The organism is Flavobacterium silvaticum (assembly GCF_012911565.1).
In the GTDB taxonomy this organism is placed as follows: Bacteria; Bacteroidota; Bacteroidia; order Flavobacteriales; family Flavobacteriaceae; genus Flavobacterium; species Flavobacterium silvaticum.
This window is the reverse complement of sequence record NZ_JAAMPU010000108.1, coordinates 1-115343: the sequence shown is the minus strand read 5'-3', so window position 1 is coordinate 115343 and position 115343 is coordinate 1. Positions and strand designations below refer to the sequence as shown.

General features: G+C 44.3%; 97 protein-coding genes and 2 tRNA genes (1 of these 99 running past the window's edge). 43 read left to right on the top strand and 56 right to left on the bottom strand.

Annotated elements, in window-relative coordinates:
- The 6 genes from G6047_RS14660 to ftsY all read left to right on the top strand — a co-directional run.
- Positions 1-616 carry the 3' portion of a hypothetical protein gene (locus G6047_RS14660; protein ID WP_169528380.1) on the top strand. The gene continues 53 nt to the left of window position 1, outside the view, so only the last 616 of its 669 coding nucleotides appear in the window; its start codon lies beyond the left edge, outside the window; its stop codon occupies positions 614-616.
- 38 nt (positions 617-654) lie between these two features.
- A complete protein-coding gene (locus G6047_RS14655) occupies positions 655-1914 on the top strand; it encodes a CinA family nicotinamide mononucleotide deamidase-related protein (protein WP_169528379.1) in 1260 nt (419 codons plus the stop codon).
- Between the two features lie 71 nt (positions 1915-1985).
- On the top strand, positions 1986-2222 hold the full coding sequence (rpmB, locus tag G6047_RS14650) for a 50S ribosomal protein L28 (protein WP_169528378.1): 237 nt from the start codon (positions 1986-1988) through the stop codon (positions 2220-2222).
- A gap of 26 nt (positions 2223-2248) precedes the next feature.
- Positions 2249-2431, top strand: coding sequence for a 50S ribosomal protein L33 (gene rpmG / locus G6047_RS14645; protein WP_125019556.1), 183 nt, complete (start codon positions 2249-2251; stop codon positions 2429-2431).
- A 7-nt stretch (positions 2432-2438) separates the two neighbouring features.
- On the top strand, positions 2439-2591 hold the full coding sequence (locus G6047_RS14640; RefSeq protein WP_169528377.1) for a DUF4295 domain-containing protein: 153 nt from the start codon (positions 2439-2441) through the stop codon (positions 2589-2591).
- Positions 2592-3306: 715 nt separating this feature from the next.
- Positions 3307-4260, top strand: a complete 954-nt coding sequence (gene ftsY, locus G6047_RS14635; protein ID WP_169528376.1) for a signal recognition particle-docking protein FtsY — start codon at positions 3307-3309, stop codon at positions 4258-4260.
- Between the two features lie 227 nt (positions 4261-4487).
- Here the strand turns inward: ftsY and G6047_RS14630 are convergent, their stop codons facing one another.
- Positions 4488-5126: a hypothetical protein gene (locus tag G6047_RS14630; protein ID WP_169528375.1), complete on the bottom strand. Its 639-nt coding sequence runs from the start codon at positions 5124-5126 to the stop codon at positions 4488-4490.
- A 26-nt stretch (positions 5127-5152) separates the two neighbouring features.
- Positions 5153-6229: a serine hydrolase domain-containing protein gene (locus G6047_RS14625; protein ID WP_169528374.1), complete on the bottom strand. Its 1077-nt coding sequence runs from the start codon at positions 6227-6229 to the stop codon at positions 5153-5155.
- Between the two features lie 125 nt (positions 6230-6354).
- Between G6047_RS14625 and G6047_RS14620 the strand changes: the two genes are divergently transcribed.
- A complete protein-coding gene (locus G6047_RS14620; RefSeq protein ID WP_169528373.1) occupies positions 6355-6792 on the top strand; it encodes a lipocalin family protein in 438 nt (145 codons plus the stop codon).
- Positions 6773-7069, top strand: a complete 297-nt coding sequence (locus G6047_RS14615) for a DUF721 domain-containing protein (protein ID WP_169528372.1) — start codon at positions 6773-6775, stop codon at positions 7067-7069. Before G6047_RS14620 ends, G6047_RS14615 begins: the two co-directional genes overlap by 20 nt.
- Positions 7070-7175: 106 nt before the next feature.
- On the opposite strand, the gene G6047_RS14610 is transcribed toward G6047_RS14615, so the two are convergent.
- The 4 genes from G6047_RS14610 to G6047_RS14595 form a co-directional block, all read right to left on the bottom strand.
- Positions 7176-7583 carry a hypothetical protein gene (locus G6047_RS14610; RefSeq protein WP_169528371.1) on the bottom strand — a complete coding sequence of 136 codons (408 nt, stop codon included), beginning with the start codon at positions 7581-7583 and terminating at the stop codon, positions 7176-7178.
- 306 nt (positions 7584-7889) lie between these two features.
- On the bottom strand, positions 7890-8309 hold the full coding sequence (locus G6047_RS14605) for a nucleoside-diphosphate kinase (protein ID WP_169528370.1): 420 nt from the start codon (positions 8307-8309) through the stop codon (positions 7890-7892).
- Between the two features lie 322 nt (positions 8310-8631).
- Positions 8632-10221 carry a bacillithiol biosynthesis cysteine-adding enzyme BshC gene (gene bshC / locus G6047_RS14600; RefSeq protein ID WP_169528369.1) on the bottom strand — a complete coding sequence of 530 codons (1590 nt, stop codon included), beginning with the start codon at positions 10219-10221 and terminating at the stop codon, positions 8632-8634.
- A gap of 48 nt (positions 10222-10269) precedes the next feature.
- Positions 10270-13833 (bottom strand): DUF7948 domain-containing protein, encoded by a 3564-nt coding sequence (locus tag G6047_RS14595; RefSeq protein WP_169528368.1) that lies wholly within the window; start codon positions 13831-13833, stop codon positions 10270-10272.
- A 64-nt stretch (positions 13834-13897) separates the two neighbouring features.
- On the opposite strand from G6047_RS14595, the gene G6047_RS14590 reads away from it, so the two are divergent.
- Positions 13898-16084, top strand: a complete 2187-nt coding sequence (locus tag G6047_RS14590) for a B12-binding domain-containing radical SAM protein (protein ID WP_169528367.1) — start codon at positions 13898-13900, stop codon at positions 16082-16084.
- A 700-nt stretch (positions 16085-16784) separates the two neighbouring features.
- Here G6047_RS14590 and G6047_RS14585 read toward each other — a convergent pair.
- Together G6047_RS14585 and G6047_RS14580 are read right to left on the bottom strand one after the other, a co-directional pair.
- Complete coding sequence (locus tag G6047_RS14585) at positions 16785-17468, bottom strand: response regulator transcription factor (protein WP_169528366.1); 684 nt, start codon at positions 17466-17468, stop codon at positions 16785-16787.
- A gap of 10 nt (positions 17469-17478) precedes the next feature.
- Positions 17479-18732, bottom strand: coding sequence for a sensor histidine kinase (locus tag G6047_RS14580; protein WP_169528365.1), 1254 nt, complete (start codon positions 18730-18732; stop codon positions 17479-17481).
- Positions 18733-18879: 147 nt separating this feature from the next.
- On the opposite strand from G6047_RS14580, the gene G6047_RS14575 reads away from it, so the two are divergent.
- On the top strand, positions 18880-19281 hold the full coding sequence (locus tag G6047_RS14575) for a DUF1573 domain-containing protein (protein WP_169528364.1): 402 nt from the start codon (positions 18880-18882) through the stop codon (positions 19279-19281).
- 63 nt (positions 19282-19344) lie between these two features.
- Here G6047_RS14575 and rimO read toward each other — a convergent pair whose 3' ends face one another.
- The 4 genes from rimO to G6047_RS14555 form a co-directional block, all read right to left on the bottom strand.
- On the bottom strand, positions 19345-20649 hold the full coding sequence (gene rimO, locus G6047_RS14570; RefSeq protein WP_169528363.1) for a 30S ribosomal protein S12 methylthiotransferase RimO: 1305 nt from the start codon (positions 20647-20649) through the stop codon (positions 19345-19347).
- Positions 20650-20964: 315 nt separating this feature from the next.
- Positions 20965-21273, bottom strand: coding sequence for a hypothetical protein (locus G6047_RS14565; protein WP_169528362.1), 309 nt, complete (start codon positions 21271-21273; stop codon positions 20965-20967).
- Between the two features lie 119 nt (positions 21274-21392).
- Complete coding sequence (locus G6047_RS14560; RefSeq protein WP_169528361.1) at positions 21393-22940, bottom strand: transporter; 1548 nt, start codon at positions 22938-22940, stop codon at positions 21393-21395.
- 88 nt (positions 22941-23028) lie between these two features.
- The gene (locus G6047_RS14555; protein WP_169528360.1) at positions 23029-23988 is read right to left on the bottom strand and encodes a hypothetical protein; all 960 of its coding nucleotides are present in this window, start codon (positions 23986-23988) and stop codon (positions 23029-23031) included.
- Between the two features lie 107 nt (positions 23989-24095).
- Between G6047_RS14555 and proS the strand changes: the two genes are divergently transcribed.
- From proS to rpsT, 4 genes are all read left to right on the top strand, one after another.
- A complete protein-coding gene (gene proS / locus G6047_RS14550; RefSeq protein WP_169528359.1) occupies positions 24096-25574 on the top strand; it encodes a proline--tRNA ligase in 1479 nt (492 codons plus the stop codon).
- Between the two features lie 72 nt (positions 25575-25646).
- Positions 25647-25718, top strand: a tRNA-Glu gene (locus G6047_RS14545).
- Positions 25719-25752: 34 nt separating this feature from the next.
- Positions 25753-25824: transfer RNA gene (locus tag G6047_RS14540), tRNA-Glu, on the top strand.
- A gap of 30 nt (positions 25825-25854) precedes the next feature.
- Positions 25855-26109, top strand: coding sequence for a 30S ribosomal protein S20 (rpsT, locus tag G6047_RS14535; protein ID WP_169528358.1), 255 nt, complete (start codon positions 25855-25857; stop codon positions 26107-26109).
- 70 nt (positions 26110-26179) lie between these two features.
- Here the strand turns inward: rpsT and G6047_RS14530 are convergent, their stop codons facing one another.
- Both G6047_RS14530 and G6047_RS14525 read right to left on the bottom strand, forming a co-directional pair.
- The gene (locus tag G6047_RS14530) at positions 26180-26572 is read right to left on the bottom strand and encodes a response regulator (protein ID WP_169528357.1); all 393 of its coding nucleotides are present in this window, start codon (positions 26570-26572) and stop codon (positions 26180-26182) included.
- Positions 26573-26599: 27 nt separating this feature from the next.
- Positions 26600-30103, bottom strand: coding sequence for a PAS domain S-box protein (locus tag G6047_RS14525; RefSeq protein ID WP_169528356.1), 3504 nt, complete (start codon positions 30101-30103; stop codon positions 26600-26602).
- Between the two features lie 382 nt (positions 30104-30485).
- Here G6047_RS14525 and typA point away from each other — a divergent pair, with 382 nt between their 5' ends.
- Entirely contained in the window at positions 30486-32285 is a 1800-nt protein-coding gene (typA, locus tag G6047_RS14520; protein ID WP_169528355.1) for a translational GTPase TypA, read from the top strand.
- Positions 32286-32357: 72 nt separating this feature from the next.
- On the opposite strand, the gene G6047_RS14515 is transcribed toward typA, so the two are convergent.
- The 11 genes from G6047_RS14515 to G6047_RS14465 all read right to left on the bottom strand — a co-directional run bounded on the left by G6047_RS14515 (position 32358) and on the right by G6047_RS14465 (position 46704).
- Positions 32358-32885, bottom strand: coding sequence for a VOC family protein (locus G6047_RS14515; protein ID WP_317168291.1), 528 nt, complete (start codon positions 32883-32885; stop codon positions 32358-32360).
- Between the two features lie 127 nt (positions 32886-33012).
- Positions 33013-33768: a hypothetical protein gene (locus G6047_RS14510; protein WP_169528354.1), complete on the bottom strand. Its 756-nt coding sequence runs from the start codon at positions 33766-33768 to the stop codon at positions 33013-33015.
- 29 nt (positions 33769-33797) lie between these two features.
- Positions 33798-38249, bottom strand: a complete 4452-nt coding sequence (locus G6047_RS14505; protein ID WP_169528353.1) for a T9SS type B sorting domain-containing protein — start codon at positions 38247-38249, stop codon at positions 33798-33800.
- 23 nt (positions 38250-38272) lie between these two features.
- Positions 38273-40546: a T9SS type B sorting domain-containing protein gene (locus tag G6047_RS14500; RefSeq protein ID WP_169528352.1), complete on the bottom strand. Its 2274-nt coding sequence runs from the start codon at positions 40544-40546 to the stop codon at positions 38273-38275.
- Between the two features lie 15 nt (positions 40547-40561).
- The gene (locus tag G6047_RS14495) at positions 40562-41395 is read right to left on the bottom strand and encodes an ABC transporter permease (protein ID WP_169528351.1); all 834 of its coding nucleotides are present in this window, start codon (positions 41393-41395) and stop codon (positions 40562-40564) included.
- Positions 41392-42294: an ABC transporter ATP-binding protein gene (locus tag G6047_RS14490; RefSeq protein ID WP_169528350.1), complete on the bottom strand. Its 903-nt coding sequence runs from the start codon at positions 42292-42294 to the stop codon at positions 41392-41394. The genes G6047_RS14495 and G6047_RS14490 overlap by 4 nt, the downstream gene beginning before the upstream one ends.
- Before the next feature lie 130 nt (positions 42295-42424).
- Positions 42425-42997, bottom strand: a complete 573-nt coding sequence (locus tag G6047_RS14485; protein WP_169528349.1) for a hypothetical protein — start codon at positions 42995-42997, stop codon at positions 42425-42427.
- A gap of 177 nt (positions 42998-43174) precedes the next feature.
- The gene (locus G6047_RS14480; RefSeq protein WP_169528348.1) at positions 43175-44233 is read right to left on the bottom strand and encodes a nucleoid-associated protein; all 1059 of its coding nucleotides are present in this window, start codon (positions 44231-44233) and stop codon (positions 43175-43177) included.
- A 142-nt stretch (positions 44234-44375) separates the two neighbouring features.
- Entirely contained in the window at positions 44376-44906 is a 531-nt protein-coding gene (locus tag G6047_RS14475) for an IS1096 element passenger TnpR family protein (RefSeq protein ID WP_169528347.1), read from the bottom strand.
- A gap of 120 nt (positions 44907-45026) precedes the next feature.
- Entirely contained in the window at positions 45027-45410 is a 384-nt protein-coding gene (locus tag G6047_RS14470) for a hypothetical protein (RefSeq protein ID WP_169528346.1), read from the bottom strand.
- A 127-nt stretch (positions 45411-45537) separates the two neighbouring features.
- Entirely contained in the window at positions 45538-46704 is a 1167-nt protein-coding gene (locus tag G6047_RS14465; RefSeq protein WP_169528345.1) for a hypothetical protein, read from the bottom strand.
- A gap of 134 nt (positions 46705-46838) precedes the next feature.
- On the opposite strand from G6047_RS14465, the gene G6047_RS14460 reads away from it, so the two are divergent.
- From G6047_RS14460 to G6047_RS14440, 5 genes are all read left to right on the top strand, one after another.
- Positions 46839-48995 (top strand): TonB-dependent receptor, encoded by a 2157-nt coding sequence (locus G6047_RS14460; RefSeq protein WP_169528344.1) that lies wholly within the window; start codon positions 46839-46841, stop codon positions 48993-48995.
- Positions 48996-49150: 155 nt separating this feature from the next.
- Complete coding sequence (locus G6047_RS14455) at positions 49151-49774, top strand: hypothetical protein (RefSeq protein ID WP_169528343.1); 624 nt, start codon at positions 49151-49153, stop codon at positions 49772-49774.
- Positions 49775-49789: 15 nt separating this feature from the next.
- The gene (locus G6047_RS14450; RefSeq protein WP_235946567.1) at positions 49790-51154 is read left to right on the top strand and encodes a 2TM domain-containing protein; all 1365 of its coding nucleotides are present in this window, start codon (positions 49790-49792) and stop codon (positions 51152-51154) included.
- 1 nt (position 51155) lies between these two features.
- Positions 51156-51773, top strand: coding sequence for a 2TM domain-containing protein (locus tag G6047_RS14445; RefSeq protein WP_169528342.1), 618 nt, complete (start codon positions 51156-51158; stop codon positions 51771-51773).
- Between the two features lie 20 nt (positions 51774-51793).
- Entirely contained in the window at positions 51794-52552 is a 759-nt protein-coding gene (locus G6047_RS14440; RefSeq protein WP_169528341.1) for a LytR/AlgR family response regulator transcription factor, read from the top strand.
- Here the strand turns inward: G6047_RS14440 and G6047_RS14435 are convergent.
- From G6047_RS14435 to G6047_RS14405, 7 genes are all read right to left on the bottom strand, one after another.
- Entirely contained in the window at positions 52506-53213 is a 708-nt protein-coding gene (locus G6047_RS14435; RefSeq protein WP_169528340.1) for a DUF2490 domain-containing protein, read from the bottom strand. The genes G6047_RS14440 and G6047_RS14435 overlap by 47 nt on opposite strands.
- Before the next feature lie 68 nt (positions 53214-53281).
- Entirely contained in the window at positions 53282-53464 is a 183-nt protein-coding gene (locus G6047_RS14430) for a CsbD family protein (RefSeq protein ID WP_169528339.1), read from the bottom strand.
- A 168-nt stretch (positions 53465-53632) separates the two neighbouring features.
- The gene (locus G6047_RS14425) at positions 53633-54625 is read right to left on the bottom strand and encodes a COX15/CtaA family protein (RefSeq protein ID WP_235946566.1); all 993 of its coding nucleotides are present in this window, start codon (positions 54623-54625) and stop codon (positions 53633-53635) included.
- Between the two features lie 73 nt (positions 54626-54698).
- The gene (locus tag G6047_RS14420; protein WP_169528337.1) at positions 54699-56120 is read right to left on the bottom strand and encodes a CCA tRNA nucleotidyltransferase; all 1422 of its coding nucleotides are present in this window, start codon (positions 56118-56120) and stop codon (positions 54699-54701) included.
- A 27-nt stretch (positions 56121-56147) separates the two neighbouring features.
- Positions 56148-56714 carry an L-threonylcarbamoyladenylate synthase gene (locus G6047_RS14415; protein WP_169528336.1) on the bottom strand — a complete coding sequence of 189 codons (567 nt, stop codon included), beginning with the start codon at positions 56712-56714 and terminating at the stop codon, positions 56148-56150.
- Positions 56715-57641, bottom strand: coding sequence for a glycosyltransferase family 2 protein (locus G6047_RS14410; RefSeq protein ID WP_235946565.1), 927 nt, complete (start codon positions 57639-57641; stop codon positions 56715-56717).
- Complete coding sequence (locus G6047_RS14405; RefSeq protein ID WP_169528335.1) at positions 57638-58435, bottom strand: glycosyltransferase family 2 protein; 798 nt, start codon at positions 58433-58435, stop codon at positions 57638-57640. Before G6047_RS14405 ends, G6047_RS14410 begins: the two co-directional genes overlap by 4 nt.
- 73 nt (positions 58436-58508) lie before the next feature.
- Between G6047_RS14405 and G6047_RS14400 the strand changes: the two genes are divergently transcribed.
- From G6047_RS14400 to G6047_RS14390, 3 genes are read left to right on the top strand one after another with little or no spacing between them, the layout of a single operon-like run.
- Positions 58509-59375 carry a glycosyltransferase family 17 protein gene (locus G6047_RS14400; RefSeq protein ID WP_169528334.1) on the top strand — a complete coding sequence of 289 codons (867 nt, stop codon included), beginning with the start codon at positions 58509-58511 and terminating at the stop codon, positions 59373-59375.
- Positions 59372-60136 (top strand): lipopolysaccharide kinase InaA family protein, encoded by a 765-nt coding sequence (locus G6047_RS14395; protein ID WP_169528333.1) that lies wholly within the window; start codon positions 59372-59374, stop codon positions 60134-60136. The genes G6047_RS14400 and G6047_RS14395 overlap by 4 nt, the downstream gene beginning before the upstream one ends.
- Before the next feature lie 41 nt (positions 60137-60177).
- Positions 60178-60990 (top strand): glycosyltransferase family 2 protein, encoded by an 813-nt coding sequence (locus G6047_RS14390; protein WP_169528332.1) that lies wholly within the window; start codon positions 60178-60180, stop codon positions 60988-60990.
- Here G6047_RS14390 and G6047_RS14385 read toward each other — a convergent pair.
- The gene (locus G6047_RS14385; protein ID WP_169528331.1) at positions 60987-62048 is read right to left on the bottom strand and encodes a glycosyltransferase family 9 protein; all 1062 of its coding nucleotides are present in this window, start codon (positions 62046-62048) and stop codon (positions 60987-60989) included. The two genes, G6047_RS14390 and G6047_RS14385, sit on opposite strands and share 4 nt — an antisense overlap.
- An 84-nt stretch (positions 62049-62132) precedes the next feature.
- Between G6047_RS14385 and G6047_RS14380 the strand changes: the two genes are divergently transcribed.
- Together G6047_RS14380 and G6047_RS14375 are read left to right on the top strand one after the other, a co-directional pair.
- Positions 62133-62888, top strand: a complete 756-nt coding sequence (locus G6047_RS14380) for a glycosyltransferase family 2 protein (RefSeq protein WP_169528330.1) — start codon at positions 62133-62135, stop codon at positions 62886-62888.
- Complete coding sequence (locus G6047_RS14375) at positions 62885-63289, top strand: lipocalin family protein (RefSeq protein ID WP_169528329.1); 405 nt, start codon at positions 62885-62887, stop codon at positions 63287-63289. Before G6047_RS14380 ends, G6047_RS14375 begins: the two co-directional genes overlap by 4 nt.
- Before the next feature lie 67 nt (positions 63290-63356).
- On the opposite strand, the gene G6047_RS14370 is transcribed toward G6047_RS14375, so the two are convergent.
- Positions 63357-64172: a 2,3,4,5-tetrahydropyridine-2,6-dicarboxylate N-succinyltransferase gene (locus tag G6047_RS14370; RefSeq protein ID WP_169528328.1), complete on the bottom strand. Its 816-nt coding sequence runs from the start codon at positions 64170-64172 to the stop codon at positions 63357-63359.
- A 214-nt stretch (positions 64173-64386) separates the two neighbouring features.
- Here G6047_RS14370 and G6047_RS14365 point away from each other — a divergent pair, with 214 nt between their 5' ends.
- The 4 genes from G6047_RS14365 to ruvX are packed head-to-tail and all read left to right on the top strand — an operon-like array spanning position 64387 to position 67456.
- On the top strand, positions 64387-65130 hold the full coding sequence (locus G6047_RS14365) for a class I SAM-dependent methyltransferase (RefSeq protein ID WP_169528327.1): 744 nt from the start codon (positions 64387-64389) through the stop codon (positions 65128-65130).
- A gap of 1 nt (position 65131) precedes the next feature.
- Positions 65132-65947: an META domain-containing protein gene (locus G6047_RS14360; RefSeq protein WP_169528326.1), complete on the top strand. Its 816-nt coding sequence runs from the start codon at positions 65132-65134 to the stop codon at positions 65945-65947.
- Positions 65944-67020, top strand: a complete 1077-nt coding sequence (locus G6047_RS14355; protein ID WP_169528325.1) for a winged helix DNA-binding domain-containing protein — start codon at positions 65944-65946, stop codon at positions 67018-67020. Before G6047_RS14360 ends, G6047_RS14355 begins: the two co-directional genes overlap by 4 nt.
- A 22-nt stretch (positions 67021-67042) precedes the next feature.
- Positions 67043-67456 carry a Holliday junction resolvase RuvX gene (ruvX, locus tag G6047_RS14350; RefSeq protein WP_169528324.1) on the top strand — a complete coding sequence of 138 codons (414 nt, stop codon included), beginning with the start codon at positions 67043-67045 and terminating at the stop codon, positions 67454-67456.
- Here the strand turns inward: ruvX and G6047_RS14345 are convergent.
- A complete protein-coding gene (locus G6047_RS14345) occupies positions 67453-69225 on the bottom strand; it encodes a DUF4153 domain-containing protein (protein ID WP_169528323.1) in 1773 nt (590 codons plus the stop codon). The genes ruvX and G6047_RS14345 overlap by 4 nt on opposite strands.
- 187 nt (positions 69226-69412) lie before the next feature.
- Between G6047_RS14345 and G6047_RS14340 the strand changes: the two genes are divergently transcribed.
- Together G6047_RS14340 and G6047_RS14335 are read left to right on the top strand one after the other, a co-directional pair.
- Positions 69413-70909: a malate:quinone oxidoreductase gene (locus G6047_RS14340; RefSeq protein WP_169528322.1), complete on the top strand. Its 1497-nt coding sequence runs from the start codon at positions 69413-69415 to the stop codon at positions 70907-70909.
- On the top strand, positions 70909-71703 hold the full coding sequence (locus G6047_RS14335) for an HAD family hydrolase (RefSeq protein WP_169528321.1): 795 nt from the start codon (positions 70909-70911) through the stop codon (positions 71701-71703). The genes G6047_RS14340 and G6047_RS14335 overlap by 1 nt, the downstream gene beginning before the upstream one ends.
- A 197-nt stretch (positions 71704-71900) precedes the next feature.
- Here the strand turns inward: G6047_RS14335 and G6047_RS14330 are convergent, their stop codons facing one another.
- A complete protein-coding gene (locus G6047_RS14330) occupies positions 71901-74120 on the bottom strand; it encodes an FUSC family protein (protein ID WP_169528320.1) in 2220 nt (739 codons plus the stop codon).
- Positions 74121-74396: 276 nt separating this feature from the next.
- Between G6047_RS14330 and G6047_RS14325 the strand changes: the two genes are divergently transcribed.
- From G6047_RS14325 to G6047_RS14300, 6 genes are all read left to right on the top strand, one after another.
- Entirely contained in the window at positions 74397-74939 is a 543-nt protein-coding gene (locus G6047_RS14325; RefSeq protein ID WP_235946564.1) for a DUF2975 domain-containing protein, read from the top strand.
- Positions 74940-74942: 3 nt separating this feature from the next.
- Complete coding sequence (locus G6047_RS14320; protein ID WP_169528319.1) at positions 74943-75146, top strand: helix-turn-helix domain-containing protein; 204 nt, start codon at positions 74943-74945, stop codon at positions 75144-75146.
- A gap of 345 nt (positions 75147-75491) precedes the next feature.
- Positions 75492-76079: a peptide deformylase gene (def, locus tag G6047_RS14315; RefSeq protein WP_169528318.1), complete on the top strand. Its 588-nt coding sequence runs from the start codon at positions 75492-75494 to the stop codon at positions 76077-76079.
- An 84-nt stretch (positions 76080-76163) separates the two neighbouring features.
- Positions 76164-76685 carry a DUF5606 family protein gene (locus tag G6047_RS14310; RefSeq protein ID WP_169528317.1) on the top strand — a complete coding sequence of 174 codons (522 nt, stop codon included), beginning with the start codon at positions 76164-76166 and terminating at the stop codon, positions 76683-76685.
- Between the two features lie 232 nt (positions 76686-76917).
- On the top strand, positions 76918-77691 hold the full coding sequence (gene mazG, locus G6047_RS14305) for a nucleoside triphosphate pyrophosphohydrolase (RefSeq protein ID WP_169528316.1): 774 nt from the start codon (positions 76918-76920) through the stop codon (positions 77689-77691).
- A gap of 211 nt (positions 77692-77902) precedes the next feature.
- On the top strand, positions 77903-78238 hold the full coding sequence (locus G6047_RS14300) for an antibiotic biosynthesis monooxygenase family protein (RefSeq protein WP_235946563.1): 336 nt from the start codon (positions 77903-77905) through the stop codon (positions 78236-78238).
- A 48-nt stretch (positions 78239-78286) separates the two neighbouring features.
- On the opposite strand, the gene G6047_RS14295 is transcribed toward G6047_RS14300, so the two are convergent.
- The 6 genes from G6047_RS14295 to G6047_RS14270 all read right to left on the bottom strand — a co-directional run bounded on the left by G6047_RS14295 (position 78287) and on the right by G6047_RS14270 (position 85813).
- Complete coding sequence (locus tag G6047_RS14295; RefSeq protein WP_169528315.1) at positions 78287-79459, bottom strand: porin; 1173 nt, start codon at positions 79457-79459, stop codon at positions 78287-78289.
- A gap of 2 nt (positions 79460-79461) precedes the next feature.
- Positions 79462-80190 carry an SdiA-regulated domain-containing protein gene (locus G6047_RS14290; RefSeq protein ID WP_169528314.1) on the bottom strand — a complete coding sequence of 243 codons (729 nt, stop codon included), beginning with the start codon at positions 80188-80190 and terminating at the stop codon, positions 79462-79464.
- Positions 80187-81413: a hypothetical protein gene (locus G6047_RS14285; RefSeq protein ID WP_169528313.1), complete on the bottom strand. Its 1227-nt coding sequence runs from the start codon at positions 81411-81413 to the stop codon at positions 80187-80189. Before G6047_RS14285 ends, G6047_RS14290 begins: the two co-directional genes overlap by 4 nt.
- A gap of 564 nt (positions 81414-81977) precedes the next feature.
- Entirely contained in the window at positions 81978-82712 is a 735-nt protein-coding gene (locus tag G6047_RS14280) for a heavy-metal-associated domain-containing protein (RefSeq protein ID WP_169528312.1), read from the bottom strand.
- 178 nt (positions 82713-82890) lie between these two features.
- Positions 82891-83451 (bottom strand): AraC family transcriptional regulator, encoded by a 561-nt coding sequence (locus G6047_RS14275; RefSeq protein ID WP_169528311.1) that lies wholly within the window; start codon positions 83449-83451, stop codon positions 82891-82893.
- Positions 83452-83545: 94 nt separating this feature from the next.
- Positions 83546-85813: a DUF349 domain-containing protein gene (locus G6047_RS14270; protein WP_235946562.1), complete on the bottom strand. Its 2268-nt coding sequence runs from the start codon at positions 85811-85813 to the stop codon at positions 83546-83548.
- 209 nt (positions 85814-86022) lie between these two features.
- Here G6047_RS14270 and G6047_RS14265 point away from each other — a divergent pair, with 209 nt between their 5' ends.
- On the top strand, positions 86023-86421 hold the full coding sequence (locus G6047_RS14265) for a hypothetical protein (RefSeq protein ID WP_169528310.1): 399 nt from the start codon (positions 86023-86025) through the stop codon (positions 86419-86421).
- Here the strand turns inward: G6047_RS14265 and G6047_RS14260 are convergent, their stop codons facing one another.
- The 5 genes from G6047_RS14260 to G6047_RS14240 form a co-directional block, all read right to left on the bottom strand.
- Positions 86422-87171, bottom strand: coding sequence for a shikimate dehydrogenase family protein (locus G6047_RS14260; protein ID WP_169528309.1), 750 nt, complete (start codon positions 87169-87171; stop codon positions 86422-86424).
- Between the two features lie 117 nt (positions 87172-87288).
- Positions 87289-88686 carry a tetratricopeptide repeat protein gene (locus G6047_RS14255; RefSeq protein ID WP_169528308.1) on the bottom strand — a complete coding sequence of 466 codons (1398 nt, stop codon included), beginning with the start codon at positions 88684-88686 and terminating at the stop codon, positions 87289-87291.
- Between the two features lie 122 nt (positions 88687-88808).
- Positions 88809-90002, bottom strand: a complete 1194-nt coding sequence (locus tag G6047_RS14250) for an aspartate aminotransferase family protein (RefSeq protein WP_169528307.1) — start codon at positions 90000-90002, stop codon at positions 88809-88811.
- 284 nt (positions 90003-90286) lie between these two features.
- A complete protein-coding gene (locus tag G6047_RS14245; RefSeq protein WP_169528306.1) occupies positions 90287-91981 on the bottom strand; it encodes an OstA-like protein in 1695 nt (564 codons plus the stop codon).
- A gap of 147 nt (positions 91982-92128) precedes the next feature.
- Positions 92129-93718 (bottom strand): tail fiber domain-containing protein, encoded by a 1590-nt coding sequence (locus tag G6047_RS14240; RefSeq protein ID WP_169528305.1) that lies wholly within the window; start codon positions 93716-93718, stop codon positions 92129-92131.
- A 135-nt stretch (positions 93719-93853) separates the two neighbouring features.
- Between G6047_RS14240 and G6047_RS14235 the strand changes: the two genes are divergently transcribed.
- From G6047_RS14235 to G6047_RS14220, 4 genes are all read left to right on the top strand, one after another.
- Complete coding sequence (locus tag G6047_RS14235) at positions 93854-94555, top strand: LytR/AlgR family response regulator transcription factor (protein ID WP_169528304.1); 702 nt, start codon at positions 93854-93856, stop codon at positions 94553-94555.
- Positions 94552-96495, top strand: coding sequence for a tetratricopeptide repeat-containing sensor histidine kinase (locus G6047_RS14230; protein WP_169528303.1), 1944 nt, complete (start codon positions 94552-94554; stop codon positions 96493-96495). Before G6047_RS14235 ends, G6047_RS14230 begins: the two co-directional genes overlap by 4 nt.
- Before the next feature lie 262 nt (positions 96496-96757).
- Positions 96758-98626, top strand: coding sequence for an alpha-amylase family protein (locus G6047_RS14225; RefSeq protein WP_211165460.1), 1869 nt, complete (start codon positions 96758-96760; stop codon positions 98624-98626).
- A 1-nt stretch (position 98627) separates the two neighbouring features.
- Positions 98628-99296, top strand: a complete 669-nt coding sequence (locus G6047_RS14220; RefSeq protein ID WP_169528302.1) for a hypothetical protein — start codon at positions 98628-98630, stop codon at positions 99294-99296.
- On the opposite strand, the gene nhaA is transcribed toward G6047_RS14220, so the two are convergent.
- The 9 genes from nhaA to G6047_RS14175 all read right to left on the bottom strand — a co-directional run bounded on the left by nhaA (position 99286) and on the right by G6047_RS14175 (position 112312).
- Complete coding sequence (nhaA, locus tag G6047_RS14215) at positions 99286-100449, bottom strand: Na+/H+ antiporter NhaA (RefSeq protein WP_169528301.1); 1164 nt, start codon at positions 100447-100449, stop codon at positions 99286-99288. The two genes, G6047_RS14220 and nhaA, sit on opposite strands and share 11 nt — an antisense overlap.
- Before the next feature lie 18 nt (positions 100450-100467).
- A complete protein-coding gene (locus G6047_RS14210) occupies positions 100468-101988 on the bottom strand; it encodes an FAD-dependent monooxygenase (protein WP_169528300.1) in 1521 nt (506 codons plus the stop codon).
- A 25-nt stretch (positions 101989-102013) separates the two neighbouring features.
- Positions 102014-102664 (bottom strand): hypothetical protein, encoded by a 651-nt coding sequence (locus G6047_RS14205; RefSeq protein ID WP_169528299.1) that lies wholly within the window; start codon positions 102662-102664, stop codon positions 102014-102016.
- A 78-nt stretch (positions 102665-102742) separates the two neighbouring features.
- Positions 102743-103318, bottom strand: a complete 576-nt coding sequence (locus tag G6047_RS14200) for a Crp/Fnr family transcriptional regulator (RefSeq protein ID WP_169528298.1) — start codon at positions 103316-103318, stop codon at positions 102743-102745.
- Between the two features lie 62 nt (positions 103319-103380).
- Positions 103381-104652: an adenylosuccinate synthase gene (locus tag G6047_RS14195; protein WP_169528297.1), complete on the bottom strand. Its 1272-nt coding sequence runs from the start codon at positions 104650-104652 to the stop codon at positions 103381-103383.
- A 368-nt stretch (positions 104653-105020) separates the two neighbouring features.
- Positions 105021-105485: a Fur family transcriptional regulator gene (locus tag G6047_RS14190; RefSeq protein WP_169528296.1), complete on the bottom strand. Its 465-nt coding sequence runs from the start codon at positions 105483-105485 to the stop codon at positions 105021-105023.
- Positions 105486-106140: 655 nt separating this feature from the next.
- A complete protein-coding gene (locus G6047_RS14185) occupies positions 106141-109683 on the bottom strand; it encodes a tail fiber domain-containing protein (RefSeq protein WP_169528295.1) in 3543 nt (1180 codons plus the stop codon).
- A 263-nt stretch (positions 109684-109946) separates the two neighbouring features.
- Entirely contained in the window at positions 109947-111686 is a 1740-nt protein-coding gene (locus G6047_RS14180; protein WP_169528294.1) for a sensor histidine kinase, read from the bottom strand.
- On the bottom strand, positions 111686-112312 hold the full coding sequence (locus G6047_RS14175) for a response regulator transcription factor (RefSeq protein WP_169528293.1): 627 nt from the start codon (positions 112310-112312) through the stop codon (positions 111686-111688). Before G6047_RS14175 ends, G6047_RS14180 begins: the two co-directional genes overlap by 1 nt.
- Before the next feature lie 347 nt (positions 112313-112659).
- Between G6047_RS14175 and G6047_RS14170 the strand changes: the two genes are divergently transcribed.
- The coding region (locus G6047_RS14170) for a MopE-related protein (RefSeq protein ID WP_262887857.1) at positions 112660-115343 on the top strand (2684 nt) is incomplete at its 3' end.

Genomic DNA, 115343 nt, shown 5'->3' with positions numbered 1-115343 from the left:
ATTTACGACATTCGGTCAACATTCATATACTTTCAATAAGATGATGGAATTCGAATACCAGGATTCCCCGGGTTCAAAGGTCACGGCCGATTTCTTTTTGATGGATACATTGAAAGGCGGTTATAAAATGCAATTGTTCGAATCGTCTGAGCCCGATAAATGGCTGATCATCTTTAAGGATTTCAAGGGATCGGCCTTCCGGACAAAATTATCCAAAGCTACTTTTTCAAAAGTGGAAAAAGTCAACGCCGATTGTGAAGGTGTGGTCAAAACCCAGCGACTTGAGAAAATCAAAGATCAAAAAAGGATCAAGGATTCCATTATAGACGGAGTCGTTTGTTCCCAATTCGATTATACGTTAAAGGTCAGGCGCAATGGCTCAAAGGTAAAAGCACATTATTCCGTTTGGGTCGAAACGAAACGAAAGACAGGTGACAATCCGTTGTTTGTGAATTTCGGCGAAAATAAGGACCGCGATATTCCGGCGGGTCTGGTGAGATATACGTATTGCCGTTACAATGACGATCCTCATAAGTATCGCATAGTGCGTTACAAGGGAAGCTCGATTGTTAATAAGACAGTCGTTATTCCTGCCGATTGCGATTACGCCAAATAAGCATTCTATCAAAGTCAATAGATGCGTAACTTTGCCCTATGACAGCAACGATAGTTACCATAGGCGATGAAATTCTCATAGGCCAGATCACCGACACCAATTCCGGATACATTGCCAAAGCGTTCGATCATATTGGTATAGAAGTGCATGAAATGTTATCGATTTCAGATGACGGGAAGCACATCCTCGAAACATTCTCAAGGCTTCAGGATAATACCGATTTCGTAATCATCACCGGTGGCCTCGGCCCGACAAAGGACGATATCACCAAAAAGACATTGGCCGAATATTTTGAAGACGAACTGGTTTCAGATCCCAAAGTCCTGGCCCATGTGGAAAACTTGTTTGAGCAATTCACCGGAAAACGCCAGCCGCTGCTCCAGACGAATATCGATCAGGCGCTCGTTCCGTCAAAGGCTGAGGTTTTGTTTAACCAATTCGGCACCGCTCCGGCCATGTGGCTTCAAAAGGGCAAAACCGTTTTTGTTTCCATGCCCGGCGTTCCGTTCGAGATGAAAGGCATTGTCGATAATGTATTGATTCCGAAAATCGTCCGTGAGTTCAAGCGTCCGTACATCATCCATAAAACCATCATGACCTACGGAATGGGCGAGAGCATGCTGGCTGATAAGATTTCAGATTGGGAAGACAACTTACCAGATTCCATAAAGTTAGCATATCTGCCATCGCCCGGACGTGTGCGTTTGAGGCTGTCGGCGCGCGGGACTGATAAAAATATACTGGAAGCTGACATCGCTTCTCAGGTCGAAACCCTTCAGCAACTACTCGGAAGTACCATTGTAGGTTTTGAAGAATCCGAAAGCCTGGAGGTGGTTCTTGGGAAACAAATGACGCAACGCAGACTCACGTTGGCTGTGGCAGAAAGTTGCACCGGTGGGAAAATAGCCCAGACGTTGACGTCGGTTCCGGGTTCGTCAAAGTACTTTAAAGGCGGAATCGTGTGCTATTCCAAGGAAGTCAAAACGCAAATCCTAAGCGTATCGGAACTGACAATCGCTGAATATTCCGTCGTAAGTGAACAAGTCGCGATCGAACTCGCCCAAAATGTTCGTAAGCTGTTAAAAACCGATTATGGAATCGGCGTCACCGGAAATGCAGGCCCGACGACTGACGATACGGATAAGTCCGTGGGCATTGTCTACATTGCCATTGCATCGGCACAAAACACTATTGCCATGGAGTTTAACTTTGGCCAACCACGTGAAAAAGTCATCGACAGGGCCGTCGTTAAATCACTTGAAATGCTCCAGAAAGAAATTTTAAAAAATGTGGAATAAATGTTTTGTGCGAAGGCTTTTTTTTCTTTTCTTTGCACCCTGATTTTGAATAACGATAAACGAGAAGTATAATGTCTAGAGTTTGTGACCTTACCGGTAAAAGAGCGATGGTTGGAAATAACGTTTCCCACGCGATGAACAAAACCAAGAGGAAGTTTTCGGTAAACCTGATGAAAAAACGTTTCTATCTTGCTGAAGAAGACAGATGGATAACTCTACGGGTTGCTGCCTCTACAATCAAAACGATTAACAAAAACGGGATTGCCGCTGTTTTGAAAAAAGCAAAGGCTGACGGATTCATTAAGTAATTCGCAACCCCAAACAATAAAGCACGATGGCAAAGAAAGGCAACAGAATCCAGGTGATTTTAGAATGTACCGAGCATAAAGGGACTGGTCTTCCAGGAACTTCACGTTACATCACTACTAAAAACAAAAAAAATACTCCAGACCGTTTGGAGATTAAAAAATTCAACCCGATCTTGAAAAGGGTAACCGTTCACAAAGAGATCAAATAAGTAAGTCATGGCAAAGAAGACCGTAGCAACACTACAAACTCAGTCAAAGAGATTGTCAAAAGCCATCAAAATGGTGAAATCTCCAAAAACAGGCGCTTACACGTTCGTTGAGTCTATCATGGCTCCTGAACTTGTTGATGAGTTCCTGAAGAAAAAATAAATTGGCATTTTGTGTCGATAACGAAGCTGCTTCTTTACGGAGCGGCTTTTTTTGTTTTAAGGAAGTTCAAAAAGTTCGGGAGTTCGGGAGATCGGAAGATGGTAAGATACGTAGTTTCCCTAACTTCCAATCCAAGAACTTCCAATTTTAAAAATTAACTTTTTTTACATTTTTTCTGTATCTGACGGATTTTGGAAAACGTTACCTTTCATCTGGAGAGGGGCCAGTTGTGTCCCTACAAAACCCGAATTACAAACGGATACATTTTTTATGTACATTTTGTTAAAGTTTTAAGGCTTTTCTTCAAGATAAACAACATCTTAAAAGTTTTTGACAATGTGAAATAGGAAGTAGGTTTGAGATATATTCTTGTCAAGTCCCGAACCAATTACTTCCAATCTTAAGGAACTTCCAACCCCATGAGGCGTAATCTTCCGAACTTCCGAACTTCCGAACTTCAAACTTTTCTATATTTGCAGCGATTCCGGCTGTACGCTATTAGCTTTTTAGAAAATACTGGGTTTTGTAACGCCTTCCATAAGCTTCAATTGGTAGCTCTGGCAAACGAACAAAATAACGTTGTTTTCATCAAAAGGCTAGCCGCTTACATCCAGGCTAATAATTTGAAAATTTGAAAATGAGATAATTTGAAAATGCATGGCGTTTTCTTGGAACTCATTTCCAAACTTTCAAATTTTCAAATTTCAAATTAACTATGTCATTTTTCAAAAGAATATTTTCATCCGAAAAAAAAGAGACCTTAGACAAAGGCCTCGAGCAAACCAAAACCTCTTTTTTTTCCAAACTCACCAAAGCCGTTGCCGGTAAATCCAAAGTAGACGAAGAAGTTCTCGACAACCTCGAAGAAGTTCTTGTTTCCAGTGATGTTGGCGTTGAAACGACTCTGAAAATCATCACCCGAATCGAAAAGCGCGTCGCCGAAGACAAATACCTCGGAACTGATGAACTCAATAAAATCCTTCGCGAAGAAATTGCAGGATTGCTGTCTGAAACAAACCATGGAGACGAGAGTGAATTTTCTGTTCCAGCCAATAAAAAGCCGTACGTCATTATGGTGGTCGGTGTCAACGGAGTCGGGAAAACAACAACCATCGGAAAACTCGCAAACCAATTCAAGCAAGCCGGACACAGCGTCGTTCTTGGTGCGGCAGATACGTTTCGTGCAGCAGCAATCGATCAGCTACAAATTTGGGCAGATCGCGTTGGTGTCCCAATCGTCAAGCAACAAATGGGGTCAGATCCGGCATCGGTCGCGTTCGATACGCTTCAATCTGCGGTTTCGCAAAATGCCGATGTCGTCATCATCGACACTGCAGGCCGTCTGCACAACAAAGTCAATCTCATGAACGAATTGACTAAAGTGAAGCGTGTGATGCAAAAGGTCATCCCCGATGCTCCTCACGACGTACTTTTAGTGCTTGATGGTTCGACGGGACAAAATGCTTTCGAGCAGGCCAAACAATTCACTGCTGCGACAGAAGTATCTGCATTGGCTGTAACCAAACTCGATGGAACGGCAAAAGGCGGCGTGGTTATCGGTATTTCAGATCAATTCCAGATTCCGGTAAAATATATTGGGGTAGGCGAAGGCATCAACGACCTTCAGGTGTTCAATAAATTCGAATTCGTCGATTCTTTCTTTAAATAATGGCGGCCACACGAACCAGGAAACCGGCATCGTCCGCTAAAGGAAATCTGTCTGCTGGCAAATTATATATATTATGTGTGCTTGCGTTTCTGGCTTCTTCTATTTTCCAGAAAATGGGGATTGATATAGCCAATTATATCTGTGCGCTTACCGGGCTTGTACTTTTTGTACTGGCTGTGAGGAAATATTTCAGGAAATAAAATTTCCCTGTTTTTACATGTGATATGTCAACCCTGATTGGCATCCAATCGTTTTTCTAATTCCCGGATTATAAACGCTATTTGAGAATCATCCAACTGATTGAATAATCTCACTTTTTGATTTTTATAAGTGAATCCGATTTGACCAATGGTCATTAGCCACATGATGGCGCGGATAATTCTCTGTTTTTGTAATCCTTGTAAAACGTATTTGTTCAGTTCATCTGTCGCATAACCCAAATAGTGCGTTGGATTTTTGATGTCGCGTACATTTCTGATCTGTGATAAATCGTATACCTTTTTCTTTGTCAAAAAAGTCCCGGATTTTTGATGTGTCAGTTGCTTTCCATCAATGATGATTTGTTCCTTTCCCCTAATTAGCCACAAAAATTTCCGTAATCCGATTATTCCAAAAATTGGTACTACCAGCCCGAAGTATATCAGAAACTCAAGATTGACTATTGGCTTATCTGCAAAGGCCTGAATGATATTCAGTGGCATAACGGCCATGACAAAAAAGAATAGGATTGAAAAGTAACTGTTCCGTGAATTATTTTTGGCGATGAAAACACCATCACGAATTTCAAAATGGAAATATTTTCGGTTTATTCCACTTAACATTAAGTCGGCGATTGCCATTTGAAGCTTTCCAAAAATCTGGAACATGTAAGCTGTTTTAGGATTGATGCGAATCAGTCAATCACCGCATTTATTTTCTGCCACAACTGATCGTCGAAATCTGAAAGCGCAAAATTAGTCCCGTCCGCAGAATCTCCCATCCGAACGATTACCAGTTTTTTAGATGGAACAATGTAGATTTTCTGGTCGTTTTTGCCCAAAGCCATGAACAGATCGGCAGGCGCATCCGGTATCAGGCTTCCCGGTATTTCGAGTTGGGATTGCGGCAAATGATAACTTTCTTCTCCGTTGATCCACCATAAATAGCCGTATGATTTATTGATTTGCTGGGACGTATGTGTCGCCTCGTCGATATAATCGGATGGGACAACTTGTTCGTTTTGCCATTTTCCATTGTTCGAAATCAACAGGCCGAAACGTGCCATACTCCTCGTCGTGCTCCAATATACACTCAAATCGCCGGTCTGTATCCAGCTTCCGCTCATGCCTATTTTGTCCCGGAGTTGTGTGTTGAAGTAATTGGTCCAGCTTTGTCCAGAAGCGGCAGCCACAACATCCTGTAATTTCACATAGACATTGTCATAGGCCCAACGAGTTCCGGCGTCGGCAGCATATTCAAGGCAATCGGGCGATACACAATCATCGTTACCTTCGTCCATGATTCCGGAAGACATGGTCAGCAAATGCCGCAAAGAGATTTGGTTTTCCTGTGCCATCGTTTCGCTTGTCCAGCCTTGCCCCAGATAATCGGAAACCGGATCTGATATTGAAAGAAATCCTTGCTGCTGCGCGATTCCTGTCATCGTAGAAGTCAGCGTCTTTCCGGCGCTTGCCCAATACCACGGTGTTACTGCCGAATGATCGTTGAAATATTCTTCTAAAACAATTCTTCCATTGTATAAGACTATAAAACTTTTGCTGTGTTTTAGTTCAAGAAAATCGAGTAGTGGCTGTACTTCTGCCTCGTTCCAGCCTAAGGTGTCCAATGATTTTGTCTGCCAGGTATCAGATCCAATTGGTGGGAAATAGATGGCTTCTTGAGGAGTTTCCGATGTTGTGGTTGTATCGTCGGATGAACTGCAGGACAAAAGGGAAAGCAACATCGCGGGCACTAAGATCAGTCGTTTCATAACAAAATTTAAAGGCAGACAGGTAAAGATAACAAAAGGTTTAAGTTGGCGGTATTTTTTGCCGATGTTCATAAATCGGTTCCCCATATTCCGAATCTGCCAAAGTAACAACGTACTTTTGCGACATGAGAAAATGCATTGCAATACTGGTCGTTTCCCTGATGTTGTCGTCTTGCGCAAAAGTCAGCAAGGAAGATTTGTCGCTGCTCAACGGCTACTGGCAGATTGAAAAGGTGGTACTGGCAGACGGAACCGACAAAGACTACTCGGCCAATACGAGTTATGATTATTTTGAGATCAAAGGAACGTCGGGTTTCCGACAGAAAGTAATGCCTCAGTATGACGGCTCTTTCCTGACCAATACGGTCAAAGAATCATTTACTGTTGTGTTTTCAGATGAAGTGCCGCGCATGGATTACAAGACAGATTTCGCCAAATGGAGCGAGCAACTCGAAACGTTAGATAAAAATCATCTTGTTGTGAAGAATTCGGCAAACATCGAATACCACTACAAAAAAGCGGCACCGATAAATTTACTTGGAGATGGCAAAGCGACTAAGTAACGACAGCCCGATAGGCGACGTGCTCAAACAAATCATCGACCAGAACAAGCTGCAACCCGGAATGGACCAGATTGCCGTGGAGCAGGCGTGGCTGACGCTTTTGGGTAACGGCGTCAAAAGTTATACGCGCAAAGTCACTTTCAGGAACGGAACTATTTATGCCGAACTGACTTCGGCCGTGCTTCGGGAGGAATTGTCTTACGGCAAATCAAAAATCATCGCGATGATCAATGAGGAACTGAAGCGGGAAGTAGTGAAGGAAGTTGTGCTGAGATAGAAGTAGTTGCTTTTAAACGATAAATAAAAAACCTGCTTGAATAAAAGCAGGTTTTTTTGTGTCTTTCGTCTTTCGTCTTTCGTCTTTCGTCATTCATCATTCATCATTAAAGGCTTTCATACGTACTCGAAAACCCGTCGGCAAATTCATCATTGAGGTGAAGGATGTCATTTGAGATTTCAAACGATTGTTTCATGTCTTCGGGGAAAATCAACATCGTCGCTTCTCCTCCAAAAATAGAAGGCTGGATGTCGATGGTGTAAGCAGATTCAGAGGCAAGTGTGCCGTTTACATAACGCTTGACGCTTGTATCTGAAATAGTCAGGGTGATTGTATTCCCGGTAGATTCAGGCGATTCAGTCACACCTGCCAAACCTCCCGTCGATTGTATCCAGTTCCATTGTCCGATGATTTGGGTGTTTGCTGCAACCGGATTTGAATTGTCATCGCTGCTGCAACCCAATATGGTCATCAGCAAAGTGAGTAAAATGAGTGCGCATAGGTTCTTTTTCATGATTCGATTATGTATTGGTTTGAAATACAGATTGTGGAATCTGCAATCCGTTGCGTGACAAAAATTAAATTGATCCGCGGCAAAAGTGTGAAAAAGTGTTTTAGAAATTCTATTTCACAACCCTTTTCGTGTTAAACGTAATTTCAATCCTGAATTAACACAGATTCCGTGTTAAATGGTTCCTAAACTTAAGTTTAACACGAATCCGGTGTTAATTTGCTTTTCCAATACAATTTAACACAAAAAATCCCGCTTGAAAAAGCAGGATTTTTATATTGTTTGCCCATAAGAGCGAGGCAAATCGAATTAGAACTGCTCGCGGCCCGCAAAATGAAATGCGCCTTCAATAGCTGCATTTTCATCGCTGTCAGAACCGTGAACCGCATTCTCACCAATTGATTTGGCGTATTTTTTACGGATAGTACCTTCGGCTGCATCGGCAGGATTTGTCGCGCCGATCAAAGTACGGAAAGCTTCAACTGCATTGTCTTTTTCAAGAATCGCCGCCACGATTGGGCCACGTGTCATGAATTCGACCAGTTCTCCAAAAAAGGGACGAGCATTGTGTACGGCGTAAAAAGCCTGCGCGTCAGCAGTAGTAAGTTGGGTCAGTTTCAACGAAACGATTTTAAAACCAGCTTCGGTAATCATATTCAGGATTCCGCCAATGTTTCCCGCTTCAACGGCATCCGGCTTAATCATGGTAAATGTTCTGTTAGTAGCCATAAGAGTGTTTAGATTTAACTTGTTTTTGTCGGCCTTGGTTTAAAGCGCGTGCAAAAGTAAGGTTCTTTGGGCAGAATCTAAAATGTATTTATGGCAGAATATTTCCCTTAGATATACGTTGCAAAATATCTTTCTAACATTTAACATTAGATACATAAAAAATGTATCACGCAATATTCGGGATTTCGTAGGGATGGCATTGGCCCCTCCCCGGTTTCAAGGTATGCCTTTCCAAAATTCCACCATTACACAAAAAATGTATAAAATGTTAAACTTTCACAAATGGCCATATCGCTATTAAGACAGACAGAATCTGACTGAATCAAATAACTAAAACAGCGAACGATTGCGAAAATGGATCGAGTTCTTCTATTAATTTCGGAATCAGCCCGCTACCGGTTTCAATGAAGATTTGGGAGAAATTCGCCTGCCGCTCCTGAAGGCCGCGGTTCGGGAAAAGCTCATCCTGCAAAGTCGATACCCGTTCCAGATGGTCTTCGAATTTGCGTCTCTGTGCCTTGAGAAGCCGTTTTTCAAGATTGTCCAATCCGTGAAGCTGTTTCTTTTCCTGGGCTTTCACGGCACCTGAAAAGGAAGGGTCGGTCTGGTCTGCCAATTTGAAGAGATAGGCGAATTGGTCTTCGAGTATTTTTTTCTGAGGACTCAAATCGACTGGAAATTCACTCAGGTTCTTGGTGATTTTGTTTTCGAGGTCGATGCGTTTGAGGAATAAATCAGGCCAGTTTAAATGCAGTGCCTTTAATTTTGTATGTTGTTTTTCAGATGCGACCAACACGGAATTCCGAACCATCACTATAGGAAAAGGAACTTCCTGGCTTTCAAAAAAAGCTTTGAGTTCTAGCCAATAGGCAATTTCTCCGCCGCCGCCAATATAGGCCAGATTCGGCAAAATCACTTCCTGATACAGCGGGCGCATGATAACGTTAGGGCTGAATTTTTCCGGATAAGCCATCAGTTCATCCCGAAGCTCCGTTTTTGAAAACCATTTATTGGTCCCAAAAATCCGATAGCCGTCGTTTTCTTCCACAATCCGTTCGCGAAGACCGTCATCGAGATAGAACAGGTTGATTTCACGCGGATTCACCTGAACCGTATAACCTTTCATGGTCCGGATCGATTCGTTCACCACGCCGTAAGCCGTTTGGTTCTCCAGATCGTTTTGCATGTATGGGATGAATTCACGCTTTAAATCGGTATCATCTCCATCGATGATCACGAGTCCGTATTCGCCAAAAAGCTCGTTTGCCAACCATCGCGTAGCCCTGGCCAAATCTGGATTTTCGAGATACGCTTTGGTAAATAATTTCCGCAAGGCATCGGCGTTTTTGGAAATTCCCAATTCCAGCGAAAACAATTCGAAGACACTTTCGAGGTCTTTTGTCGTCAATCGTCCAACGGCACCAGAACTTTCACGGTTCCAACGGAATTTTTTTCCTTTAAAATTGAAGTAATTGATTTCCTCGAAATCGTGGTCTTCGGTCGCCATCCAATACACCGGGACAAATTCGTTTTCAGGATATTCCGCTTTTAATTTTTTCGACAGATTGATTACCGTCACAATTTTGTACAAAAAGTACAATGGGCCGGTGAATAAATTCAGCTGATGCCCCGTGGTTACGGTAAATGTGTTGTGATTGATAAGGCTTTCAAGGTTCTGCCGTGTCTGGAGTGTTGCATCTGTTTTTTCGTATTGACGTCTTAAAGAAGCCACAAGAACCGACCTTTTTTCAGCCGTAAACCATTCCTTTTTTTCCTCGACCTGATACCGGAACGATTCCACTTCCGGAAACCGTCCGGATAAATGTGAAACCGATGGCTTGCGGTCCAGATAATCTGTGATAAGTTGGGTGAAGTATCCGGAATCTTGGTAGGAAATACAGTCCGAGGGCATAATGCAGGCGTTTGGCCCCAAAGGTACGAAATGACGTGCGTAATTGAATTACCGTTTCAATGCAAAGTGCCCGCGGAATTCATGTCCGTTTCTGTTTACGAGAAACCAATAATCTTCAGACGGAAGCGGCTGGCCGTTGAACGTGCCGTCCCATCCAGGACTAGTTGGACTGAGTTCGCGTAATAATTTTCCGAAACGGTCGAAAATGCGTATTTCCATTTCAGGTTCGGTATCGGACAATTTTATTTTCCAGAAGTCATTGTAACCGTCTCCGTTCGGCGTGAAAAAATACGGATACATCAGGAGATTGACGGTTTGGGTGACAAATCCGCAATGGTATTTATCATTGACATACACTGTATACTGTCCGCTCAAGAGATTGGTAAACAGGTTGGAATCCTGATAATTCAGGCCATCAAGCGAATATTCATAATTACCCGGGAATTGTGTTTCAATAGCTACAGTATTTTGGTTTGCGGTCCAATCGGAAATAATGACTTGTGAAATTACAGGCGCTTGCGAGGCTATTACGGTGAAGTTTGAACTATCCGAACAGATTGTTCCGCCTCTAAAATCTTTGGTTACAGTGAGTGAGTATTCTCCCGGATTTGAAATCACTAAGGTAGGTGAAGTATCTCCGGTAGACCATTGATACGAATCATAATCAAAATTTGGGACGATTGTCACCGATTGTGACTGACAAACCGGAATGATATCCGGGATCAGTATTGGTGCGAGCGTGTGTAAGGTCAGGGTTATTTGAGCAATGCCATAACAATTCACGTTTGGTGGCATGACGCGGACATAAATGATGTTTGGCCCGGTTTGCAATTGAAAATGGGAGAAATCTGTTATTTCATCAGCAATAATTTGATTTTCTGCCGATTCATGGCTTGTGTAATAGGCAAACTGATAACTGCTGTCAGGATTAATTTGGGAATTATAGTCAGATAGATCTGTTTCCTCTGTTCCGTCACTTCCTGAATCGCACAAAGCAGCATTAACGTCAAGTGCCGGAATAGATGCCAGGAAAGAAACTGTGACGGCAAGCCTTTGGAAACTTTCGCAAGTATTGACGGTCTGTGAGGCAAAATAACTATTTCCATCAATCAATGGTGTGGATGAGGCAAGAACATTCCCTCCGTTACTCGCATCATGCCAAATGACATTGGTGCCGGTGGCTTCAAGATCTGCAACTGTCGGATTCTGGTTCGGGCAAAAAATCTGGATATTATCACCGGTCGGGGCTTCATCTGAAATTATGACTGTCACACTCACGGTGGTATCACATCCCGGATTTCCGGAAATAGTACATCGATAAACACCACTGTTTATGCTTTGTGCGTTGCCGATAACAGGATTCGGGCTTGTCGAACTGAAATTGTCAGGCCCCGTCCACGAATAACTGACTCCGCCCGACGCCTGTAATTCGATTGGGTCGCCTGCACATACCGGTGAATTACTGGACGAAGAAACATGGAATATACATTCCTGGAATTTGACTAAAAAAGAATCCGGAGCACCCGAAAGTTGTTCCTGATGTACCCCAGGCGTCGCGATCTGTAAGGTACTTGTGGTCATTCCGCCAATATAAAAGGTATCGCTGGCACGGTCAAAAGCAATCCTGCTCCCGGTATCGTCTTCTTCCCCTCCGTAATACGTTCCCCAAATGTGTTGTCCGTCGGAATTGAATTTCTGTATAAAATGATCTTTCATTCCCCCGGAAACTTCCTGATAAGTATCCGGCGTTGAAATCCCGTTTGTCAGTTCTGTTTGGCCTACAAAGAAAATATCGCCCGAGCCATTATGTTCCAATTCGGTTATGCGCTCCGGAAAATACGTGGACCAGAACCTGTTTCCGTTTGCGTCAAACCGGGCTACGAAGCCATCATATCCCTGTGTATTCAGTTGGGGGAGAGTTTGAATGAATGCCCCGGGACTGGAAATTCCGGATAGGCTGGAGGTGATGCCTCCTATAACAATGCTGTCAGCCGAATCCAGAGTTACTGCATTGGCATAATCGTAACCTTCGCCTCCAAAATAACTTCCCCAAAGCCTGGAGCCGGATGGAGAAAATGCGGCAAGAAATCCGTCTGGGAATAAGTTGCCCACTTCCTGAAAAGTTCCGGGCGTGGAAATACCATCGGGACTGTTTGTTTGCCCTACACAATAGATGTTTCCGGCAGCATCGGTTTTGCAATCAAGTATGCCATCTTCATTTTGCCCTCCGTAATACGTTCCCCAAAGACGCACGCCTGCACTGGTGAATTTTGCAATGAATGCGTCGCTTTTGCCAAAAGTGGAGAGCTGGTCCTGGTAACTTCCCGGAGTAGAAATATTGGTTCCGCTTTCTGTATTGCCGCATAAGATGATGTTATTGGCACTATCCGTCGTCACCGCTCCGGCAGATTCGTTTCTGACGCCTCCATAAAAGGTGCCCCATAGGCGTTGACCGTCAGGATTGAATTTTATTAAAAAGCCCTCGTAAGCTTCTGATCCATTCTCGAAAGTAAAATGCGTTTCGGGTTGATGGCTGCCGGGAGTGGATATATTGGCATTCTCACTAAAGCTTTCGCCGGCAATAATAGGGTTTCCTAATCCATCGACCGTTACGTCTTCCATTAGGACGTTGCCGTTGCCGCCAACATAAGTTCCCCATAATTGGTTTCCATCCGGCCCGAACTTTGACAAGAATCCATTGAAATAGTCCGGGGAGAAACTTATTTCAAAAGCGCCAGACGTAGCTATGTTATTGCTGCTGGTGGTATTTCCGGAGATAAAGGAATTGCCTGACTGGTCGCAGGCAACGGAGACATTATTTTCTCCCTGGTATCCTCCAAAGTAAGTAGCCCATAGTCGTATCGGAACAGGGTCGACCACTACTGTCTGATCGGTATTTTCATTTGATTTGAATCCGTATACATTTTTCGAGATCTTACGGTATTCCACGCGGATCTGTCTTTCATTTTCTCCTGCGATCCAACTCGAAGGCAATGTTTCATGCATACTGCCAAAGCGCGTGAATATCTCGATGTTTCCATTGGTTATTTTTGTCTTTGCACCTTTGAATCTCATCCGGACATCACTCAGCTTGCCACCTTTGCGTACTATGAGGTTATACTCGACAGGTTTGGACGGATCATCGGGGATAACGAATTCAACATCTATATAAGGATACAAATCCACGTAGGTTATTTTTTTGAATGACCTTACGTTTTCAATCCCGGATTTTCTTTGGGGCAAATAGTAATTTTGGTGTGTCGGCAACTCTTGTCCGGCTACCAATCGGGCTTTTGGATCTGAATCGATAAATTCGACATCGATCCGGTGATATAGTCGGGAAACAAGGGTCGTAGAAGATTTTATAAAATCCGGTGCCTGTCCTTTCTCAGGTTGCATTTTATTTTCATAAATGTCATATGAGAATCCGTTTTGCTTTAATTGCACATTCAGGCCGGGCATGTTCAGCAAAAACAGTACGTCGGGATTTTCCCTGTTATTCTGGTCGACGATCTGTCCCTTGTTTTGCGTAAAACCAAATCGGCATACAGCCTTTTGCCCCCAAATCAATATGGGCAGCAGTAAACAGGCAATGAATGCTACTTTTTTCATTTTCAACAGATGAAGGCTTCACGTTCTGTAAACGGCCATAATAACCTAAATTAGCAGAAAAAAATTGAATCCCGGAATTTTTCTCCTTACGCCACCATTTACCCAGCTCAATACACCGTATCCGGCCACGGCGTACCTTAAAGGTTTCCTGAATACCAAAGAAATCAATTCGGTTCAGGCAGATTTGGGTATCGATGTAATTCTCGGACTGTTTTCAAAACCGGGGCTTCAGCGGGTTTTTGATACGGCTGATTTGACTGATAGTTCCGATAATTCCAAACGAATTTTTGCACTTAAGCAAGAATATCTCAAGACAATAGATTCCGTAATTCTTTTTCTGCAGGGCCAAAACCCGACACTCGCGCTTCAGATATGCCAGGAAGATTACCTGCCCGAAGCCTCGCGGTTTTCACAGCTCGAAGAACTCGATTGGGCGTTCGGTGCCATGGGATTGCAGGACAAAGCCAAGCATCTGGCGACATTGTATCTCGAAGATTTGTCTGATTTTATCGTGGAATGTGTCGATGAAAATTTCGGGTTCAGCAGATACGCTGAACGTTTGGGCAGGAGCGCGAATTCGTTCGATGAGATTTATAACGAGCTCGATAGCCCGCTGTCATACATCGATACTTTAACCATCGAAATACTTGAGGCAAAACTTCAAACGGTAAATCCAGATTTGGTGCTGATGTCGGTTCCATTTCCCGGCAATCTTTTTTCGGCTTTCCGATGTGCCCAATATATCAGGGAGAACTATCCGACGGTGAAAATTGCCATGGGCGGCGGTTTCCCGAATACGGAACTGCGATCACTTTCCGATTCCCGTGTTTTCGAATTCTTCGATTTCATAACGTTGGACGATGGTGAACTGCCTGTCGAGCTGTTGATAGATTATGTCCAAAACGGCTCGGGTCAATTGAAGCGGACTTTTTTGCTGGAAGATGCGAAAGTGGTTTTCAGGAACGATTCAGCTAAATCAGATTACAAACAAAGCCAGGTAGGAACGCCGGATTATTCCAATCTGCCAATGGACAAATACATTTCCGTCATCGAAATCGTCAATCCAATGCACAGAATGTGGAGCGACGGCCGATGGAACAAACTCACCATGGCCCACGGATGTTATTGGGGAAAATGTACGTTCTGCGATATTTCGCTCGATTATATCAAAATCTATGAGCCCGTTGCCGCTAACCTGCTTTGCGACCGAATGGAAGAACTGATAGTCCAAACCGGCCAGAACGGATTCCATTTTGTCGATGAAGCTGCGCCACCGGCTTTGATGCGGGCTTTGGCTTTGGAAATCCTACGGCGTAAATTGTCGGTTACCTGGTGGACGAACATCCGGTTTGAGAAAAGCTTCACGAGAGATTTGTGCGTGTTGCTCAAAGCATCGGGCTGCATTGCGGTTTCGGGCGGACTTGAAGTCGCTTCGGACAGATTGCTTCAGTTGATAGATAAAGGAGTTACAGTCGCCCAGGTTGCCAACGTCACGCGTCATTTCACCGAAAACGGAATCATGGTGCATGCGTACTTAATGTATGGCTATCCGACTCAAACCGTTCAGGAAACGGTCGATAGCCTTGAAATGGTGCGTCAGTTGTTTGAAGCGGGCGTGCTGCAGTCGGGGTTTTGGCATCAGTTCGCGATGACGGCACATAGTCCGGTGGGTTTGTATCCGGAACAATTCGGTGTCAAAAAGAAAACAGAAAAAACAGGTGCTTTCGCCAATAACGACATTGATTTTAGCGATGCTACCGGAATCGACCATAATCAGTTTAGCTTCGGACTCAAAAAATCCCTGTATAATTTTATGTACGGAATCGGTTTGGATTTTCCTTTGAACGAATGGTTCGATTTTAAGATTCCGAGGACGACGATCCGACCAGATTTCATCGAAAGTAGTTTTATGGATGAAGATGAGCTGAATATGAAACCTACGGCAAAAATTGTCTGGATAGGAGGAAAGCCACAGGTTTCATCGGAGATCAAGACTAAAAAAGGCAGGACTTTTACCAATGCCGTATATTCGTTCCATACGAAAAAAGATTTTTTTACAATCCGGGTTTCCAGTGAGGAAGGCGAGTGGCTTGAAAAGATACTTGATGTCATTTCAGTTTCAGAAGCAAAGACACTGACGTTAGGTCAGTTTAAAAACGATTATGAAAATTCGGGATTGGAAGATTTTGAATTATTCTGGTTTTCCAAATCGATACGGGCGATGAGAGCTAACGGACTTTTGATCTTATGATTTTACGGTTAATCGTAATAAGAAAATATCCCAGACGGCCAGCGTCTTTGGGAATTTGAGATTGTTTTGGCACCTACCTTTCAAGGTTCTGTATTCTCGTGCGTTCTTTTGAATTTGCTTTCTTCTGGATTTGTTTAAAGAAACTGTGTGAATTTTTCTGTGTGAATAATTTCGCGCACAGAAAAGTTCACACAGATGCAAAAAACGGAAGATTTTCGGGATGCCTTTTATTTCGCCCGGTGGAACTTCGGGTTGCATTTTATAATGATTCATTCAGGGAAATTATTACGCACGGCAAAGTTTATTCGGTGCTTCCGAAAAAAAATCCAAGGAAATTTAAGCGAATCCCTTAACCACGGTTTCTATTCCTGAAAAATGTTTTCAGCTGAACTTTTTTGGTTTTGGAGTGAGAGAAATTTAACAACTGATACATAAAAAATGTATCAAAGTTATTTCAGGATTTTGTAGGGAACACCACCGGCCCCTCCCCGTAGCAATATAAGCTTTCCCAGAATCAGGAGGATACATTTTTTCTGCATCAATTAGCTTCGCTCAATTCGGCCAAAGCCTCGGGTGTTAAAAATGAAACCATATATCACTCTTTCCGCTTGTCATGAAGTATGTATAATCCTCCCTGATTATTTTACAACAGCTTTCAGAATGTTGGAAATTTTAAGTTTCCCTTCATTTCAACAATCCACTACTTTTTCTCGCTGAACCGAAATCCAATCCCGTGTAAATTCTCAATCGAAATATTTTCTTCCGATGCCAATATCTTCCGTAAACGCGAAATAAATACGTCAAGGCTTCGTCCCATAAAATAATCATCGTCGCCCCAAAGTGCTTTGAGGATTTCTTCGCGTTTTAAAACAACATTGCGGTTATCGAGAAACAGATGTAGTAATCCGGCTTCGCGTTGGGTTAAAACGATACGCCCTGAATTTGATTTGAGTTCAAAATTGGCGCTGTCAAAAACAAATTGCCCAACGTTATAGGTTGTTTTTCCTGTGGTGGTAAATCGTTGCGACCGTTTGAGGAAGACTTCGATTTTCAAAACCAGCTCCTCAATGCTGAACGGTTTGGTCAGATAATCGTCGGCACCCAGTTTTAATCCGCGGATGCGATCTTCCTTCAGCGATTTAGCCGAAAGGAAAATGATCGGGATATCAGGATTTACTTTCCGGATTGCCGTCGCGAGGTCAAAACCATCCATTTTTGGCATCATGATATCCAGAACGCAGACATCGAAATCCTGATGAGCCAATGTTTGAAGACATGAACTCCCATCAGGACAATGAATCACTTCATACCCTTGTTGTTCAAGATTGTCTTGTGTTAGGAAGGCAAGTGTCTGGTCGTCTTCGGCGTAAAGTATTCTTGGCATTGGCGGCATTTTAATTCGGTATTGAAAGGATTACTGTAATTCCTTTTGATGGATTGTTGCGGACGGAAATCTTCCATCCGTGAAGCAGGCAAATTTTTTTGACATAGTATAATCCAAGGCCAAATCCGTTTACTTCATTGCTTCTTGAATTTGGGATACGATAGAATCTGTCAAAAATATTCGGGATTTTTTCTGTTGGAATCCCGATTCCGTTATCTGAAAATTCGAGCTTTGTCAATTGTTTTTCGGATAAAATCCTAATTGAAATTTCAGGTTTTCCGTCGCAATATTTTATCGAATTGTCAATCAGGTTGTAGACGATATTGGTGAAATGGAATGGATCTGCCTGGATTGAAATGTCATCTTTCGCATCGATTGAAATGTCGGCGAGAGTGTGTTTGAGTCGCATTGTTTCCGCGGCTTCATTCAAAACCGATGCTAATTTGACGGGTTTCTTATCCAACTCCATCGGTACCGAATCGCTTTTTGCAATAGTCAGGATTTCGCCTATGTGGCTGTTTAGTTTATTGCTTTGCCCGATGATGATGTTGGTGTATTTGCTCAGTTTTTCATCGCCGGAAATTTGCGGTTGCCGGCTCAGGTAATTCGATGCGAGCAATATGGACGAAAGTGGCGTCTTGAACTCATGCGTCATGTTGTCGATGAAGTCGCGTTGCAGTTCCGAATATCTTTTCTGTTGCAGGATGATGACGATTGAGTAGACATAAATCAATAAGATGATTACGAGAGCCACGGAAAGACCAATCCAGAAAAGCAGCGATTTGAGCAGATATGGGCGTTCGTTCGGGAACCGTATCGCAAAATAATAGACGAGGTTTTTGTGCTTGGGGAAATAAACGGATTTTTTTCCTTCGGCTTTGTTCGATGCCGATATATAGTTGCCGTACACCATTTCATCACTTTGGCAATTGTACATGGCATATTCAAAGTCGGTGCGGATGTCGCTTTTCTCGAATTCGCTTTTGAGATAGAATTCAAGGATATCGGGTTCAAAATCGTTGTTGATATTTACGATGTAATAGTCGTTCGAAACTTTTACAACGGGGTTTTCACCAGGCAATTCAATCTTTGTCCCTTCATATAATTTACGCGCGACTTCGAGTAATGCAATGTGTACCTTTTGTGAAAACTTCTTTTCCTCAAGCGAGTATGCCTGGCGCGTCCAAAGCAATTGGGCTATGAGAATGCCAACGATAGCGACAAGCCCGATAACCATGATGAGATTGAATTTCCGCAGTTTCATGTTGCAATAGTAGGCAAAATCCTGAGCCGATTTTTCGCTTAACAAGTCGTTAACAAACGTTTGAATCTGATTAACAAGGACCAATAACAAGGCCGGATACTTTTGGCATATAAATCATCCAGGAATTATAAACTTAAAAGTATCCTTATGAAAAAACTTTGCGTTACCCTGTTTTCAGCTTTCGCGCTGATGTCATTTACAGTGAAACCTATGGCCGGAAATCCAATCGTCAAAACTTCTACTGCGTCTGCAGTTGCTTGGAAATCAGAAGCTATCAGTTTGGGAGACATTCCCCAAGGCAAACCCAAAGAGGTTGAATTCTCGTTCACAAATACCGGAAAGTCAGATGTCATCATCACCAATGTCAAGGCTTCGTGCGGGTGTACGACTACAGATTACACCAAAACACCGGTCAAACCAGGCGAAACGGCATTTGTAAAAGCTACTTTCAATGCTGCGAATAAAGGAGCCTTCTCTAAAACACTTACCGTAACCACCAATGCAGATGCCGAACCGAAAATCCTGAATTTCAAAGGCACGGTTATCTGAAATTACTTCTGGAAATAAAAAAGGCGCTCCGTAATGGGCGCCTTTTTTTGTATTATCTACTGATTAGACAACTTCTCCGTACAAGTCGAATTCCGTTGCATCACTAATTTTAATCATCGCGAATTCTCCGGTTTTCAAATAAGCAGATGACGCATCTATCAAAACCTCATTATCTACATCCGGACTGTCGAATTCAGTTCGTCCCACAAAATATTGTCCTTCTTTGCGGTCAATGATACAACGAAATGTCTGCCCGATTTTTTCCTGGTTCAAATCCCACGAAATCTGTGATTGCAACTCCATGATTTCATTGGCGCGCTGTTGTTTTACATCTGCCGGAACATCATCTTCAAGCAAATACGCATGTGTGTTTTCTTCATGTGAATACGCAAAACAACCTAGACGTTCAAAACGCATTTCCTGTACCCAATCCTTTAGAATCTGGAAATCTTCTTCGGTTTCACCTGGGTAGCCTACAATTAAAGTGGTGCGTATCGTCATACCGGGAACAGCTTCGCGAAATTCCTTGAGCAATTTTGTCGTCTTTTCCTGAGTCGTTCCGCGACGCATTGATTTCAGGATTTTGTCAGAAATATGCTGCAATGGAATGTCAAGATAATTACAGATTTTTGGTTCGCGTTTCATCAGTTCGAGAACATCCATTGGGAAACCTGTCGGAAAAGCATAATGCAAACGAATCCATTCAATGCCTTCGATAGCCGCAAGCGCTTCAAGAAGTTCAGAAAGATTACGTTTCTTATATAAATCCAAACCGTAATAGGTCAAATCCTGTGCAATCAATATCAATTCCTTAACTCCGTCTTTTGCCAGATTCTGGGCTTCTTTGACCAGTTTTTCAATCGGTTGTGAAACGTGTTTTCCACGCATGATCGGAATGGCGCAAAAGGAGCAAGGCCGGTCGCAACCTTCGGCAATTTTAAGATAAGCGTAGTTTTTTGGTGTCGTCGTCAATCTTTCGCCCAATAACTCGTGACGATAATCGGCGCCTAAAGCTTTGAGCAATAATGGCAATTCCGTCGTTCCGAAATATTGGTCAATGTTCGGGATTTCCTTTTCAAGATCAGGGCGATATCTTTCTGACAGACATCCGGTAACGAATACCTTATCTACAATGCCGCGTTCTTTTTTGTCGGCATATTCCAGAATGGTATTTACTGATTCCGCTTTTGCATTGTCAATAAATCCGCAGGTATTGATTACAATGATGTTGCCTTCATTGGCTTCATGGGAAACATCTTTGCCGCTTGCTTTGAGCTGGCCCATAAGCACTTCACTGTCATACACATTCTTGGAACAGCCAAGTGTGATGACGTTTATTTTATTCTTTTTCAGCGATTTGGTCCTCATGATACAAGCCTTTTTGGGAGCGCAAAAGTACGGATTTATGTTTAATGGGGAAATTAGTTAACAGAATGAACAATTAATGATTAACAATTAATAATTAATCGTGTTCGGGAATTTTTAATTGTTCATTATTAATTATTAATTGATTTGGAGCTTTTTCCTGCTGCCCGCTCTTAATCTTTCTTCAAAGACCGTCTATTTGCAGAACTGCCGCACGAGCTTCCGTTGGTCGCTGTGCGGCAGTTGCAAATCGTACGCTTTTTGTGCAAAAGGATAACCGCTTGCATCAGGGCTAATCACGTATCAAATAATCCGGTTTTAGTGCAATGATACTGGGGTCATATAATGATTCAACGTCATAAAGAAACCAATGAAAAGGCCGATTCCGCCTATAAAGAAGACACTTTCGGCAATGCGGAATTTTCTGGGTTTCAGATTGAAAAACAAATTGACGGCTATTCCAAGATAAATGATAAACAAAAAGGCAGTCAGGTCTGTCATCAGGATTTTGTGGGCTCCAAGTATTTTGGGGTTCATTTCAAGCATTTCGGTAATGGTGATTCCGAAGAACACAAAGGTCCAAATCCAGAAAAAAGCTATTCCGGCATTCTTTTGATTACGTTTCATAATTGAGTGGTATATACTCAAATTTACGACTAAATCGATTTAGATATACTGAAAATTCTCATAAAAAAACCCGCCCCTGAACCGGAAAGCGGACTTTTTCTCAGAATTGATGTAAATTTTTACAAATCGAACATCAAGGACATGGTTATATTGTTGTTTTTGATAGTTCCTGACGCGCTATCGGTCAAACCTGTCTGGTAAAATTGCTGCTCGAAATCACGTTGCCAATAGGAATAGGCAAAATCAAGTTTGGTCCGTCCGAAGGTAAATCCCAACCCACCGGAAAATCCGTTTAAATCGCCAATTGTCCTTCCGTTTTCATAAGGACTGGATTCATTTCTATAACCGCCACGGATGCTGACAAGTCCAATCCTGTATTCGGCACCGACACGAAATTCGCCAGCAATTCCCAGTTGATTGGAAATAGATGAATTGATCGGGCTGAATTCACTATCTCCACTGAATCTTGAATTCCCGTAATCTTTAAGTGAGTAATCGGCACTTATCAAACCGCTCTTTCCAAAAATGTAGGCAAGGCTTCCGGTCCATTTTCCAGGATTGCGTAATCGGTATGTTTTGTAAATATTAATTACATCGGGCGCTACAAGGACACCTTGTACCTGATCTGAGCCTTGGGTGTAATCGGTCTGGAGGGTTTGGACAAGTTTATCATTGAGCCACATCCATGTTGGTGACTGATAGGAAACTCCGGCGCGGAATGCATCGGTGATTTTATAAATGGTCCCAACCTGAAGCGAAACCCCGCTGCCGGTAGTAGTATATTCGTTGGTGAATCGCAAAGCCTGGACTCCATTTTGAGGATTGTTGCCGTTATCCTCGTAAAAATCCGTCCATTGGTAGTAATCGGTGAAATGGGCATTTATGTTAGCCCCGAAAGACCATTTGCTACCATATTGCATCGCTAGGTTTGCAGAAAATTTTCCGTTATAACCTCGGGTTTGCTTTGTATATTCCTGATAATAATTTCCCCCAGAAGGAATATTGCTGAAATAGGTGTTATTCTCTGGATTGGTATCATCCATAGGATTTATCACATAGGCCTGATACCCCAAAAAGGCTTGTTGTGCCGGAAATCCTAAACCGCGTGTCTCACCAAGATAAGCGTAAAGATCATCGATGGATTCTCCTTGCATCGTTTGGAGATTCGACAGCGCGACACCTCCATTTGAGTTTGCATAATTGGTGAAGTAGGAGGCAATTGAATTGGTTGGGTTTGTGCCATACGCGAAAAAGTCGTCATCGAAATTATTTGTATTTTCGTAGTTGAAAGAGATGGCGAGCTTTTTCCATTTGCTCGACTCATCCTGATTCTTTAAAACCCATGACCCGCCAAGTTGGTTCAGGTCGAAAGAACTGTGGCTGTCTTTTGACGAAGTGCCAAAATAGGTACTTGTATTTTTCGAATTGTAATTGGTTAAAGAGCCGCCCACAACACTATTGGCAAATACGACAGACCCTGCCGGATTTATCATTATGGCAGACAAATCGCCGCCAAGTGCCCCAAACGCACCGCTCATTGCCCGGAATCTGGCAGTTCCCGTAAGTTGTTCCGATGAATAATTCAAGGCATCATCAACCCCGATTTCCTGTGCTTGAACGCCAGTCATCCCAAAGGCGGCCAAAGCTATATATAGTATTCTTTTCATTATCAATTTTTTATTTCTGTCCAAAAAAATACCTATGCCATTCTGGTTTAGATCAGACAGTCATAGGTAATTTCATAATGTAATTCGATTATCGGCGACCTCCGCCACCGCCACCAGAGCGACCTCCGCCGCCACCTCCGCCACCGGAACGACCACCGCCGTAACCACCACCACCATAACTACCTCCACTAGAGCGGCTTGGTGTATAGCTAGAGTTTGATGAGCCTCGGCCGGAATTTGAAGGAGTGTAAGAGCTGTTGTTCCGTCCTGAATTTGAATAAACAGGACTAAATCCTCTTGATGAAGATGAATTATTACGCCCAGGAGTGTATTGTCTTGTAGAAGTCGTTGTGTAGGTGCGTCCGGTTCGTCCGGCAGTGTTGCTGTATATGCTGTTACGGCCACCGGTATTGACATATGCAGCAGATTGTCTTCCGCGGCTCGGGGTGCTGTATCGGCTTAAACTATTGCGTCCTCCGGCATTATAGCTGTCGCCGCGTCCGCCACGGATTCCTTGATTGTATGAAGGTTGATAATAATTTCCATATCCGTAACCATATCCGTAATAAGGATATCCGTAACCCCAGCCGCCATACCAGCCGCCGCCCCAGTAAGGACCGTAAAAGCCGCCCCAGCCCCAATTCCAGCCCCAGCTATATCCCCAATAAGGACTATACCAGTAGTTGTTCCAGTAATTATATCCCCAATTATTGCCGTAAACATTCACGACAACCTGATCTGTTTCGCTTCCCCAGCTCGCATTTCCAGTTGAATAGCTTTGATTTTGGTTTTGTGCGATTGTATCCTGGACTGATGAATATTCATTTACATCTGTAAATACTTCGTCTTCTCTGAGGGATTGGAAATATTGCTTATAGCCGTTGCCAGATGAAGTAGTGGCTGTAGCAGTATTTTTTTGCTGGTCGCCGTAAATGCCGTCGTTGGAAGCAGTTTGTTTGGAGGCTCCGCAGGAAACCAGTAAAAGACCTAGAAGACCAAGGCCGGCACTGGTATATTTTTTTTTGAGTAATGGGAAAAGGGTTTTCATGGTAGCATTTTTTATAGGTCGAGAACATTGCTGTCCTAACAAATTTACTTAGTTTTGCCGGACTTTTTAGTTAAAAAAATCGAAACAATTTTTGTGCCAATTAAGTTATGAGCAAGCAGTTGACAACGCGTCAGGAAGACTATTCCAAATGGTATAACGAGTTAGTCGTAAAAGCCGATCTGGCCGAAAATTCCGGAGTTCGCGGTTGTATGGTCATAAAGCCCTATGGATATGCCATTTGGGAGAAAATGCAGGCCGAATTGGACCGCATGTTCAAAGAGACCGGACATTCTAACGCATATTTCCCGCTTTTCGTACCTAAGAGTATGTTTGAAGCAGAAGAAAAGAACGCCGAAGGATTTGCGAAAGAATGCGCCGTCGTTACACACTATCGCCTCAAAAATGATCCGGATCGTCCGGGGAAACTTATGGTTGATCCGAATGCGAAGCTGGAAGAAGAGCTTATAGTTCGTCCAACATCTGAAGCGATAATCTGGTCAACCTACAAAAACTGGGTACAATCATATCGTGATTTGCCATTGCTGATAAACCAATGGGCTAATGTAGTTCGTTGGGAAATGCGGACGCGTCTGTTTCTTCGTACTGCCGAATTTTTGTGGCAGGAAGGACATACGGCTCATGCGACAAGATCTGAAGCAATCGCCGAAAGCGAAAAAATGATGGAAGTTTACGCCGAATTCGCCGAAAATTTCATGGCAATGCCGGTCATCAAAGGAGTAAAGACAGAAAGCGAGCGTTTTGCCGGAGCTGTCGAAACCTATTGTATCGAAGCATTGATGCAGGACGGAAAAGCGTTGCAGGCTGGAACATCGCATTTTCTCGGGCAGAATTTCGCCGAGGCTTTCGATGTGAAATTTACATCTGCCGAAGGAAAGCAGGATTATGTCTGGGGAACGTCATGGGGCGTTTCGACACGTTTGATGGGAGCTTTAGTCATGACGCATTCCGATGACAAAGGATTGGTGCTTCCGCCGAATCTTGCGCCAATACAGGTTGTCATCGTCCCTATTCACAGAACCGAGGAGCAATTGGAGCAGATTGGGTCCGAAGTAAAAAACCTGATGGCTGAATTACGTAAACTAGGCGTATCTGTCAAATATGACGATCGGACTACACAATCGCCGGGTTTCAAATTCAACGAATATGAGCTTAAAGGTGTGCCATTACGTGTCGCTATCGGTCCGAAAGATTTAGAAAACGGAACCTTTGAAGTTGCAAGACGAGATACATTTACAAAAGAGTCTGTTTCTAAAGAAGGAATTGCCGCTTATTTGAAAGGATTGCTTGACGAAATTCAGAAAAATCTGTTTACCAAAGCATTTGATTATCGCGAATCTCACATCACCGAAGTAAATAACTTTGATGAATTTAAAGATTTGCTTGAAACCAAAGGTGGATTTATATCTGCTCATTGGGATGGAACTCCGGAAACAGAAGAAGTCATTAAAGAATTGACTAAAGCCACGATACGCTGCATTCCGCTTGATGCGAAGGAGGAATCCGGCGCTTGTGTGTACTCTGGAAAACCGTCAAATAAGCGTGTGCTTTTCGCAAAGGCCTATTAAATTTTTAAAAAAGTTTGACTGACTATTGCGCGAATAAAAAATAGTTGTATTTTTGCATCCGCAATAGAGTAAGGCCCGTTCGTCTATCGGTTAGGACGCCAGGTTTTCATCCTGGTAAGGGGGGTTCGATTCCCCCACGGGCTACAAAGTTCTTAGATGGACACAAGGAAAGGATGAAGGTCCGTTCGTCTAGGGGTTAGGACGCCAGGTTTTCATCCTGGTAACAGGGGTTCGATTCCCCTACGGACTACAAAATAATAACACTAGTTAAGAAAAGAAAATGGCAAATCATAAGTCAGCTTTAAAGAGAATCAGAAGCAACGAAAAGAAAAGGGTGTTGAACCGTTACCAGCATAAGACTACCCGTAACGCGATCAAGGCACTTCGTTTGGCTACAGAAAAAAACGATGCGGCTGGTAAACTGTCTGCTGTAATTTCAATGATCGATAAATTGGCTAAGAAAAATATCATCCACGATAATAAAGCAGCCAACCTGAAATCAAAACTAACGCGTCACGTTGCTAAACTGGCTTAATTAGTTTTACATACTGAATAAAAAAGCTCCGTCACTAACGGAGCTTTTTTTATTTATGATTTCCGGCAAATCAACTCAAATGAGCGAGTTCAGACAGCATCTCCTTAGAAATAGGTTTTGACCTGAAGCCAATGACCATCGGGTAAGATTTAGACTTCTCTATATCAGCTGGGTCAATAGTGGACGATAAAACAATCACCTTGCATTCCGGAAAGTGTACATATTTTTCACGGGTAAACAAATCGAGGAATTCCCATCCGCTCATAACCGGCATATTCAGGTCTAGAAAAATCAGGTGTGGGTAATCTTCGTTCTGTTCAAGGAGTTTATCTAAATAATGTAAAGCTTCTTCTCCGTTGTGAGCCGTATCTACATGGCTTGAAAAACCAGATTTTGAAACGACCATTTTGTATAGCATCAACGTGATGGGATCGTCATCGACGCAAAGTATTTTATTCAGCATAAGCGCGCATTAGTTGGCACCACTAAGTTACGTTTGTTTTTTAAATGTAATAGTAAATGTGGTTCCTTTATCAACAGCACTTTCAACAGCAATTTGTCCGCCCATACTTTCAACCTGGGATTTTACCAGATATAGTCCCAATCCTTTGCTGTCAGGATAATTGTGAAAACGCTGATACAGCCCGAAAATCTTGTCGCGGTTGCGTTCCAAATCGATACCTATTCCATTGTCCCTAAATACCAGTTGAATGGAGTCGTTGACAATTTTGGACGATATGAAGATGCGTAATTTACGGTCAGATGATCTGTATTTTATGGCATTCGTGAGCAAATTCAATAATATGCTTTCCAAATATGCCTTATTGATGTTGAGGATCGAAACACGTTCGAGTTGCAATTTGATGACCGGCTTATACATGCTGATCATGAAATTAAGCTGACTGAATACATTTTCAAAAACATCTTTGATAAGTACTTCTTCTTTATGAATCGACGGATTGTCTTTGATGATCACGACTTTTACTAAATCGTTGATCGTCTCATTGAGCAAATGTGTCGACTTATGGAAGCCGTTCAGGATATCGCGGAGTTCAGGGTTATCAACGGGAATGTCTTCTATGAGATTAATCAATCCCGTCAGATTCGATAATGGTGCCCGGAGGTTGTGCGAAGTGATGTAGGAAAACTGCTTTAAATCTTTATTGTTTTGTGTAAGTTCCCGAATCAGTTGTTCCTTCTCACGTTCCTGGCGCTTTTCGTCTGTAATGTCTCTTAAAATTGAAATCCAATGCGAATGATGGCCTTCTTTATTTGTAATGGGAACCATTGAAATATTCATCCAGTAATCTTCCCCATTCTTTTTCAGGTTCAGCGTTTCAAACCGGAATTCCTGACGGTTCTTGAGCATCTGCATCAATTTCCGGAAATGGCTGTGAATGGATTTCCTATTGAGGAAGACCGTTGGTGATTTTCCCATGACTTCCTGGGCGGAATAGCCCGTCATTGCCGTGAAAGCAGGGTTAACAAATAATATTTTTGGAATGGAATCACTATTTCTGCCGGCTTCTGTAATGATAACCGCATCCTTCATTTGCGTGATTACGGTCTCAAGGAGTTTCAAGCGTTGTTCTTCGGCCTTTTGGCGTGTAATGTCCTGCATGGCACCAATCATCCGTATCGCTTTTCCATTGGCATCTTTTACCAAAAAGGCCCTGTCGTATACGTATTTATAACTTCCGTCAGCAGTTGCAAATCGGTATTCATCCTGCCATTTTTCGGTTTTTTGTTCGAGGAACGAATATAATTTGACCGACATCCGGATACTGTCTTCCGGGTGAATCCGGTCAAACCACCATGATGATGTGTCGCCAACCTCATTTCGCTTGTAACCAAAAACGCCGCGTATTCCTTTATTCCACTCGAATTTATCATCCTTGATATTCCAGTCCCAAATAGTGTCGCTTGTTGCTTTTGCTACAATATCGTATCGTTCTTTGGCGCGATCTGTTTCAATATGGGCAAGCCTGCTGTCGAACAAAACGCCTAAAAGGTTGGCCGCTCGTTCAATAAGCGTTATTTCCTGGCTTTGCGGAATCCTGGTATTTTTAAACAGGGCATTTATGCTTCCGATTATTTTACCGGAAGATTTGCGTACAGGGAATGACCAGAGTGACTGTGTATTGTTTTTGCGGGCGAATTCCGAGAAATCTTTCCATCGCGCATCTGATTCAAAATCCTGTATGATGACTTTTTTGCCGCTTGATAATACGTTGCTCAACGGATGGGGATTTTCCGATGCTTTTTTCCCGAGGATGCTTTTGCTGAATTGTTCAACATGGTCATTGCCGGACATAAAACCAACCGTTCCGTTTTCTTCCAATGTCAGGATTCCACAGTAGGCATGCGTAATTAATTTACAAAGCGAGCGGATCATTTTTTCTATGGCTCCCTCAAAACCAATTTTCGGGTTGGCATTCGCCTGATAGATGTCCTTCTCAAAATTAAGGATGGTTTCCTGGAACTTGCGGGCACTGATATCCTGCATGGCACCCACTTTCCGAACGGCACGTGTGTTATTGCGTAAGATTTCGAACCTATCGAGAATATTGGCGTAGGTACCGTCTTTTTTGAGGAAACGGTATTCGAGTTCGTAATGATTCTTTTTTTGGCTATGGGTGGCCTTGTCCATAAATCGGATTACGCGTTCCTGGTCGTCAGGATGCAGACCCGATTCAAAAAAGCTGTAATCGGCTGAGTTATTCCGCAGCTTATGGCCAATCAACGAATGATAGCCGGAACCTGCAAAACTGATACGGTTCGAGGCATAATCGTAATCATAGATAGCATCGCTTGTCGCATTGGATAAAGCGGTAAAGCGTTCGCTCATTTGGGCTATGTGTTCTTCGTTTTGGACACGAGCCGTGATATCGCGTGAATTTAAAACAAAACCATTGACGGAACTGTCATCGAGAGCATTTGTGGCAATGGTTTCGATCCAGATATAATTGCCATCTGCACGTTTAATACGATATGGTTTTGAATACAAACTGGATTGTTGCGGTAACAATTTGAAAAAAGTTGCCACTTCTTCCTGATCGTCAGGGTGAATGAGTGTTTCGAGTGAATGTCGTTTCAAATCTTCATCAGTCCAGCCCATGATAGCAAGATGATTCGGGCTGGTGTAAGATAGTTTGCCATCCGGATTCAACACGCCAATGAGGTCGCCACCTGCATGTACCAATGTCTTGAAGCGGCCTTCGCTGGCAAGTATAGCTTTTTCAATGCGCCGCTTTTCAGTTATGTCTATGACAATTACAGCGCGTGCATTCTTTCCGTTGAATTCAACCGGATTTCCCTGGACTTCAACATCTATGATTTTTCCGCTTTTGGTTTTATGGCGGACGTTGGCAATCCCGACAGGTTTTTCGATATTATCCTTGAGTGCCTGCATGAAATGTGGTATTTCATCGGGAGTCCTGATATCGAGCAGCGTCAGTTCCATAAATTCTTCCCTGCTGTATCCATAGGTTTCTATGGCGGCATTGTTTACTTCAAGGAAGCTAAGGGTTTCTACTTCATAAATGAATTTCGGCATCGGGCTTGTCTGGAACAGGTTCCGGAAATCCTCAGCCTCATTTGGCCTGTGCAGTTTGTATTTTTCAATACTGAAGGCAATGCTTTTTTGCAATAAACCCGGAGTCAGGTCTTCAATAAAAATATAATCGGAAAAACCACGTTCGACAGCTAGTGCCGCCAGCTTTTTATCTTCAAAACTTAAAATTGCGATTAGTGGTGCGACGGACGAAAGATTAGTCATTTCTTCAATGATACCACTGTCCTTACCGTCAAGATTTACCAGAATTACGTGTGCCGGGTTCCCTGAGTCGACAAAATCTTTTGCCTGGGAAACCGAAGTGGCCCGATGATAACCGGATTCGTCAAAATAATCGGACATATTTTGTCCTTTGAGTGCATCGCTTGCCGGATTTCCCTCTATAATCAACACATGTAATCCGGTAGTTGTATACTCCATTTATATTTGGTTAAGCATTGGAGTTATGAATTTGGATAGCCGAATTAGGGATTTCGGGATTGGTCCTATATAAAAATGAATTTTTCCGAAGGAGTCCATACCAGTAATGGCACAGGCTTTCGCAACTATCAGTTCCCGATTGCCTTCGGTTGGCAACGCAGCAATAGTCATCATTTGTTTGGCTTAGGATTAACACAAATATATAAGAAAGTATTAGAAAAAGAGTGCTCAATCCAATGTTCTTTATAAAACAGCGCGTAACTTGTTAATTCTTAAGAATTCGCCTCATTGTTAAGCCAATATTATTTGAAAGTTGCAATAGCCAAATTCCATCGAGAATTTCAAAAAATAAAACGTACCTTTGCCGCTTCAAAAATTGAACATGGAAGCTATACGCAATATTGCCATCATTGCCCACGTTGACCACGGAAAAACCACCCTTGTCGACAAAATCATGTACCACTGCCAGTTATTCCGCGATAACGAGAATACTGGAGATTTGATCCTGGACAACAACGATTTGGAACGCGAACGCGGAATTACCATTACCTCCAAAAACGTTTCGGTTACTTACAAAGGAACAAAAATCAACATTATCGACACTCCTGGCCACGCCGACTTTGGTGGGGAAGTAGAGCGTGTATTGAACATGGCCGACGGTGTTTGCCTTTTGGTCGATGCGTTCGAAGGCCCAATGCCACAGACACGTTTCGTGCTGCAAAAAGCCCTTGACCTCGGATTGAAGCCTTGCGTCGTAATCAATAAGGTAGACAAGGAAAACTGTACACCGGAAGAAGTACATGAAAAAGTGTTCGACCTCATGTTTGAATTGGGCGCGACAGAAGAACAGTTGGATTTTCCTACCGTTTACGGTTCAGCCAAAAATAACTGGATGAGCGAAGATTGGAAAAACCAGACTACCAATATCGAACCTTTGTTGGATATGGTAATCAATAACGTTCCTGCGCCAAAAGTTTCAGAAGGAACGCCACAAATGCTCATCACGTCCCTTGACTTTTCATCTTTTACAGGTCGTATCGCAATCGGTCGTCTGGAAAGAGGTGTGCTGAAAGAGAATATGCCTATTTCTTTGGTAAAAAGAGACGGAAAAATAATCAAGACCCGAATCAAGGAACTTCACACGTTTGAAGGTCTCGGCCGTAAAAAAGTAACTGAAGTAATTGCCGGTGACATTTGTGCCATTGTCGGTATCGAAGGTTTTGAGATTGGCGATACCGTTGCTGATTTCGAAAATCCGGAAGCATTGCAGACTATCGCAATCGACGAACCTACCATGAGTATGTTGTTCACTATCAACGATTCACCTTTCTTTGGTAAAGAAGGGAAATTCGTTACATCGCGCCATATTCGTGACCGTTTGACCAAAGAGCTTGAGAAAAACCTGGCCATGAAGGTTGGCGAAACGGATTCAGCCGATAAATTCATGGTTTTCGGACGCGGTGTATTGCACTTGTCGGTCCTTATCGAGACCATGCGTCGCGAAGGATACGAATTGCAGATTGGCCAGCCACAGGTCATCATCAAGGAAATCGATGGCGTTAAATGTGAGCCAATCGAAGAGCTTACCATCGACTTACCTGAAAATCTTTCTGGCCGTGCCGTTGAATTCGTAACGATCCGTAAAGGAGAAATGCTTTCCATGGAAGGTAAAGGCGACCGTATGATCGTGAAATTCAACATTCCGTCACGCGGAATCATCGGACTCAGGAACCAATTGCTTACGGCTACGGCAGGTGAAGCAATCATGGCTCACCGCTTCATTGGTTACGAACCGTACAAAGGAGAAATTCCGGGACGTAACAACGGCTCATTGATATCCATGGAAAACGGAAAAGCGATTCCATATTCCATCGATAAGCTTCAGGATCGCGGTAAATTCTTTGTCGATCCAAACGAAGATATCTACGAAGGCCAGGTTATTGGTGAAAATACGCGTAGCGACGATATGACTGTGAACGTGACCAAAACCAAAAAGTTGTCAAACGTACGTTCTTCCGGAGCAGATGATAAAGCCAGGATCATTCCGGCCATCAAATTCTCCCTCGAAGAAGCATTGGAATATATCCAGAAAGACGAATATGTAGAAGTTACGCCAAAGTCGCTTCGTCTGCGTAAGATCTATCTGAGTGAAACCGACAGGAAGCGTTTCAAAATCGCTTAATCGCTTACAATCAATTAAATGAACCATCGCCCCAAAAGCGGTGGTTTTTTTTTATGGATTTTTTTTCAGAAGTTATTTCGTCGTCGCACTTCCCATTTCTTTCCCGAGTTTTTCATAAGCCACGTCATTCGGTTCCCAAAGCTCGATTTTGTTTCCTTCGATATCCATGATATGGACGAACTTTCCGTAATCGGCGACTTCGATTTTGTCGGTGATCGTCACACCTTCTTTTTTAAGTTCATCAACAAGGGCTTCCAGATCCGCCACCCGGTAATTGACCATGAAATCTTTTGTCGACGGTTCGAAATACTTGGTCTTTTCACCAAACGGGCTCCATTGGGTAAATCCTTTTTTGAGTGAATCGGCACCTTGTCTCCATTCGAATACGGCTCCATAATCATTGGTTTTCAAACCTAAGTGTGTCTGATACCATTCACGCATTTTCTTCGGGTCTTTACATTTAAAGAAGATGCCGCCAATTCCGGTCGCTCTTTTTAATGCCGTCTCGTTTTCGGATTTTTCGGTCAGTACAGATTTGACGGCAAAGCCAAAACAGAATGATGTTGCTACAGCTAAAATTGAGAGTGTCGTTTTTTTCATTTGTTGTTTTGCTAATTGTATTAGGATGACTGCACTGTTTTTTGAGCAGTTTGTGATCATGATATATTAAGGAAGTATTGTTGCCTTCGCAGTTTGTTTAATCGACAGAAACATGATTTCTTATAAATCAGTTTATAAATACCGATAGTAAAGCCACAAGTACAATCAGCATTATCATTTCTTTTAAACGTATGAAAAATATTTCCCGGATTCCTTTTGTACATATGGCCACAAGGTTTCCTGTAAAAAATAATAAAACGAGTAAATAAGATACTGGTGAAGCTTGGGGGAATATAGAATTACCTGAAAACCCTGTTTGTTGCATATTCCAAACAAGAAGAAATATCCTGGCCGTAGTAAAAACAGAATAGGTTAAAAAGCCAGCCAGTAGCACCCAACCCATCTTTTTTCGTCTGAAAAATAATATCGTAGCCAATGGAACGACCAGCAGCGGCATGAAAAAAAGAATCATTTCCATGTCTAACTTGGTTTGATCCTCACTGATTACGAAACGCAACATTCCAAATTTTTTGAAGACTTCAATCAGGAACAGGACACCAAAAACAACGCTTATGAAATTGATGATTTTCTGCAATCCTAAATTTTCGGTTGGATTCATAGTAATCGGAGAAAAAACAGTATCGGCAATATGTTCCATTTTATTGCCGATATCCTTTCTCTTTTGAATTTGCTTTTCTTTTTCTTGTTTCAGATTAGCTAATTCTTCTTGGGCAATCTGAATATCAACTTCACTGAGTTGACGTGATTCCCAGATGGTTTTGGCCGTTTCGACAGCCAAGGGTTGGTATCGATCCGGACTATCTATTATTTGCAGTAATTCCAGATTACTGTATGTGGTGAATAATTCTGTGAAATTCGTCATATTGGTTGATGTAGACCCACAATATACGACTATCTCACCAACGAAAAATGTCCGGTCGCCGTCCGACCATTCTCAAGCACAATACGATACCAGTAATCATCTGCCGGAAGCGGATGCCCGTTGAGGCTGCCGTCCCAACCTGCACTAAAGCCGGCCAATTGCTTTATCAGTTTTCCGAATCTGTCGAAAATATAAATATCCGCGTTGGCATTATACAAATTACTGGTTCCTTTGAGCATCCACGTATCGTTATATCCGTCGGAGTTAGGACTGAAAAAAGGCGACACGCCAAGCACATTGATCTGTTGTGTCGCAAGGGCACATCCGTTCAGATCTTTTACATAAACCGTATGGATTCCGGGAATCACATGAGAAAACTGGTTGCTGGCCTGAAAGAAATTCGGTTCGTCGATGCTGTATTCATAATCACCGAGGCTTGCCGGATCTAGTACGATCGCAACCGTATTGTTCTGGGATAAATCTGTAATCGCAACATCCTGTATTAGGGCCTGGCTTGAAGCCGTTACGGTAAATTCACGGGTCTTGGTACATCCATTATTTCCGGTCACGGCGACCTGATACAGACCGGCTTCTGAAACGGTTATCTGTGGGCCATTCAGTCCCGGTAAGACTTGTCCGTCAAGTGTCCATTGATACGTATAGGACAAAGGTGAAGACCCGTCGAGAATAGTGGCTTCAAGAGTTACGGTCACGTCAGGTTCATTTCTACAGACGATGTGCGGCCCCAGATCTGGCGTTCCATCTATTGGTGGTAGTTGCAAAACCTGTATCGGGAAAGAGTAGAAATCGCTACAGATATTGGTGTTTTCGCGTCGCACATAAATGGTTTGCAGCACATACGGATTCGTATTCGTAAAGGTAGCAGGTGAAGCAATCGGGTTCAGTTCAAGAAGCGCATCGGAAAGACTCGTGAAATAGGTGAGTTCCGATAAATCCCCGCCAAAACCTGCCGAAGTCAGGTCGAAGGTTTCAAAACCATCCTCCTCAAGCTGATTCTCACAAACCGGGGCAAAAGTCAACGGTTGTACCGGCGTGCTGATTACAGTTAATTGTAAATTGCTGAAACTGCGGCATCCGGAATTGGTATAAGTGACTTCTGCAATGAGTTGCTGCGGATTCAGAGTATTATTGAAGATGTTGTTCAGCGGAGAAGTTCCGGCCATAGCTTGTGGCAAATCAAGAAAATAACGAACGGAATACGGTTCGGATGGCGACCCAAAGTATGCATCGGCTTGTTGCAGATTGAATGTCGTCAACCCGTTGGGAACCAAATCAGGTTCGCACTGTATAAGTTCTGCCGAGATTATTGAAGGAGGCGTTTGTACCTGAAGCGTAACGGCTGATGAAATTTTCCCACACGCATTTCCGGATCTTGACAAATTAGCACGAAATTGGTCGCCGTTCATGGAAAATACAGGCCATAGCACTGTAAATTGGGAAGAATCGGAACCCGAATAAAGCACCGGATCTGTTGCAGCCGTAAAGTTAATCCCGTCATGACTGACTTCCCATTGTATGGTGACCCCAGCATTCACCGTAATCCCGAATTGGGCCGCCTCGCCTTCACAAACAGGATTTACGGGTTGAGGCTGCTGTGAAATGTCAATTGGGGAAATAATGTTAATATCGGGATTTGGGGTGGTGTATCCTGTTGCAGCTGTTACGACACCTTTGGGGTTGACCGTTACAGGGGAAACATCTTCGAGGAAACCATCGGCATTGGCATCTGAAAAACCGGCTTCTATCACATCGTTGCAACCATCTCCGTCGTTGTCACTTGAAATAAAATCAGGAATCCCATCAGAATCTGTATCTGTTATCGACTGAACCGGAGTTCCGCTGTCCGCAAATGTTTCTATTGAATCAAGCAATCCGTTTGTCCCAAAGTTACTTCCGTCGGCAATGCCATCTGCATTCGCATCAGGTATTGGCAATCCGGATTCGGTCAAATCATAGACGCCGTTGTTATCGCTGTCAAGATCGAGATAATCGGGAATGCCATCGGTATCCGTATCTACAGCCGATGTAATGGAATTGAAGGCATCATCGTGTCCGTCGGCATTCGAATCTGTCCCGGAAACAGACAGGGCATTCCCGCCCTGAATTTCATACAGGTCCATGATTCCGTCGTTATCGCTGTCGAGGTCTTCGGCATCAGGAATTCCGTCTGCGTCCGAATCTTTGGGAAGACACGTGGCTACCAATTTCAATGTGCTCGAATTCGCAGCTGTTCCGGACAAATTGATATGCGTCACTTTAAGCTGCGAAGCCGAATGCGACCGGATCTTAAACGTACCTGCACCCGCTGCTATCGGGACGCCGGAATTCAATCGGAACCGGATTTCAAAAGACGAATGACGCAACACACCGTTTTCAAAAACGCCATCGCAATTAGTGTCTATTAATAACTGATGATCTGGGTCGTCGATAGAAATAGTTTGTCCGGCGGGAACGGAAATCCGGTATTCGGTTGCATCATTAAAACTTTCTGCAGCCATATCTTCCATTGGATATTGTAGCATAATTGGCATTGGCGAAGCAAAATTGAATTGGATTATCGAAGAATTTCCTTCGCCGGCCGTTGTACGGGTCGTGAAATTTCCGTTTGCATACCCGCTGTATGGATTTGTAGCTGCAGTTCCGGTTCCTGAGGGAAATGAAAGTGTAAATGTATTTAAATAGTTTCCGGCTGCGATGGTTCCGCCAGAAGCTGTAGCCAAATTTACATTGGCATCGCCAAATGATTCCGTACAATTCAAAAGCCCGTCGTTATCCAGATCCAGATCGAGGTTGTCGTTGACGCCATCGGCATCTGAATCAGGCGCACAGGTACTCACGGGCAGTTTTTCAGATTCGAGTTCCGTATTACAAGCGCTGATTGCCGCACGCACATAATAATATCCGGGGCTGGTAGGAACATAAGTAGATTGAGTGGCGCCGGTTATAGCAAGCTCGTTGAAGAACCATTGATAGGTGTCAAATCCGGTGACTTCGTTTACGCCAAGTTGTAGATTAGGGAGGCAATTTTCGGAACTTGTATCGAGTGATTCCTGTGAAATTTCAGGCCGGAACGTAAAGCCTGAATAATAGCCTCCGAATGTTGCCGCGTCGCTCGAACCATAACTTGCCAAATATAGTTGCGTGGTTGATGTTACCGCTACATTCCCGCTTAAGCCGCTGATGACGTAGGTTTCGAATCCTGCATTTCCTTCCACACTCAATGGTCCGGAAACGGTTGCGCCAATTCCTATCAATCCTCCGAGCGTGTAGTCGGTGCCATCGTTGTTGAAAGTAAGTGTCGAGCCGGCTTCGGTCACCAAAGTGATGCGTCCGGTGAATTGTCTGTTGCCTACAAGGTCGATCAGTGGGATATTGTCGATAATCCTTGGCGTTTCACAACTTAAAGGCGGGACAAAGAAAAGTTCCTGGTTTGCCTGATCCGGCCTGCCATCGTCACCTATGCTTTGATAGGCAAAAACGTTTTTTGAGGAATGGACAAACAGGTTTCCATTCGGGCCGAACTGAAGTCCGTCGATAGTGATATAATCGCCTGCATTCATCGTGTAAGATGGAGTCGCGTTTCCGGAAAGGAAAATTTCGGTGTTGTTTTCGTTGGCGACGAGCAGGATTTTCTCTACGGGGTCGCTCCCGGTACTTTTGATAAAGATGTAATCCTTACCGGTCCTTTCACTTGAAACAATCTGGTCGAACCCTAAATCCAGGTTGAACAGTTCGCCGTTGGTTCCGCCAAAAGAACCACAGTTTACCGCTATCGGTTTGTCAGATTGGATGTGCATGCCAATCAGGGCATCACGATTTACATTCAAAGGTCCTTCACAAGCGGCAACATAACTTTCTCCACTGTTGAGAGTTATCGAAAAAGTGTTTGAGCCAGTACTACTGTTTACCAAACTTGCACCGGGCTTAATATCTGAAAAAGTGACAACTGTATTGTTCTCGGTAGCCAGTACAGAAGCGAATGTATAATGAACATCGGAATAGTCATCCATAAGTGTATTGACCATTGCACCTACGCGAAAATCGGTTCCGAGTGCGGCCAATCCTTTTGATACGAGTTCACCGGCCTGGTTTCCGTTTCCAGCTATCAGGCGGATGGATGCATACACCAAATCGTCCGCCTCAATGATAATTCCTTTATTGGATAATATCTGATCTGCGCCAAATGAAGGCACAAGTATCTGGGAATTGTTTTCTATCACAAAACCCATCGAAAGGACATAAGGCGTATCGCGTGAAACCGTTCCTTCTATGATTTCACCGCCCAGATAAATGACGCGGAAATTTACGGTAGCTACACTTGGAGTCGAAACATATAGAAACTGTTCTTCAGAAAGCACATTATCTGACCCCGACAAAGGCGGAATGTAATGCGTCTTGCTAAATTGGGCCTGGCCTGAAAGCCAGAGACACAGGCATATGAACAGTAAAATTCGTTTCATGATTTAAAAGTAGGAAATCAACGCTATCGTTTTAGTGAAAAGTGCGCTTTTAACGCAGGTTTCCCAATCCGGTCAAGTACAAACCAGTAATCTGTGGAAGGTAAAGGCTTGCCAAGATAGGTTCCGTCCCAGTATGATGTGCCTGAAATTTGCTTCACCATTTTACCATAACGGTCAAAAATAGTTACGGTGCTTCCGGCTTCAAGGTTTTTGATTTTCCACACATCGTTGTATCCGTCAGCATTCGGGGTAAAAAAACGAGGATAATCCAGAATGGTTACGGCATACGGTCCAAAAAGATTTCCGCATTCATTTTCCCTGATGTAAACGGTATATTCTCCGGCAGCCAAACCTGTAAATGTTGGATTTTGCTGGAAAGTCGTTCCGTCGATAGAAAACGAATAATCGCCTGTCCCATCAAAAATAATTGTCAGTTGATTGTCAAAGCCAGAAAATTCGACGACATCAGAAGTCACGTAAACCGGATTTTGAGGTTGGTTCACCACAAAATTTTTGGTGTAAGTACAACCGAGAGTCGTAACCTGAACATTGTAATTTCCAGATGTCGAAACCACGAGTTGATTGCCTGTGGAAGTATCAGGCCACAAATAAGAGTCAAAAGTCCCGTCAACGGAAAGTGTCGCAGGTTGATTGTTGCAGATGGATAAGGTATCTGTTTCCAGAATATCCGGGTCGATGGAACGGACTTCCAGTTCAATCGGGATGATTCCGCCACAATCCACGCCATTGGTGATTTTAGCAAAAATCTGCTGCTGATCCGGGACTGAATTGGTAAAAGAATCGGCAAGTGGGTTTAGGTTCGAATCGGCATCAGCAACTGAAGAATAATAGGTGACTGTCGCCGAAGAGGGAAACGTCAGCAAAGGCGTAATTTCTGAAGAAAGGATGAAATTTGAAATCCCGTCCTGGAAATCAGTGTCACATTTGGAATAAGAAACCGGCGTTGTTGGAACAGAGGCGAGAGATAATGCCAATTCGGAAACACCTACGCAGCCGTTATCGTCGGTAGCTCGCACATAAACCGTGGTTGGAGCGCTGCTAAAGGCCGTAGGATTCTGGATTTCTTCATTGACACCGCTTACCGCATCGGCATAAGTGGTAAAGAATACCATATTTACGACATTTGTCGGGACGGAAAGAATTTGCCCTGCAGCCGATGTCAGGTCAAAAACTCCGATTCCGTCAAAATCTGCATCACATTGCACCAGCGAAGCATTGTTGATCGCAGGCCCGGAACCATATTCGACTTCAATTTCACCCGTTTCATTACAACTTGTATTGAGCCCGATTTCAACAGAATAATTTCCGGCGGATGTTACGGTATAAGTAGCCGATGTCTCAAACGGAAGCGCTACGTCATTTTTAAACCATTGATAGGAAGTAGCTCCTGTTTCAGTCGCGTCGAGCAAAAGTGTGGCGTTCGGACACAATGGATTTCCGGTTGCGATTAACCGGTCGGGGCCAAGGTCTTTGGTCACTTTGAAGCTTCCGCCGCCTAGGAACAAAGCGGAATCATACAGGTTATTTCCCTGATCGGCAATCACGATTTTGATATGATAGAGCTCATTTGGGACGACGGATGCGCCAGCCGTCATGATTTTCGTTTGTCCGTTATAATTGGTCTGATGGTTTGAACCATTGAAGGCATCGAACCATTGCGGATTTGCCTCAGGACAAATTGTTCCCGGCCCACGAACCGTATTTACAAGTACCGGAGTCGTTGTATTTGGGACAAGTGCGAGGTTTTGATACGGGTCGGACGTGTTCGCTTTTTTGAGCAGGAAGGCAAATCCATCTGTATAATTACATTGATTTGGAGATGGGTTCGTCAGGTATTGTTCCGATGAAAAGATATAATCAAAACTGAACTTATTCGCCAGCGGCAAAAAGTCGAATTCAAGAACCGTGGCATTTATGGTATTGCTGACACCAAGCGCATTTTCCAGATCGTTATCTCCGATCCAGTTGGTCGGGCCGTCACTCAAAAGGCTGTCATTCGGGCCTGGAGCTGCGGCCGCACGTCCGGTAGTAAGGACAACGCCGTTGGCAAAAGGAAATCCGCTGCCGTTATCCTGGAAAGCGCCAAAGCTGCTTCCGGAGGTAAATGTCCAGCCGCCTCCAACCACGTTAGAGGCAGATGCACATGGATTGTCAATGAGAATGTCGTTTACAAGTTCCGGAACCGTATAGTTCTCCTGGACGGAAATGTATTGGGCACTGAGGCTGATTGAGCTCAGTATCAGTATGAAAACAATGGAAATTCTCTGCAGGCGCATGGCCGGCAAAGATACTTACAAATCACGTTTCTGAAGTAGTCGGTATGAACTTAACACAAAAATAACTATCCAGCATAAAACAATGAACATGCTAAGGAAACTGACACCCGGATCTGCAAATTTCGGAACTCCCATAGCCTGACCTGCAGAGCGAACGATACCTATTTTAGTGAAGGGTTCATCTATGAGATTAGACATGGATTCCAACGGAAAGAATCGGGAAAATGCGTCTATCTTATCGCCGCTGTGGAAAATGAACCATAGGGCCAGGGTCATCAGCTTTTCGATTATCCACCAAACGAAAATGGCACCCAAAGCAAAAGCCGATCTTTTGACAAGGATTCCGGCGAATAGGCATATCGAATAGAATCCGGCGAGTTTTAGAAAATAAGCGGGAAGATATTCCATTCGCGAAAAGACAATCGAGGTTTCGGTAAATGAAGAAAACGAATATCCCAAAACAAGGGTTATCACAAAAACGAAAAGTGTAGAAGTACCTGAAAGCAATAATACCGTAAAGCCTTTTGAAGCGATGAATTCTTTTTTGGTCAGGCCGTCAATAAGGTTTTGTTTTAAAGTTCCATAAGAATATTCGTTTGCAATCATGGATATTATGACAATGGCCAGGAAAAGCTTGAACCACGAGGCGAGATAGGCAGTAATATGCCAGATTATCGGGAAATTGAGAATCCCCAGGTCTTTTACACCGAGTTTGATGTTCCCAAAGTCAATATTGATGGCACCAAGCAATGCCATAAAGAAGAGCAGGGAAAAATAAATGATGATGAGTACACGACTGGCGCGACTTTGCCACAATTTTTGGAGTTCTATAGATATCAGTCGTTTCATTTCTTTGATTTTTCGGTAAGGTTCAGGAATTGTTCTTCAAGGCTGGTTTTGCGTTTTACCAGATGGCTCACGGTGATGCCTTTTTCAAAAAGATAGCGGTTGATGTCAGATGCTCCGACAGCTTGGGTAAGAACTGCCGTAATCTTTCCGTCTTCTTCTGTGATATTCCCAATTCCGGGATGATCAGAAAGCGCACTTTTGAGTGCTTTGCGATCGGCTGAATCTATTTCCAGAAACCCTTCTCCAGATGACATGGCGTCGACCCTGCCCGAATACAGTATAATTCCCTTTTGCAAAACAACCACGTGTGAACAGACTTTTTCTACTTCATCGAGTAAATGCGAAGCGAGTAAAATTGTAGTTCCTTTTGCGGCTATAACTTTTATGATATCGCGAATCTGGTGAATTCCCTGGGGATCGAGACCGTTGGTAGGTTCGTCAAGAATCAGTATTTCAGGATCGTTAAGAAGGGCAGAGGCAATCGCCAGACGCTGTTTCATTCCAAGGGAAAATGTCCGGAAGTGGCTGTCTTTTCTTTCAAGCAACCCAACAAGAGCGAGTTTTTCATCGACCTTTTCAAACCCTATTCCCTTGATCTTGCATACCAGTTGCAGATTCTGGACGGCGGTCATGTACGGATAGAAATTTGGCCTTTCAATGATGGCGCCTACTTTTTTGAGCGCTTCGGAAGTAGTGAGTTTTCCCGAAAACCATTCAAAATCGCCCGATGTTTTATTGACTACATTGAGCACAATGCCAAGAGTTGTTGATTTTCCAGAGCCATTTGGCCCCAGGATTCCGTAAACATTTCCTTTTTGTATGTCGAAAGACACGTTGTTCACGGCATGCACATATTTGTATTTTTTGTGCAGGTTTTTAATGGAGAGTATTGTTTCCAAAGAATGTCTGGTTTTGGTTCCGGCTGTGTGACGAAGCCCATGGTTTTTTGTTACTCGATGAAGGTACTAAAAAAAAGCGCCTCACATTCAGCAAGGCGCTTCCCCGAATTAATAACCAAAAATCAATAACCTAGTTTTTAAGGATAAAATACCAATCCCAATCGGCCGGGTTACCGAAACCGACACTTGGTGTGTACAGAAAGAATTTTACGGTTGCCGTTGGATTGGCGTTGAGATAATCCCGAACGATTCGCAATCCCTGTACATGACTCCAGATAGCGTCGGAGTTGAAAGGTTCGTTGTTTGAATTGAATACGTTTTCAAACCCGGAAGCCGGAGTAATATAATCTTCGGTCAGTACATATTCGAATTCACTTGCATCTGTGAAATTTTGAGGGAATATCAATGAACCGGTTCCGTTCCAGATAATTTCACCATGGAATAATAAAGCTTCTTTTTCGTCATAAGACAATTTGAGATACCCGAAATCCCCCGGTGATACATATTCATTTGAAACGGTAAAAGTGGTTTGTGGCCCTTCAAAACTGAGTTCCTCGCCAGCTTCGAAGTTGTTTGTAAGATAATCGACACGGAGTAAAAGAACTTTGTCGGTTGTGTCGGTAAGGGGTTGGTTGTCGTCGTTGTCAGTGCAGGCTGATAAGAACACGACTGGAAATAAAAGGAATAGCAATCTCATTTTCATAACGGGAAATTTATTGGTTCTGGTAACGAGATAAGATTTGTTGGAAATGGTTGCGCGAAGAGGCGAGAGGCGAGAAGCAAGACCGCTGCGCTGCAAGAAGCAAGAGGCAAGACACCAAGAGTTTTTTTTGCTCCGGTTTCTTGCCTCTTGCTTCTTGCTTCTTGCTTCTCGCCTCTGTTACGACTTCTGCTCCTTGTTAAAATACACCAAATAATAATACATCTGCTTTTCCTCGTCCCAGCCTTTTTCGACGAATTTCTCGGCGCTTTCCGGATTAATGAAATCGAGTTTTATCTGGATGTTTGTGTCGAGGTTGATGACGTTCTTGATTCCTTTTCTGGCATCTGTTACGGCTGCGTTTGCGATTGGAAAGTTCGTGACGTCTTCTATAGAATATTTGGCGCCTTTGTCAACCTTGTAATTCTTGAATTCAGGTATAAGTTCCGGATTGTCGAGGACTTCATTGAGGAAATTGGTCTCTTCGAATTCATCGTTCTTTGCGAAATAGTTGACCGAACGGTTCATGAACATAACTTCCTCTTTCTTGTCTTCGGCTGGAAAAACCACATCTTTGGCAAAGCCCTGGCAGAATTTGAGATATTTTTTGGTCATGAAGTTTTCGTCTTCAAAAGCATCGACAGACAGGAAATGTTCGAGCCAGTAACGCGCATCGTATCGATTACTGTCGACAGATAAAATCTTATAACCTTCTTCTTTTTTATAATTGAAGATAAGACAGCCTTTGTCGAGACGGTTCAGGCTGATGCCGTGCTGCAATAACATTTCGAGCGTCGTGCCTTTTTCCTCGAACTGCAAAAAGTCGCTCTGGACTTCGCTTTTGAAGATTCCGATGGCATCGACCGGATTATTGTCAATGGTCAGGTGTGTGAGATAAGTCACATAAACTTCCCCGTTTTTGATGTGCGGATGGTTCGATTGGTCGTACAGCAACTGGGTGATTTTCTTTGATACTTCGGGAGCTGAATCCGGATTCGTGAAAATCTCGGTCGCGAGCTTGTACATATCGTTGTATTCCAAATCGACTTCGTGGGCGAACCGATAATAGTTCTCTTCTTTCTCACGGAACGGCTTAAAGAAAAATTCCTTGATAAGCGGCATGAGTTCGTCGCTTACAGTTGTTGGTTTTTCAGAAAGGAATACACCTTCGTTACGGCTTTTGTTGCCCACGCGGTGAAGGGAAAGGGATTCGATTTGGGTGTTGTAGAGGTTGATCATGTTGAATTAACAATGAATAATTAACAATGAATAATTTGTAGGACAGGTAAAAACGTCGAAACTTATTGAGGCAAAAGGCTATCTGAGGAAGAATTAATTAATGTCAAATCATTAATAATTACTTGTTTAGCTGTTAATTGAATCAGTTCCAATTCTCCTCAAACCCATAGTCCTCAAAATTCCCGTGGTCGCCGAATTCATCCAGGTCGTCTTCATCAAGTTCGTCTTCATCAAAATCCATATCGTTATCGGCTTCGAATTCTTTATCTGGTGCCGATGCAGGCATTTCCCCATGAGAAAAAAGCAGTTCCGGATAGGTGGCTCCGGGTTGTTCTTCTTCTATCGAAGCAAGCTCGACAAGGAACGTCCACATATTGAGGAAATCATAAACGTAAATGATTTTGGTAGATGCTTCGTCCAGGGTTGCGACAAGTTGATAATCTGCCATAACCATTTGCTCGCCGGCAACGTCGCCTGTATCGAACAACGGAATTTCATCTTCCTGGTTCCAGTTCTCGTCACAGGTGTAAAAGGAAGCCATTTCTGATCCGTCAAAACCAAAGGCATTGACCAATACGTTATGAAGGTCTTCAAGTGTGTCTTCGTCTCTTATGGCGATATCGCGGAAAATGTCTTCTTCTGCATCCAATATCGCCCTGAATTTGTAAACCATTTGCTGATAAATTAGGAAGGCAAAGGTAAAGTTATTTCATAAAGCCGCACTAAAAAGTAATCAACAAAAAATAAAGAAGCCCGCTATTAACGGGCTTTTGTTTACAGACTGAATCAGCTGTTATTTTTTGGCTGGAGTCGCTATTTTGGCAATGAGGGTTTTGATTTCCTCAAACTGGGCTTTTAGTTGTTCCAACGAAGTTTTGCCTTTGGAATCGGCGCTTAACTTTTCAGTTTTTGTTACCAGATCAGCAACATTTTTCTTGATATCGTTTGATGCATACTCTTTCGGGATGTTACTTTGGGAAAGCTTTGCCGAGCTGTTGGCAAGTGTTTCTGCAAAGTAGAAAGGAGTCTTGTTGTTGGTCTCAATATTCATATTGATTCGGGCAGCAACATCCTGTACCGATTTCAATTGCGGCCAATTCGTAGTTTTTTGCTGTGCATTAACTGCAGTAACCGCCAGAAAGAATGTCAAAGCGGCTATGAATTTTAGGTGTTTCATAGTTTGTGAATAGTTTTAGTTTCAAATATAGTAAGAAGTGGGTTAATGTTTTTAATTGGAATGAAAAAACGTTTCAACAGTAATCCACTATATAAAAAGGCAATCGTTCAAAACCCTAAGCTGATGGCTAAAATAGCCGGTATTTAAAAAAAACATCGGTGGCAGAGAACTTTGACGATTGAGAATTGTAATTAAGGATGTCGCGTTTCAGGTTGTATCTGACACCAAGCGAAAAGCTTTTCCATGTAAAACCACCTCCTATGAAAACACCGGTTGAGTTAGAAATATCGAATTGAGGCGACGAATACTGAGAGTATACATAACTCAGCTTCGAGTCCAATGCAATATTCAGGCTGAAACCAGCTTCAATCGTAATTTTGGATTCTTTGCCCACGAACATGCTGTGGCGGACGCCGACCGGTATAGGAACAAAAGAATATTCAAATAGATTTCCATTATCCTGAACTTTGGCATCCTGATATCCGGCACCGACAAACATGCTCCACTTATGACGGTTGAAATTGAATACATATTCCATTTCGAGCTGAGGCAAAAAGGAAGTGCCTGAGGCCGAAACATTGCGTTCTCTTGAGCCATCGTGAAAATCGTTACCAAAAAACGAGGCTCCTACTGAAACATTGAGGTGTAACGGATTGCCAGATTTGCCTGCTTCTTTCTTCTCTTTTAATTCTACCGCACCGTAACGGACGAAGAGCGCGATAAGTTGATTGTCCTGATAATCGACAGCGTTAATTTCAGGAACTGTAAGCCCATCGGCCAGGAACAACTGCAGCAATTGTTGCTTATAGGCATTGTTCTGGAATACCTGCTGTCCGTTGCCTTTATATTCCTTGTACACGAGTTGTTCTGCGTGGTCGTGTGGTTCTTTGCTAAAAAAATATCGTGTAAGTCCGTGGTCACGATAGTAATAAAGCGCTGACTTACCTGTCGCTAGTGCCTTAAGCAATGCACTTTCTTCACGCCATTCCGGCGCGGGGCTAACGGTTAGGTCGTTGCTGTTCGTAGCGGACGTGTCTACCTTGACGTAGAATCTTTTGTAGCGATGAACTTCGCCTACAGAAAATTCCTGGATCTCGCTTTTGTCTATAGTTGTTGATTGGGCTGTTTCTGATGATTTGAATTCGATTGATTCCGGATTGTTGAGCCAATCTGAATTCTTTATCCAACCCTCAACTTTCTGATTTTGATTATTGATGTAATAACCAGGTTCAAAAGCTATCTGTCCATAGCAAGAAAAGCCTATGAGCACTGTAAGCAATAAAAAATGTTTCATTTTGTATTAGTTAGGTCGCCAAATATAAAGATTTATTCGGCTATGCGATTGGTCTTCATATTTCGACAATTCAGCCAGTTTTAATTGTCCGACTTACCAGATATTTTGCAAATTCGCATCAAAATAAACCAACCATGAAAATTTTTACGCTGCTGTTTCTTATTCTCTCAGCGAGCCTTGTGGCACAGGTCAACGTCGGCGGAACCATTACAGACGCAAAAGGAAATCCAATTCCCGGGGCCAATATTTTCATTGAAGGAAGTTACGATGGCGCGACTTCTGCCGAAGACGGAACTTTCAATTTTACAACGTCTGAAACAGGCGTAAAGACACTGACTGTCAGTTTTCTCAGTTATGAAACCCAGCAAATCAGTATCGACTTGGGCAATGTTCAGCCCATAACGGTAAAACTGCGCGAAAGTGTCAATACGCTCGATGCGGTCGTAATCAATGCCGGAAGCCTTGAAGCAGGTGACAAAGCGAGGAATTCGGTGTTGAAACCTTTGGATATCGTCACCACGGCAGGTTCCGCTGGAAATATCATTGCCGCATTACAAACGTTACCCGGAACGCAGAATGTAGGCGAGGACGGACGTTTGTTCGTCAGAGGGGGCGAAGCAGATGAAACCCAGACTTTCGTCGATGGATTGCGTGTCGCACAGCCTTATAATGCCACCACGAATAATTTGCCAACGCGTGGCCGTTTTTCTCCTTTTCTTTTTAGTGGAATCGCTTTTTCTACCGGAGGATATTCGGCGGAATACAGTGAAGCCTTGTCAAGTGTTTTGTTGCTCAATACACAGGACGAACCGGATCAGGACAAGACCGATCTTTCCTTTATGACCGTCGGGTTGGGTGTGGGGCATACCAAAAAGTGGGAGAAAAGTTCCGTGAGTGCCAACGTGGCTTATATCGATCTGGCGCCATATCAGGCATTGATCCCACAAAACGTAGATTGGAACCGTCCGTATCAGTCAGGTTCGGGAGAAGTGGTGTATCGGCGTAAATTTGAAAATGGCCTGTTGAAACTCTATGCGGCTTTTGATGCTTCTCACTTCGATATTAATCAGGACAGTATCGGCGCCGTCCGTCCGACACGTATCAATCTTAAAAACAACAACCTGTACGTTAATACTTCTTACAGGGCAAATCTGGGAAGTAACTGGGATTTTTTCACGGGCTTTGGTTACGGATTGGCTAAGAATGACATCAGAATTGAGTCGGACAGAGTCGAAAACGAGGAAAATGCCGCTCACTTCAAAGCCCGTGTCCAAAAGAAATTCAGCGACAGGTTCAAACTTTCCATGGGAGGTGATTATTTCCTGACCCATTTCAACGAAACCTATCAATTCGAACGCGGCCTTGTTTTGGGAACCGATTATAAATCCGGAATCGCAGCAGGTTATGCCGAAGCCGATATTTTCTTTTCAAAGAACCTCGCCCTTAAAGCTGGTGTCAGGGCATCGCAAAATGATTTGCTCGATGAAGGCAGTATTTCTCCCCGCATCGCACTCGCGTATAAAATTCCAAAACGCGGACAGTTTTCATTCGCATATGGGGAATTTTCCCAGTCGCCGAATCAGGGTTATCTCAAGTTTTCAAAATTCCATCAGTTTGATAACGAACACGCCACGCATTATATCTTAAACTATCAGTATACACGTGACAAGCAAACATTACGAGCCGAATTCTATTACAAAAAATACCGCGACCTGGTTCGTTACGATTCCCAGACCGCCAGTTACGATTCGTTCTATTCAAACGATGGATTCGGATATGCCAAAGGAATCGATTTGTTCTGGAGAGACGGCAGAAGCATCCGCAACCTCGAATACTGGGTTTCGTATTCGTATATCGATACCAAAAGGTTATATCGCAATTTTCCCGTAGAAGCCACGCCGTCATTTGTTTCAGACCATACGCTATCTGTCGTCACGAAATACTGGGTCGAGAAATGGCGTTCACAAATCAGCCTTACGAATTCGACAAGCAGCGGGCGTCCGTATGAAAATCCGAATCTTCCGGGTTATCTTGAAAGCAAGACCAAAATGTACAATAGTCTTAGCCTGAGCTGGGCGTATCTGTTGAGTCAGCAGAAGATTTTGTATTTTTCAATGTCGAATGTCCTCGGAACGCAGAATGTCTTTGGATATGAATATTCCCGACGTCCGGATGCCAACGGAATCTATCAGGGGCGTGAGATTACACCGACGGCCGACCGGTTTTTCTTCATTGGCTTTTTCTGGACTATCAGCAGCGATAAGAAGAGCAATCAGTTGAATAATTTGTAGGAAGACGAATGACGAATGATGAATGATGAAAGATGAATGATTGCTTATTAATATCCCGATTCGTCACCAAAATCCGGCAACTCATCCTCATTTACTTTCCAATCTCCAATAACACCAATACTTTTGAATCAATAATCAGCATAAAAATCAATCTCATGAAATCAGTACTTTACATTTTTACGTTTTTTATCGCCTTTTCTATGCAGGCTCAAAGCAAATATGAAGAAGGCATGAAAAAAGCCTTTGAGCTTTGGGGGCAGGGAAAAGATTCCGAAGCATCGGCCATGTTCGAACGCATCGCAGCCGCCGAAAAGAACAACTGGCTCCCGAATTACTACGTGGCATTGGTCAACACGACAGCTTCATTCAAGACAAAAGACCGCGCCCAGGTTTCCGCCTTGCTCGATAAAGCCCAGAAAGCACTCGACATCGAATTCGACAAACAACCTTTGAATTCGGAACTTTTGGTGCTGCAGGCACTTATCTACACCGGCTGGGTTGCCTTCGACCCGATGACATACGCCATGAAATATTCGGCCCAGGTTACGGATTTATATGATAAAGCCCAAAAAGCCGATCCGACAAACCCGCGTGCCGTTTTCGGAAAAGCCGAATATGAAATGGGGGGCGCCAAATATTTCGGGTCAGATACGGCTCCCATGTGTGCCGAAGTCAAGCGTTCGATAGATTTGTTCGGCAAGTTCAAGCCGGAAACGCCATTCCATCCAAAATGGGGCTTGGATCGAGCCATTGAAACATTGAAGGACTGTAAGCAATAAAAAAAACAAGGAGTCATGCAGGATAATTTAAGTGCAATGAAGCTGAGTTTCCGGGTCGTTCCCAGGTTGCTGCTGTTGAGTGTCGGGATATTCTGCATTTTGCTGACTTACAATTATGTGTTCGGTTATCGCGACTATACCGCGGCAAGGCTGGGGGCAATTTTTCTCTACACCACACTGTATACGTTCGCGCTCTATTTTGCCAATGCCTGGTACTTTTGTCTGCTCGATAAGAAATTTGAAGGCAACAGGTTTTCGGTCAAAAGAGTAGGGTTGGGTTTTGCCGGTTCGTTCCTTATTTCGCTTACGGTGATTTTCGGGTTGCGGTTTTTTGAAGATGTTGTCCTCAAAGGAATCGATGTGAATCAGTTCATCACAGAAGAATCGGCAGGCAACTACATGTTCGCTACCGTGATGACGTTCATAATCACGCTGTCGCTGTATTCGGTCGGATTCTATCGCGCTTATCAGGAGAACCGCGTCAATGAGCAGAAGATAATCGCGGGCACGGCATCGGCTCGTTTTGAAAGCCTCAAGAATCAGATCGATCCGCATTTCTTGTTCAACAGCTTGAATGTACTTACCTCTTTAATTGAAGAAAATCCGGAACAAGCCAGAAAGTTTACCATTTCTCTTTCAAAAGTTTATAGATATGTACTTGAACAAAAAGATAAAGATTTGGTTCCGTTGTCGGAAGAGCTTTCGTTCGCCAATTCATACATTCAGTTATTGCAGATGAGGTTTGAAAGCGGGCTGGTTTTCGAGCTTGGTTCAGGTATGGAAGATGAGAATCTCAAGATCGTTCCGTTGTCGCTCCAGTTGCTTTTGGAAAACACCATTAAACACAATGTCGTCAATTCAGATAAACCGTTGTCGATCCGGATTTTTCAGGAAGGCGGCATGCTGGTCGTGCAAAACGGGCTTCAGCCCAAGCAATCCCTGAATGAAAGTGCAGGTGTGGGCTTGAGAAACATCATCGACAGATATGCGCTGCTGACTAAGAAACGAGTCGTCATTGACAATTCAAACGGATATTTCACGGTTAAATTACCGCTTTTAACACATAGAGTGCATATGGAAACTATTATAGAAAACAATCAATCAGAACGTTATCTGATGGCTCAGAAACGGGTTGAGGACCTCAAATCATTTTACGGAAACCTAGGGTCTTACCTGGTTATGAACACCGGCCTGGCCGTCTTGAATTTCATGACCTCGCCACAATACCTTTGGTTTTTCTGGCCGCTCGCCGGTTGGGGCCTAGGTGTTCTTTTTCATGCCATCAAAGTCTTTAACCTGGTTCCGTTCATGGGTCGTGACTGGGAAGAGCGCAAGATCCGTAAAATCATGAATCAACAAAAAAATCAAAACTGGAACTGAAATGAGTACAGAAGGAATAGAAACGAACCGCCAGCTGCGTGAGGCGAGAAAAAAAGTACGCGAAATACGTGGGTTTTATATCCATTTGACAGCATATTGCATCGTAATCCCGATATTGATACTCATCAATGTGCTCACAGTGCCGGATTTTTACTGGTTTCCGTTCTCGATGATCGGATGGGGCTGCGGCTTGCTTTTCCACGGCCTGCAGGTTTTCGGATACATTCGTCCTGACTGGGAGCAGCGCAAGATGAAACAGTTCATGGGGTCAGATTACAATGGGGCTTATGATACCAAATCGTCTTATCAATCCATTACGGAAACGGCTCAGTTTGCGCGTGCCCGCAAAAGGGTTCAGGCATTAGCCGGATTCTATAAGCATCTCGGCATTTACCTGATTATAAACGGTTTCAACCTGGCTTCCAAATATTTCAGGCTCGACGACGGAGAAGCTTTCTTTACATTCGGTAATTTCTCGCTGGCGTTCTTTTGGGGAATCGGATTGGCAATACACGCCATGAATACTTACGGCACGGCGGTTTTGTTCGGGCCTGATTGGGAAGAACGCAAAATCAGGAAGTTCATGAATGATAGGGATAAGCCCGAAACCTGGGAATAATCTGCCAAAGAGCTAATACTATGCGAATTGTAATCATTGAAGACGAACTTCCCGCCGCACGTGCCTTGGGCAGAAGATTGGAAAAGCTGGGTTTGCAGCCTGAAACAATGCTGCATTCGGTTGAGCAATCGGTAAATTGGTTCGGCCGGAATCCGCAACCCGACCTGATTTTTCTCGACATACAGCTTTCGGACGGTCTTTCATTCGAGATATTTGAAAAAGTAGACATCTCAAGTGCCGTAATCTTCACCACGGCTTACGATGAGTATGCGCTGCGGGCTTTCAAGCTCAATAGTATCGATTATTTGCTCAAGCCGATAGACGATGACGAACTCGCGTCGGCAGTGGAAAAATACCAACGACAGAATAAACCTGCGTTGCCATCTGAAATAGATTTTGCCCAAATACGGAAGTTATTGTCGAATCCGGCAGAGAAGCAATATCGATCACGTATAACAGTTAAAGTCGGAACGAATCTCAGGGTTATCCCGATAGCTGAAGTAGAGTGTTTTTACAGTGAGAATAAAGGTACTTATCTACATACATCGGACAATCGCGACTATCCGATAGATCTTACACTCGATGCTTTGGAAGCCGAACTCGATCCGTCGGAATTCTTTCGCATCAGTCGCAAATTCATTGTTCCGTTAAGGTCAAGTCGGGAAATGTCGGTTTACAGTAACTCGCGCTTAAAGCTCAATCTGCCTACTTACAAAGCAGAAGAAGTTGTCGTCAGCCGCGAGCGGGTACAGGATTTCCGGAATTGGCTCGGCGGATAGGAAGCGTGTGGTGCAGCGAAAGCATCAGTTGTGATTTCGAGGTTTTTTCAAGCATCTGGTTCATCCAGCCCAGTTGTATTCCAAAGTTTTTCGTCAGCCTGTAACCTGCGCCAAGATAAATGCGGTCACGGTCGAATACAGATGGTGTATCGTCATTCCGTTTTCCGTTAATGAAAATCTCGTTGTATAAAGCCGCGTAAATGGTTTTCTCTTTGATCGACGTGTTGTTGAGTGGAATGTCGATAAAAAGGCAATAGCGGTATCGGGTGTTGAAATCACGGTCTTCCATAAACCGTTGTTCGTAACGAAAACGGTGACGGATTGCCACGCGTCCAACTTCCTGTCTCAGGATCGCTTCCTCGTAAATACGGTTTTCACGATGCGGATTGTCCGGCGTTTCTTCTGCTTCAGATAAAACATAAGCGTATCCGGCTGCTATTGAAAAATTCGTTTCAAGATTATATCTGATGGCTGGGCGAACAAGTAATTGCTGTAAATCTCCGCCTAAATCGTGATTGCGAAACTGGATTTCAGGCTCAAAAGACCATTTTGAATTTTCAGGTTTGATCGATCCAAAGTAAATATACCAGGCACCAAGGTCAGATTGGCCATAAAAGACAGGGCAGGCGAGGAGCATCGCCACGCAAAGGAGTTTTTTCATGCGTGCAAAAATAAAAATCCCGGAAGATTCATGATGAACATTCCGGGATTTCCTCTTTAAAAAAATAATTACTCAAAAAGGGACATTATTTCTTTTTTCGTCTTGCCGATTTTTTGTTGGAGTCGGCCCCACATTTCGTCGTCTTTTCCTTCTTCGTATGTTAAATCATCGTCGGTAAGTTCGGCGTATTTCTGTTTGATTTTGCCTTTCATCTCGTTCCAGGCACCTTTGATTTCGGTTGAATTCGGCATGATTTCTTTTGCTAAGATTATACCGAAAGTTAGTTTTTAGATGATTGAAGTTGTTATACGAATACGGGCTTGTATTGTAGAATGTGTTGGTTCTTATATTTAATCTATTGTTTATATAGATTTACTTATGTATTTGAAAAACAATAAAATAAATTTACACTATAGAATTTAATTATTGCTTTTGAATTGCGTATTTAGCGATAATTTAAAGATAATTCCAAACAGCAAAGATGCTAAAACAAGATGTGCGGCCTGTGTGCCGAACGGGAATCCGGCATATGCCATAGCAATGCCGGTAAGGCCTTCAAAAACGAGAATGAGAAAAATGTTTCGGGTTTCATTTTGGGCTCGTCCAATCTGCCTGCTTCTTTTGGCAAGCAAAAAGGCGCAAAGCAAAATGATGATTGAAAAGCTGCGGTGGAAATAAAAGACGAATCCCGGATCGGTCAGCACCTGGAACATGTTTTCTTCGCCGACAATTTTAACCTGCATATCTACAAACTGCCTCAGTTGTGTGCCGGCTATAATCTGAACCAATATAAGTGAAGTCGTTATCCATGTGAGATTGCGAAAGCGTTTATCTGTGGTTTTTCCCGATGTTTCCCGTGAATCTAAATGAAGGATGTAAATCAGCGCCGCGACAATCAACAATGCGACAATCATGTGGATCGTAATCTTAATCGGGTTTAAAACCGAATAAACCACCGTTGCTCCAAGCCAGCCCTGGAAGCCCATTAAAAACACCGTAAACCAGCTTAACGCAGTAATTGAAGGCTTTTTCTTCCGAAGCCTGAATGACAGAACTGCCGTAATAAAAACAGCGATCCCTGCCAATGCGCCCGTAAGTCGGTTCAGGTACTCGATCCAGGTGTGTGTCGGATTGAAAATAGCGTAATCGTGTTTGGTGTAGGCGCGCCAGTCTTGAGGGTTGTAGTTTTGCCCTGTGGTTACGTCCGCTTTAGCGACCCAAAGTGCTTCGTCGTGAATGATGACCTGGCCTTTTTCAAATACTTTTCCGGGACGCCAGGTAAGTTGTTCGATGTCGTCCGGCGGAATCCAATAGCCAAAACATTTAGGCCAGTCCGGGCAACCCATACCTGATCCGGTCATCCGAACCAAGGCTCCGGCTAAAATAACGCAATACACTAAAAATAAACTCATTCTGCCCCATGATCTAAAGTTTTTATTTTCTTTTTCAGACAATCCTGATTCCATGGTAAATGTATTTTGCAGATTAGTGTTTGACTTCAATTCCCATTTTTTTTGCCTTTTCGACAAGGAAAGAAAACGCGGCTTCATAGTCGTTTTGGATTTCTCCTTCGAGTATCGCTTCTTTGATGGCTTCTTTCAAAACCCCGACTTCGCGCGAAGGTCCGAGCCCGAATCGCTCCATGATTTCCTCACCCGTAACCGGCGGCTGGAAATTGCGGACACGATCGCGTTCTTCCACCTCGATGATTTTCTTGCGAACGAGGTCGAAATTTTCATGGTATCGTCGGAATTTCTTGGGATTTTTGGTTGTGATGTCGGCGGAACATAAAGTCATCAAGGCATCAACGTCATCGCCTGCATCAAAAACCAATCGACGCACGGCGGAATCGGTCACTTCTTCCTGAGCCAATACAATCGGTCGTGAACTCATGCTGACCATTTTCTGGACGAACTTCATCTTCTGGTTCAGCGGCATATGCAATCGTTCAAAGATCTTTTTGGCCATCTTTCCGCCAACGAATTCATGTCCGTGGAAACTCCAGCCGTTTTTCTTGTGATGCCGCTTTGTAGGCGCTTTTCCAATATCGTGGAGCAAGGCAGACCAGCGTAGCCAAAGGTCGTCTGTGTTTTTGCAGATGTTGTCGACTACTTCAAGCGTATGATAAAAGTTGTCTTTGTGTGTATGTCCTTCAGATTCATCGACGCCTTTGAGTGCCGTAAGTTCCGGAAGGATTATTTGAAGCAAGCCCGATTGTTCGAGCAGTAAAAAGCCAACTGATGGTTTGTCGCAAGCCAGAATCTTATTGAGTTCTTCGGCAATACGTTCGCCGGAAATGATGTTGATTCGGTCTTTATTTCGCGAAATCGCATCAAAAGAATCTTTTTCAATGTCAAAACCAAGCTGGGTCGCGAATCTAATTCCTCTCAGCATACGCAATGGATCGTCGGAATATGTGATGTCAGCATCAAGTGGTGTACGGATGATTTTGTCCTCAAGGTCTTTGATTCCGTCGAATGGATCTACAAGTTGTCCGTAATCATGCGGATTTAAAGAAATCGCCAACGCATTTATCGTGAAATCGCGTCGGTTCTGGTCGTCGGTCAAACTGCCTGATTCCACAAAAGGCTTGCGGCTGTCTTCTGAATACGATTCTTTTCTCGCGCCGACAAACTCAATGTCCGTATCCTGGAAACGAAACATCGCCGTTCCAAAGTTTTTGAAAACCTGGACTTTCGGTTTTTTGGGAATCAGTTCCGATGCCTTTAGGGCAAGGTCAATCCCGCTTCCTGCTGCCACAATGTCGATATCTTTCTTGAAATCGCGTTTGAGCAGATAATCGCGGACGAATCCGCCAATGACATACGATTCAATGCCAAGTTCGGCCGAAGCGTTCGAAATGATTTCAAATATGGGATGTTTCAGTGCGTCCTGGTAATTCGCCACTGCAAAAAGGTATTCGTTAGAGCTTGTTTATTTCCGGATGACCTTTACCTGTAAATCGCTTCCGAGTTTGATGATCGTCGACGATTTTACGGCTTTGGTTTCGCGCTCCAAATTTACAACATAGTCCACGCCGTTTATAATACGCGGGTCAATTTCTTTGAACGACATGGGCGTGGGTTCGCCGGAAATGTTGGCTGATGTGGAAACGAGCGGTTTTTTAAGCCGTTCCAGCAATTTGAAACAAAACGGTTGTTTGATGATGCGCATGCCAAGTGTGTTGTCCGGAGCGATGATGTTTTTGGCCACATTACGTGGATTGTCAAGGATTAAAGTCGTCGGTTTTTCAGATAAGTCGAGGATTTGCCAGGCTACTTCCGGGATTTCATTAAAAACCTGATACAACATTCTGTCTCCGTTGACAAGCACAATCATGCTTTTGGATTCTTCGCGTTGCTTGAGGTCGTATATTTTCTTCACGGCCTCTTCGTTCGACGCATCGCACCCGATTCCCCAAACCGTATCGGTCGGGTATAAGATGATGCCGCCGTCTTTGAGGACTTCGTAGGCTTTGTGTACTTCTTGTGAAATATCCATCTAGATTTCTGAAATGGTTTGTTTTTGTTTGAGCGATTCCTTTAACGGCGCGCCTTTGAGCAATAAAACGAGCAGGGGGAAATTCTTCGGTTTGAGCAATCCGCTGAAACTATATTTTACTGATAAAAATAGCCAGACGCTTAGCCAGCCAAAGAATCCGTAGTGTTTCCGTATGATATACAGCAATGAAATTTTCAGCTCTTTTTTAATCCCGATGCTTCTCGGTGTGCTTATTCCATGAAAATGCACGAATTCCGCCGATGGGATCAGCCAGGCCGTTTTCCCTTTATCGGCAAGTCGTTTGCACAAGTCGGTTTCTTCGTAATACAGGAAAATATTGGTGTCAAATCCGCCCACTGCGTAAAAATCAGTAGCGCGTACGAACATGAAACTTCCGGGAACAAAGCCGGTTTTTACAGGTTCGGTGTATTTTTTCTTTCGGTTCGGATACTTTTTGGAATCGATTTTTTCAAGCATGCTTCTGCCGAATATTTCGCGTCCGGGCGAGGCTAGATGATCGAGTGAAATCAACTGGCTACCGTCTTCTTTATATGCCTGTCCGCCAGTGATTCCGTAATTGGGGTTGTTTTCCATCGCCTCAAAAAGGAGCGAAAGACAATCGTTTTTGAAGAGCGTATCGTTATTGACGAAAGCCAGATATTTTGCTTTTACGGCAGACAAAGCTTCCATGTTTCCGCCACCAAATCCTGTATTGATACGGCTTCTAATCAAAGTATGATGCGAATCTGCCAATCCGTTGATTCCATTTTCCAACATCGCGAAATTGTCGTAATGCGAATTGTTATCGACAATCACAACCTGATAATCCAATCTGTCCGAAGTATGTTCGGCAATAGATTTCAGGCAATGCAGCGTATGTTCCGCAGAATTGTAATTGACAAGGATGACGGCTACCTGATGCATCATAAATATTGGCTGACGCCTTTTTCAATGAACTTCACTTTGTTGAGCGTAATTTCATTTTCAATGGCGTGGTTGTGGGCGACGTGTGTTTTGGATTGTTCCTTATGATAAATATGGAAGGCGATTCCGCAATGTTTGAGCCGTCGGCCTTTGATGCCAATGTTGTGCAGCCGCTGGATCAGTTCCGAATCATCCTGTCCCCAACCGGTAAGTCCTTCGTTGAATCCGTTGACCTCGATCACGTCTTTTCTCCAGAACGACATATTGCAGCCGCGTAATTTGGATGATTTTTTATCGATGCGTTCTTCAAATAGCATAAACCACGGCATGCGCAAAGCCCGTGTCCGTTTTGAGATATGTGAGGAAAAAAAGTTGAATTCGATTAGCTTTTTCGCGAACAATTCCGGCAGTTTTTCCTTGTTGATGGTAACACGGGAACCAAACAGGTACAATCCGGGTTCGGCAAACGTGAGGTGATCTTCGACAAAATTCGGCTGCATGATAATATCGCCGTCGATTTCAATAATATAGTCGCCTTTCGCCTGAGCCAGCGCTTTGTTCATGATTGCGGGTTTACGGTTTCCGTGGTCTTCATGGAAAATGTGGATCAGCGGAACGGGAAAATCCTGTTGAAACTGTTTGATAAGCAGCGAGGTTTCTTCGCGCGAACCGTCATCGGCAACAATCACTTCATCCGGAAGCACCGTCTGGTTGCGTACGCTGAGCAAAAGCAACTCAAGCGCTTCGGGCCAATTGTAAGTTGGCGTAATGAGGGTTGAACTCGGAAAAGGCTTCATTCAGATCGCGTCTCTATAATTTATTATACAAAGAAAGCCCAAAAGAAAGTATTTTTGCAACAAAAGGAACCGAATGGTATACGATTGCTTCATTTTTTTCAACGAGCTCGATTTGCTCGAAATCCGTCTTAACGAACTCGATTCCGTAGTTGATAAATTCGTTATTGTTGAAGCCGACAGGACGTTCCAGAACAAACCAAAGCCATTCATCTTTGAAGAGAACAAGCAACGGTTTGAGAAATTCCTAGACAAAATCATCCATGTCAAACTGACGAAATATCCGTTGTTCCTGCCAGTAATCAATCCGCGGACGGCCTGGAAAATGGAATTCTATCAAAGAAACAGCATTGTAAAAGGGCTTCGCAACTGTCGGCCGGACGACATAATCCTGATAAGTGATGTGGATGAAATTCCAAAAAAAGAAGTTATTCGCAAATTCTCGCTACATGGAATTGACCGGATTTTTGGGGTAAAGATGGATATGTTCATGTATTTTTTCAACCATAAACTCATTTTCGATGGTGGAAGCCAAATGGACAGGCTGGAGTCAAAGAACGGAATATGGCATTGCATGGTTGCACTTCCTTACCGTTTGCTTCACGAAGCCCCGAACCGCTTGCGCAAAACAGTCATGCGAACTGTAAGACGTGGTGCAAAGTATCCGATCATTCCAAATGGCGGCTGGCATTTCAGTTATATGGGCGGATTTGATAAGATTGTCCAAAAACTAGAATCTTTTTCCCATACCGAATACAATCTGGATCAATACAAAAAGAAAGAAGTTGTCGAAGAGCTGATCCACAGCGGAAAAGATATTTTTGGACGCGACCTGGAATTCAAGGTAGTCGACAGAGTGGAAAACATGCCGGACTATTTTTCAAATCCGGACGTGCAGGAACGGTTCAGTGATTATTTTCTTGAATATAAACCTAAGCCATGAGTTTGAAATTTGTGGTTTCTCCGGCTTTTTCGGCTTATTCAGATGCTGTCCGGAAGTGTATCCAAAACTTCTGGTCGACTGGAAAAGTGCTTGCTTCCGGGCGGAATACCATCCGGATTTTTGATATTGACGGACTACAGGTAAACATCAAAGCTTTCAAACTGCCGAATCTCGTCAATCGATTTGCATACAGTTATTTCCGGAAATCGAAGGCACAACGTTCTTTTGAATTCGCGACCAAATTATTGCAGATGGGAATCGGTACGCCAAAACCCATTGCTTATTCCGAACATACAAACTGGTCCGGACTTCGCGAAAGTTTTTATGCGAGCGAACACCTCGATGCCAAACTGACGTATCGCGAACTGGTCGAAATCCCTGATTATCCGGATCGCGACAACATCCTGCGCCAGTTTACCAGATTCTCCTATAAATTACACGAACTCGGCATAGAATTCAAAGACCATTCGCCGGGAAATACACTAATCCTGGAAGATGCTCCCGGCCAATACAGTTTTTATCTCGTCGATTTAAACCGGATGGAATTCCACGATAAAATGCCGTTTGAATTGCGTATGAAAAACCTGAGCCGCCTGACGCCACACAAAGAAATGGTCGCCACGATGAGCAATGAATACGCCAAGGCTTCAGCAGAAGACGAAACTGTGATATTTGAAACCTTATGGCGTTTGACGGCCGCGTTCCAGCACAGGTTCCACCGCAAAAGACGCCTCAAAAAGAAATTCCTTTTTCGCAAATAAATCCGCTAAAAAGTGGTATTATTCGCCGCTCAAAGAACGCAATGAAAGTTTCGGTTATTATTTCCACATACAATAAAGAAGAATGGTTGAGAAAAGTCCTCGTTGGCTTCAGTGTCCAGACCGAAAAAGACTTTGAAATTGTAATTGCAGACGATGGTTCGACCGAATCCACCAAAGCCATAATTGATTCCTTTAGCGGAAAATTCCAAAACCCGATTATCCACGTCTGGCAGCCTGACAACGGTTTCCAGAAACCCATGATACTGAATAGAGCCATTGTAAAAAGCAATGCGGATTACCTGATTTTTACAGATGGCGACTGCATTCCGAGAAATGATTTTGTCGAAACCCACGTCTCTTTCCGTCAAAAAGGCCATTTTCTTTCAGGCGGATATTTAAAACTTCCGATGCTGGTTTCAGAAGGTATTTCAGACGATGACATCAGGAACCAACACTGTTTTGATCTGGTTTGGCTACATCAGAAAGGCCTTCCAAAATCGACCAAGAACAACAAGCTCGCCGCCAAAGGACAATGGGCAAAATTGATGAACCATATCACACCTACGCGCGCAACCTGGAACGGCCATAATGCGTCCGGCTGGAAATCAGATCTGGTAAGCGTCAACGGATTCAATCAGGATATGGCTTACGGTGGCGAAGACCGTGAATTGGGCGAAAGGTTGTTCCATATCGGGATCCGTCCAAAACAGATACGATACAGTGCCGTTGTAGTCCATTTGGACCACGAGCGCAAATACGCGACACCGGAAGCCTGGGAAAAGAACAATGCGATACGGAAATACAACCGCAAGCATTCGGTAAAAAGAATAGAAAACGGAATCGACCGGCTTTAAAGCACGGCCTTGAAGAAGGTGTCGAGTTCGCTCAAGATATGTTCCAACGGATATTCCGCGAAGAACTCAAATGTATGTTCCTTGATATATTTTTCGTCATGTGCCTCATAGATTTCAGGCCTGATGTCTTTGAGATGAATTGAAACATTCTTTTCATCCTCAAAAATCTGCCAGGTTTCCTTATCTACCGACGGTGAGAAAATCGAAAAGGTCGGTATGTCAAGCGCCTTGGCCATATTGACCGCGCCGCCTTCGTTGCCGATCAGCATATCGCATTGGGAAAGCAACCCGATAAAATCACGCAGGTTTTGGGCATAAAGGTCAAAGAAAATGTGGTCGCGCGTTTTTTGGGAACAGAAGTCGTACAGCTTTTTCGCATCGTCCAATTGGGATGGAATGTAATTGAACAGCAATTGTGAGCCGGTTTTCTCAACGGTAAAGTCGAGCAGTTTTGCCATTTGTTCAAGCGGATAGGTTTTGTACCATTCACTTCCGAGGATGCCGATCATGGCCAGCGGTTTCAATGGATCGACCGAATTTGCGAGTAATGTCGATTTGGCTTTTGAGATTTCGGCTTCCGCAAGGAAAATTTTCGGACGGAAATTGGTTATGCGACCAGCGATTAACGGTTTGAGTAAACGAAGCCGGTTTTCTATCGCCGCCCCAAGTTGGCTTTTTGTCCATTTTTCGACACGTTCAATATTGTGGTTGTAGAAAATTGCGGAATAGCCTTTTTTGTATGAAATTCGGGTGGTTGCGCCAGAAAGTCCCGTAATCAGGTTTGTTTCGAGCTTGCTGTAAACGTCGATGACGATTTCGTATTCACGCTTTCGGATGCCTTTTATAAAGTCCAGAAGCTTGAGATATGACTTACGGACGGGATTGCTTAGTGTAATGATCGATTCGATATTCGGATTGTGTTCGAGGACAGCGGTGCAATTCGGGTAACACAAAAAATCGATGTGTGCTTCAGGGTAATGTTCTTTTAAGATATTACACAGAATGCTTGAGGTGAGCACATCACCGATACGTTTTTGCTGAATGACCAGGATTTTCATAGTGCGAATTTACAACCTATCAATCGTTTCAGATGGGGCAGACGAATAAATAATAAAAATAGACAATAAACAATAATTTTAGCCATGGCTATCAGCGGATTGGTAATTACGTTTAACGAAGAAAAGATGATAGGAAAGTGTGTTGAGGCACTTTTCCGGGTTTGCGATGAAGTGATCGTGGTGGATTCGTTAAGTTCAGATCGCACCGTCGAAATCGCCACATCTAAAGGAGCGACTGTCATATCGCAGGCTTTTCTTGGTGATGGGCCGCAACGGACGCATGGTCTTCCGTATTGCAAAAACGACTGGATACTAAACCTCGATGCCGACGAATTCCTCGATGCCGATGCCGAAAGATTCATTCTCGACAAAAAATACCTTTCAGGCAATGTCGATGCGTGGAGTTTCCGTGTAAAGAATTTCCTTGCAGACAAACTTATCGATTTCGCAGGCTGGTATCCGGACCATAAAGTTCGGTTCTTTGATAGGCGTACGGCGCATCCATCGGCGGCACGTGTCCATCAGCATATCGAAGCGACAAACGAAAAACGTGTCCCGGTCCATATTTTACATTACGGATGGGACTCATACGACCAGATCATTTCCAAAAAGAACCAGTATTCCGGTTGGCATGCCCAGCAATTGTACGATCAGGGAAAACGAATCGGGCCTTTTAAACCTATCTTGAATGGCTGGTGGGCATTTACCAGATGTTATTTCTTTAAAAAAGGATTTCTGCACGGCATCGACGGATTCACGATTTCACTCATACAGGCTTTCTTTTCACATATGAAGTATGTGAAGCTTTTGAAATTGCAGAAGAAATACAGAAAACAATGAGACTTTCCAGAATACTTATTACAAGGTTTGCGATGCCTGTCTTGTTTTTCACATCGTTAAATGCATTCAGCCAGGTTGAAAATTCAAAGCTGATCACCGGCTGCTGGAAAGTCGTCGAAGTACATTATGATGACCCGACAGATCAAACCGAAAAGTGGAAAGAACGGCTGAATGCCGAATTATGCTTCTCAGATTCAGGGGTATATTATTCCCCTGACGAAAAAGACAGTGAAGACACATATAAAGTCTGGCAGATTTCAGATTCTGGTTCGACCATTTTTCTGAGTAATCCGGATGTAATCGATTCTTTTGCCCGTTTCAAAATCTCAATGCTGACCGAAAAAAAACTAGTATTGGAACAGGACAAAAACCGGACTGTTTATCAAAAAGTAAGCAGATAGAAACCTAAATTCAAGGGGACGCAAGGTTCCGTAATGCAGTTTCAATGAGTCTCAAAATCCCAGACTCCTAAACCGCCACGCCGTACTCTCTTAAAGCATCATTCAAAGATGTCTTCAAATCTGTCGATGGCTTGCGTTTTCCAATGATCAGCGCACACGGAACCTGATATTCACCCGCTTCAAACTTTTTGGTATAGCTTCCCGGGATTACGACGGATCTGGCAGGTACGACGCCTTTCATTTCTACAGGCTCGCTTCCGGTGACGTCAATTATTTTGGTCGATGCGGTCAGGCAGACGTTGGCTCCAAGTACCGCCTCGGTTTCTACGCGGACTCCTTCCACAACGATACAACGCGAGCCTATGAAAGCACCGTCTTCGATGATTACGGGAGATGCCTGCAGCGGTTCGAGTACGCCACCAATTCCAACACCACCGCTTAAATGCACGTTCTTTCCAATCTGGGCACAGCTTCCTACGGTTGCCCAAGTGTCAACCATGGTGCCTTCATCGACATATGATCCGATGTTGACATAACTCGGCATCAGGATCACGCCTTTTGAAATATAAGCTCCGTGACGTGCGACGGCATTAGGGACAACGCGGATACCTTTCTCTGCAAAACCTCTTTTCAACGGAATTTTATCATGGTATTCAAAGATCCCGGCTTCAAGCGTTTCCATTTTCTGGATTGGGAAATACAGAACGACCGCTTTCTTTACCCATTCGTTTACCTGCCAGCCATCCGGTGTAGGTTCTGCGACGCGCAATGTTCCTTCGTCCAAGAGGTCGATTACTTTGCGTATTGCGGCAAGCGAATAGGCATCCTGAAGCAATTCACGGTTTTCCCAGGTTTTTTCAATGGTTTCTTTCAAGTGGTTCATTCCGGATATTTTTTAGAGTTGTGTCCAGCACAAAGATAGGCTCAAAAGTGATTTACCCCAAGTTCCTTTTATGCAGACTATGTAATTTCTAAGATAAATAACTTAAACCGTCCGTTTCATTTTTTGGTATATTTGGACAACGCTCAATGATTCAGCAATTTTGGCAGGTGAACCAACGTTATGTCGAAAAATCGCCCTCACTCAAATTTACACCATGAAAGATAATTTTTCCGAGCAATCGGTTTCTTATGCGCGGTTTCGGCCGTCTTATCCGGAAGAAGTTGTCCAATACATAACATCATTCACAAAACATAAAAACACGGTTCTCGATGTAGCTACCGGAAATGGCCAGCTCGCTGTAAAACTCGCCGATCTCTTTGAAAAAGTCATCGGTATAGACATCAGCGAAAAGCAACTTTCGAATGCCACGCTCAAACCCAACATAGAATATTTATTACGACCGGCGGAAAATTGCGGTTTTGACACGGCCACCTTTGATTTGGTCACCGTTGCCCAGGCCATTCACTGGTTCGATTTCAACACGTTTTACCCTGAAGTCTATCGGATACTTAAGCCTGATGGTATTTTTGCCATCCTCGGTTACGGATTGTTCTCTACGAACTCGCGTGCCGACAAAATCCTCAAACATTTCTACAACGACATCATCGGCCCATACTGGGACAAAGAGCGCAAATATATCGATGAGAATTATGAGACGATACCGTTTCCGTTCGACGAAATCAAAGTGCAACATTTTTCTGCCGATTACGAATGGAGTTTCGCGCAACTGACAGGTTATTTAGATAGTTGGTCGGCGGTGGCGCATTACAAGAAAAAAGTGGGTATAGATCCGGTCGACCTGATTCGTCACGAACTGGCGTTGGTTTGGGAACTGAGTGACAGAAAAGTTCATTTTCCTTTATTACTGAGAATAGGAAAACCATACAAACGCGGGTGATATGAACCGATTACTATTTCTGGCGGTATCGATACTAATCGTTTCCTGCCAGCCAAAGAAAGCCAAAGATCCGGAACCGGCACCGACTGAAATTGGTGACACATCTGCCCAGCCATTAGATACTACAGCACAAAATTCGCTCGATTACCTTGGATTGTACAAAGGCAAATTTCCTTGTCCGGATTGCAGGAACAGCGAAGTTCTACTCGAACTGGCCGAAGATTTCTCGTACGTTTTTTCCAAATACGGAAATGGGAAAACAGATAATAAGATAGAACGTAAAGGCAGTTTCAAATGGGACGCGGAAGGAAAAGGCATTATCCTGTCTGGTTTTGGGGAAGCATACGATCATTTTCTGGTTACGGATCAATCGCTGGTGGCTGTAGATGAGCACAATATAAAGATGCATCAATACACCTTGAAAAAACTTCCTGAAGCCGAAGCCGAAACTACGGACGAAGCCCCGCAAGATAAAAAAGCGCCCAAACTGACCGGAATCCATTGGAAACTGACCGAGATAAACGGAAAACCGGTTTCGATTCCTCAAGGAAATGAGTATTTCATCGAACTCAAAAAAGACCACACGTTTTCTGCTTTTGCAGGTTGCAACAGAATGAATGGTAAGTATGAGATTACAGCAAGCAAGGCCAGGTTATTTCAGATTGTTTCAACCATGATGTCGTGTCCGCACATCGAAATCGAAAACCAGATGAAAGCGGCTCTCGAATCTGCCGATAATGTTGTCGCCAACGAACAAGTGCTGCAATTTCGCAAAGGCGGAACCAACCTGATCAAATTCGAAGCGGCAACCAAATGAAATTTACCGAAATCGCATCACAACGGCTCATCAACCAGCAACTCATCAACCCGGAAATCAAATCCATTAAAACTTTAGTTTCTCATCTTGGAGCGATACAGGCACAGGATTTTTCCATGTCAAAATGGGCAATCGGTGTGCGTATTCCGGGGATTTCTGAAGATGATGTCGAGAAAGCTTTGGATGATGCCGATATTGTCCGAACCCATGTATTGCGTCCTACGTGGCATTTGACATCGGCAGACGATATTCCGTGGATGCTTGAACTCACGGGAAAAAACATCCGCAGGTTGATGGGAACGAACGACCGCAAGCTCGGACTTGATGATGCGATTTTCAAAAAAGCTTTGAAGCTGATAGAAAAGGCATTGTCCGATGGTGAACACCTGACGCGATTGGAACTCATGGAAATCCTCAATTACCATAATATCAATACATCTGAATACAGAAGCGGGCATTTTATGATGGCTGCCGAACTCGACGGGCTTGTCATTTCCGGAAAGAAAAAAGGGAAGGAGCAAACGTATGCCTTGCTTGCCGAACGTGTAAAAAATCCAGTTAAATTTTCAAGGGAAGAAGCCTTGGCGGAATTGGCCAAAAGGTACTTCACAAGTCACGGCCCGGCAACATTGCTTGATTTCATGTGGTGGTCGGGCCTTTCCAAAACCGACTGCAAAACGGCTGTCTCATCAAATGAAAAGATGTTGGAAAAAGCCGAAATCCAGCAAAATACCTATTATTTTGCAAAGTGGCATGATGTAAAAGCAGGCAAGAGTTCGCAGTTGCTTCCGGCTTTTGATGAATTTTTTGTCGGATACAAAGACAGATCGGCTTCATTGAATCCGGATCATCACAAACATACGTTTACAGCAAACGGGATTTTCAGGCCCATACTGGTTCTCGACGGTCAAGGCTGCGGCATCTGGAAACGTGTCAATGGAAAAGCAACGGTAACTGTCGAAACGACTTTTTTGGATCAGATTCCGGAAAGCCGGAAAGCATCGTTTGAAAAACAGGTGAAAGCGTATTCGAATTTCATCGGCCAAAAAATCAGTTACAAATCTTCTGAGTAATTTTGCCCAAAATTGAATTGATATGAGACTCCTGGCTCTCGATTACGGAAAAAGACGGACCGGTATTGCCATCACCGATGAACTCCAAATTATCGCTTCTGGCCTGACGACTGTCGATTCCGAAACGCTTATGCCATTTTTAACCGATTATTTTTCAAAAGAAAAAGTGGCGAAAGTCATTATCGGCGATCCGAAACAAATGGATGGAACACCGTCTGAAAGTGCCGAAATGATAAATGCTTTCGTGTCCAAATTCGAATCGGCATTTCCGCAAATTCCTGTGGTTCGGGTTGATGAACGGTTTACTTCCAAAATGGCGTTCCAGTCTATGATAGATTCCGGTCTGTCCAAAAAACAACGTCAGAACAAAGGATTGATCGACGAGATTGCGGCGACTATTTTATTGCGTGATTATCTGACGAGGAAGATGATTTAATTATCGACACTTCTTTTTTCGCGTATCAGGAACAAAGCGTCACTGTACCAATAATCTGTTTGTTTTTTAGTGACTTTCCTGTTTATCGAAGAAAAAATGATCTTTACATGATAGTTGCCCAGGTCGAATTGGGCATGCAGGCTATCTACCTCAGGCGCATTTTCTGATGCCGGATATTTTTTGAAAAAATCTGAAATTTGAGGTAAAAAGTCAACTTTTTCTTTACCGTTCAGGGTAAGTGTCGTAAATCTTTGTTGTGTTCCTTTTGCGTTTGATTTGAGCGTAAACCTGTCTCCGTTGATAAGGATTTCCTGGTAATTCAACTCCTCTGATGAAGCCATGTAGTCATAATCACTGATTTTCGTTACCGTTTCTTTTGCATACAGTGATTCATAGTTATTTCTGTTGTCGTTCGTGTCAGCTACGATATTCTGGAAAAGGCTGCGGATATACCACTTGTCTTTTTTATGATAATCGACAAAAGAAGAATCAATGAATTTTTTGAGGAAATCGTGTTGCTGTCTCTCACTCAGGTATTCGAATTTGTCGGCCACATTCGATGCGGTTTCAGAGGAAACACTTTTCTTGAAATCGATTTTTCCGTTTTCAAGCAGACTTTTGTCTTTCAGCACCAATTCAAGCTCGTGTTCCTGGCTTCGGATAGATGTCGAAAACACATTCACATAGGGAAATACAAGCGCCAAAAGCCCAAGCGTAAACAATGAAATCGGAATAAACTTGATTGTTGATTTCCTGATGAATGTAAAATAACAGACTATTATAAGGAGCCAGATGGCCATAAGCAGCACAAAATACCTCGGCTCGGTAAATCCGTAATCGAGTAATCGTGTGAAAATGGCCGTAAAAAGCAGTATAAGTAACGGCATAAGAGCCAGATAAAAGGCCTTGCTGAAAATACGAACCCAGGATTTTGCCGAATCGTCTTTAAGCGGATGGACCAGCAGCAATGCCAAAATGCCCAGGATCGAGTAGGCAAGGATCAGATACGAAACCCAGCCTTCCGGCAATTGCCATTTGATCAGGATTTTCCCCGAATAGAAGTACAGGATTACGATGTAAATCAGCAACAGCGGGATCAGGACGAATTGTGTGAAAAATTTGAGTACGACGGGATAAGATTCATCTCGTTCCAATTGACCGAGGCCTTTTTCATTGAACAGCAAAAAGATAAAGGTGCTGCCAAAAATGGCTAGTGTAAAGAAAGTTTCCGGATAAATCCTGTCGTCAAAATCGACGGAAAACAATTCCTGTACGGCCAGTATCGCAAGCATGACACCTCCGGTAAGCACGCCTGTGAAAATGACGGTAAGGAAGAAATTAATGAACAGGTTTTTGTTGTATTGCCAGAAACTGATTTCGGGATCTTTTTGGAAATGGGGAGCAAACGCGACAAACAGATGAGATAACAGTAACGAAGGAAAAATCACAAACACGTAAGCATCGGTAAATTCTTCTTTGGTCGATGGGGAAATCAGGAAATACAGTACCAATACCAAAAGACCCAATCCATGCAGCAACAACGATTTTCCAATTCGCTGCGAAAGCATTTTGATTCCGAACATAAGTGAAATGCCCAGCGATGATACAATGATGAGCCGGGCAGGTAAAAACGGCTTATATGTCGAATATTCGAATTCGAGTGAATATATGATTGACGAAACCATCAGCAGCGACATAAAAAGGACTGCCGGGTATTGAATTAAAACGGAAAGTATCTTTTGAGAAACGGCCTTGATTTTTCCTTCCATAATCTTCTAAATGCATTAGGTTCTGCACGCTGCAATAAAAATAAAAAATACAAATAAATAATAGATAGCCCCTCAATCGTTATCGTAATTTCTCTTTTAAAACCATTCTAAATAGCCTTGGAATCTGTTGGATTCAAAGTATCTTTGCGCTGCGGTAGACAAAGATAGCCGCCCAACTTTTTTCGCCATGCCCGATACAACCATACAGCCACACACCGATGTGGTCTTAATTGGCGCAGGTATCATGAGTGCCACCTTAGGCCTCATGCTCAAGGAACTGCAGCCTGATATCAGAATACAAATCTTTGAAAGGCTCGACCACGCTGCCGCTGAAAGTTCCGATGCATGGAACAATGCCGGAACAGGACATTCCGCTTTTTGCGAACTCAATTACACACCTGAATCCAAAGACGGAAGCGTCGATATTTCAAAGGCACTCAAAATTGCCGAATCGTTCGAGATTTCACGCCAGTTCTGGAGCTTCCTAATTGAAAAAGGACTGGTTTCGAATCCGGAGGAATTTATCCGCAGCATCCCGCACGTGAGTTTTGTATGGGGAACGGACAATGTTTCGTTTTTGCGTAAACGATACGAAGCACTTCAGGCCAATCCGCTGTTTGCAGACATGGAATTCAGTACAGATCACGACGTCCAGAAACAATGGATGCCGCTTGTGATGGAAGGACGCGACCCGAATGAGGTCAATGCCGCAACATTCATGAAAATTGGTACCGATGTCAACTTCGGGGCGTTGACACGTTCGATGTTCAATTATTTAAAGGAACAACCAGGCATTTCGATTTTCTTCAACCATGAAGTGCGTCGCCTCAGGCAAAAGGATAACGGGGAATGGAGAATTACCGTCCGCAATCTCGATACGAATGAAAAATCGGTGACACGCACGCCCTTTGTATTTATTGGTGCAGGCGGCGGATCTTTGCCGTTGCTTGAAAAAGCCCATATCCCGGAAGGAAACGGTTTTGGCGGATTCCCGGTCAGCGGACAGTGGCTGCGTTGCACGAATGAAGAAGTCATTGAAAAACATTTTGCCAAAGTCTACGGAAAAGCGTCTGTGGGAGCACCGCCAATGTCGGTTCCACACATTGATTCACGTATGATCAATGGGAAAAAAGAATTGTTGTTCGGCCCTTATGCCGGTTTTTCGACTAAATTCCTAAAGAACGGATCGTACCTCGATTTGCCGTTGTCGATCAAAGCCAACAATGTAATCCCGATGCTTTCGGCCGGTTTCCACAATCTGCCGCTAACCAAATATCTTATAGATCAGGTTCGACAGAGCGATGATGACCGCATGGATGTGTTGCGCGAATACGTTCCGGATGCAAAAAGCGAAGACTGGATCCTTGAAAATGCCGGGCAGCGTGTACAAGTTATCAAAAAAGACGAGAGCGGACGCGGAATCCTTGAATTCGGGACAGAAGTCGTGACCAAAGCCGACGGTTCGCTTGCAGTGCTTTTGGGAGCTTCTCCAGGTGCTTCGACCACAGCTTCGATCATGCTCGATTTGCTTGACAGATGTTTTTCGGAAAAACATAAATCCGGTGAATGGCAATATAAATTGAGGCAGATGATTCCATCATATGGAGTCAAACTAAACGACAAACCTGCTTTGCTTAAAGAAGTCCGCCAAAGAACGGCTTCGGCATTAAAACTGGAAAACTGATGATCAAGCTGATAGTGACCGATATGGACGGAACTTTGCTGGACGACACCCGCAAACTACCCGACGATATCTGGAAAACCATTGAGGAACTTCATAAAAAAGGAATCATGTTCGCCGTGGCAAGCGGACGGCAATACCAAACGTTGGCCGATATCTTCGACAGGGTCAGCGATGAAATGCTGTTCATGGCAGAAAACGGAACCTATTTGGTCTACCACGGAAAACCCATCGCGACGAATCCGATTGAAAAGCTTCTGGTAAAAGAACTCATCGAAACCGGCCGCAAAATCCCCGATGCTTATATTTTGCTTTGCGGAACCAAAACCGCTTATGCCGAAAGTTCAGATGAACGTTTCCTGAGCCACGCCCGCAAGTACTTCAACCATATCGAAATCGTCGATGACCTGATGGAACTCGATGAAGAAGTGCTCAAATACACGATTGCAGATTTTCGCGATCCCATCCACAACAGCATCCATTATTTCGATTCGTTCCGCGACCGTTGCAAACCTGCCGTTTCGAGCGATTTGTGGCTTGATGTGATGGGATTGACCGCCAATAAAGGGACGGCTCTTAGAACCATGCAGGAAAAACTTGGGATTTCAAATGATGAAACCATTGTCTTCGGCGATTATATGAACGACTTCGAAATGATGCAATACGCGAGCAACAGCTATGCGATGGTCAACGCACATCCGGAAATCCTTGCGGTATCAAAGTTTGTGACACGGCTTGATAATAACAATAATGGTGTTATTGATACGCTGCGGTCATTGGAGTTGGTTAACGGTTAACAGATAACGGTTAACAGTTACTGTCGGGAAAGAACTACCAATCTTATTGTAGTGAAACTTACTTGTTTTATTTGAATTGATGTATTTACGGAATGTTTAAGTGACTTGTGAGGGTTTGTCAATATAAAAATGCAAATAACCACCACGTTTCCGGCATGAAGCTCAACCGTTAACCGTTAACCGTTATCTGTTAACCGTTAACTGTCTGACAACAACTTCTGCGTCGTCTTCAAAATATTCTCCGATAAATTCGACAGGTTCACCAATTGCTCGATCACCAATTGTGCTTCCTGCATCCGCAACCGGAATTCATCGCTTTGTTCGATTCCTTCGGCCAGTTCCTTTTCGCGTATTTTTTTGAGTTCGATGAAACGCAGGGCCATATCTTCCTTTTCTGGCGATAGCATTTCGTTGCCTTTTTCCTGTATGTTGAGCAACGCCAACGTCTTGTTTAGGTTTTTGATGACGACATCCGATACCCGATTGAAAGCGTCGGATGCCTTTGAGGTTTTGTGCGATTGGATATAGGTTCCGAGCGATGCCGAGGCAGATAGTAAGGTATGGTTCAATACGGCCAGTTTATAAATATTCGGCAATTGCTTCTGTTTCGACTTCGGTTCCTGTGACATGCGTTGGAATGATGCCATGAGGTTTCCGGTTTCAATGAATGCGTTTTTTCGAGCGAGCCGGTAATCGGTAGTCACATCGCCTTTGGCATTGTAGAATCTCGAAATCTCACTCAGGTAATTTCTGTTCGCTTCGATACTTTTGCGTAAATGCGCCGGGACACTCATGTATTCCCAACTTGGCCACAGGAAGTAATTGGCGATGAAGGCCAATGTTGCACCGGTAACCGTGTCGAGGATCCTAAGTTCAATGACTGTATTCACATCAGGTTGGAGTAAAGCATACAAAAACACCACATACATGGTCACGAAGGTCACCCCAATCTTGTAATTGGTTGCCGTAAACGTAAAGCCCAAGATCATGCTCAGTATTGTCAATGTGCCAATAGATACCGAATCGTGGACGAAATACAGAATGCCAAAAGCGACGATGCCGCCAACCACAGTACCGATGATCCGTTGGAACGTCCGGTCTTTCGTCATGCCGTAACCCGGTTTCATGATGACGACGATGGTCAGCAAAATCCAGTAGACATTGTCGAGTTTGAAGATTCCGGCAATCAAAAAGCCGAACATCATGGTAACGGTGAGCCGCAGCGCATGACGAAATATCGAAGACGAAAAACCCAGGTTTTCCTTTAGCGTACTCCACGGATAATACGTCGGGGCGAGGAATTTCTCCAGATCCTTATCGCGGTTGCCCATGAGTTTGGTTTCGAGTTTTCCGCCAGAAAAGACACGCTCCATGAGTTTGATGCGTTCGACCTGTTTTTCGGCGTAGTGCAACATACTCGTCAGGAGATAGACACCTTCGGCAGCTTCAGATGCGCCGAGTTGTGTTTCATACTCTTTGATCGCCGTTTCGAACGCCTGCAGATCCATGAACAAATCGCTTTCTATCACATACTTCTGGCCTTTTTCAAGGCTTTGGCGTATTTTCTTCAGATGCGCGGCTAAGTTGTAAGCGAGATTCTGATAGGTTTTCAATACGAATTCATTGCCTTCGAATTTTTCATGCAACTTCCTGTGGTCGAAAGAAGTCGACAGCGCCAGTTCCATGATCTCGACCAACGAGATAAAAACAAGAAGCAACTTTCTGTTCCGATCTGAATGACCTGAAGAAAACCGCGTCCGGATCACGACTTCACGGATATTTTCGTGTATGGTGTTGAGTTCTACCTGAAGATTGAGTTGCTTTTCGATGATTTTGTTCCGATTGGCTTCTTTATCCCATAAATCACCGCGTAACTTCAGGTATTTTGAGGTTAGCCGCATACACTCAGCCAGTTGGAGTTCCGTGTATCTGTGTGGCCTGATAAAATGAAACGCGAGTGAAACCAATAGATAAAATAAGCCGCCGGCCAGCATCAAACCAGATTGTTCCAGCATCTGCCAACCTGTTGTGATATGCCCGAATGCGAGGGAAACAGCCAATAATCCGGCAAAGGCAACCATATTCGCGCGGTTACCGTAAACCGGGATCATCGCCATGAAAAAAATCAGTAATGAGGTAATCGGATAGAGTATAAACGGGTACGGATGCAGTACATTGATGAGCAAGGTGCTTCCGGAAACGATCAATGCGGCAACCAAAACCCCGTTGATTTTATGGCGCAGGCTGCTCGGAATGTCGCTCGGGTAGGTGAGGAAAGCTCCGAGCGCAATGGTAAAACCGGTCTGGAAAATTCCAAAGTGCGAACAGATCAATACCGGAACCGCCGAAGCGAACGTGACTTTTATCGCGTTTTCAAAATTGGTCGTGTCGGTGAATTGTCGGATTCGGGAAATCATTGAGTAAAGATAGAAGGGTAATTAATAATTAACAATTAATAATTAACAATGGGCAATGGGTTAACGGTTAACACCCGATGCTTTGCCGAACTGTTTGGAGCAACGCGTAAAAAGATAACGGTTAACGATTGCTTCTCGTGGTCCAGATAAGGCTTTTTAGGCTTCATGTTGGTAATGGCTTGTCTATGTATCAGACAGGGTAAAAACGAAATAAGATAAAAATTTATTGTTTATCAATAAAAATATATTACTTTAGCCTCAATAAAAATTCTTCTTATGCAAATCACAATCACTTCAAAGCACATGCTGACGGTCTTGTACTGGCTGTCCTGGATTATTCTTACCGGTTTATGTGTCGATGCCGGAAGTTTTATTTTCAACGGGATTTACACAACGACTTTCAATCCTGCAGCGGCCGATTATTTCAAGCTTTCGGAATTATATCATTTCGATGCCGGGCACTATCTGGTCCAATTGACTTTTATGACAATCGTCGGATGCATGAAAGCACTCATGTTCTATTTGATTGTAATGATCCTGCACGATAAGAAACTTGATTTATCGCGACCGTTCACGCCTGAGACCGGACGTTTCATTTCGAATCTTTCGTATCTGTGTTTCGGAGCCGGATTATTTTCAGATTGGGGCAGCAAATATGCGCTGTGGCTTTCTTCCAAAAATATAACTATGCCAGATTCACAGGCGTTGCAGCTTGGCGGAGCCGATGTTTGGTTATTCTCCGGAGTTTTGCTGCTAGTCATCGCCCAGATTTTCCGAAAAGGAATCGAGTTGCAGCATGAAAGTGACCTAACTATTTGAGCCATGCCGATAATCGTAAACTTAGACGTGATGATGGCAAAGCGAAAGATGTCACTCAATGAACTCTCCGAGAAGGTAGACCTGACGCTTTCGAATTTATCGATCCTCAAAACCGGCAAGGCCAAAGCGGTTCGGTTCAATACGCTTGAGGCGATCTGTAAAGCTTTGGATTGTCAGCCCGGGGATATTCTGGAATATCGGGAGTAGTTCTCATTTAAAATTTGTGTGAATTTTTCTGTGTGAAGATTTTCTCCCACGGAAAAGTTCACACGATATTGTTTTTTAAGGTTTTACATATAAAAATGTACTTGGGTGTTTTGGGGAAGATTAACCTTTATAGGGTGGCAGGGGCAACTTCTAAAAAAAAGGTTTTACGAAGTCTGTCGCCTAGCCCCGATGCAAGCGGCCAGCTTTTAGAAAAGCCGGTTAAGAAAACTGATAGCGGGCAGCGGGAACAGCTGCTGAAAAAATCTATCTGCAATCATTACAGCTCTTTACGACTTTATGGGCTGCAGGCTTTAGGACTTTACCCTATTTCCTTATATTTGCGCCATGATTTTACCTATCATAGCTTATGGCGACCCAGTGCTGCGCAAAGTGTGCGAGCCCATTTCTGCCGATTTTTTGGGACTGCAACAGCTGGTGGCCGATATGTACGAGACTATGTACAATGCTTACGGCGTCGGGCTGGCTGCTCCTCAAATTGGGCAATCGGTGCGTTTGTTTGTGATCGATACGTCTCCATTCGGGGAAGATGACGATTTGCCTCAGGAAGAGCAGGATTTGCTAAAGAACTTTAAAAAGACATTCATCAACGCCAAAATCCTTAAGGAAGAAGGCGAGGAATGGGGGTTCAATGAAGGCTGCCTGAGTATTCCCGAAGTCCGTGAAGACGTCTATCGGCACGAAACCATCACGATTGAATATGATGATGAGAATTTCAACAGAAGAACCGATGTCTATTCAGGACTGATTGCGCGTGTCATCCAACATGAGTATGATCATATTGAAGGAATTCTATTCACCGACCGGATTTCCGGGTTGAAAAAACAGCTCATCAAACGAAAGCTTCAAAACATCATGGATGGTAAAACACGTCCGGATTACAGGATGAAGTTTGTCGCCAAAAAAGGAAGGTAATTAATAAGTAATAAGTAACAATTAATAATTAAAGCTCGCTGTCATAGTCTTTCGACTTTCGACTTTCGGCTTTCGACTTCAAGAATGAACGTAGACAAAATCCTCGCAATTTCCGGAAAACCGGGTTTATATGAATTGAAAATCCAAACCCGTACAGGCTTTGTAGCCGAATCCTTGCTCGATGGAAAAAAAGTAACAGTCGGGTTGCGCAATAATGTAAGCCTGTTGTCGGAGATTTCGATGTATTCGGTTTCTGGCGAAAAACCCCTGTCCGAAGTAATGCGCAGTATCGCAAAAAAAGAAAATGAAGGACCTGCTTTGTCCCCAAAGTCAGACAACGCCGAATTGCTTTCCTATTTTGGAGAAGTTTTCCCGGATTTCGACCAGGATCGTGTTTATCCCTCCGATATCAAGAAAGTATTGAGTTGGTACAACATCCTTCAGGCCAAAGGAATGGTTTCCAAAGAAGAGCCTGTTGCAGCTGAAGCTCCAAAAGCAGAAGAGGCAGCTGTGGTAGAAGAAAAACCAGTCAAAGCTAAAAAGGCAAAGACGGAAGAAACAGCCGAAGCTCCAAAGCCAAAAGCCAAGACAAAAAAGAAGGAATAGTTCACATCTTTTGATAAATCATAATCCCGCGGCCGTTAATTGGAAGCGGGATTTTTTATTTTTAAGCTTTAACAAAAGATGCAGATTTTATGTAATTGAAATTGTGCCGGATTTCTTATCATAGACCTGGAAGGTTTTTAAACCCTCCAGGTTTACTAAACCATGCAGGTCTAAAATCTAAGGAAAACCCAATTTCACTGCCCAATACTAATAAAAATAAAAAATAAATAAGATGTCCCGCGACTTCCAACTAACGGCTTTCTCCCGCCTTCTCGACATCATGGACGATCTTCGAGCCAAATGTCCGTGGGATAAAAAGCAGACGCTGCAATCGTTGCGTCACCTGACCATCGAAGAAACCTATGAACTCGGCGATGCCATACTTGACAACAACCTGCAGGAAGTAAAAAAGGAACTCGGGGATTTATTGCTGCACATTGTATTCTATGCCAAAATCGGGAGTGAAACCGGAGATTTTGATATAGCCGATGTCGCCAATGAAATCTGTGACAAACTTATCCATCGCCATCCGCATATTTACGGAGATGTCGAAGTAAAAGACGAAGAAGAAGTCAAGCAGAACTGGGAAAAGCTCAAACTCAAAGAAGGCAAGAAGTCCGTGCTGGAAGGCGTGCCAAAAAGTCTGCCGGCTTTGGTAAAGGCCTCGCGAATACAAGATAAAGCCAGAGGTGTCGGTTTCGATTGGGAACAACCGGAACAGGTCTGGGAAAAAGTACAGGAAGAACTTTCGGAATTTCATGAAGAAGTGACCAACAGCGATAAGGATAAGATTGAAGCCGAATTCGGTGACGTACTATTTTCACTCATCAACTACGCCCGATTCCTCGATATAAACCCGGAAGATGCCCTCGAACGCACGAACAAAAAATTCATTCATCGGTTCCAGCATCTCGAAAGCCGCGCCTCCGAAATCGGAAAACCACTGAGTGAAATGACACTTGCGGAAATGGATGTTTTCTGGAATGAGGCGAAGAAGCTGGGTTGATTAAATACTAATTAACAAGTAATAATTAATAATGGTTTTGGCATGTCGCCGGCTAACCAAAACTAAGGCAGAGCCTTGTTTTGCTAAGCCGCCGCCGCGCTGCCCGCTTCTATCTTTTGTGCTGATTTTTTTTGACCGTCAAAATAAAAATAAGCAAAAGGAATTTTACAGGCATTCAGTTGTCACAAAAGGATAACCGCTCGCATCGCTCATGCGGGAACTTTATTCAAATCATCTTTCAACCATGTATTACGCCGTCATTTTCAGATCCACAAGAACCACAACCAACGATGGTTACGCCGATACCGCTAATCGAATGGTCGAACTCGCCCGCGAACAATCCGGATTTCTCGGCGTCGAATCGGCCCGGAATGACATTGGCATCACGGTTTCGTATTGGAAAGACCTCGACAGTATTTCGGCCTGGAAACAAAACGCCGAACATTTGCTGGCACAGGAAAAAGGCCAAACCCAGTGGTATGAAAACTACATCGTCCGCATAGCCAAAGTGGAGCGTGAATATTCTTTTGGTGATTCAGGCATATAAAAAAAGCCGCCCGGTTAAAGAGCGGCTTTCCTATGGTAAAGTATTCACTTACTTGAACTGGAACTGGATTCCCAACCGCAATTGATTTTCCCATTTAAGCGGGTCGATGCTTTCTTCTTTGATGATATTGAAGTATTGCAGTTTCACCATAGCATTATAACCCTGGATCTGATAAGCGATAGCTCCCGAAATACGCTGTGAATTCCCCGGATTCAAATCGTTCAAATCCAATTCTTCATAACGGGCCGACAGGATTGTGCGTGCACTTTTTACAAAATAGTTCAATTGGGCCACATATCCACCCATAAGCACATAGCCGTGATTCTGGTCAGGAGTCGTATTCAGGAATAAAGGATCGTCGGCATGCTGAGGTTGTGCTTTGATCTGATGCATTTCAAATGATCCGCTAAAGCCCATGTACATAAATGAGGCATCGAATCCGTAGACATACCTTTTACCATCGACCACTTTCCATCCGTATTCGCCATAGGCATCGGTAGGGAAGACTTCTCCATCTGGCAATTTTTTGTTCATGAATCGCCCGTTTACACCTAACGCAAATAAAGGAATCGGCGAATGTCTGTCATCGATATCGCGAAAACGGGCACGTGCCGGATAACTCACATCGACACGTCCGATAAATTCCGGGTTTCCACTCGGGTCATTATCACCTCCAAGCGATTTCTCACCCAAACCGGTGTAAGCGCCCAGATAAATGTTCGCACGTTGTTTCCAGAAATTCTTCATCACGGTAATACCTACATCGCGCTGGGAAAAAATGGATCCACGGACCAATTCCGCACGCTGCCAGAATGCGGAATAATCAAACGGGACAAGTGAAGCACGCGAGTAATACAGTTTCCCATATCCGACCTCGACATCCATGAAACGCAATCCTTTGTACTTGATACGGGCTTCCATCAATCCAGGGTTTTCAGGGTCGAATTCTTCGCCGTTGTTCTGGGCGGCCATATCGGCAAAATCCACCTGAAGCTCGTAATTCCAGTCGCCGCCTACGCGACCTTCGAGTTCTATTTGGGCATCGCGCAGCTTGAAACGGTCTTTTTTGTGGTCGAACTCACCACTTTTAAGTTCACGATAATTATAATAAGCCGAAACTTCACCCGTAAGTTCCAGTACGTGATGTCCGTTGGAAAGGGTAAGCTGGGCAAAAGAAGTGGCCGTTGCAAGACTGGCCAAAGCGAGTATATAGTTCTTCATGATTATTTTTTCTCCGGGTTTTCAAAATAATACAGGCGCTGCATATCGTCGCAGGTCACCAAGAGGTTGCCGTTTTCATCAAAGGTGATTCCTTCCGGATTCAGTACCGGCAAGTACCATTTACCTTCTACGGCATATGTCTTAGGGTTGATTTTAAACAGGATCATATCCATATCACTCATCAGCCAAATGGCATCATTATACCAGGTCGCTGCTGAAATATCTGTCGCAATCTTAGAAAGATCGACTTTGTTCGTGATACGGAATTCTTTATCGGCCTCAAATAGAATCACGGGTTCGCGTTCAGTTATCAGGATCCAGCAGTTTTTTACCTTGTTGTAAACCATAGCTTCATAACCTTTGTTGCGTCCGCCGGAAAAAGGTACGTTTACGACACGCTCTATGGCAAGCGTCTTTGGATTGAAGAAGTACACATCGCGTCGGGTTTCATCTATGGCGTAAACGAATTCCCCATCTGTGGCGACGGCCTCAAAATCAGATACCATCAAAGGTGTTTGCTGAAGCACTTTTCCGTCTCGGTCAGTCTCAGATAAATAACCGCTGTCACTCGCTATAAAGTAAGATTTGGTTACAGCGGAATAACAAATGTCAGACGGTTCCGGGACATTCAGGGAAACAAATGAAACCGGTTTGAGTTGGGTTGGCTTTTGTGCAAAAAGGCCAGATACAGCACAAACGGATAGGGCTGTGGCAAAAAAGAATAGTCTCATAGTGCGTTTCCTTCAAAGGTTAGGTTATCGAAACGGTTGTTTCCGCTGCTTCCGGCGGCTTCAGATCCGGCAAAACTGATCTTGACACCGAATGAAGCATTATTGTCAGCTCCTGCGATTGACGTAAAATCGAGTGTTACTACAATATAAGCAGGGTCGATATCCGGACTAAAGGTTACAACCGGAAGATTTGCAGTGATGTAATCGGTTCCGTTCAATGTGTAGCTATAGTTTTGGACAGAAGCTCCGGATGCAGAACTTTTTGCGGTAGCAAATTTTACGATGATATTCTGATAACCCGTTGTTGGTGCAGAAATCACCATGTCGCGTGTGTTGCTTGGGTTACGCATTCGTATTCCGCCACCTGCAACATCACCGTTACGGCTGTTCTCCGCAGAACCCGGATCAAACCCATCCATATAACCGGCACCCGTTCCCGGATAGGTTATCGCGGCACTGCTACCGGTAATAAGCGAACTGTCCGGAGCAACGGAAGTCAGTGTTCCGGAAGGCAAGGCATTGAAGTTCCAGTAATGGAATAAGTGAAGTGTCGGGTCCGGGCCTGGTCCGGGACCATCGGTCAACGGAACGCCTTCAAGGGTCACGTTGTCAAAACGGTTGTTTCCGGATGTGCCTGCTGCGGCATCACCGGTGAACTGGATCCGGAACGTAAAATTTGCATTGTCGTTTGCGCCCGTTACAGACGTGAAATCAATCGCTACGATATTGCTCATCGGATCTTCGGAAGGAATAAAAGAAGCGACAGACAATCCTGTGGTTATAAAATTAGTGCCGTCAAGTGAATAGGAATATTCCTGGGTTGTTGCCCCAGATCCGGTTCGGGCTGTAGCGAATTGTAATACGAGGTCTTTGAAACCTGTTGATGGCAAAGAAAAAATAAGGTCACGCGTATCGCTTGGGTTTCGTGCCCGGATTCCAGATCCCGCGGCATCACTGTTTCTCGCATTCAAATCATATCCCGGATCAAAGTCGTCCATATAACCGTCGCCGGTTCCGGGATAGGAAATCTGGCCGCCGCCAGCAATTAATGAGAAGTCGGTATCTACCGATGTGATTGTTCCGGAAGCACTGTTGAAATTCCAATAGTGGATTAGGACAGCTTCCGGATTTACGGGAATCTCAGTTGCTGGAAAATCCCGGTCATCGGTACAGGAAAAAAACAGCAACGCCATGACGGCGCCTAAAGAGTAGATTTTTTTCATTGAGATAAATTTTGTGCAAACTTATCGTCAACGCATTAGCATAATGTAGTTTTAATGTTACGGTTTCGTGTTTTTATCGAATTGGAAATAGTATTTTAAAAAATTTAAAACATTGAAAATCAAAACACTATAAAAAAAAGATGGTTTACAAAAAGGTAACGTTAAGGGAAAGTCAGATACTTGTAATGAAGCTACATTTGCCGTGAGAAATAACATCATAGAGTAGTTTAGTTTTTATTTTTAGTGATTGCCGCTTTGAGAAATCGGGGCGGCTTTTGCTTTTTGGTTTGGTTCGGAAGATTGGGAGATCGGGAGATCGGGAGATCGGGAGATCGGAAGATCGGAAGTCGGGAAAGTCAGTAAAGTTGGGAAAGTCGGGAAAGTCAATATAGGGGCAGCAATTTCCGTCTTCCGCTATTATCTTGTTTGCCAAACTCCGGCATCACTGCGGCCCGGACGGGCTCATAAAATCGCCGTCCGTTTCCGCGTGATGCACGGGTTCGGCTGCGCAAGGATAACCGCTCAAGCCGGGCTGCACTCGCGGTAAATTGAGACAATAATTGTTTAAAGTGCCAGCATTGCGATTGCCATGAGTATCATCAATCCGTCTTCTACAATCGTGACGGTACTCATCGGCAGTTTGAATATATCGCCAAGGCAGGCGCATTGGATTTTCTTTTTATTCAGCACCGTCTGCAAAACCCCGATTATGGAAACCGACATCACCAAAAGATTGATGGTATTCGTCACCACAGGGTTGAAATCGACCAGATAGGCAATGCCAAGTCCTAATTCCACAAACGCGTATAAATATCCCCAGACCGGAAATTTTCTCGCAATGACATCATACATTGCATAACTTTCTGCGAATCCTTTAAGGTTTAATAATTTGAAAAAGGAAAAAACAAGAAAGAAACCGGCCATAAAGTGACGCATGGCTTGCATGGCGTTGAAAGCATCATTCCGGAATTGGATCAGCAAAGTCACAACCAAAATATACCCGAAAATCAACAAGATAGGTTTGTATGTCTCAAACCAACTGCGTTGCATAAGCTGTTCAAAATCAGTGGCGTTTGTATTCGTTTGGGCAGGATCCTGTAACTTATATTTTGAATTCGGGCCACCAAGCGATTCTGTGATTTCAGTTTCAGGAACGTGCCTATTCATATCTACTGTCGCGGTATTGTCTTCAAGTGAAACCTTAACATTCGTGACACCTTGAATTTGTGACAACAAATGTTCGACTTTGTATAAGCAGCCTTCGCAGGTCATTCCGGAGATTTTATAGGTGTGGGTCATGGAATTAACAATTAATAATTAACGATTAACAATTAACAATGGACATTCTGGGCGTAGAAGCGCAGATCCAACGATTCAATGATCCAAAAATCTAAAACCCGAGGCGCAGCCGAACTGTACGATGCAAAGCAAAGTAAATCCCAAAGAATCAACTGATACAATTCTAGAAAATATTTTCCTAGATATTATCGATGGAAGTTCTGAGCTGGTTATGCGTCTTGCGGAATTCACTCGGTGTCATTCCAATGGTAGCCTTGAACTGGCGTGATAAATGCGAAGGGCTGCTGTAACCAAGGCGGTCGGCAATTTCATTGAGGTTGTCTTCGCCATAAGAAAGCAGCTCCTTGACGCGCTCAATTTTTTGGAGAATGTAGAATTGTTCGATCGTGATGCCGCGCGTCTGTGAAAAAACGGCGCTTAGAAAACCGTAATCACGGTTGAGCTGTGAAGAAAGATAAGCTGAAAGTGTTCCTGAAAGTTCATTGTCCTTTCTGTAAACCAATTCAATGATGAGCGTCCTGATGCGCTCGACTAGCTGTGTGTCTTTGTCATCGAGTAATTCAAATCCTAACTTTTGAAGTTCCTCCTTCAGTTTGTTTTTCCGATTTTCGGAAAGTGCTTCAGATAATTCGATTTCACCCAGAGAAACCTTGGCATCTGTAATGCCTGTTTGATCCAGAACCTGACCGACGGCAGAAATGCATCTGGGGCAAACCATATTTTTAATCGAAAGTTTCATTGTTCCTGAATTTTGAAAAAGCAAAAAGGTTCAAAGCCTGATTTCGATTTTAAAATCGCTATCAAAACCCTGAACCTTTCCAATAAATGATTAGCTATTGTATACTGCGCAGTTGTTTTAGTTTCTGCTTCAATGTATCCAGTTCTTCCTTGTGCTTTTCTATGTTCCTGCGTACTTCGGCCACCATAGGATTGTCTTTTTTGGCGTTGGCGAAGAACTGTATGTTGTTCTCCAATTGGAAAATCTCGCCTTGTACTTCTTCTATCTTACGCATCAAAAACACTTTCTCATTATCGAGTTTACGTGTGTCGTCGCTGGCAGACAAGGATTCGATACGGTTGTTGAAACGGGCCATATCGGTGTCTTTCTTGCTCAGGCTCAGTTTTTCGAACAAGGCATCGAGGATTTTATTGAATTTCCCTTCTATGTGACGCTTGTTAAAAGACACTTTACCCAAGCCTTTCCATGTTTCTATGTGGGCCTTTATCGCATCGAGATCGGTTTTGTGGACACCGGTCATTTCAAAGTTCCGAAGCTGCTCGAGGTAATTTTTCTTGTTCTCGTAAGCGGCTGTTTCCTCGTCGCTCGATTCGTTACGTGATGCTTTGAGCTTTTCGAAATAATGGTTACAGGCTTCGCGGAAATCCTTCCAGATTTTGTCGGAATATTTTCTCGGTACGTGACCGATAGTCTTCCATTCTTCCTGAATCTGCTTCATGACTGGTGTCGCAGCAGCGAAATCTTCACTTTCCTGAAGCGCCTTTGCTTTTTCCACAAGGGCCAGTTTTTTATTCAGGTTGTCCTGTTGTTCTTTTTTGATGTCCTTGTAGAACGAATTCTTGTTGACATTGAAGTTGCGGACGGCAGTCTTGAAATCAGCCCATGTCTGTTCATTGACTTCAGGCGGAACTTTGCCAATAGCAAAAAACTCGTTACGCAAGGCTTCGATTTTATCTATTTGCGGCTGCCATTGTGTATGTATTGTGACAGGTTCGGCAGTTACCGCTTCGATACGGGCAATGATATCTTTTTTCTTTTCGAGGTTTTCGGTTTCCTTTCCGCGTTGCGATTCGTAAAGCGCCTCACGTTTGTCATGCATCAGGCGTGTGAGTTCACTGAAACGGTTCCAGATTTCCTCGCGGTTCTCGCGTGATACAGGCCCGATTTCTTCTTTCCAGATACGGTGCAAATCCTGCAATTCACGAAATGCCTTGCTGATGTCGGTTTCATTGACGAGTTCTTCGGCCCGTGCGATGATTTTCTGCTTCTGCTCTAAATTATGCTTGAAATCCTGGTCACGCGCTTCGCGATCAAGATGCAGGTAATCGTAGAAATTCTCTAAATGGAAATGATAGTTGTTCCAGACGTGGTTGTATTTGTCCTTCGGAATCGGCCCTGCATTTTTCCAACGTTCACGAATGTCGTTGAAATGCTTGAGCGCATCCTTCATGTTCTCCTGTGGATTGAGAAGATTCTTGAGTTCCTCGACCAAAGCCAGGCGATTCTTCAGGTTGGCTTCGAGGTTATTCTGGATATTCTTGAAATGCGCGTTTTTCTTGTCGCGGTATTGATTATAAGCGGCATCGAACTTTTGCTTCAAAGGAAAGTGATACTCGAATTCTTCTGTGGTTTCCGGATTTTCGGCCTTCCATTCTTCACGCTTTTCGTCGATGAAATGATAATATTTGGAAAGGAATGCCGAACGGACCTGCTCGACGTGATCTTTAACCGACATGACTTTCTCGACAGAAGCAAGCTGCTCCAATTCCGCTTCAAGCTGTTCCATGGTCAACGATTCGTAATCTTTTTCAGGAACATCATGACGTGCGGCGATCGATTCGTCTTCACCATCGGCGGCATTTGATTCAGATATGGCGGCTACGGCGTCAGAAGTATCGGTAACGGTTTCAACTGAACTTTCAGTCGGTTCTTCACTTGAAGTATCGGCAGGTTCAGCCAGTTCGACAATCGGATCGGGTTCTCCCAAAATAGCGGAATTGTCTTCTACGACCAAACTGTCATCGGCTACTTCTTCATCTGTCAGCGTGACGACATTCGGAGCTTCTTCCTCAACTTCGGCATCTTTGGATTCAGCCAGCAACGCTTCTCCCGGGCCGTGGGTTTCTTCCGGTTCAGATTCGGCTGCAGGCTTTTCCGCTGCAACTTCCGTTTCCGGTGCTGCGACTTCTTCCGGTGTTGCCATCTCTTCGTCTTCGGGTTTTTCCGATTCGGCTTTCATGGCGTCGGCTAGAGGCTCGTGGACTGCTTCGGCAGGTTCCGTTTGAGGAGTTACAATTTCGTTTGTCGGGATTTCGTTTGCTCCGTCTGCCAATGGCAGGTTATCGTTCTTTTCTTCTGACATGCGTAATACTGATGATGTTCGTAATCAAATTGGGGCTCTAAGGTAGTAAAGCCATTTTAAAGTACAAAACAAACAAGGGAAGTCGGTAAAAGCAAAATCAAAAGATAATATAAAGGTTTGAATGAATCCTGAAACTTCCGTTGGCTCCTGTTATGCTTAATTTACGATTGCTATCTGAACGTCAGATTTTAAACATAAACAACAAACCAATGAAAAAAATTATGTTATGTGCTGCAGCAGTTGCAGTTGGATTATTTGCTTCGTGCAAAAAAGATGTCGTTACGCCGGAACAGGATAACAATCAGGTTATCAATGACACTGCAGTGGTAGCTCCCGAAGTCACGCCAAAACAAGCCGCAAAGACAGAAACCGTCGGCTTAACGTGTGATAACGCTTATGAGATCAATGTGGACTGGCCAAAAGAAAATGCTGCCGATTCGATTACTGTGGACGTGGTAAAAGAAGGTAAATCTGAAATTTTCAGGATGGCGAAAACGGAAACGGTCAATAAATATCAATCTGCCGACGGGCATTTTATTTCAAAAGCAGATACGAAATATACGTTCGGCCAAGGTGATAAGACACTTTGCAACTGTACCGAAAAATAATTATTTGTTCCAGATTCTCCAGGCTTTTTCGGCCTGATTCACCAACATGGCGTAACCGTTCGAAACCGTTGCGCCATGTTGTTTAGCACGTCTCATGAATTCGGTTTCCGCCGGATTATAGACCAAATCGAAGGCGATATGTTTTTCAGTGAAGAACTGATACGGCAAAGGCGGACAGCTTTCCACATTCGGAAAAGTTCCCAAAGGCGTGCAATTGATGAGAATCTGATAATTGTCGAATGTGGTTTCGTTGATGCGGTTGTAATCTATCATTCCGGGTTTTTCCTCACGTGATACGATCGTGTGGGCGATTCCCAATCTGTTCAGGGCAAAAGAAACAGCTTTCGAAGAGCCGCCGGTTCCAAGTATCAATGCCTTTTGATGATGCGGTTGCAGAAGTGGTTCCAACGCTTTTTTGAATCCGAACCAATCTGTATTATAGCCTTTGTGCGTTCCATCGGGCAGAATCCGGATGGTATTTACAGCGCCAATCGCAAGTGCTTTTTGGGAAAGGCTGTCGAGTTTAGGGATGATTTCTTCTTTGTATGGAATCGTTACGTTCAATCCGCGCAGGTTTTCGGTTTGAAAGACATCCGATAGTCCTGATAAATCTGCCAAATCGAAATTCCGGTATTCAAAACCTTCAAGTTTGAGCGATTCGAATTTATCGGTGAAATAATTCCTTGAAAAAGAATAACCAATGTTTTTTCCAATCAATCCGTAAACGCGTTTTTCTATTTCGGTGCTCATTCGTCAAAAGTAACAAGAATCTCATTGGTTTAGATATTTTGTGCTTGCTGCGAAACCAGTGGAAAAGAATAAGCCCGATTTGGGATCGGGCTCATCAAGGTTAAATATGGCAGAAAATTATGCGTTTCTGTATTTTTCAATCAGGTTCTGGACCATTTTTCTGTCCCAGGCCGCGGGGAATAATTCTTTCAAAAGCGTATGATGTTTGAAATTCGTCCGCAGCGCGTTGCTCAAATGATATTTTCCTTTTTTATCGTCGCCTAGAATAAAATGGATTCCGGCAAGACGATATTCTATTTCATAATGATCTGGGAAATAATCCATGGCCTGGATCAACGTCTGTTCAGCCGCCTGGAATTCTCCTAAATACTGAAGGATGTCAACCCAGAATAACCACGTGTCCAATTGGGAATCACCGAGTTCCACGGCTTTCCGGTAGCCCATTTCGGCTTCTTCCCAAAAATTCATTTCCTTGTTAATCACCGCGTAACGTTTCCAGTACAATCGGTTTGAGTTGTCGATGTTCAACGCCTTGTTCACATAGAATAACGCCTTTTGAAAGTTCTTCTCGCGAACATAAAAATCAGTTATCGCAATCCAGCCTTTGTCCAATAACGGATCTTCGTGTACGGTTTTGTTGTAGAACTTAAGTGCCAGGGCTTTCTTTCCGAGTTTTTCGTAGCACTTTCCAATTCGCATCAAGGCATAAGATGTCGGGTCGTCAAGTTCAATCGTGCGGTTGTAACTTTCGATCGCTTCGTCGTAACGCTTCAGTCGTTCAAGCGATTTTCCTTTTTCCATGAAAGCGCCAAGGAATTCGTCATCAACCAAAGTAGCATAATCAAAGGCACGCAAAGCCGCTTCGTATTCTTTCAGTCCGTAATGCAAACGTCCAATCTGGTGCCAGGCAATTTCAGAATACGGATTCGAATCTATATAACTTGTCAGGAATTCGATAGCCTCGCGGTTTTGGTCCAAAAACTCAAAGCAATACACTACATTATATAGTGCCGCCTGGTCTTCCGGATCTTCTTCGAGGCATTTGATAAAGTTCTCCTTAGCCAGTTCAAGATTGTCCATGAACAAATATTCCATTCCCATCAGGTTGTAGACGTCGGCGAAATCTTCGGTGTATTGTAAGGCGATTTTCAGCTCCTCGACAGCTTCCTCATGCTTGTCGCGTTTGGAATGGATGTTGGCGCGCTGAATGTAAATCTCTTCGTTGTGAGGTTCAATGGCATAAAGCTCGTTGAGTAGTTTTTCTGCCTGATCGAGCTTGTCATCGTAAATAAGCATTTCCACCTGTACCAGTTTAAGGCCGGTCGATCTCGGGTGTTGTTCCAATGCCAGTTTGAGTGCTTTTTTTGCCAGTGAGGCTTTACCCGTATCGAGGTAATGGAGAATGATGTCTTCAAATTCTTCCGAATCAAAGAAAAGTACTTTGTTCGTTTTGAGCATCGATTCGAATTTAGATAAGGATAGGTTGTATTCTTCTTCTTCGTTGCTAAGCTGCATACTCAATATTTTAGAATTATCCTGCGATTAAAATTAGCGAACAAGGGTTCGGTTGATTTGGGAAGCAGGCTATTGTTGTGAACAATTTAATTAACAGAATTTTTAGAGTTAATAGTTAACTGTTATCTGTTAACCGTTAACAAAACCTCATCCATCACTTCCAAAAGAATCTTGCATCCTTCCCGGATCTCGTCTTCAGAAATCGTCAGCGGCGGCGTTATGCGAATGGCCCGGCCTTCAAAGAGCAGCCAGAAAAGGATCAATCCCTTATCATGGCATTTTAAAATTATAGAATCAGTGATTTCGGGAGAAGCTGTCATTGCTGCGAGCATCAGGCCTTTTCCGCGAATTTCGGTTATCAAAGAATGTTCCAGTAAACTCCGGAACAGTTTTTCCTTCTCAAGTGTTGCCGGAATCAGTTCTTTTTGAGCGATTTCCTGTAAAGTTGCCAGTGCTGCTGCCGCAATGACAGGATGTCCGCCAAATGTCGTGATGTGTCCGAGCTTCGGATCGTGGCTTAAAAGATCCATCTTCCTTTCATCTGCAACGAACGCGCCTGCCGGCATTCCTCCGGCCATTCCTTTACCAATGATAAGTACGTCCGGAACGGCATCGTAGTTTTCAAACCCGAACCATTTTCCGGTTCGGCCAAAACCAGGCTGTATCTCATCGACAATCATCATCGCGCCAACTTCGGTACAACGTTCACGGACTTTTTTGAACCAGCCGTTTTCAGGTTGTATAAAACCCGCGCCGCCCTGGATGCTTTCTAAAATGACCCCGGCGGTTCTGGTGGTGATCTTCTGCAAATCTTCTTCGGAATTGAACGTAATAAAATCCACATCCGGTATCAATGGCCGGAAAATCTGTTTGCGTTCCTCATGACCCATAACGCTCATCGAACCCATCGTATTGCCGTGATACGCTTTGTGGCAGGAAATCAACTGACTGCGGCCCGTTGCGCGACGCGCGAGTTTGAGGGCGCCTTCTGTAGCCTCGGTTCCCGAATTGACCAGATAAACCTTGTTTAGTGAATCGGGCAGGAGTGAAGCCAGTTGTTTGCAATACTCGGTCGCCGGATTTTGAGCGTATTCGCCATAGACCATCACATGTGAATACTTGTCCAGCTGATTTTTGATGGCATTGTTGACGTATTCATTCCTGTGTCCGACGGAAACTGCAGAAACACCTGCGACAAAATCCAGGTGTTTCTTTCCGGAAGTATCGTAAATGTAGGAACCATCAGCATGTGAAATTTCCAATCCGAGTGGATGGAGCGAGGTTTGTGCCTGGTATTTATAGAAATCGGTGATCATGGTCGATTAGCGGATGATGTAATTAGCAGATCTAAACTTCAGGAGGAATGTTGAAACGATTTGTGAACAACGCAACAATAGCTGCAGTTGAAGTTTTTATTGGTAAGTCGGCGTATTATTAATTTCAAATTTTAACAAATGATATATTTTTTCTGTATCTGATATTTCCGGAGAATTCGTAGGGACACCATTGGCCCCTTCCCTGTGAAAAGATAGTTGTTTCTGAAATATCCTAAATACAGAAAAAATGCCTGAAATGTTAAATTAAAGATTTACAATTCCGGTCATTTCTTTTTGCCTTTTTTATTTTTAGGTTCCGACTTTTCCGGATGCTTTTGAATCTCATCATAATTCAACGTTTCCTTGCGTGGCTCCATTGGAACATCTGGTTTTGCAGCGTCTTTCTTACTTTCTTCCTGAGCCTGCCGCTCGATTTCTTCTTCCTCAGGCGGAAAAATATCGTCTTTGGTTTTGATGCGTTCCTCTCCGCGCCAAATAAAACCGCGCAACTTTCGGGCATTTTCGGGAAAATCCTTTTCAGGTAAAATGTCTCCGGCTGGTTTGTCGAAAACCGTCATCGTCCGGATTTTGTTTTCTTCAATGATCAGATTGATACGGCTTCCTGCGCTTTTGTTGATGCCGATGAGGTCGTGGGTTTCGTCGTCCCTCATGTAATAAATAGCCTCTGTATTTTTTATCAGGTCGACTTCAGACAGCTTGTTGTCCTTGAATTTTCCGTACAAATTCGCGCCCTTTACCTGATTATAGCCTGTTCCTACCGTGTCCTTCGACACCACAAAAGCGTTACCGAGCACTTTTAATGAATCCAGTTTCTCCGTCTTGCTGTCGCCGAGCAAATGCATGATGTCGCCCGTGAGCTGGTTGTCGAAATTCCACAAAACAGGTCGTCCGATCATTTTTGTGATTCCGGTCAGTTGGCTCGAATGGATCGAATCGCACTTTCCGCTCAAATCTACTTTGAAGATACGGGCGTTCGGATAAGCCCTGATAATCCTGTTTTCAGCCGGTCCTGTCAACACCAGGCGTTTTCCGTGTATGTAAACCGAATCTTTTTCCACAAGATTTATCGCAACCGCGTGCCCCGTCACAAAACTCGAATCCTTTGCCTTGTACACTTCACCGTATTGACCCTTGACCAAACCTTTGTTGATGGTATCGGTAATCTTGACATTTCTTGTAGCAGATGCAAATTCCCTCGTACGGTCGTAATACAGGCTGTCGCCTTCAATTAATCTATCCTTATACTTTATGTAGGATTTTCGTAAAAAGTGACCGATGTTGCGTTTGCTGTCATAAAACCCTTTCTCGGTGTATATAAAATTATCCTTGCTCGTTATGGTACTTGGGCCAAAGAGATAGGCGTGGCCGGAGTTGTTGTAATAATCGAGATGATTTGATTCCAATACATATTTGGGGTTCGTCACCACGACTTTGGTCAAAAACTGGAACTTTTTCTGGTTCACATAAAAACGGCCGGTGTTGCTTTTCAGGACATTGTCCTTGTTGTAAATAGTGCCCGGTGAACGATAATACGCTTCCTGGATATTGCGGTCAAAATAAATAGTGTCAGTAACCAAACGCATATCAGGCGAACGCATATTGACATTCCCGGTCGCAAAAGCCTGTTTGTTCATACCGTTGTATTCGGCGTAACGACTGTCAAGGAATAATGTGTCTCCTTGCACGATGTGGACGTCACCAAAAGCCTTGAGGTAATTTTCATCCTCATACACATACGCTTTGTTGCAGGTCATGATGGCTCCGTCGTGACTCACGCGGACATTACCTGTCAAAAGGGCGACACCTGGCATTTCGATTTCATTCCTGTCGGCAAAATCTGAATGTTCAATGATGATTTTTTTGGCTGCGGGCTGTGCTGCTGGTTTTTTGGGTTGGGCAATCAAAGGCAAAAAGCCTATCAGCTGTATCAGAAGCACGAAAAGGAAGCTCTTTTTCAAGTAAGCGAATTTTCGCCAAATTTAGGAAAAACTGTGGTTGTGGATTGTGGTTTAAGAATTAATTGTCAGAATGCCCGATAAAAAAACTTCCGCCAACTGCAAGGACGGAAGTTCCAACTAACCTAACCACTTCTATGTTTGATGTACTTATTTATCAGGAGTATTTTGCTTTTCAAGTCTGCGGATGCGTTCTTCCAGTTTTTCAATCAGTTCCTGTTGTTCCTGCATGGCTTTGACCAACGGCACGACGAATTCGGCATAACGTAAGGTGTAAGCGCCTTTCCCGTCTGGTGGAGGAACCAATCCGCTGAAATCGTAACCGGATTCATTGGCGGCTTTCTCTACTTCCTGTGCGATGAAGCCTGAGAATTTTATCTTTTCAATGTCGTATTTCCCGTCGTAAACCGCGGTTGTATCTTTCTTTCCGTTGTTCAATAAGGCAAATTCCTTGTCGTAGTTGAAATGATAGGTCACAGGGCGCAATTTTTTAATGAAGTCCAGACCTTTTACTTCTTCTGAAATCCGGTCTTTGGTACGCGCATCAGAGAAAGTTCCCCAATTTGTCTGACCGCCAATCCACAACACCGATCCGTTCCCGATATTGATATGATTGGTAACTGTAGTGCCAAAGCCCGATCCGTTGCCAATACAGGTGACATTCTGGACACCACCACCCAGAGCGACACCTGCATAATTCCCTACCGCAGTATTGTAAGTGCCAGTCGTTATATTCCCAAGCCCGCCATAACCGATGGCTACATTATTACCGCCTGTGGTATTGCCAACCATGCAAAGGCTTCCGATAGCCACATTGTACGAGCTTGTCGTGCTTACATTCAAGGCACCCCAGCCAATCCCGATATTTTCCCACCCGACCGTATTATAAAGTAGTGCGCTTTGTCCGATACCAACATTTCGGATACCTGTCGTATTGCCGGCCAATGCACCATCTCCGACAGCCGTATTGCTATAGCCAGTAGTATTCGCAGTTAAGGCAGATGTGCCTACAGCCGTATTTCTTTCGGCCGTCGTGTTTGACCTTAATGCCCTGTATCCGAAAGCCGTGTTTCTTATGCCGGTCGAATTAAAATATAAAGCAGATGCACCCATTGCGGTATTCTGAATTCCGGTAGTATTCTGCATTAAGCTCTCGTATCCAAGGCTAGAGTTATAAGTACCGGAAGAATTGTTTCTCAGGGCATACGTTCCAATTCCAGTGTTAAAACTCCCGGTGTTGTCTTTCAGTGCCCAGAAACCAAATGCCGAGCAATACATCGTGTTCGGAGGATCGGCGGCTTCTCCGGCGGAGTGACCGAAATAAACGCTGCCACCTACTTTTTCGATTTTCCCTGCGGGTATGTTACTCATCCTGAAACTCAGCGATTTTACATCGGTCGTGCCGATAAAATCTGTCGTTTCATTTGTGCCCGAATTTCCATTCACAGACCAACCAGTTTTGCTTCCCACGGCAACCCAGCTTCCGTCCCAATAATAAAATCCGGGAAGGTTCGTGCCCGATGCTGTGGTCAGATACACCATCATTCCCGATTGTGCTGTAGTAGGGTTTGTTGCAGGAAACGAATTGATCCGCGGAATCAGGATGCCGTCTGTATTGGAAGGTGCCGTAGCACTTGAAGCCGTGACATCGAGCATAGCCGCAGGTGTTGTCGAATTGATCCCAATCTGCGCAAGCAAACCCTGAGAAAGCAATATCAAAAGGATGGAAAAGGATTTCATACGGTCTTTTACCTCAAATTTACTTTCGCATAGGTGGCTGATCCTGGCGATTTTTACCAACGACAGTAAATCTGTACAGACAACAATATTTTTAACTTTTATCACTACATTAGCCCTTGACCCCAATCTGATGCTTTGGAAGCCAAGTGCCTTATCATAGACGATGACGACCTGGACCGGATCATGATCCAGTCGTTTGTGAAGCGTGTTCCCCAATTTACGTTGGCCGGAAGTTTTGCGTCTGCCGAAGAAGCTGAGAGTACGTTAAAAGATTCCGCCATTGACATCATGTTTCTCGATATCGATATGCCCGGAATCAGCGGGCTCGATTTAAGACGCAGGTTCCCCGATATTCCTGTCTGTATCTTTGTTACGTCACATCCCGAACACGCCGTGGAAAGCTTCGAGACGAGTGCCTTTGATTTTTTGGTCAAACCCGTCAAATATGACCGTTTCCTGTCTGCTGCAAACCGTGCCATTTCCTATCTGGAACTGCTTCACCGTGCCGCTCTCGTCGAATCGGTAACCGGTAACGGAACTGTCCTTATTCGTGAAGGAAAATACGACCTGAAGATTCCCGTGAGTGAAATCATGTACCTCGAAGCGCTCGGAAATTACACGCGCATCGAACTGACTGATACTACGCATCACATCCTGTCAAGTATTGGAAGTGTCCTCAAAGAAGAAGACTTCGCCTCGTTCGTCCGCATCCACAGGAGTTATGCCGTCCAGAAACATTTTGTCGCCAGATTCAATTCGCGTGAAGTAGAGTTGTCGAACAAAGCCCTGATTCCAGTCGGCCGGGCGTATAAAAAAAGCATTGATTCGTTCCGATGAAAAAATGGATGCTGATTTTGCCAATGCTGATGCTGTCGTTTTCCTTCTTTGGACAAACGGAAACAAAGCTTACAGATACAACACAGGTTTTCCAATGGATCGAAACGGCCCAGAAAACTTCAGATCTCCATGTCAAAGATTCGCTTGCCCGTCTGGCTCTTGCGCGTTCGTATAAAATGGCGTACCCGAGAGGTCTTGCCCTGGCGTATTCAGTTAAGGCGAAAGTGTTTATGATAAACGGCGATTATGCCTCGGCTGAATCGTATTTCAGGAAATCGGCAAAATTACTTCTCGACAGCAAAGATTATAAGGAATACGGAAAGACGTTATCTAACATTGGGGTGATTGGACTCAACAATAGTGATTTGGAACTGGCTTCGAAAAGTTTTTTCGGCATACTCGAATTCTCCCAAAAACACAAAATCGACCAGGCTTATGCCTTGGCGCATGAAGGTGTTGCGACGGTATATTCGCGCCAGGAGAATTATGTGAAGTCAATCGAATACGCCAAAAGAGGTATCGAACTTTACCGGAAATTAGGGGATAAACTCCACGTGGCGAGTTGCGGCCATTTGCTCGGTGTGTTGTATCATCTGCAAAAAAACGAAACCGAAGCACTCAAATACTATCGGGAATCGCTTAAGAATTATTCAGAGATTGCTGATTCCGTGGGCATGGCGACCGATTATTCACACATTGGGCTCATTGAAAAGGAAAAGGATTTCGACACCGGAATCAAAACATTGGAGAAGGCGCAGAAAATCTTCGACACTAATTTCCCGAACCATTTCAATTCCATCCAGAATCTGGGAAATATCGCTAAATCGTACCACGATATTTATGTGTCGGATAGTTTACAGAAGGCTACGGGAATCAGCAAAAAGCTGGCGTTGGATTTATCCGAAAAATACATCGTCCGGAATATCAGGCTCGGACGCGAGCAACAGGATATCCAGAACCTTATCGAAAACCTCGAAACGTACAGCGATGTAGAATTCGAACGCGGGCGTTTCCAGAGTTCGCGTGACAAACTCAAGGAATACCAACGGCTTAAGGATTCGCTTTTTTCACAGGACAACAAAAACCATATCGCCGATCTGGAAACCGCACAGGCCGTGGCATTGAAAGACCGCGAATTACGCATCAGTAAGCTCGAGCTTGAAACCCGAAACAAACAACGGTGGCTCCTCATTGCATTGATCGTTTTCCTGTTGATAATCGGGGGATTGATTTTGTGGCAGGGCCGAAACAGGAAAAGAACGAACCAAAAATTAAAGCGCCTGAACTCCGAGCTCGAAGCCGCCAACGCTGTCAAGACAAGGTTCTTCGCTATCCTGAACCATGACCTGAGAAGTCCCGCGGCAAGTGTTGTCAATTATCTTCAGCTTTCTGAAATGGAAACAGATATCCCGGCAGATGAAAAGGCGCAATACAGAAAGAAGATCCAGGATTCGGCTGAGTTTCTTTTAGAAACGATGGAAGATTTGCTGTTGTGGAGCAAAGGCCAGATGAAGCAGTTTGAACCATCATTTGAACAGGTTTCCGTTTCCGAAGTGTTTGAAAACATGGCCCAGCTTTTTCCGCTTGCCACATTTGAAAATGCAGGTGACATTAGATTGGAAACCGATATCGATTACCTCAAAACCATTCTGCGCAACCTGACATCGAATGCCGTCAAAAATCTCGATCCGTCAAAGCATCCGGAAGTTGTCTGGCGTGCCGGGGTTGAAAACGGTTCCGTGATTCTTCATCTGACCGATAACGGAAAGGGTGCAAAACCGGATGCTTTCCGTGCGTTGTTCGATGAAACCGTCATATCTTCAACGAGAAGCGGCCTGGGGTTACACTTAGTACGCGATTTGGCCCGGGCGATTCATTGCAGTATCTCAGTCGATACGGAATTAGGAAAAGGAACACATTTCCGTTTAAGATTCAGTTAATTAACGTGAGTTCGATGTAAGAACTTCCCTGACGCTTGAAATAGTGAATTCTTAAAAGGAAATCGTGAGCTAATTCCAGAAAACACACGTCTCCTGCGTTGGATTTTTAGCTGATAGCACCATTATCACCCAAAAATCCGTCTTGAATCCATGCGTTTTCCGGAATCCAGGCTTTGCCCTTACATCGAACTCACGTTAAATAGCATCTTCACTTTCCCGTAAAAAACCGAAAGCCTATATTTGGGCAACAAAACCAAACGCCATGAAAACAATAGTTCTTTCCCTGTTGGCCGGCTCGGCGTTAGCCATACAGACCCAGGCCCAAAACAAAAAAATGACAGAACCCAAGCCTGCCGAAAGAAAAGTAGTTGTATACCAGGTATTCACACGCCTGTTCGGAAACCAGAAAACAGCAAATAAACCGTGGGGAACCATAGAGGAAAACGGAGTCGGGAAGTTCAATGATTTTACCGATGTCGCCCTCCAGTATGTAAAATCGCTCGGCGTGGATTATATCTGGTACACCGGCGTGCCGCATCATGCGGTTGTGCGCGATTATACCAAATACGGTATTTCGAATGACGACCCGGATGTCGTGAAAGGCCGTGCCGGTTCGCCTTACGCCGTAAAGGACTATTACAATGTCAACCCGGATCTGGCCGTCGATCCGTCAAAAAGATTGAAGGAATTCGAAGAGCTGATCAAACGGACGCATAAGAACGGATTGAAGCTTTTGATCGACATCGTCCCGAACCACGTCGCCAGAAAGTATGAAGGTGCGAACAACCCGAAAGGTGTCCGTAATTTTGGGCAGGATGACGATACATCTGTCGAATATGCCAAAAACAACAACTTCTATTACATTCCGGGCCAGGCTTTCGAGCTTCCGGATTATGGCAACTACAGGCCGCTCGGCGGTGAAGCCAACCCGTTGTCGGACCATAAATTCGTAGAAAACCCTGCCAAATGGACCGGAAACGGGTCGCGCAGCCCAAAGCCGTCGATGGATGATTGGTATGAAACCGTAAAAGTCAATTATGGCGTAAAGCCCGATGGTTCCAAGGATTTTCCGGAATTGCCGGAAGGATTTGGCGAAAAAGATTACAAAGACCACTTTGCTTTCTGGAAAGACAAAGACAAGGAAGTTCCCGATTCGTGGAAAAAGTTCCGTGATATTGCATTGTATTGGCTGGATAAAGGTGTCGACGGTTTCCGTTATGACATGGCCGAAATGGTTCCGGTTGAATTCTGGAGCTACATGAATTCTGCAATAAAGACAAAAAATCCCGATGCTTTCCTGCTTGCGGAAGTGTATAACCCAAAGGAATACCGCAATTACATCAAGCTGGGCAAAATGGATTACCTGTACGACAAAGTCGAATTGTACGACAAACTCAAAGACGTGATCCGCGGACATTCCAATCCGGACGGCATTTCCGATATTCAAAATGGATTGGCCGATATCGAACACCACATGCTGCACTTTCTCGAAAATCACGATGAGCAGCGTCTTGCTACGCCCGATTTCGCCGGAAATGCATTCAAGGCAAGGCCGCTTATGGTGCTTTCAGCCACTATCTCCACGTCTCCAACCATGGTTTATTTCGGTCAGGAAGTAGGCGAGCGCGGTGCAGAAGATGGCGGTTTCGGAAAACCTTCGCGGACGTCGATTTTCGATTACGTAGGCGTTCCGGCACATCAGCGACTGATGAACGGCGGCAAATTCGACGGTGGCCAATTGACTCCGGATGAAATCAAGATCATCGATTTCTATCATCATTTGCTTACGGCTGTCCAGGCCAGCAGTGCCATGACGGGGAAATTCTTTGAAATCCAGAAAGTAAACCGCCAGAAGCCAGATTATCCGCAGGAAGTCTATTCGTTTGTGCGTGCTTCAGATAAAGAGCAGCTCATTGTGACGTGTAATTTTTCTGCCCATGCGAGCAACTATTTTGAATTGAAGATTCCTGTCGATATCATTAAGGAAATGGGGCTCAAAGACGGAAAATATATGCTCAGGGATTTGTTGTTCGAAAAGAGCAAGTTGTTCCTCAATGTGGTCAAAGGCGAAGGAAAAGTCGGGATTACGCTTGGGCCGAGCGAATCGTTCATCTATCAGTTGCAGAAATAATATGGACGAAATCCAATTACTTACATTCGACCGTTTTCGGGATAAGGCGCAGGCTCTGGAATTACAGCAGCTCTTTACCCAAAACGGCATTCCGTCTGAAGTTGAGGACGATTCCAAAGTATTCGACCCGAATTTTGCTTTCGGCAATAACACGACGACCTACAGCCTTAAATTACATCCGGACGATTTCAATAAAGCCGAACGATTGATTGAAAGCCTGGTTTTAGGTGATTTGGATGATGTAGGCCCTGATTACTACCTGTATTCTTTCTCTGATTCCGAACTCAAAGACATCCTTGCCCATAAGGACCAATGGAGTCCGTTTGATTTTGTGCTGGCCCAGAAACTATTGCGTGAACGCGGACATGAAGTATCCAAAGAGGAACTTCACCAAATCCGTGAGCAACGTTTAGAAGAATTGGCTGCACCGGAAAAAGGACAGACAGGCTGGATCGTGGCCGGTTATATTTTTGCCGTGTTGATCAGTGTAGTCGGAATAATCATTGGCTGGCATTTGAAATCGTATAAAAAGACATTGCCCAACGGAGAATCTGTTTTTGCTTTTTCCCAAAACGACCGCAAAAACGGGAAGGTGATCTTTTACCTCGGTATTTTCTTCTTTGCCCTATCTGCCGGCTATTGGTTTGTCCGGGAAATCGTCAGGCCGTAACCGTTTTTTTCTTTTTTCGGTTTTTCGTCAGCATCCGTCCCAACACAATATAGCCCAATATTCCCGAAATGAGCGAAGCAATCAGGATGCAGATTTTGGCCGATGCAATGAATTCCGCTTCATCAAATGCCAGCAGTGTAATGAATATGGACATGGTAAATCCAATTCCGGCAAGCATCCCGACCCCAAATATATGTTTCCATTTGAGGCCCAAAGGAAGTTTGCAAAAACCGATTTTTGCCGAAAGGTAACTGAAAAGCCAGATTCCGACAGGTTTTCCAACCACAAGTCCGGCAATGATGCCAAGCCCGACCGGATGAATAATCCCTTGCAGCCAATGTTCTCCCAATTGTATGTCAGTATTGGCCAAAGCGAACAGTGGCAGTATAAAGAAAGCGACAGGTACGTGAAGCGCTTGTTGCAGCAGGTAAGATGTCGATTTTTCATCCCCATTCCCAAACGGAAGTGCAAACGCCAGTAAAACACCCGTAATGGTCGCGTGGATTCCGGAATGATGCATAAAGTACCACATGGCTATTCCGCCGATGATGTATGGAATCAGGTTCCGGACTTTCAATCTGTTCAGTAAACACAGAAAAGCGAACAGGGACAGCGAAATGCCAAGGTTCATCCATGAAATCTTTTCGGTGTAAAAAGCTGCTATTACCAGTATGGCGCCCAAATCGTCGATAACGGCAAGCGCGGTGAGGAAAACCTTCAATGAAGTCGGTACGCGGTTTCCCAGCATCGACAATATGCCAACCGCAAAAGCGATATCGGTAGCCATTGGAATTCCCCAACCGTGTGCCGAAGGTAATCCGGCATTGACTGAAAAATAAATCACTGCCGGTACGATCATTCCCCCAATAGCACCAATAATGGGCATTGCCGCTTTTTTGATGTCTGATAATTCACCAATGTAGATTTCCCGTTCAAGTTCAAGGCCGATAAGCAGGAAAAAGATGGCCATAAGTGCATCGTTTACCCAGCTGAGTATAGATTCTCCGCCTATCTCGGTTGCCCAGAAAGCCGAATACATCTCATTGAAAAAACTGTTGGCTATAAGCAGCGAAAAAATGGTAGCACCTAATAAAACGATACCGCCTGACCGTTCTGATTCAAAAAAGGTATGGAAGATTTTGGTGATACGCATGACCCGCAAGATACAGCTTTAGGCGGGTTTCATTGATAAAGCTTGGGCTGCTTTTTGGCCTTCCACTCCAATGTAGGCAATATAGTTATCGGGCCTGACGACCACAAAGAAATCCGATTGTGAATTGAAAACTTCCGGAATAGCATTGATTTCCATAGGTTCAATATCGGCATATCGGTATTTTAAATCGGCAAAAGCCTGATTGTTTTCAGCGCCGAACCAAAACAGTTTATATCCGGGCTTTTTGAGGAAATCATCCAGTTTTTTATCTGTCGGAAAATAGGGGAAACGATCGCCGGCCTCGATTTTTCCAACACTGCTTTTTAGGGTCAGCGGACTTTCCGGATATTTGATTCCGATTTGTGAAACCGTCTTGAAGAAAAACCGCATGATCGATTTTATCTTCGAAATCTGTCCGATGAAGAACGGAAGCATATATAATCTCAAAAAATTACTCAACGCACCGGTTCCGGCTAAAAGATCGAACATCCTGTCGGTTGTTTTGAGCAGGTGCTTTGCATTTTCGGTACGCTCCGAATCATATGTATCCAATAGTGAATCTGTCGCTTTTTCGGTTACCGCGAAAGCCAGTTTCCACGCCAGGTTGTACGCGTCCTGCAGACCGGTATTCATGCCCTGTCCGCCCGCTGGTGTATGAATATGGGCTGCATCTCCGGCAATAAAACAACGGCCTTTTCGGAATTGTCCTGCCATACGCGAATGCACTTTATAAGTCGAAAACCAATATTCTTCCGGGAACGATGCCGGAACGCCAAGCTGTTGTGTGATTACATTCTTGATATCGGTAAAAGACAACTTTTCCTTTGAAGCGATTTCATCGGGAACGGAACCTATTACGCGGTACCTGTCGGTTTCGGCCATCGGGAAAAACAACACGAAACCTCTTTTTATCATGGCGAAATAGGCATCTTTAGAACCGGTGATTTCACTCTTCAGCTTCACATCGGCTACATAAAACATACGTTCCTGCGTGTCGCCGGAAAACGATAATCCAAGCTGATGACGCACGAAACTCGAAGCACCGTCACAACCCACAAGATAATCGGCGGTAATCAAATGCTCCACGCCTGAAGCATCTTTATAAGATAATGAGACTCCATTTCCGGTGTCCTCAAATCCAAGCACTTCCGAAGACCAATGGATTACGGCTCCTTTTTGACGGATGTGATCTGCCAGCAGATTCTCGGTCTTGCTTTGTTCGAGAATAAGTGCAAACGGAAATTTGCTCAGTCCGTTCCCAGAACCTTCAAGGTCTATGCTTCCCCGTGCTTTTCCCCGTGCAAGCATGGTGATATGATGTGCGGGCCGACCCAATTGTATCGCTTTTTGGGCCAGCTCCATTTGATCGAGTATTTCAAGTGAACGCGCATGCACAATCATGGCTTTTGAAAGCGGCGATGTTCCCGGATTTCTGTCGAGCAGCATAAAGTCGATGCCGTATCGTTGCAGTTGGGCCGCAAGCATCAAGCCTGTCGGGCCGGCCCCGATAATGATTACAGATGTTTTTATAGGTTCCATGGTGAATTAAAGATAAGTTGTTTTATCAAAAGGAATAACCGACACTGATATTTAAGACGACAGGTGAATTTGCAATCCCTATATTGGGTGCCTTGAATCGTTCGGTCGCATTCGTCCGGGTATTGAAATAACTGAATTCATTGTTTGGAAGCGTGCTGTCTATTTTTTGCCAATAGCGAACACTCGGGACAACGGTTATGCCTTTGAGCCAATTTTCGCGGTTTTCAAACGGAAGCCAGTTGTAATACGCGCCGATCCCTAACGTGTAGGTGGTAAAATCTGCAAGGCTGTTCGGGCTTTTCTGTGCATCGCCTGTATAATAGGTTTCGTAAAAGTGGACTTTAGGTTCGAACCGGATATTGAATGATTCGGTCAGCCGATACCCGATCCCAAAACCCGCCGAATGTGAAATCCGGAAATCGAGTTGCTGCTTTTCATAGGAATCACCAAGCGTATTCCCGTCTACATGAAGCCCGATCCCATGTGAATAATCAAAAATCCATTTGTTTGTGGAATAATTGACTTCGAAATTAAAGCCCCGCAGCACAATAGGCTGGTTGAGCCCAAAGAGAATACTGAATCGATTTTGGGACGCAGACAGGGTGTCCGGTTGTTGTGCCTTTGCCACATAAACAGAAGACAAATAAAGACATAAAGTGAAAAATAATTTTGACATCGTTTTGAATGTTACTGATTTACGCCGCAAAATTAAATGGGCGCCCACTGTCAGTTCATTCACATTTGTTAACTAATGCTATGGTTTTATGTTTTTCCGGATGCGGCTCAGCGACTGAGGTGCGATGCCCAGGAAACCGGCGATGTAATATTGGGGAACACGCTGTACGAGTATGGGGTGGCTTTGGAGCAAACGCTTATACCGTTCGTCGGCTTTGAGGTTTTGGAAGCTGTCGATACGCATCAGGTTCATCATAAAGAACTTTTCGACGATTTGCCGGGAGATGCGTTCAAATACAGGAAGTTCCGCATATAAGGATTGCAGGGCTTTTGCAGATATCTGGTAGACGATGGAATCTTCAAGCGCCCTGATGCCAATAGGTGAAGGTTGTTGGGTGATGAAACTCTGGTATTGGGAAACCCAATCATTTTCCATGGCAAAGTCACAGCTGATTTCGTCCCCTGATTCACCAAGCTTGTAATACATGAACAGGCCTGATTCCACGAATGATACCCATTGGCATACATCGCCTTCACGCAATAAGACCTGGTTTTTCTGGAGCGATGTGATGTTTACAAAAGAGAGAACCTGCCTGATTTCTTCGGCGGAAAGATTTTCATAAGAGGTCAGGTGTTTGATAAACAGCGATTCCATGCAGACAAGTTACTACAAATCGAATGGAACGCCACAAAAAAAAGCCCCCGAAGGAGCTTTCATTATTTCAATATCGTCTGTTTCCTGTCCGGTCCTACCGATATGACCTTGATAGGCACTTCGACTTCTTTTTCGATGAACTCGATGTAAGTTTTCAACTCAGACGGAAGTTCGTCGTATGTGGTCATTCCAGTCAAATCGGCCTGCCAGCCTTTCAGTTCGGTGTAGACGGGCTGTACGTTTTCTTCTTCTATGTTGTAGGGCAAATGATCTATTGGTTGTCCTTTGTAGGTATATGAAGTCGCGACTTTCAATGTCTCGAATCCAGACAATACATCGCCTTTCATCATCATTAGTTGGGTTACACCATTCACGCGGATTGCATATTTAAGGGCGACAAGGTCAAGCCATCCGCAACGTCTCTGTCTTCCTGTAACAGACCCGAATTCGTTTCCTACGCGGGCCATAGTAGCTCCGTCTTCATCGAACAATTCCGTAGGGAACGGGCCGCTTCCGACGCGTGTGGTGTAAGCTTTGAAAATCCCGAAGACTTCCTTGATTTTGTTTGGTGCGATGCCAAGACCTGTACAAGCTCCGGCAGCAGTAGTATTCGATGACGTCACGAACGGATACGTCCCGAAATCCACATCGAGCAACGAACCCTGTGCACCTTCGCAAAGTATTGACTTTCCTGCTTTTTGTGCCTGGTACAGATATTCTTCCGAATCAATGAACTGCAATTTCCTGAGGTCTTCAACCGCTTCAAAGAATTCCTTTTCGAGTTCTTCAAGGTTGTATTCCATGGCGACCCCGTAGAATTCGATCATGGCTTCGTGTTTGTCTGCCAGATGGCGGTAACGCTCCTTGAAATCCTCAAGCTCGATGTCCCCGACGCGAAGTCCGTTACGACCGGTTTTGTCCATATAGGTCGGCCCGATTCCTTTTAACGTGGAGCCAATCTTGGCTTTTCCTTTCGCCGTTTCAGATGCCGCATCGAGCAAACGGTGTGTAGGTAAGATCAAATGCGCCTTTCTTGAAATAAGCAGGCGGTTCTTGAAATCGATGTTGAACTTGGCCAGGCCTTCGATTTCTTTCTGGAAAACCACAGGATCCATTACCACTCCGTTTCCTATAAGATTGATTGAATTCTTATGGAAAATCCCCGAAGGAATAGTTCTTAAAACGTGTTTGATCCCATCGAATTCAAGTGTGTGTCCTGCATTCGGGCCGCCCTGGAAGCGTGCGATGATGTCGTATTTAGAGGTAAGTACGTCTACGATTTTTCCTTTTCCTTCGTCGCCCCACTGGAGGCCGAGTAGTAAGTCTGCGGTCATGTTGGTTGTTATAGGTTAACGGTTAACGGATAACAGTTAACGGTTACATTACTGTGCTTAATAAACAAAGCGGCAAATGTCGGAATTTGATTGGGATTGGGCAAATGAAAACTGTCATTTCGACGTCAGGAGAAATCTCAATAGTAAAGATAGATTTAGCTCCGCTCAGTTCGGCCACTCGCCTCGGGTCTCCTGACGTCGAAATGACAATTACGGAAACGGGCCGCGTTATGGATGGCAGTTGTCTGAGCTCTTTTCAGTGAGAAACGAGGTGAAAAAGCGAGTGCCGACAGCCCTGGCCTTCGTAACGCCCAAAACTTAATTATCATAGCGACAACCGTTAACTGTTAACCGTTAACCGTTAACTGTTATCCGTTAACCTCTTTTTTCTTATTCCCGTACAAATACAGCGAATGATTATGGATTTCGATATCAAAAATCTCCTCAATGGTCTTTTTGATGGTCTGGATGCGCGGGTCGCAGAACTCGATTACTTCGCCCGTATCAGTCATGATGATATGATCGTGCTGTTTGTCGAAATAAGACTTTTCGTAGTGCGCCTGGTTCTGCCCGAACTGGTGTTTGCGCACCAATCCGCAATCGAGAAGTAATTCGATAGTATTGTATAGCGTGGCCCGGCTTACCCGATAGTTCTTGTTTTTCATCTTGATGTAGAGGTTTTCTATATCGAAATGATCTTCGCTATCGTAGATTTCCTGTAAAATGGCGTAGCGTTCCGGCGTTTTGCGGTGGCCTTTGTTCTCAAGATACATTGTGAAAACGTTCTTGACGATCTCTTGATTTTTGGTGTTATCGGTGGAGATGAGTGTCATAGAGGCAAAGATAATTAATAATTAACAATGGACAAGGAACTATGACTAAGGGAAAGGAAGTTGTTGCAGCTGGTTAAATCAGTTTGATTTTTATTGGATACTTAAAGTGGAGGGAAGTGTAATATTGGGATAAATAACAATTGACAATGGTTAATCGGCATCCGGGATGCAGCCGAACTTTACGGAGCAGGACGTAATAAATGGACAATGATAATCCAACGGGAACAAAAAAGTTTGCATTTGGTAAATGAGATTTGGATTTAGTCGGTATGATTGAGGGTTATATAATTTAACACCCGAGGCTTTAGCCGAACTGAGCGAAGCTAAATGATACAGAAAAAATGTACTTGACTTATTTCGGAATTCATTAGGGAACACCAATGGCCCCTCCCCGGAGCCAATGTAACAATCTGCAAAATACCCTTGTTACATAAAATCTACCGCAAAAGTTAAAATTTAATCAGTATCAGCCATTGTTAAACATCTTAACTAAGGCAGAAATGTTTAGAATGACACAATAGCCGCTATCCATAAAATAAATGAATAGTACTAACAAAATCTGTATAAATGAACCCCAATTTACGTTAACTGTCTAAAGCTAAGGGATGAAAAAACAAATGGTAAAGATGACATAAAATGTCGACTTTATCCAAGACTATTTCTTTTCCAAAGCCGAAACCCGCTCCAATAAATCCTCAAGCAATTCCTGTTGTTTGGTTATTTGATTCTTGAGTTGCGCATTTTCGTTCTCAAGATTTTTGTTTTTCTGGTCGAGTTCCTTCAAAGCATTGACCGATGCAATCAGGATAGGGTGGATGTTGAGGTTCAGATACCCGTCATCGTCGGTTCCCACGGCTTCCGGGAAGATTTCCTTTACCTGTTGGGCGGAGAATCCGGAATATTCGGTTTTCAGGACTTCCGCATCAAATGTTTTATCGCGGACGTTTTTATAGTTATAACTGATTGGGTTGAGTCGGATGATTTCCGGAAGACCTTTCTGATAAGAGCCATGGATGGTTTTTAGTCGTTCATCTGATGCGATCGTCCAGGTATTCGTACCGGGTTTGCGGCCCTGGTCAAGTGAAAGCTGGAACTGTCCGCCCGGAGCCGTCAACCCGATTCCCACACGCACGTTGTCCGTGGCCTCATTTATTCCGGCAATACTTCCCAGGACAATGGTATTGCTCGCCGTAACATAGGCGTTAGCGCCAATCGCTGTGGCATTGGTCAGGTTTCCCGTAGAAACGTCGGCATTATATCCCAAGGCCGAATTATCTGATCCGGTCGTATTGGTCAAAAGCGTATGCCGCCCGAATCCGGAGTTGAACATACCTGTCGTAGTCCCGCCAAGCGAAAGCTGGCCGAATGCGCAATTCGATTGTCCTTCCGTGATATTATGGGCAGACTGACACCCGAAAGCCGAATTGTAAGATCCATTTGAATCCATGAGGGACATATACCCAAAAGCACTGTTGAAATTTCCTGTAGTGGCCTGGTAAAGCCCGGAATAGCCGAAAGCCGTATTTTGATTATCTTCAGAATTGGCAAGCGCACTTCGGCCGAACGCACTAAGTGTATTTCTTATTTGGCCGGATACCAAATTGTTTCGCTTGAAAATCAGGTCTTCATTATCAGTGGTTCCAATAAAGTTGGTTCCGGCTGTAGTTCCCGAATTCCCGGTAAGGCCCCAACCGCCGTTTGCCTGAACCCATTCCTTTGTGACGATTGCCTTTCCGGTAGTTTCGGCATTTATCAAAGCATTGGTTACGGAAGGCAACGTCGCGAGGCCATTTTTTAAGATAGTAAGCGCATTGGATCTTACTGTAGCGGAAGTTCCGTTCCCAACCGAAAATAACCTGTCGGCCGTATTCCATGCCGAAGCAGACAAAGGGGTGTATGTAGTATTGAATCTTCCCAGAGTAGTCTCACTAAAAGAAAGCGCGCTCGTATTTTGGCCGGCCGCGAAAGAAGTGTTGCCCGATGCCGTAGAACCAAAACCTAAAGCCGTGCTGTATTCGGCAGAGGCAATCGTATTTCCTCCCAAAGCTGTGGCGGCCGTTCCGGAAGCGGCACTGTTTGAACCAAATGCTACGGATGCACTCCCTATATTGACATCGTCCCATTGAGAAGCAGTGACGAGACCTGCCCGGAATGCCGACTTCCTCGGATAGAAAAACATACGCGTACCCGCTCCGGAAAGTGACAAAGTAGCTCCCGCATTATTCGTTCCCGTGACCTGAAAGCCGTCGGTTCCGATAATAGATACAGCACCCGCATCGGCAGTTATTGACCTTCCGGCACCCGCTCCGCCATGGTCATAAGCCTCATCAAGCGTAGCTCCGCCATTAGCCGCTAAATACTCTTTCGTAACAATCGCCTTTCCGGTCGGTTCGGCAGCTATCAAAGTATTGGTTACAGATGGCAAAGTAGCCAGCCCGTTTTTTAAGATAATCAGGGCATTGGAACGGTTCGATGCATCGGAACCATTTCCTACGGACAGAATACGGTCGGTCAGGTTAAAAGCATTTGCCCCATTCGTTCCCGGTGTATAGGTTGTGGAAAAGCGACCCAGTGCCATTTCGTTCAGTGACCCAGCAGTGACGGCCGTTCCAATTGCGGCTGAAGCATTGCCCGAAGCCGTATTGGTATTCCCGACAGCCAATGACGAACTACCGGACGCTACGGACTGTGTACCCATAGCCGTAGCATCGGTACCTGAAGCTGTAGTCTGGTATCCGAATGAACTTGAAGTCGTTCCGGTGGAATTCGTATTTTCTCCCATTGCAATAGCTCCGTACCCCGAGGCGATATTGGATTTTCCGAGTGCGGTCGAATATTGACCCGATGCCCGCGTACTTTCGCCGGAAGCAAACGAATTGGCTCCTGTATTGGCATCGTCCCAATTCGTTCCGATGACTCCTCCCACGCGGAATGCTGCCTTTCTCGGATTCCATAGCATGCGTACACCGGTTCCCGCTACGGTTATAACTGCTCCCGTATTTGCCGTTCCTGTAGAAATCAATCCGTCTGTTCCGGCTATGGTCACCGCGCCGCCATCTGCGGTGATGGTTCTACCTAATCCGCTTCCACCAAAATCGTATGCCCTGTCCAGACTTCCGGAATTGGCGCTGACCCATTCTTTGGTAACGATAGCTTTTCCGGTCGGCTCCGCATCAATCAAGGCGTTGGTTACAGATGGCAATGTGGCAAGTCCGTTTTTTAAGATGGTAAGGGCATTGGATCTTAGTGTATTTGAAGTTCCGTTGCCGATCGAAAAGATACGATCCGTGGCATTCCAGGTAACAGATCCGTTAAGACCGGCGATGTAAGTCGTATTGAAACCACCAAGAGCCACTTCGGAAACGGTTTGTGACAGTACTGCATTCCCAATTGAAATTCCACCAGTTCCGCTAGCCCCTGATCCGATTCCCATAGCCACCGATCCGCTTCCATTGGCAGACGGTCCCAAACCGAGCGAAGTAGCGTTAGCTCCCGAAGCAGTTGCACTGTATCCCATTGCCGTAGCCGAATCTCCCGAAGCTATCGTGCCCGGGCCCATGGCAAAGGAGGAATAACCGGTTGCCTGGCTGAACCTGCCCAAAGCTGTAGCATACTCACCCGAGGCGATTCCGCTGTCGCCCGCTGCAAAAGAACCTAGTCCCACATTGGCATCGTCCCATTGATCGGAATACGCATGTCCGACCCGAAACGCCGCTTTCCTCGGATTCCAGGTCATCCTTGGTCCGGAACCCGACATGAATGAGATTCCTGCACCCAGAAACCCGGTAGAATGTAAGCCATCATATCCTGAAATCAATACCGGCCCTGAATCGGCCCAAATGGAACTGCCACTTCCTGGCCCTCCAAAATCATACGACTGATCCAGTGTCGCCCCAAAACTTCCCGTCGCTATTTTTACCCAGATGTTGTAAACGCCATCCCAATAATAGAATCCGGGTAAATTGCTCCCGACATCCTGGGTCAGGAAAACCATCATCCCGTTTTGTGCAGCCGTAGGATTGACTGCCGGAAAAGCCGTCACACGTGGAATAAGGATTCCATCGGTGTTGGAAGGTGCTGCGGCATTGGTTACAGGAATATCCAATAAGGCCTTTGGGTCGGTCGTATTGATGCCGACCTGTGCATTGGCCCAAAAAAACGTGAATAAAACCAGTAATAGTGTGTGTCGCTTTTCCATCCCGTTCGCTTTAAATAAAATCCTCCCGTGAAAACAGGAGGATTTATAGACCCTAAGAATTACCACCAACTTTTGGGTCGACTACTTATTTTTTATGACGATGTAAAGGTGCAGATAGCGAATATGTCAATCAATACGTAATTGAGGGTAGGTAAAAACGCACATTGGATTGGTTTATTGTAGATTGTCTGGCGGAAACGCAGTTAATTGACGGAATCAGGGAAGGGAGATACGCCGTTTGACGTAGTCGCTACATACGGGTATCAGAAAGGAATCGTAAGCCGCGTCTCGAGTCCGTCGCCCGATTCCATGGCAATGGTTCCCTCAAGCAATTCCATGCGTTTGCGTATGTTGATGAGGCCGTTGCCGAACGCATTCTCATCCTTCAGGCCAATGCCGTTGTCGGACACGATCACGGTGAGTTGTTTTTTATCTGCACGGATATCTATGGAAACATTTGTCGCCCCTGAATGTTTGAGTGCATTGTTGAGGATTTCCTTGATACAAAAGAAAAGCTGCTTGCGCACCTGTCCGTTGAGAAAGTCGGTATGGGCGCTGCCAATGTCTTGTGCATAGTGAAACGTTACCGAAGTCCCGTCAAAATACGTATGTGCATAATGGCGTACGTATTCGCAAAAGTTGCGCAGTGAATTGTTCTCGTTGTTGAGCGACCAGATAAACGTATGCAATCGTTGGGAAACTTCCTTTCCGGTAGCGGCTATTTTGGCGCTGAGCACTTGCTGTCGTTCGCTTTTTTCAGACAGCTTGCCCAACAGGTCGGCGTTGATAAGGATGCTGCTCAGGCCGCTGCCGATATCGTCGTGAAGGTCTTTGCTGATTTCATTCTTTTGCCGAAGCAGCATTTTCTGGTGTTTGCTTGTGCGCCGGATACTGATGACCGCCAGCAACAATACCAACACGCCCAACAAGGCCGCGAACAATTGCAGCAAGGCGGTTTTGCGCTGTCGGTTCAGTTCTTCGATACGCAGCAGCAACACCCGGTTTTCGCTCCTGATATATTGGTTGCTGATGGTCTGGATCTGTTCGTTTCCGTGTAGTCTTGTCTTTGCCTCAAGCCCGATGATGACGTCCTGGACCAACATGATCTGTTTGTCCATCTTTTGTTTTTTGAAAACATCGAGGGCCGTAGTGTAGAATATCTGCCGGTATGTGTCGTTGACGTTCTCGCGTTTAAGGATTGCCTGTGCCTTATCGAATAAGCGCTGGATCTGTGCCTCATTGTCGGAACATTGCATCAGCGAACCCAGGTTGACCACTTGTATGTCGAAAAAGTTGGATCGTAAAGCGGCTTCGGTACTTCTGTCAAAGTACATACGCGCACTGTCGGTCTGTTTCTTTTCCAAATAGATCAAACCCTGTGTCTGCAAGGTATTCGGTATGCCGCGCGGGCTTTTGTTGGCTTGGGCAATACGCAGTGCTTTCTTGATATACCACGAAGCCGAATCGGGTTCATGTTCGACTATTTTGAGCTGGGCGATGTTGTTGAAGATATGCTCGTCCCGGATAATGTACCGGATGCGCGGCGGTTGTTTGGCTTTCGGATATATTTTCTTGGCATCGAACAGGTACTTGCCTGATTGGCTGTAGTTCTTAAGTTCGAAATAATTGATACCTATGAACATATTCGCATCGTCCATCAGAATGCTGTCGTTCAGTGTCTTGGCAATGATAAGTGCCTTTTGTCCTTCGTGTATGCCAAACTGGTGCAATCCCATGTAATAGAACAGTTCCGATTGCAGGCTGTCAATGTAATACGATAAGGTATCGGGTGTTTTGGACTGATGCAACTCCCTGACGCGTTCGAGCCATTGTTGGGATTTGGTCAGGTCATCGTCCTGTTGTAAATAGTACTCGGCCTTCAGGAATGCCTGTTTGATGCGGCAATCGTCTTCAATGCAGTTTTGGGTTGTTCCCGACGCCTTATCGGCCTGGCCCGAAACCAATAACGGAACTAAAAACAGTATGCCAACCCACAGCCGCATCAGCGTTTGAGGTACAGGTTTACGGCTTCGACGCGTGTATTCACATGCAATTTTTCGTAGATGTTCTGGATGTGTTTTCTCACGGTTCCCGTACTGATGCCGAGTTCCCACGCCACTTCTTTATTCATCTGTCCTTTGGCGAGTAAATCCAGAATCTCTTTTTCGCGCAGGGTCAGCGATTCCGTAATCTTGTTCTGTGATTCCATCTTGGAGAAACTGGCCACTACTTTACGTGCGATGCTTCCGCTCATGGGGCTTCCGCCTTCAAACAGTTCGTCGAGTGCGGCAATGATCTGAGCCGGGCCTTCGGTCTTTAAGATATAGCCTGAGGCACCTGCTTTCAGGCTCGCAAAAATCTTCTCGTTATCGTCATGGGACGTACACATGAGCACCAGTAGATCAGGGTTAGTCGCTTTCAAACGTGAGACGCATGTTATCCCGCTTTCACCGGGCAGGTTGATGTCCATGAGCACGGCGTCCGGATCTTCAGCCGGAATGTCCATAAGCGCGAGTTCTGCATTCGGATAACTTCCGGCCATTTCATACTGGTTGGTGAATTGGAGCATCATACCGAGTGCTTCGCGCAAATCCTGGTCGTCCTCAACTATGCAGATACGTTTTTTCATGGGGTTTCAATATAGGGTAAAATTATGGAATGTGAGGTAGGAGGCAATACGTAAATGGGCGTAGGTTTTTCAGGGATTCTTCTGTAAATCCATATAGCTGACTTTCCTGTCAAATACCTCTTTTTAGTAGTGAGTATGAGTGTAACTTATTGGTTAATTGATGGTTATTGATTGGTTTCCGAATAAATTTAACAGAAGCAGATGCTTTATTCGGTAATAAAATCTCTATTTTTAAGAGCCCTAACTAATTTCCCTTTATTTACCGCCCCTCATTTTATTGGCGCCGTTGCCTGTTGTTTTTTTTCGATAATGGCTCTCCGGAATAGTAAACACACAACCAATATAACATGAACAGAGTAGTACTTTTTTTGTTGCTGTGCGCGTCAGTAGGATTTGCACAACCGGGCAGTATTGACCCCACTTTTCATCCATCGGCCCATTTATATGGAGATGGCCCTAACGGCTTGGTCTCATCGGTTTTGCTTCTTGCGGACGGCAAAGTCGTACTGGCCGGAAATTTCCTGACATACAACGGAATCACATGCAACAGATTAACACGTGTCAATGCGGACGGTTCACACGATGCTACATTTATTACAGGTTCAGGGGCAAATGGCATCATCTCCAGGGTTATTGAACAAACGGATGGCAAATTGCTTATTGTCGGATCATTCACCACATACGATGGAACTTCAAGAAACCGAATCGCACGCCTGAATTCAGATGGAAGCCTCGACACCACTTTTAATCCCGGCCTTGGCGTCAACAACGAGATTTTTTGTGTGGTACTCCAGACAGATGGAAAAATCCTCATCGGCGGTGCTTTTTCATCGTATAACGGTACCGCTGCCCAACGCATTGCCCGGCTAAATCCGGATGCCAGTCTCGATACTTCTTTTTCACCCGGGACAGGTAATTCAGGAACGGTCTACAGTATTGCATTACAACCTGACGGTAAGCTTATTGTAGGAGCATTTGCCCTGCAGATAGGCAGCATGGTGGGTTTCCCCTTGACCCGGATGAATACGGACGGATCACAGGATCCCACATTTACCCCAGGTACGGCAGCTACGGGGATATTCGACATCAAGATATTGGGTTCCGGAAAAATAGTGGTAGGAGGTAGCTTCAATACGTACAACGGAACCTCGAGGCGCAATATCGCACGCATCAATTCCAACGGTACACTCGATACGAGTTTCATCGTAGGAACAGGAACTAACGGCACGATCAGGGCGCTTGAAGTTCAGCCGGACGATAAAATCCTGATTGGAGGTGAGTTCACCACATTCGGAAGCACTTCCAGGAACGGAATCGCGCGACTCAATGCGAACGGGTCTCTTGACACCGGATTTGATCCCGGTTCAGGGACAGACATAGTTTATGACATTGCATTACAACCGGATGACAAGATTTTGGTGAGCGGGTTATATGAGGTTTACGGCGACGATACGCGCAAGAATATGTCGCGTGTGAATTCCGATGGTTCTCTGGACCAGACCTTCAATCCGCTCCAGGGGCCGGAAGGTTCTATTATTTCACTGCATGTCCAACCCGACGACAATATCATCATTGCCGGAACCACTTGGTCCTATGATGCAACAATCCGGCCCACAATCGCCAGGCTGGATCCGGAAGGTTACCTGGATCCGACCTTTGATGCGGGGACTGGGGCTTCAGGCTATATTAATACGACTGCCTGGAATTCGGGTAAAACGATAGCGGCAGGTGTTTTCAATTCATTCAACGGCTTGACCAGAAATAACCTCGTCCAGCTTAATTCGGACGGTTCCGTAGATACTTCGTTTATTCCAGCAACCCCATCAGCATTTTATATCAGCAAGGTCATCGTTCAGCCAGATGGAAAAATCCTTGCATGTGGCTATATCAATGGTTCCGGAATCAGTGCTTATCTGGTGAGGCTAAATTCCAACGGAAGTACTGATGTCTCTTTTACCCCGGCATCCATCCCGAACCAATTCTTTTTTGATATGGCGCTTCAACCGGACGGAAAAATCATAGTCGGTGGTTCGTTTACCTCCTTTAACTCATCTGTTGCAAGCCGGGTGATGCGACTCAACACAAACGGATCTTTCGACGCTTCGTTCAATACCGCTTCCGGACCGTCAGGCCAGGTACAGTCGATAGCTGTCCAACCGGACGGAATGGTAGTCGTCGCGGGAAACTTCACGACGGTATCCGGTATTACCAAAAAGTATATTGCCAGATTGGATGCGAATGGCACATTGGATACTGCATTTAATACCGGTGTAGGGCCTGATGCCGGCATTGACGAAATTAAATTGCAGCCGGACGGTAAAATAGTCGTCAGCGGTTTTTTCCAGACATACGATAGCGTGTCCCAAAGCTACCTTGCACGTATAAATACTGACGGTTCGCTTGATAGTTCTTTCGATACGGGTACGGGGCCTGATTCCCAACTTTCATCGATCGGTTTTCAATCCGACGAAAAAATTATCATATCAGGCTTGTTCTCATCCTATGACGGAGCTGTGCAGAAAGGTATTGCTCGCCTGTTTACATCAGAAGATATTCTGCCATGTCCCACTATCGAAAATCCGTCCCAGACTTTTTGCTCGAACCAGAATGCCACAATAGACAATCTTGACGCCACCGATAATGGAGGAGGAGTCGTATGGTATGATGCCATCGACGCGACGGTTGCGCTTTCGCCGGGTACGCCTTTGATTGACGGGTCAGCTTATTTTGCCGATAACACTTCCGGAAGTTGTGACGTGCGTGAGAGCGTAACGGTTACCATTCAACAGGAGTATTCGTTTTATGTCGATGCCGATTCCGACGGATTCGGTTCAGTTACGACAGCATTGTTATGTGCGCCCGATGCCCTGACGCCTCCAAGTGGTTATACCAACGTTTCGGGGGATTGCGACGACGCGGTCGCAGCCATCAACCCAGGCCATGCCGAGGTACTGTACAACGGTGTCGACGACAACTGCGACGGCAACCTCGACGAAGGCTTCCAGCTGCTTTCCAATGTGATCACCGCACA

What these genes read in the sequence shown, in the direction of transcription:
- G6047_RS14580 (WP_169528365.1), bottom strand. Translation starts at nt 18,732, where the DNA reads ATGAAACTGCGGAAATTCAATCTCATCATGGTTATCGGGCTTGTCGCT.
- rpmB (WP_169528378.1), top strand. Translation starts at nt 1,986, where the DNA reads ATGTCTAGAGTTTGTGACCTTACCGGTAAAAGAGCGATGGTTGGAAAT.
- G6047_RS14390 (WP_169528332.1), top strand. Translation starts at nt 60,178, where the DNA reads ATGAAAGTTTCGGTTATTATTTCCACATACAATAAAGAAGAATGGTTG.
- def (WP_169528318.1), top strand. Translation starts at nt 75,492, where the DNA reads ATGATTTTACCTATCATAGCTTATGGCGACCCAGTGCTGCGCAAAGTG.
- G6047_RS14480 (WP_169528348.1), bottom strand. Translation starts at nt 44,233, where the DNA reads ATGATCAACCTCTACAACACCCAAATCGAATCCCTTTCCCTTCACCGC.
- G6047_RS14510 (WP_169528354.1), bottom strand. Translation starts at nt 33,768, where the DNA reads ATGACGAATTTCACAGAATTATTCACCACATACAGTAATCTGGAATTA.
- G6047_RS14240 (WP_169528305.1), bottom strand. Translation starts at nt 93,718, where the DNA reads ATGAAATCCTTTTCCATCCTTTTGATATTGCTTTCTCAGGGTTTGCTT.
- G6047_RS14385 (WP_169528331.1), bottom strand. Translation starts at nt 62,048, where the DNA reads ATGAAAATCCTGGTCATTCAGCAAAAACGTATCGGTGATGTGCTCACC.
- G6047_RS14295 (WP_169528315.1), bottom strand. Translation starts at nt 79,459, where the DNA reads ATGAAGAACTATATACTCGCTTTGGCCAGTCTTGCAACGGCCACTTCT.
- G6047_RS14410 (WP_235946565.1), bottom strand. Translation starts at nt 57,641, where the DNA reads ATGATGCATCAGGTAGCCGTCATCCTTGTCAATTACAATTCTGCGGAA.
- G6047_RS14415 (WP_169528336.1), bottom strand. Translation starts at nt 56,714, where the DNA reads ATGGATATTTCACAAGAAGTACACAAAGCCTACGAAGTCCTCAAAGAC.
- typA (WP_169528355.1), top strand. Translation starts at nt 30,486, where the DNA reads ATGGAAGCTATACGCAATATTGCCATCATTGCCCACGTTGACCACGGA.
- G6047_RS14425 (WP_235946566.1), bottom strand. Translation starts at nt 54,625, where the DNA reads ATGAGTTTATTTTTAGTGTATTGCGTTATTTTAGCCGGAGCCTTGGTT.
- G6047_RS14495 (WP_169528351.1), bottom strand. Translation starts at nt 41,395, where the DNA reads ATGAAACGACTGATATCTATAGAACTCCAAAAATTGTGGCAAAGTCGC.
- G6047_RS14250 (WP_169528307.1), bottom strand. Translation starts at nt 90,002, where the DNA reads ATGATCACCGATTTCTATAAATACCAGGCACAAACCTCGCTCCATCCA.
- G6047_RS14475 (WP_169528347.1), bottom strand. Translation starts at nt 44,906, where the DNA reads ATGGTTTACAAATTCAGGGCGATATTGGATGCAGAAGAAGACATTTTC.
- G6047_RS14440 (WP_169528341.1), top strand. Translation starts at nt 51,794, where the DNA reads ATGCGAATTGTAATCATTGAAGACGAACTTCCCGCCGCACGTGCCTTG.
- G6047_RS14435 (WP_169528340.1), bottom strand. Translation starts at nt 53,213, where the DNA reads ATGAAAAAACTCCTTTGCGTGGCGATGCTCCTCGCCTGCCCTGTCTTT.
- ftsY (WP_169528376.1), top strand. Translation starts at nt 3,307, where the DNA reads ATGTCATTTTTCAAAAGAATATTTTCATCCGAAAAAAAAGAGACCTTA.
- bshC (WP_169528369.1), bottom strand. Translation starts at nt 10,221, where the DNA reads ATGCCCTCGGACTGTATTTCCTACCAAGATTCCGGATACTTCACCCAA.
- G6047_RS14470 (WP_169528346.1), bottom strand. Translation starts at nt 45,410, where the DNA reads ATGAAACACCTAAAATTCATAGCCGCTTTGACATTCTTTCTGGCGGTT.
- G6047_RS14230 (WP_169528303.1), top strand. Translation starts at nt 94,552, where the DNA reads ATGAAAAAATGGATGCTGATTTTGCCAATGCTGATGCTGTCGTTTTCC.
- G6047_RS14620 (WP_169528373.1), top strand. Translation starts at nt 6,355, where the DNA reads ATGAGAAAATGCATTGCAATACTGGTCGTTTCCCTGATGTTGTCGTCT.
- G6047_RS14380 (WP_169528330.1), top strand. Translation starts at nt 62,133, where the DNA reads ATGGCTATCAGCGGATTGGTAATTACGTTTAACGAAGAAAAGATGATA.
- G6047_RS14430 (WP_169528339.1), bottom strand. Translation starts at nt 53,464, where the DNA reads ATGCCGAATTCAACCGAAATCAAAGGTGCCTGGAACGAGATGAAAGGC.
- G6047_RS14200 (WP_169528298.1), bottom strand. Translation starts at nt 103,318, where the DNA reads ATGGAATCGCTGTTTATCAAACACCTGACCTCTTATGAAAATCTTTCC.
- G6047_RS14275 (WP_169528311.1), bottom strand. Translation starts at nt 83,451, where the DNA reads ATGAAACTTTCGATTAAAAATATGGTTTGCCCCAGATGCATTTCTGCC.
- G6047_RS14615 (WP_169528372.1), top strand. Translation starts at nt 6,773, where the DNA reads ATGGCAAAGCGACTAAGTAACGACAGCCCGATAGGCGACGTGCTCAAA.
- G6047_RS14260 (WP_169528309.1), bottom strand. Translation starts at nt 87,171, where the DNA reads ATGAGCACCGAAATAGAAAAACGCGTTTACGGATTGATTGGAAAAAAC.
- G6047_RS14575 (WP_169528364.1), top strand. Translation starts at nt 18,880, where the DNA reads ATGAAAAAACTTTGCGTTACCCTGTTTTCAGCTTTCGCGCTGATGTCA.
- G6047_RS14370 (WP_169528328.1), bottom strand. Translation starts at nt 64,172, where the DNA reads ATGAACCACTTGAAAGAAACCATTGAAAAAACCTGGGAAAACCGTGAA.
- ruvX (WP_169528324.1), top strand. Translation starts at nt 67,043, where the DNA reads ATGAGACTCCTGGCTCTCGATTACGGAAAAAGACGGACCGGTATTGCC.
- G6047_RS14325 (WP_235946564.1), top strand. Translation starts at nt 74,397, where the DNA reads ATGCAAATCACAATCACTTCAAAGCACATGCTGACGGTCTTGTACTGG.
- G6047_RS14625 (WP_169528374.1), bottom strand. Translation starts at nt 6,229, where the DNA reads ATGAAACGACTGATCTTAGTGCCCGCGATGTTGCTTTCCCTTTTGTCC.
- G6047_RS14500 (WP_169528352.1), bottom strand. Translation starts at nt 40,546, where the DNA reads ATGCGCCTGCAGAGAATTTCCATTGTTTTCATACTGATACTGAGCTCA.
- G6047_RS14175 (WP_169528293.1), bottom strand. Translation starts at nt 112,312, where the DNA reads ATGAAAAAACGTATCTGCATAGTTGAGGACGACCAGGATTTGCGCGAA.
- G6047_RS14335 (WP_169528321.1), top strand. Translation starts at nt 70,909, where the DNA reads ATGATCAAGCTGATAGTGACCGATATGGACGGAACTTTGCTGGACGAC.
- G6047_RS14585 (WP_169528366.1), bottom strand. Translation starts at nt 17,468, where the DNA reads ATGCCAAGAATACTTTACGCCGAAGACGACCAGACACTTGCCTTCCTA.
- G6047_RS14450 (WP_235946567.1), top strand. Translation starts at nt 49,790, where the DNA reads ATGCAGGATAATTTAAGTGCAATGAAGCTGAGTTTCCGGGTCGTTCCC.
- G6047_RS14285 (WP_169528313.1), bottom strand. Translation starts at nt 81,413, where the DNA reads ATGAAAAAAATCTACTCTTTAGGCGCCGTCATGGCGTTGCTGTTTTTT.
- G6047_RS14555 (WP_169528360.1), bottom strand. Translation starts at nt 23,988, where the DNA reads ATGAAAACCCTTTTCCCATTACTCAAAAAAAAATATACCAGTGCCGGC.
- G6047_RS14360 (WP_169528326.1), top strand. Translation starts at nt 65,132, where the DNA reads ATGAACCGATTACTATTTCTGGCGGTATCGATACTAATCGTTTCCTGC.
- G6047_RS14485 (WP_169528349.1), bottom strand. Translation starts at nt 42,997, where the DNA reads ATGAAAATGAGATTGCTATTCCTTTTATTTCCAGTCGTGTTCTTATCA.
- G6047_RS14365 (WP_169528327.1), top strand. Translation starts at nt 64,387, where the DNA reads ATGAAAGATAATTTTTCCGAGCAATCGGTTTCTTATGCGCGGTTTCGG.
- G6047_RS14345 (WP_169528323.1), bottom strand. Translation starts at nt 69,225, where the DNA reads ATGGAAGGAAAAATCAAGGCCGTTTCTCAAAAGATACTTTCCGTTTTA.
- G6047_RS14255 (WP_169528308.1), bottom strand. Translation starts at nt 88,686, where the DNA reads ATGCAGCTTAGCAACGAAGAAGAAGAATACAACCTATCCTTATCTAAA.
- G6047_RS14190 (WP_169528296.1), bottom strand. Translation starts at nt 105,485, where the DNA reads ATGACACTCATCTCCACCGATAACACCAAAAATCAAGAGATCGTCAAG.
- G6047_RS14405 (WP_169528335.1), bottom strand. Translation starts at nt 58,435, where the DNA reads ATGAAGCCTTTTCCGAGTTCAACCCTCATTACGCCAACTTACAATTGG.
- G6047_RS14340 (WP_169528322.1), top strand. Translation starts at nt 69,413, where the DNA reads ATGCCCGATACAACCATACAGCCACACACCGATGTGGTCTTAATTGGC.
- G6047_RS14460 (WP_169528344.1), top strand. Translation starts at nt 46,839, where the DNA reads ATGAAAATTTTTACGCTGCTGTTTCTTATTCTCTCAGCGAGCCTTGTG.
- G6047_RS14310 (WP_169528317.1), top strand. Translation starts at nt 76,164, where the DNA reads ATGAACGTAGACAAAATCCTCGCAATTTCCGGAAAACCGGGTTTATAT.
- G6047_RS14560 (WP_169528361.1), bottom strand. Translation starts at nt 22,940, where the DNA reads ATGAAAAGAATACTATATATAGCTTTGGCCGCCTTTGGGATGACTGGC.
- G6047_RS14220 (WP_169528302.1), top strand. Translation starts at nt 98,628, where the DNA reads ATGGACGAAATCCAATTACTTACATTCGACCGTTTTCGGGATAAGGCG.
- rpsT (WP_169528358.1), top strand. Translation starts at nt 25,855, where the DNA reads ATGGCAAATCATAAGTCAGCTTTAAAGAGAATCAGAAGCAACGAAAAG.
- G6047_RS14180 (WP_169528294.1), bottom strand. Translation starts at nt 111,686, where the DNA reads ATGCGGCTGTGGGTTGGCATACTGTTTTTAGTTCCGTTATTGGTTTCG.
- G6047_RS14290 (WP_169528314.1), bottom strand. Translation starts at nt 80,190, where the DNA reads ATGAGACTATTCTTTTTTGCCACAGCCCTATCCGTTTGTGCTGTATCT.
- G6047_RS14355 (WP_169528325.1), top strand. Translation starts at nt 65,944, where the DNA reads ATGAAATTTACCGAAATCGCATCACAACGGCTCATCAACCAGCAACTC.
- G6047_RS14320 (WP_169528319.1), top strand. Translation starts at nt 74,943, where the DNA reads ATGCCGATAATCGTAAACTTAGACGTGATGATGGCAAAGCGAAAGATG.
- G6047_RS14300 (WP_235946563.1), top strand. Translation starts at nt 77,903, where the DNA reads ATGCGGGAACTTTATTCAAATCATCTTTCAACCATGTATTACGCCGTC.
- G6047_RS14610 (WP_169528371.1), bottom strand. Translation starts at nt 7,583, where the DNA reads ATGAAAAAGAACCTATGCGCACTCATTTTACTCACTTTGCTGATGACC.
- G6047_RS14515 (WP_317168291.1), bottom strand. Translation starts at nt 32,885, where the DNA reads ATGAAAAAAACGACACTCTCAATTTTAGCTGTAGCAACATCATTCTGT.
- G6047_RS14270 (WP_235946562.1), bottom strand. Translation starts at nt 85,813, where the DNA reads ATGTCAGAAGAAAAGAACGATAACCTGCCATTGGCAGACGGAGCAAAC.
- G6047_RS14210 (WP_169528300.1), bottom strand. Translation starts at nt 101,988, where the DNA reads ATGGAACCTATAAAAACATCTGTAATCATTATCGGGGCCGGCCCGACA.
- rimO (WP_169528363.1), bottom strand. Translation starts at nt 20,649, where the DNA reads ATGAGGACCAAATCGCTGAAAAAGAATAAAATAAACGTCATCACACTT.
- G6047_RS14185 (WP_169528295.1), bottom strand. Translation starts at nt 109,683, where the DNA reads ATGGAAAAGCGACACACACTATTACTGGTTTTATTCACGTTTTTTTGG.
- G6047_RS14530 (WP_169528357.1), bottom strand. Translation starts at nt 26,572, where the DNA reads ATGCTGAATAAAATACTTTGCGTCGATGACGATCCCATCACGTTGATG.
- G6047_RS14225 (WP_211165460.1), top strand. Translation starts at nt 96,758, where the DNA reads ATGAAAACAATAGTTCTTTCCCTGTTGGCCGGCTCGGCGTTAGCCATA.
- G6047_RS14655 (WP_169528379.1), top strand. Translation starts at nt 655, where the DNA reads ATGACAGCAACGATAGTTACCATAGGCGATGAAATTCTCATAGGCCAG.
- G6047_RS14375 (WP_169528329.1), top strand. Translation starts at nt 62,885, where the DNA reads ATGAGACTTTCCAGAATACTTATTACAAGGTTTGCGATGCCTGTCTTG.
- rpmG (WP_125019556.1), top strand. Translation starts at nt 2,249, where the DNA reads ATGGCAAAGAAAGGCAACAGAATCCAGGTGATTTTAGAATGTACCGAG.
- G6047_RS14640 (WP_169528377.1), top strand. Translation starts at nt 2,439, where the DNA reads ATGGCAAAGAAGACCGTAGCAACACTACAAACTCAGTCAAAGAGATTG.
- G6047_RS14265 (WP_169528310.1), top strand. Translation starts at nt 86,023, where the DNA reads ATGAAAAAAATTATGTTATGTGCTGCAGCAGTTGCAGTTGGATTATTT.
- G6047_RS14195 (WP_169528297.1), bottom strand. Translation starts at nt 104,652, where the DNA reads ATGACCGCAGACTTACTACTCGGCCTCCAGTGGGGCGACGAAGGAAAA.
- G6047_RS14630 (WP_169528375.1), bottom strand. Translation starts at nt 5,126, where the DNA reads ATGTTCCAGATTTTTGGAAAGCTTCAAATGGCAATCGCCGACTTAATG.
- proS (WP_169528359.1), top strand. Translation starts at nt 24,096, where the DNA reads ATGAGCAAGCAGTTGACAACGCGTCAGGAAGACTATTCCAAATGGTAT.
- G6047_RS14400 (WP_169528334.1), top strand. Translation starts at nt 58,509, where the DNA reads ATGGTATACGATTGCTTCATTTTTTTCAACGAGCTCGATTTGCTCGAA.
- G6047_RS14395 (WP_169528333.1), top strand. Translation starts at nt 59,372, where the DNA reads ATGAGTTTGAAATTTGTGGTTTCTCCGGCTTTTTCGGCTTATTCAGAT.
- G6047_RS14465 (WP_169528345.1), bottom strand. Translation starts at nt 46,704, where the DNA reads ATGAAACATTTTTTATTGCTTACAGTGCTCATAGGCTTTTCTTGCTAT.
- G6047_RS14330 (WP_169528320.1), bottom strand. Translation starts at nt 74,120, where the DNA reads ATGATTTCCCGAATCCGACAATTCACCGACACGACCAATTTTGAAAAC.
- G6047_RS14605 (WP_169528370.1), bottom strand. Translation starts at nt 8,309, where the DNA reads ATGGCTACTAACAGAACATTTACCATGATTAAGCCGGATGCCGTTGAA.
- G6047_RS14505 (WP_169528353.1), bottom strand. Translation starts at nt 38,249, where the DNA reads ATGAAACGAATTTTACTGTTCATATGCCTGTGTCTCTGGCTTTCAGGC.
- mazG (WP_169528316.1), top strand. Translation starts at nt 76,918, where the DNA reads ATGTCCCGCGACTTCCAACTAACGGCTTTCTCCCGCCTTCTCGACATC.
- G6047_RS14205 (WP_169528299.1), bottom strand. Translation starts at nt 102,664, where the DNA reads ATGTCAAAATTATTTTTCACTTTATGTCTTTATTTGTCTTCTGTTTAT.
- nhaA (WP_169528301.1), bottom strand. Translation starts at nt 100,449, where the DNA reads ATGCGTATCACCAAAATCTTCCATACCTTTTTTGAATCAGAACGGTCA.
- G6047_RS14565 (WP_169528362.1), bottom strand. Translation starts at nt 21,273, where the DNA reads ATGAAACGTAATCAAAAGAATGCCGGAATAGCTTTTTTCTGGATTTGG.
- G6047_RS14445 (WP_169528342.1), top strand. Translation starts at nt 51,156, where the DNA reads ATGAGTACAGAAGGAATAGAAACGAACCGCCAGCTGCGTGAGGCGAGA.
- G6047_RS14280 (WP_169528312.1), bottom strand. Translation starts at nt 82,712, where the DNA reads ATGACCCACACCTATAAAATCTCCGGAATGACCTGCGAAGGCTGCTTA.
- G6047_RS14595 (WP_169528368.1), bottom strand. Translation starts at nt 13,833, where the DNA reads ATGAAAAAAGTAGCATTCATTGCCTGTTTACTGCTGCCCATATTGATT.
- G6047_RS14525 (WP_169528356.1), bottom strand. Translation starts at nt 30,103, where the DNA reads ATGGAGTATACAACTACCGGATTACATGTGTTGATTATAGAGGGAAAT.
- G6047_RS14455 (WP_169528343.1), top strand. Translation starts at nt 49,151, where the DNA reads ATGAAATCAGTACTTTACATTTTTACGTTTTTTATCGCCTTTTCTATG.